This is a genomic window from Kaistella solincola (assembly GCF_000812875.1).
In the GTDB taxonomy this organism is placed as follows: Bacteria; Bacteroidota; Bacteroidia; order Flavobacteriales; family Weeksellaceae; genus Kaistella; species Kaistella solincola.
The window spans coordinates 1-115343 of the sequence record NZ_JSYK01000001.1 but is presented as its reverse complement, the minus strand read 5'-3'; the positions used below and the strand labels follow the sequence as shown (position 1 = coordinate 115343).

The following is a 115343-nucleotide window of genomic DNA, read 5'->3' as shown; positions in this document are numbered from 1 at the left end:
AACCGAGTTTTCAATAGCTTACGTAATGGCGCATGAAATCGGGCATCATGTGCAGACGCTTTTAGGAACCACCCAAAAAGTAAACCAGTTGCGAAACAGCGGTAGGTATTCTCAAACTGACATGAACCGCGTTTCTGTGGCAACAGAGTTACAGGCGGATTTTTATGCCGGAGTTTGGGCAAAACAAACCGATAACCGGGAAAATATTCTAGAACCTGGTGATATTGAGTCTGCAATTTCTGCAGCCGAAGCCGTTGGTGATGATAATATTCAGAAACGTTCGCAAGGTTATGTGAACCAGGAAGGTTTTACACACGGAAGTTCTGCACAGCGTAAAGAATGGTTTATGAAAGGTTATAACACGGGAGACATTCGTCAGGGAGATACTTTCAACGCTTTATTAAATTAGAAAAAAATGCTCCTATAGCACCGAAAAAAACCACCGAACGAAATGTTCGGTGGTTTTTAAATATATGAATGTAAATTGCGCTTTTTAATAGCCTTGATTCATGCCGGTCTCTGGACTAGTGGCATTGGTACTGGTAGTTTCGCTAACTTTATCTTTAACCTGTGAAGTCAGATCTGAAGCTTTTGACTTGATGTCGTTCCCCCACTGGTTGAAATTATCTTTAGCGGTGTTTACTTTGTCCTTCACCATTTGCTTTTCTTCCGGACTGGAATTTTTATATTTCCACCATGCAACTGCACCTAATCCTAATAATGCTAACAAGCCGTTTGTCTTGGTTCCCATAACTTTAATTTTTAATTATTTAATGAATAAAATTTTAAATTGATAGCATCTAATATGTAAATTTTGTGCCAATTCACTTTCTGCAATGCTAAAATTTTGTTAATATCTATAATTAAAAATTCCGCCCTAAAAGAGCGGAATTTTTTAATTTAAAATTATTTAACCTAAATAAGGATATTTATAATCTTTTGCAGAAACGAAAGTTTCTTTAATACTTCGAACGGAAACCCAACGCAGCAAATTCATTTTTGAACCTGCTTTATCATTGGTTCCGGAAGCACGCGCGCCACCAAACGGCTGCTGACCAACAACCGCACCGGTTGGCTTGTCGTTGATGTAGAAGTTTCCGGCAGCATTTTCAAGCGCTTTATAAGCTTCAGCAATCGCGTAACGGTCCTGCGCAAATACAGCTCCGGTCAATGAATATGGTGAAGTTTCATCAACCAGCTTCAAAGTTTTGCTCCATGCTGTATCTTCGTAAACGTAAACTGAAAGGATAGGACCAAAAATTTCCTCACAAACCGACTCATATTTTGGGTTTTTGGTTTCAATAACTGTTGGTTCTACAAACCAGCCTTTGCTGTCGTCACATTTTCCACCGATGATTACTTCAGCATCGCTGGAATTTTCAGCTCTTTCGATATAACCTTTACATTTTTTGAAAGAATTTTCGTCGATAACTGCATTCACAAAATTGGACGGATCTTCAGGACTTCCCATTTTAATGGTTTTCATTTGTTTTTCCATCACCGCTTTTACATCTGCCCACAAAGATTGTGGAATATACGCACGGGAAGCTGCTGAACATTTCTGACCTTGATATTCGAAAGCACCACGCACCAAAGCTGTTGCCACAGCATCAACATTTGCAGACGGATGAACCATAACGAAATCTTTTCCGCCAGTTTCACCCACGATTCGCGGGTAGGTTTTGTACTGGTGAATATTGTCGCCGATGGTTTTCCACATGCTTTGAAAAACTTTGGTAGAACCTGTGAAGTGCAATCCTGCAAAATCCGGATGTGCCAAAACTTTCTCTGCAGTTTCTTTCCCATCGGTGAAAATCATATTGATAACACCATCCGGTAAACCAGCTTCGGATAAAATATCCATAATGACTTTTGCGGAGTAAATCTGCTTGTCTGAAGGTTTCCATACCACCACATTTCCCATCAACGCCATACAAGTTGGTAAGTTCCCGGAAATTGCTGTAAAGTTAAACGGAGTTACCGCAAAACAAAATCCTTCCAGAGGTCTGTATTCCGATCTGTTCCAGATTCCGTTATCCGAAATTGGCTGTTCGCTGTAAAGATCGGTCATGAACTCTACATTGAATCTTAAAAAGTCAATAAATTCACAAGCTGCATCAATTTCTGCCTGATGCACATTTTTACTTTGTCCGATCATTGTAGCTGCATTCAAACGATCGCGGTACGGACCAGCAATTAAATCTGCAGCTTTTAAGAATATTGCAGCACGTTGTTCCCAACCTAAGTTATTCCATTTTTCTTTTGCGGCTAATGCAGCGTTGATGGCGTCATCAACATGCTGCATGGTTCCTTTGTGGTACACACCTAAATTATGTTGGTGATCCTGTGGTGAAGTAATCACGACTTCATCGCCGGTTGTAACCTCTTTACCATCAATCACCATCGGGATATTCATTTTTTCTTTCCACATTTCTTTGTAGGTGGCAATCAGTGATTTTACCTCATCAGATCCTGGTTCATAGCTTCTTACGGGCTCGTTTATAGCTAAAGGAACTTGGGAAATTGCTTTTGACATATTTTAAATATTTTTATTGATAAATTTTGAATGTTACAAAGTTACGGGATTTAAAGCGATGGTCAAAATTGAAAAAAAGGCTCAAACCTTGACCAAAATTTTGTCGCACACCATTTTACTCAACACGATTTTGCTTTCATCGTCTTTTGCAATCGTCATCGATTCGTCGTATTTTTCGATGTCTAAAACCGTGAGAATTTTTCCGAGTTCGAGTTCTTTGCTGTTCAGATAATTTAAGAAATCATCATCAGAAACAGTTACTGCGCTGAAAGTTACGGTGTCGCCTTTTTTGGATTCGCTCAGTTTTTTCAGGTCTAAAGAGATTATATTTCCATCTTTGTTTGGTATTGGTTCGCCGTGCGGATCAAATTTCGGGAACTGCAGCAGCTCGTCCATTTTATCAAAAAACATTTCAGAATGTACGTGTTCCAGCTGTTCCGCGATTTCGTGTACGTTTTCCCAACCGAAATTCATTTTTTCAACCAAAAACATTTCGGTAAGTCGGTGTTTTCTGACGATTAAAGCGGCTTCTTTTTTTCCAAGAGCGGTGATGATGAGCGGCTTATACGTTTCATAAATTACCCAGTCTTTCTGCGCAAATTTTTTCATCATGTTATTCACGCTTGGCATTTTCACATTCAAAAACTTGCTTAATTCATTTACAGTGACCGAATTATCGTCTTTTCGTAGGTGAAAAATAGCTTTAAGGTAATTTTCCTCAGTAAGTGAAATCATATGTTAGACAATGTTTTGTACAAAACTAACATTTTTAAAATGAACGAAAGCGCGCAAAAATTTTGCGCGCTTTCTCTTCAAATACATAAAATGAAATAAAAAATCTTCCTTCAAATAAAACAGCGCTTATAAAAAGAATGATATGAAAAGGTTAAAGGTTGGTTAGCTGTAATAGCTTATCAAAGGTGAGATTTTAATTAAAAAAAATAACGCGTGATTTAACCCGATTTTTTAGTTTTTTAGACCCATTTGTGTAAATTTGATTAATGAAGTATTCATTTAAAAACGATTATGCCGAAGGTGCGCATCCGCAAATTCTGGAAGCTTTGATCAAAACCAATCTGAATCAGCAAAACGGTTATGGTTTGGACGATTTTTCCAGCGAAGCGAAAGAAATGATCAAACAGAAAATTGGTAACCCAAAAGCCACTGTTGACTTTGTTTCCGGCGGAACACAGGCGAATTTAATTGCGATTTCAGCGTTTTTACGCCCGCACGAAAGCGTGGTTTCCGCTTCTACTGGCCATATTTTCACCAATGAAAGTGGCGCTATTGAAGCGACCGGGCACAAAGTGCATTCTGTTGAAACTTCGAACGGAAAAATTTACCCCGAGGACATCCAAAAAATCATCGATGTCCACCAAAATAAACCGCATCAACTCAAGCAAAAACTGGTTTATATCTCCAATTCCACGGAGCTGGGAACCATTTATTCCAAACAGGAATTGGTAAATTTATACCAGTATTGCCAGGAAAAAAATCTGTATTTATTTGTAGATGGCGCGCGTTTAGGACATGCTTTAACTGCGGAAACCAATGATTTAAAACTCGAAGATTTCGGAAAATATACCGACGCTTTTTATTTGGGTGGAACTAAAAACGGCGCTTTGATCGGTGAAGCAATTATCATTAATAATGAAAATCTACAGGAAGAATTTGGTTTTCATTTAAAGCAAAAAGGCGCTTTGCTGGCTAAAGGAAGGTTGCTCGGCGTTCAGTTTCAGGAATTGTTCCGTGATGATTTGTATTTTGATCTTGCTAGACACGCGAATCAGCAGGCGATGAAAATAAAGGAAACATTTAAAGATTTCGGATATAATTTCCTTTCGGAAACTTTTACCAATCAGATTTTCCCGGTTTTACCAAATACACAAATCGAAAAATTATCCGAAAATTTCGACTTTTACGTCTGGAAAAAAATCGATGATGAAAATTCCGCAGTTCGTATCATCACTTCCTGGTCCACGCCGGATGAAATCGTGGAAAAATTTATTAATGAAATAAAAAAATTGCAATGAAAAAGACCCTTTTTTTTATAAGCCTTTTGGCAATCACCGGGCTAAATGCGCAAAAAACGCCAAAAGACCCGGAAATTTCTGCTTACGTCGATGCAGTAAGTAAAGACTCATTACGCGCTAATATTGAAAAACTCGTGAGTTTCGGCACACGCCACACACTGAGTTCAACCACCGACAAAACCCAGGGAATTGGCGCGGCGAGAAACTGGGTTCTATCCAAGTTTAAAAACTACGCGAAAAATTCTGGCGGCAGAATGGAGGTTTTTTTGCAAAATCAAGATTTCCAACCGGATGGAAAGCGCGTTAACAAAGCTATTAATTTAGGAAATGCAGTAGCATTTTTAAAAGGAACCGATCCTTCAGATAACAGAATTATCATTATTTCCGGGCATTTGGATTCCCGCGTTTCTGATGTGCTGAATTCTACAAGCACCGCGCCGGGCGCCAACGACGACGGAAGTGGTGTTGCAGCGGTAATTGAAAGTGCACGTGTTTTAAGCAAATCAAAATTCCCGAGTTCCATACTTTTTGTCGCGGTGAGTGGGGAAGAACAGGGACTGCTAGGCGCGCAAATGTTAGCCGACAAAGCAAAAGCTGAAAACTGGAATATTCAGGCGGTTTTAAATAACGACATGATTGGCAACAACAGTTTCGACGCGAAAAAGAATGAAGGTACACCAAAACTACGCGTTTTCAGTGAAGGTTTATCGGCTTTCGAAACTGAAAAAAATGCCGCCAGAACCCGGAATTTAGGTTTGGAAAACGACGGAAATGCGAGACAGCTCGCCAGATATGTTAAAGAAATTGGTGAAAAATATGTAAAAAACATCGACATTAAACTGATTTACCGAAACGACCGTTTTCTTCGCGGCGGCGACCACACGCCATTTGTAAACCACGGTTTCACCGGAGTCCGGTTGACTGATTATTACGAGAATTACGATCATCAGCACCAGGATTTGCGTAAAGAAGACGGAATTAAATACGGAGATTTAATTGAGTTTATGGACTTTGATTATTTGAAAACAAACACCGCCGTAAATGTCGCGGTAATGGCGAATTTAGCAAAATCTACACCTCCGCCGGTAAATGTTTTGATGGATGTAAAAGACCTGTCCAACTCAACCAAACTTACCTGGGAAAAACCCGCGACCGGCACGGTGAAAGGTTATAATGTTTTATACCGCGAAACTTCAAACCCAGTCTGGACTGATAAAAATTTCACCACCGAAACCACTTATATGGTTCCGCTTTCGAAAGATAATTTCATTTTTGCGGTTCAAAGTGTTTCCAGTTCAGGAAATGAAAGTTTACCGGTCATTCCAAAAATATCCCGCTAAAAGCACAAAAAAATCCGTTCTGCAAAACTGCGAAACGGATTTTATTTTTAAATAATTGATTTTATTCTAAATCTTCGAATTTATCCACGATTTTTTGCGAAACTCCGGTTTTGCTGAAACCTCCGTCATGGAAAAGATTTTGCATGGTTACCTTTCTGGTTAAATCTGAGAAAAGACTTACGCAGTAATTTGCACAGTCAAGTGCGTCGGCATTTCCAAGTGGCGACATATCATTAGCGAAATTAAAAAATCCGCTGATCCCTTTTACGCCGGCGCCAGCTTTAGTCATAACCGGTGACTGGGAAATGGTATTCACACGAACTTTTCGGTCGCCCCAATAGTAGCCGAAACTTCTGGCGATACTTTCAAGGTAAGATTTATTGTCGGCCATATCGCCATAATTTGGGAAAACACGTTGTGCTGCGATGTAAGTTAACGCGACAATTGAGCCCCATTCATTCATAATATTTCGGTCCCACGCCGCTTTCATCACTTTGTGGAAGGAAACTGAGGAAACATCCCAGCCTTTTTCCAGAAAATCATAGTTAAGATCAGTATAAGATTTTCCTTTTCTGATATTAACAGACATTCCGATGGAATGTAAAATAAAGTCGATTTTGCCGTATTTTTCTTCCGCGTGCGCAAAGAGTTTGTCCAAATCTTCCACAGAAGTTGCGTCCGCGGCAATAACATCAGAACCGGTTTTTTTAGCCAATTCATCAATTTCGCCCATTCGCATTGCGATTGGCGCGTTTGATAATATGAACTCTGCACCTTCTTCATGACATCTTTCTGCAACTTTCCAGGCGATGGATTGGTCGTTTAAGGCTCCGAAAATAATCCCTTTCTTCCCTTTTAATAATCCGTATGACATACTCTTAATTTTATTTAGGACAAATTTAAAAATTTTTATTGTTTAACGCATAAAAAAAGAGAACCGCCGTGTAGCGGTTCTCTTCCTTAATATGATCCGAAAATTAGTTAGTTGATTTTCTTACTTCAGATTTTGCATCTTCAGTCCAATCTTTAGTTTGTTCCCAAGCATCAGATACTGCGTCTTTGGTATCATCCCAGGCATCAGCAATATTTTCTTTTGCTCTTTCCATCCAGCCATCACGGGTTGGTTCTGCGTTTCTGTTTCTTTCTTCGCGGATGTAGTCTTTAGCTCTGTCCGCATAACTGTTTGCAGTCCATTGTGCATTATCTACTGCATTTTCTGCTTTGTTATAATCTTGTCTGTCCATAATGATAATTTTTTATGTTAATAATTAATGATGAAAATTTAATTTGATATGCATGTAATTGCAATTACTATTCCTAATTATCCTAATGTTTTGTTAAAAATTTACTAATTTAATATTAAAGCTTTTGAAGATTTGATATTTAATTTTACAATAACCATTTTTAAAATATTTTCGTAGGTAAATAAATTCAATGGAAATTATAAGATGCGGGTGGAGCGAAAAAGATGATTTGTACCGGAAATACCACGACGAAGAATGGGGAAAACCGGTTTTCGATGATGATACCATTTTCGAATTTCTGGTGCTGGAAAGTTTTCAGGCGGGTTTATCGTGGTACACGATTTTGAAAAAACGTCCCAATTTTCGCGAAGCATTAGATAGTTTTAATTACAAAAAAATTGCCGTTTACCCGGTAGAAAAAGTAGAAGAGCTGATGCAGAACGCCGGCATCATCCGAAACCGGCTGAAAATTTTAGCAACCATTAACAATGCGCAGCGATTCCAGGAAATTCAGGGTGAATTTGGCACTTTTTCTCAATATATTTGGAGCTTTGTCGGTGGAAAACCCATTATTAATTCTCCGAAAACCTTAAAAGATGTTCCCGCTACCACCCAAATTTCCGATGCTTTAGCAAAAGATTTAAAGAAAAGAGGGTTTAAATTTCTCGGTTCTACCGTGGTTTACGCGCATATGCAGGCAACAGGAATGGTAGACGATCATTTGGTGGATTGTCACTGCAAAAAAAATGCGGCTAAATAGCCGCTTTTTTCTAAAATTCTGAAATCCTTATTTAATGATGCGCTCCAGCACCCATTCAATCATATTTCTTTCGGAAGCTGCGTGATCCGCAGAAAATTCACCGCGTCGGCGGTTTGCAATTACAGAGTTTACGGTAATCGCTTTATGACCCAGCAATTTCGAAAGTCCGTAAATCGCGGAAGTTTCCATTTCGAAATTTGTCACACCTAAATCATTCAGCGTTTCTAAAAACTGGTCATCAAGCGCTTTTAGACGCAATTGTCGGCCTTGCGGTGCATAAAAACCCGGAAAAGTTGCCGTATTTCCGTGGTATTTTGCGTCTTTATAATAATCACCGATTTCCTTCGACCAATCCGAAAAATACAGCATCGGCTTGATTTTCTCGTACGGGAATTTTTCCATGAAATTGCGCGAAAACTCATTTTCAAACTCGTAATCCTGGTAAAAATGCATTAAACCGTCCAGACCGACTACATTTTCCGTCACCAGCATATTATCCACTTCAACGTCCGGGTTTACGCTGCCGCAGGTTCCCATCCGGAAAAGTTCCAGTGTGGTATGTTCACTTTTGAATTCCTTGTTTTTAAGGTCGATGTTCACCAGCGCATCCAGCTCGTTCATCACAATATCGATATTTTCCGTTCCAATTCCCGTGGACATCACCGTGATTCTTTCACCACGCAAAGTTCCGGTGTGCGTATAAAATTCTCTTTTATTTTTCTTGATTTCGATTTTATCAAAATATTTCGAAACTTTCGGCACCCGATCCGGATCGCCCACCAGCATTATTTTTCCTGCAATATCTTCCGGCAGCAAATTCAGGTGATACACACTTCCGTCGTCATTCAGCACCAGTTCCGATGCAGCTAATTTATTCAGCATAATTTTCCTATTTTTTTATTTTTTTTGGCAGACTTTTCCGCCTTCCGTTCCCGCTATTTTTTTTCCTTTGCTTTCCTTCGAAAAAAAAATGAACTTCACTCAAGTCGGGCTGCAGATTTTACCTGCTATTTCGGCCTTTTTTTTAGTTTTCTATTTGGTAATCTTAACCGCCAACGCGTTTTGTTTTATAACCCATTTCCTTTAAAATTATCATGATTTTATCGCGGTTATCACCCTGTATAATTATAGTTCCATCTTTTTCCGAACCGCCGATACCCAAAGTGGTTTTTATTTTCTTCGAAATTTTTTTCAGCTCTTCGTCGCTACCTTCAAAACCTTCCACCAAAGTCACCGGTTTTCCATGCCGTCCTTTTTTCTCGAATTTGCATACAAGCGGTTCCTTCTGCACAAATTTTTCCAACGGCATTTCAACATCCTGCTCGTCGTGGTCAGGGAAAATATTCTTCAGTTGATCTCTTAAATCCATCACACAAAATTAAGGAAATTTAGTTTTCACAGCCTGTTTTACGATAATGAAATTTTTGGCCCTTTTTCATAAAGAAATCTTAAAACTTCTTTTTGGTTCGTTTAGTTCTGAACTAAATTGTATTTTTGCCCCACTTCCTAAATTTAATAATGAAAGTTGATAAAGAATTATTTCGCGAAATGGTAAAATTTTATGGTGATGCCTACCATTTACCGCCTCTTGCTGCGAAAATTTATGCTTATCTGGTTTTTGATTTCGAGCGTAAAGGCGTTTCCTTTGATGAATTTGTAGAGGTTTTAGCCGCGAGTAAAAGTTCGGTTTCGTCAAATCTTAATTTGCTCCTTAATTTAAAAATCATCAAAGATTTTAATAAAATAGATGAACGGAAGCGCTTTTTTGTGATGAACGAAGATTTTATGAAAATCCGTTTTGAAGAACTCATCGAAATGATGCAACGCGAATTGTTAATTATTGATAACATAAAGCAAATCCGCGATACTAAATGCGAGGTAGCACTTGCTAAATTCGACATTTATAGGAATCTTTTTGAGAAGAATATTTCTAACATCAAAGAAACATTGAAACAACTTTAAAATAAAGTAGACGCACTTACTTAAGACTTCTTAAGCAAAAAAATATAAAAATAAGTTCATGAAAAATAAAATTATACTTCTGTCATTTTCAGTTTTGTCGGTTTTGTCCTGCAAAAAGCAAGATGAAAAACCGCCGCAAGGTCCAAAAGCAGTTTCCACCGTTCAGGTAGAAACCAGAAATGTGGTGGGTTACTCCACATTTCCGGCAAAAATTGAAGGCCGTGTGAATAATGATGTTCGTGCAAAAATGCAGGGTTACATCACGCAGGTTTTGGTAGATGAAGGACAATTTGTGCGTAAAGGTCAACCTCTTTTCCGTCTTGAAACCAATTCGCTTAACCAATCTGCAAACGCTGCGAGAGCCGGAGTTGGCGCCGCGCGTTCCAGTGTTGCCGCTTCCGACGCTAATGTGAAAGCTGCGCAATCTGCTGTAAACGCCGCGCAGGTGGAAGTAAATAAACTGAAGCCATTGGTGGAAAAAAATATCATCAGCAGTGTTCAGCTGCAAACCGCGCAAGCGAATTTAGCGAAAGCACAGGCGCAGGTTTCTCAGGCAATTGCTTCAAGACAGCAGGCGAGCGCAGGTGTGGCACAAGCGCAGGCAAATTTTCAGGGTGTTCAGGCGAATATAGATTATTCCGTCATTCGGGCGCCTATTTCAGGAACCGTGGGTAAAATTAATTTCCGAACCGGAAGTTTGGTAGGTCCCGGCGATCCAATGCCTATTTCTACAGTTTCTGATACCAGCGAGTTATACGCTTATTTTTCAATGAACGAAAAAGAATATCTGGATTTCCTGAAAAATGCTGAAGGTGCAACCGTTCCGGAAAAAATAAAAAATATGCCGCCAGTTGAGCTAATTTTAGCGAATGGCGATGTGTACGCTGAAAAGGGTTATATCAAAGCAATCACCGGACAAATCGATCCGTCCACGGGAAGTATTCAGTTCCGGGTGTCTTTCCCAAATCCGAATAAATTGCTGAGCAACGGAAACAGCGGAACCATAAAAATTCCGGTCGCGTATGATAATGCGTTGGTATTGCCGGAAAGCGCTACGTATGAGCAGCAAGGTCTGGTTTACATTTATAAAGTAAATCAGGATACGGCGAAAAGCAACGTGATTTCCATCATCGACCGTGTGAACAATATGGTGATTATTAAGGAAGGTGCGAAAAAAGGTGAAGTGGTAGTTGCCGAAGGGGTAGGAACGATAAAATCCGGTTCTCCGGTAAAACCTCAACCAAAGAAATTTGATGACATTATCAATGCTATAAAACCGCAATTCTAAAATAAGATGATAAAAAAGTTTATAAACAGACCGGTTCTTTCAACGGTAATTTCCATTATCATTGTCATTTTAGGTATTCTGGGCTTGGTTTCCTTGCCAGTAACCCAATATCCGGATATTGCGCCGCCAACCGTAAGAATCTCGGCAAATTATACCGGAGCCAATGCGCAAACGGTGATGAACAGTGTTGTTATCCCGATCGAAGAACAGGTAAACGGTGTGGAAGGAATGGATTATATTTCTTCTTCAGCCGGAAATAACGGTTCCGCTTCCATTCAGATTTTCTTTAAACAGGGGATTGATCCCGATATCGCCGCGGTAAATGTTCAAAACCAGGTGCAGCGCGCAATGCCGCTTTTACCATCGGAAGTTACACGCTCCGGAGTGCAGGTGAACAAGCAGCAAACCAGTGCGTTGATGTATCTGACATTTTTCACCTCAAATCCTGATTTAGATGAGGTTTGGTTGCAGAATTACATGAACATCAATATTATTCCGGCTTTAAAACGGGTAAATGGTGTAGGTGATGCAATGGCTTTTGGCGGAAAAAATTACGCGATGCGAATTTGGCTAGACCCCGCAAAAATGGCGGCGTACGGCCTGGAACCTTCGGAAGTTTCTGCCGCTATCAACGAGCAGTCGCGTGAAGCAGCTGCCGGTGCCTTGGGCGAAAACAGCGGAAGTTCTTTTCAGTATATCATTACCTACAAAGGGAAATATAATGAAGTTGACCAGTTCGAAAATATTATTCTCCGTGCCATGGGCAATGGTGAATATCTCCGTTTAAAAGATGTCGCAGAAATAAAGCTCGATGCGCAAAGCTACGGCGGAATCGGGGAAAACAACGGTCGACGCTCTATCAGTATGGGAATTTTCCAGACGCCGGGTTCCAACGCGCAGGAAATTATTACCGAAATTAAAAAACTGCTCGCAGAGACCGAAAAAACTTTGCCTAAAGGCATAGGTTACAGTATAAATTTCGATACCAATGAATTCCTCGAAGCTTCAATTGCAAAAGTAATTACCACTTTGCTGGAAGCTTTCGTATTGGTGTTTTTGGTGGTTTTCCTCTTCTTGCAGGACTTCCGTTCTACCTTAATTCCCGCTATTGCGGTACCGGTTTCCATTATCGGAACATTCTTCTTCCTGAATTTACTCGGTTATTCCATCAATTTATTGACGCTTTTTGCATTGGTTCTGGCCATCGGTATTGTTGTCGATGACGCGATTGTCGTCGTGGAAGCCGTGCACGCTAAAATGGAACACGGCATTACGGACGCTAAAAAAGCTACGGTTGAAGCCATGGACGAAATCACCGGCGCAATTATTTCCATTACTTTGGTAATGGCGGCGGTATTTATTCCCGTAACATTTTTAACGGGTCCAACGGGTGTTTTTTACCAACAGTTTGGGATCACGCTGATAATTGCTATTTTAATTTCCGCAGTTAATGCGTTAACGTTAAGTCCGGTTTTGTGTTCGTTATTTTTGAAACCGCCAAAGCACCATAGTAAAGCATATTCTGAAATGAATTTCATGCAGAAATTCTTCAGCAAGTTTAATGCAGGATTCAGTGCGACTACGAGAAAATACGGCAATTCATTCTCGTATTTATTACGACACAAATGGGTGACTTTACTCATTTTTGCCGCCGGAGCACTTACTTTTTGGTGGGCAAGTTCTACCATGCCAACCGGTTTTATTCCGAAAGAAGACCGCGGAATTTTATTTACCGATGTTCAGCTTCCTCCTGGCGCGTCTATGGAGAGAACTTATAATATTCTAAAAGATTTGCAGGCTGAAGCCCGAAAAATTCCCGGTGTACAAAACGTAAGTTTTACCGCGAGCCGTGGTTTCATGTCTGGTCAAGGTTCAAACGTCGGTCAGGCTTTCATCAAATTAAAACCTTTTAATGAACGCGGCCACGAAAAAGGACAAAGCGTTGACGAAATCACCAAGAAATTATTTGGTTTGGCAGGTAAATATCCCGATGCTAAAATTATCTTCTTCTCGCCACCAAGTGTTCCCGGATTTGGTTCCAGCGATGGTTTTTCGGCCGTTTTGCTCGATAGATCCGGCGGTGACATCAATGAATTAAATAGTGTAACTCAAAATTTCATCGGTGCTTTAATGCAAAGACCGGAAATACAGTTTGCTTCAACTTCTTTCAACACCAATTATCCGCAGTTTCAAATGGTGATTGATGTTCCGCGCGCAAAAGAAAGCGGCGTTACTTTGAACAGTATTTTAAGTACCATGCAAGGATATATTGGTGGAATTTATTCCTCAGATTTTACCAAATACGGAAAGCAGTTCCGCGTTATGGTTCAGGCTTTGCCTAATGACCGTCGCGATCCGGAAAGCTTAAATTCCATTTTTGTGAAAACCGCTTCCGGCGCCATGGCTCCGATTTCCCAGTTTGTAACTTTGGAAAAATCTTTCGGGCCGCAATCTTTGGAGCGTTACAATCTCTTTACCTCAGTTGGAATCAGCGGTTCAAGTAATCCAGGTTTTTCCACCGGTGATGCGATTAAAGCCGTTCAGGAAGTTGCGGCAGAAAATCTGCCGGCGAGTTATGATGTAGAATTTACGGGACTTTCGAAAGAAGAAATGAAAGCGGGTTCCCAGACTTACGTCGTCTTTTTATTGAGCTTTCTTTTCGTTTACTTTATTTTGGCGGCGCAGTACGAAAGTTATCTGCTCCCGTTCTCGGTGATTCTTTCTTTACCGTTAGGAGTTGTAGGCGCATTTTTTGGTCAGAGAATTTTTGGGCTTGAAAACAACATTTATTTCCAAATTGCCATTATCATGTTGATAGGTTTGCTGGCGAAAAACGGTATTTTGATTGTGGAATTTGCCCTGCAGCGGCGCCATCACGGTGAATCAATTGCGATGTCCGCTATTAATGCCGCAAAAGCACGACTAAGACCAATTTTAATGACTTCTTTTGCCTTTATTTTCGGGATGTTGCCACTGGTTTTTGCGACCGGAATTGGTTCCGTCGGAAACCGATCAATTGGTACAGGTGCGGCCGCAGGTTTGCTTATCGGAACATTTTTCGGGTTGATTGCAATTCCGGTGCTGTATGTCATTTTCCAATATCTGCAGGAAAAGGTTTCACCATTGAAGAAAAAAGAAATTAATCTTTCAGAATAATTCAGGTTACGAAAAATTAGAAAAAAATGAACAAAGACCTCAAAATAAATTTATTTTCGCTCGTCATTAGCGTGGTTTTTCTTTCGTCGTGTATGACGCGTGAAAAGTACGTAACGCCGAAAAATGTGGTTAATGAAAACCTGTTCCGCACAGATTTGCTGCCGAAAGATTCTACTTCGATGGCAACGATTTTCTGGAAAGATTTTTTCACCGATCCCATTTTGCAGAAACATATCGCCACGGCGCTCGAAAATAATCTGGATGTTCGCGTAGCGCTTCAAAACATCAGCGCTGCAGAATCTTATTTAAAGCAAAGTAAAGCTGCGTATTTGCCAACACTTTCTGCAGGACCAAATTACACCTTTCAAACACAATCTTTGAATACCCAATCCGGGCAGATTTTAAATCAAAGAAAATACAACAATTCGTTCGATATTTCTGCGAACGCCAGTTGGGAAGCTGATATTTGGGGAAAATTAAAATCCCAGGAAAAGGCAGAATTAGCAAATTATTTAGGGAGCGTCGCAGCGCATCAAACCGTGAAAAGCGATTTGGTCGCAAGCATCGCTTCCGCGTATTATCAGCTTTTGACTTTCGATAATCAGAAAAAAATCATCAACGAAACCATTTTGGTCCGCAAGAAAAACCTCGAAACAACAAACGCGCTGAAGGAGGCCGGCACGCTGACCGAAGTTGCCGTTCAGCAAAGTGAAGCCCTGGTTTTCAATGCCGAATCCATGTTGATCAGCATCGATGTTCAGATTGCTTTGCTTGAAAATACAATCAGTCTGTTGATGGGCGAACCAAGTCACGCCATCGAAAGATCGACCATTTTTGCACAACAAATGCCGGCCAGTTTGGAACTGGGTTATCCCGCAAATCTTTTGGCAAACCGCCCGGATGTAAAAGCTGCTGAATATCGTTTGATGAATGCTTTTGAATTGACCAACGCCGCAAAAGCTAGCTTTTACCCGAGTTTGAGGTTAACCGGCAGCGGCGGAATTGGTGCTGCAGATTTAGATAATTTATTCAGTGTGAATTCGCTTTTTGCCAATGTGGTTGCGGGTTTAGCACAACCGATTTTAAATAAAAGACAAATCCGTACGCAATACGAAGTCAGCTTGGTGAATAAAGAAATCGCTTATTTGAACTTTCGAAGATCAGTGTTGACAGCTGGAAAAGAAGTTTCTGATGCGCTGAAAATTTATCAGGCGCAGGATTCTTTCATTAATTTGAAAAGACAGGAGCTCGACGCATATAAAAAATCGGTGGGTTATTCGCAGGAACTGGTGAACTACGGTCTTGCGAATTATCTGGAAGTTCTCAACGCGAGCGTCAATCAGCTTAATGCAGAACTTAACATTTCCAACGCGGAATATTCTAAATTAGACGCCGGCATCGAACTCTATCGCGCGCTCGGTGGCGGTTGGCGATAATTTCAACTAAAATTAAAAATCTCTTTCATTTTTTGAAAGAGATTTTTTTGGCCGCTATTTGGCTGTTTTTTCCGATTTAGCAAAAAGATATTTAGCAAAAATTACTGCTTTAAAGCCTGAAAAAATTCCCACATTACAATTCCGCCACACACCGAAACATTTAACGAATGTTTAGTTCCCAGCTGCGGAATTTCCAGGAAATTGTCATAAAAGGGAAAAGCTTCGTCGCTTAAACCATCCACTTCATTTCCTAAGACCACGGCATATTTTTCGGAATTATTCACGGCAAAATCGGCAATATTTTCAGAATTGGAAGTTTGCTCAATTCCAATGATTTTGAAGTTTTCTTGTTTTAATTTATTCAGTGCTTCAGCGGCATTTTTTTCGTAAATCCAGGTAACGCTTTCCGTCGCGCCCAAAGCCGCTTTTTGAATTTCGCGATGCGGCGGTTGCGGTGTAATGCCGCACAAAACCACTTTTTCAATCAAAAAAGCATCTGCCGTACGGAAAATTGCGCCCACATTATGCATGCTGCGAACATTGTCCAAAACCACAACGAGCGGCGTTTTTTTCGTCTGTTTAAATGTTTCAACATCTATTCGTCCTAATTCTTCCAGTTTCAGTTTCTTGGTGGAGCCCATTTTCGTATTTTTGGCAAAAATAAGGTTTTTAAGCCTGAATTTTTCCGTTCAACAATTTTTAAAAAAGATGCCGTGGCAAAAGAAAAAAAGGAAACTCCACTCATGACGCAGTACAACACCATCAAGGCGAAATATCCGGATGCGCTGTTGCTTTTTCGCGTGGGAGATTTTTACGAAACTTTTGGTGCAGATGCCATTCGCACGGCACAGATTTTAGGAATTGTTTTAACAAAAAGAGCCAACGGCGACGGGCATATCGAACTCGCGGGTTTTCCGCATCATTCAATTGATTCTTATTTACCGAAACTGGTGCGCGCCGGTTTGCGTGTCGCGATTTGTGATCAACTCGAAGATCCAAAATCGGTAAAAGGAATTGTAAAACGGGGCGTCACCGAGCTCGTAACGCCCGGTGTAACTTTCAACGAGCAGGTTTTAAGCTCGAAAAAGAATAATTTTCTACTTTCCATTCATAAGGAAAAAGAAAAATACGGTTTGGCTTTGATCGATGTTTCAACGGGAGAATTTCTTGCTTCGGAAGGGAATTTAGAGCAGTTGCTGCACATTGTCGGCACTTTTGATCCGAGCGAAATTATTTACCAAAGACGCACGGAACTGCCGACTCAGCTTGCAAACCGAAGTTCTTTCAAGCTGGAAGACTGGGCTTATCAATACAATTATGCCTACGAAAAATTAACCGGTCATTTCAAAACAAATTCCTTAAAAGGTTTCGGAATTGAAGATGTAAAACTGGGAATTATCGCCGCCGGCGCCATTTTCGCTTATTTGGTGGAAGATACGCACCACGCTCTTTTACAGCATATTACGACCATAAAACTCATTCCGAAAGATGATTATCTGATGATGGATCATTTTACCTTGCGGAATTTAGAAATTGTTTTCCCAAGCCATCCGCAGGGAAAATCTCTGCTCGATATTATCGATAAAACCTGCACGCCAATGGGCGGAAGATTGCTGAGACGCCGGCTTATTCTGCCTTTAAAATCGGTGAGCGAAATTAACCGCAGGTTAGATTTGGTTGAATTTTTCAATAAAGAAGAAAATCTGAAATACGAAATCCTTCAACTTTTAAAATCCATTTCAGATTTGGACCGTTTGCTCGGGAAACTGGCGTCGGAAAAAATCTGTCCCAAAGAAATTGGTTATTTGCGGCAAAGTTTGCTGAATATTCACAAAATTAACGAGCTGCTGCGTCCGCACGATGAAGTTTTAGCCTGGGTTTCACCTTTGCTGAATCTGGAAGAGCTCATTAAATATCTGCAAAAGAATGTGAATGAGGAACTTCCGGTAAATATTTCGAAAGGAAATGTCATAAAAACCGGAATTTCTGAAGAGCTGGATCACCTGCGCGGGCTTCAAACCAAAGGAAAAGATTTTCTCGAGGAAATGTGCGACCGCGAGGTAAAGCGCACCGGAATAACAAGTCTTAAAATCAGCTTTAATAACGTTTTCGGTTATTATATTGAAGTCCGAAATTCGTATAAAGATAAGGTTCCCGACGATTGGATCCGAAAACAAACTTTGGTTAACGCGGAAAGATACATCACCGAAGAGTTGAAAGAATATGAAGAACAGATTTTAGGCGCTGAAGAAAAAATTTCGAAAATTGAGCAGGAGCTTTACCGCCAGGTTTGCGAAAATGTGATGGTGTACATCGATCAGATTCAGGAAAATTCCAAGATTATCGCGGAACTGGATTGTGGCGTAGGTTTATCGGAACTCGCGGTTTCAGATAGTTATACGAAACCCGTTTTAAATGACGGATTTGAAATCGATTTGAAAGAAGCGCGTCATCCAATCATTGAGAATGCCTTGCCTTTGGGCGAAAAATATATCCCAAACGATTTATTTTTGGCAAAAGATTCACAGCAGATTATCATGGTTACCGGCCCGAATATGGCGGGAAAATCGGCTATTTTACGGCAAACGGCAATTATTTGTCTGCTCGCGCAAATCGGCAGTTTTGTTCCGGCAAAACATGCAGAAATTGGTATTTTAGATAAGATATTTACGCGTGTCGGTGCTTCAGATAATATTTCTTCAGGCGAATCTACTTTTATGGTGGAAATGAATGAGGCTGCAAATATTCTGAACAATATTTCGGAACGAAGCCTGATTTTATTAGATGAAATTGGGCGCGGAACTTCCACATACGACGGTGTTTCCATTGCCTGGGCGATTGCAGAATATCTTCACCAACATCCGACGCAGGCGAAAACTTTATTTGCTACGCATTACCACGAACTGAATGAAATGACGGTGAATTTCGAAAGAATTAAAAATTTCCATGTTTCAATTCAGGAGCATAAAGGAAGTATTATTTTTCTGCGGAAACTGGTGCCGGGCGGAAGTGAACACAGTTTCGGGATTCATGTGGCGAAATTAGCCGGAATGCCTTCGAAAGTGGTAAACCGCGCAAGTGAAGTGCTGAAAACTTTAGAAAAAAGCCGTTCACAAAGCGGATCAAAAAACTCCGCGAAAGCGATTACCGAAGAAAGTCTGCAGCTTTCATTTTTCCAGCTTGATGATCCGGTTTTAGAAAATATACGCGAAGAGCTGCTAAAAATTGATGTGAATACTTTAACGCCGATTGAAGCCTTGATGAAACTGAATTCGATTAAAAAGATGATAGGGCGATAATTTTTTTCGGGTTATTTACCCGAAATTTTGCAAATCAACGAGTTTGCGGTATATGCCGTTTTTACCGAATAATTCCTGATGCGTGCCCTGCTCAACGATAATTCCGCGTTCCATCACCACAATCCAGTCCGCTTTTTGAATAGTTGAAAGTCGGTGCGCAATTACGAGTGAAGTGCGGTTTTCCATCATTTTTTCTAATGCTTCCTGCACAAATCTTTCGCTTTCTGTATCAAGCGCAGAGGTTGCTTCATCCAAAATCATGATCGGCGGATTTTTCAAAACCGCGCGCGCGATGGAAACTCTTTGTTTCTGTCCACCGGAAAGTTTGTTGCCGTCATCGCCGATGTTGGTGTAATATTTTTCAGGTAGATCTTCGATGAAGTGATGCGCGTTTGCGATTTTCGCCGCCGCAATGACTTCTTCTTCGGTGGCGTTGGGTTTCCCCATCAAAATATTATTGAAAACCGAATCATTGAATAAAACCGATTCCTGAGTTACCATTCCTAAAAGGTTTCGATAATCAGTGACTTTCAGGTTTTTTATGTTTTCGCCGTCAACCAGAATTTCACCTTCGGAAACATCATAAAAACGTGCCAATAAATTCGCAACCGTTGTTTTTCCGGAACCGGACTGGCCGACCAACGCGATGGTTTTTCCTTTCGGAATCACCAGGTTGAAATTTTTCAGAATAATATTGTCTTTATCGTAGAAAAATCCGATGTTTTTAAATTCTATTTTTCCTTTTAATGTTGAAATAGGCAGCGGGTTTTCAATTTCATCAATTTTCAAATCGTAGTCCAACACTTCGGAAACACGGTCTAAACTCGCCATTCCTCCCTGGATATTTGAAACGGCATTCGATAATTTTTTTGCCGGTTCCAGAATTTGAAAAAACATACCAATAAACACCAAAAAAGTTTCAGGTTCCATGGTTTGTGCATTCAGGATTTGAACTCCGGCAAACCAGGTGATAATTAAAATGGTTACAGAACCTAAAAATTCGCTCATCGGTGAAGCCAATTCGCGGCGGCGGCTCATGCCAATTGCATATTTCTGCCAGTTATCGGTGGTGGAATTAAAGCGGTTTTTGAGAATTTTGTCAGCATTAAAAATTTTAATGACTTTCGAAGATTTCAACGTTTCATCAACTAATGAAAATAAATTCCCGAGTTCTTCCTGCGCGGCGGTGGCTTTTTTCTTTAAACTTTTACCAACCCAGCCGATTATGCCGCCCATTACAGGAAAAACCAGCAAGGAGAAAAGGGTAAGCTGAGGTGAAAGTATAAATAAAGTGATGAGCGAGGTAATGATCATAAATGGCGAATTAATGACATCCACCAAACTTCCCATAATTCCGTTTTCAACGCTTCCGATATCGTTGGAAATGCGCGACATCATATCACCTTTGCGTTTTTCGGTGAAAAATGAAACCGGTAGCTTCAGAAACTTATCGTACATCGCGGTGCGGAGATCTTTTGTAATACCAACGCGGTAATTTACAAGAAGATAAGCGCCCAAATAGCGGAAAATATTCCTGAAAAGAAAGGCTACCGACGTGATTACACATAATACTGCTAAAACTCTTACGGCACCGTATTGATCGATATTTGTCTGAATAGTATAGTACGCCCAATCCTTAGCAAAACCAAAAAAATCAACAATTCGCCCGGAATATTTTGGTGTTACGGAAGTATCAACTTTTTCTACGGTGCCAAACATCAAACCTAAAATGGGCAGCATGGTGGCGACTGAAAATATATTCAGCACGGAATACATGATATTGAAAAAAATGCTGGCAAACAGAAACCGCTGGTGAGGTTTTGCGAAGAATAAAATGCGTTGAAATGGTTTCATTCACTAATTTAAGGGGCAAAATTACGGAATTTAAAAATGTTCCAGATAAAAAATAGCGTAGGGTACTGAAATGAAAAAACAGCCCAAAAATGGGCTGTTTCACTCAAAAAAAATCGTTGTACGTCTAGCGGAGTCTGTCTACAGATTTTACGAGCCGATCATCTTTCCGAATAAATAAGTTTGCAATCAGTAAAAAAACAATTGCTAAAAGTGGAAAAAGTGGCTCAATACCCTTCTCAGGAAAATCAATTCCTCCGGGTAAGGTGAGTATCCAATACGCCAATAAACCGAGCAACAAAGCGTTTATAAAAATGCTGATGTTATTCAGCAAAATCTGTCGTTTGCGTTCTTTAAAGCTCAAAATGCTGATAAATCCAAAAAGCACCAATACCACACAAATTACAGAAATAATGGGTAGCGGACCGAAAAGCGAAAAATCCTGGCCGGTAATAAATAAAAATACCGCGCTTAAAATCGCTAAAAATATCCAAACTGTTTGTATCCGTTGCAGCATATATGGTGATTTCTGCCTACAAAAATAGCAATAATTTTTTGCATAATTAAAATAAAAACGTAGATTTGCAGCTATAACGACCTATAAAAGAAAAGTCGCCCGACTTAACTTTCTTACTTACACCTACTTATAACTTACATTTTTGCGTAACATTTATGTTCAATATTGAAACGTTAAGGTCTAAATCGGATTCTGATTTGACCAAAATTACCAGTGACCTGGGCGTTAAAATTGCTAAAAACAGCAACGAGAACGATAAAATTTTTGCTATTCTGGACTTTCAGGCTTCTAATACGAAAGTGGCAAAAGATTATTTCACCGCAACGGAAAAACCCGCAAATTCTCCCGAAACTCCGGCACCTGCACCAAAAAAAGCGCCAGTGAAAAAAGCGGCACCAAAGAAAAAAGCAGAAAGTGCGCCGAAAGAAACCACTACAGAAACTTTGGAACCTGAAATAGCTGAAACGGAAAAAAATGCCGAAACAGCACCGGAAATTTCTGAAAAGCCTCAAGAAACGCCGGAAGAAAGAGAAGCAAATCCGAGACGCCAAAAAAGACAGCGCGTAGCAGCTCCAAAAAAACCTGCCGAAGCGGAAATTGTAGAAAATGAGGTTGTTGCAGAAGCTGAAAAACCTGCTGAAATTCCGCAGGAAGCGCCAAAACATCAAAACGGAAACCATCCGCACAAGCAGAACGGAAATCCAAATCAAAATAAACATGCTCAACAGCAGCATAAAAATCCCAACCAAAACCAAAATCCAAATCAGAACAAAAACCAGCAGCGCAACCAAAACGGCGACGCGCAGGAAGAAAATTCAAAAAAAGAATTTAATTTCGACGGTTTAGTAACGATTGAAGGTGTTCTGGAAATTTTACCGGATAACTACGGATTTTTACGTTCTTCCGATTTCTCTTACATTTCCTCACCCGATGACGTGTATGTTTCAACCAATCAAATCCGGAATTTTGGTTTAAAAACAGGTGATACCGTAAAAGGAATCGTTCGCTTGCCAAAAGAAGGCGAAAAATATTTTTCACTTTTAAAACCTACAGAAGTAAACGGTCGCGACCTGGAATTTATTAAAGACCGTGTTGCGTTTGAATTTTTAACTCCACTTTTTCCGGAAGAAAAGTTCAATTTAACAGGTAAAAACGCGACACCTTCCACAAGAATTGTAGATTTATTTACGCCGATCGGAAAAGGGCAGCGCGCGATGATCGTAGCACAGCCGAAAACCGGTAAAACCATGTTGCTGAAAGAAATTGCAAATTCAATTTCCGCGAACCATCCGGAAGCTTATATGATGATTTTGCTCATCGATGAAAGACCGGAAGAGGTTACCGATATGGAAAGAAGCGTAAACGCGGAAGTTATCGCATCAACTTTTGATGAGCCAGCAGACAAACACGTAAAAGTGGCAAACTTGGTTCTTTCCAAAGCACAAAGAATGGTGGAATGTGGTCATGATGTGGTGATTCTTTTAGATTCAATTACGCGTCTTGCACGTGCTTACAATACCGTAACGCCGGCGTCCGGGAAAATTCTTTCCGGTGGTGTGGATGCTAACGCGTTGCACAAACCGAAACGCTTTTTCGGTGCGGCGAGAAATATCGAAGGTGGTGGTTCATTAACCATCATTGCGACAGCATTGATCGATACAGGTTCTAAAATGGACGAAGTAATTTTCGAAGAATTTAAAGGAACTGGAAATATGGAACTTCAGCTCGACCGTAAAATCGCCAACAAGCGAATTTATCCGGCGATTGACTTAATTTCTTCCAGCACGCGTCGCGATGATCTTCTTTTAGATGAAATCACGCAGCAGAGAATGTGGATTTTAAGAAAATATCTGGCGGACATGAATCCGGTGGAAGCGATGGAATTCGTAAACAAAAGCATAAAAAACACTTTAAATAACGAGGAATTTTTAATGTCAATGAATCGCTAATTTTTAGCTGAATTGCTTTAAAATATTGAAAAATTACCTGCTTTTTGCAGGTTTTTTTTGTTTTTTCAATGTTAAAGATTTATTAAAGTGATTGCGCTACACTGGAATTGTTCTAAATAATGAGTAAATTTGGATATAACATATAAATCAAAATATTATGGCATTCGAATTACCGAAATTAGGATATGCGTACGACGCATTAGAACCAACCATTGATGCTAAAACAATGGAAATTCATTACACCAAACACCACCAGGGTTACGTAGATAATTTAAACAAAGCAGTTGAAGGTACAGATTTAGCAAACAAATCCATCGAAGAAGTTTGCAAAACCGGTACTGATAAAACTGCAGTTAGAAATAATGGTGGCGGTCACTATAACCACACACTTTTCTGGGAAATTCTTACACCTGGCGGCAGCAACGAACCTGTCGGAAATGTAAAATCGGCAATCGAATCTTACGGTGGTTTTGAAAAATTTAAAACAGATTTTACCGAAGCTGCAAAAACCAGATTTGGTTCAGGCTGGGCATGGCTTTGCAAAAAAGATGACGGTTCGGTTTCAGTTTGCTCTACACCAAACCAGGATAACCCGCTGATGCCGGTTGCAGATTGCCAAGGAACACCACTTTTAGGATTGGATGTGTGGGAACACGCATATTATCTAAATTACCAAAACAGAAGACCCGATTATGTTACTGCATTTTTCGATGTAATTAACTGGGACAAAGTTGAAGAGAAATTCAACAAATAACAGCTAATTTTTTTTCAAAATAAAAAAGTTCAGATTTTCTGAACTTTTTTTGTTTTTTTAGGTTACCGCGCGTCAACTCCGCTGAGGCCGTTCATCTTCAAACCATATTTCCAGCTAACATAAGCAAAAACCTGGTAGAGCTTATATTCATATTTTAAACCGTAATCGATGGTCGGGTCGTAGTCGATTGATGATTCAATAATATTTCTGTAGCGCCCGGAAAAATAATAGGAATTCCATTCGCTCACCAAAAAAGCGTTTTTGCTTTTCAGATAGGTTTCCGAATACATGCTCATCGGTCTTGCGATAGCGTTCAGAAAATAATCGTATTGCGTGTCGAAAACTTCCAAGTCATATTCGCCTTCATCATTTTTTTGGGCCTGAATGCCCGGTTTTTCGTCATTTGCCGAAGGCACTGCTTTTGGCGCGCAGCTCAACATCAAAATAAAAATACCGAGTATAGCCTTTAATTTTTTCATTTTAAATGTTTTTAAATTAATAATTTCAAAACCAAAAAATTGGGCCAAATAACCGGTAATTTTTGGTTTTAGTCAACTTCGCGCTGCAGCACTACAAATGCCGGAAAGTGGTCGCTGTAACCGCCTGTAAAAGAATCTCCGTTCCAGGAACGGAAAGGATAACCTTTAAAATTTCCTTCTTTATTAATGAGATACGATGGCGCAAAAATTTCAGTTTTGTATACCGAATAATCTTTACCAACTTCATCTGAAATTACATTTCCGCTCACGATAATCTGGTCGAAAAGGTTCGGCGCATCCTGATATGCTAAAGACGCTACACCGCGCTTATAAAGCGGATACATCAAGTTCAGGTAAGGATTTTCAGCGCTTAAATCTTTAGGATTCAGCACCGCTTTTAAATGGTTTTTTAAACTTGAACTCACCGGATCATCGTTAAAATCGCCCATTGCGAAAAGCTTGGTAGTTGGGTCTTTTAACCTGATGCTGTCCATCTGCTGTTTCAAAACCACGGCTGCGGCATTTCTTTTCGGTAAAGACGCGGCTTCGCCACCACTTCGGGACGGCCAGTGATTCATGAAAACGGCAATTTTTTCATTGTCTAAAAATCCGGTAGCGACCAAAATATTTCGGGTGTAGGAACGTTTTCCTTCGTCGTTGAAAATTTTAATTTCCTTTTTTATGGAATTTGTCGGAGTAAATCTTCTTTTCTGATAAATTAAAGCAACATCAATTCCGCGCGCGTCGAAAGAATTGTAATGAATAATGCCGTAATCGTATTTTGCCAAAAGCGGATGCTTGATGAGATCTTCGATAACCTGGCGGTTTTCCACCTCGATCAAACCGACGATTGCAGGCGCGGTTTTGGTGTATTGCGCACCCAATTCCGAAATGACTTTAGCTTCGTTGGCTATTTTTTGCTTATATTTTTTGGTATCCCAGTTTTTCGCACTTTTTGAGGTGAATTCATCAGTCAAAATTTGATGGCGGATTACTTTTTTACCTTTCAGGTTTTCATTTTTCCATTCACCACGATATTCTTCCGTGGTTTCAAGATATTTTAAAGAATCCAAAGGCACACTTCTGTGAAAGGCGGGATTGCTGAAATCTTTGGTGCCGTCGATATAATCCGTGGAGGGTACGGTGTCAAAAAGGTTTTCGACATTTAAAAAGCCAATCGTTGCTACTTTTCTGAGTTTTCCTTTCTGTTGTGCGAAGGAAAAACTCACCATAAATAATAATAAAAAAATGCTGATTTTTTTCATTTTTTCCGAATGTTTATCAAATACGAAGTTATGAATAAATTTTTTTTTAAATGAAGGAAATTCATCACGGAACGGTTGGATAAACGAAAAGATAGATTGTTAAAAATAATTAAGATATTATAATTATTTTTAAATTTGTGTTAATTCATTTTCTTAAATGATTTTCACTCGAAAAGGAATAAATATATTATTAACATGATTAAAAAATTATCTTTAATCTCCTTGTTTACTCTGCTTCCGGCCTCCTTTTACTTTGCGCAGACTACGGTCTTTGCTTATATAAAAGATGCGAACGGCAGTCCTGTAGAAAGTGCGGAGATTGACCTAAAGGGTACTGGTAATGATGTGAAAGCTGATAAAATTGGGTATTTCCAGTTCGTCGACCTCAAATCAGGACACTACCAAATCGTAATTACGAAACCCAATTTCGAAACCAAAGTGATGGAGTTCGATGTGGCGTCGGAAAAAAGAAAAGATTTAGGTGTTGTTACCTTATATTCCAGTTTAACCGGTGCTGATCAGGGACTTGCAATTATTGAAAGCACCGGCGACGAGGAAAATGCGAGCCAGGGAACAACTGTGGGTTTACTGCAGTCTTCACAGGACGTTTTCAGCAGAATTGCGGCGTATGATTTAGGAGCTTATTGGTTTCGCCCACGTGGTATTGATGGACGAACCGGTGAAACGATGATGAATGGTGTTTCCATGGTAAAAGCGGACAACGGAAATGTGGATTTCAGCAACTGGGGCGGTCTTAATGAAATTACGCGTTACCCGGAAGTCGCCGCGAACCACGCACCGTCGGAATACGCTTTTGGAGGCGCAAGCGCTGTAATTTATAAAAACACCAACGCCAGCGAATACCGCAAAGGTTTTCAGGCAACTTATTCTTTAACCAACAGAAATTACCGTAACCGCGCGTCTCTGCGCTACACTTCAGGGATGAGCAGAAGTGGTTGGGCTGTTACAGCAATGGCTGCAAGACGCTGGGCACAGGAAGGAATTCAGGAAGGAACTTTCTACGATGCATACGGTGCTTTTTTAGGTATAGAAAAAAAATTCTCAGACAGTCACTCAGTTAGTTTAAGTGCTTTTGCCGCACCATACAGACGTTCAACAGCGAGCCCGAGCACGCAGGAAGTTTATGATTACCGCGGTGTTCACTACAATTCTTATTGGGGATGGCAAGACGGTGAAAAACGTAGCGAAAGAGTTCGCGCAGGATTTCAGCCGATTTTCCAACTTCAGGATTTTTGGAAGATCAACAGTAAATCAAGTTTAAGAACTGCTGTTTCTTACCAGTTTGGAAAAGATAAAAGCGCGCGTTTAGACTGGCAGAATGTGCCGAATCCGTCGCCGCAATATTACCGCTATTTACCAAGTTATTACGATTCTTTAGATCCGAACGCTTCGGTGCCGGTGAGTGGCGACCAAACAGCAACTACAGCGCAACAGGCTTATGCTGATGCTTTGCGAGGCTGGCAAACGGGCGACCCTAATTACACACAGATTAACTGGGACGCGCTCTACCGGAGAAATACAAACCAGCCAGCTGGTGAATATTTCGGAGTTACTGGTAAAAGGGCTCTTTATTTTCAGGTAAATGATGTGAGCGATGATAAAATCTTCAACGCAGGCACGCATTTCACCCATAATTTTACCGACACTTCACGCCTTTTTTTGAATATTTCTTACCAGAATTATAAATCGGAATTATACCGCGAGGTAAAAGATCTTTTGGGTGCTGATTTTGCGCTGAACCGCGATCCTTTCGCTGCTACAAATCAACCTGGCGAAAGCGGTTTATACAATGAAGGTGAAACCGATGTTGTAAAACGCGAAGGCGACAAAATAAACTACGATTACAATTTCCGCCGACAGGAAATCAAGGTAAATCCTGCGTTCAAGTTCCAGACAGGAAATTTTGATGTTTTCGTTTCCGGTTTAGCAGGTTATTCCAGTTCTTCACGTGAAGGATTATTCAAACATTATTTATATGAAGATTCTTTCGGTAAAAGTGCCGATTACAATTTCTGGAATTTTGGTCTTAAAGGCCAGATAATTTATAAAATAAACGGGCGGAACTTCCTCGTTTATAATGGCGCTTATTTTTCTCAGGCTCCGTTCCTCGAAGATTTATTCATCAACCCGAGAGTGAACAGCTCAGTTACGCCAAACATTCGAAATGCGGTCGTTAATGCCAACGATTTAAGTTATATCGTGAGCAGTCCGTTCATTAAAATGCGTCTTACAGGATTTTTGGTTGATACTGAAAATGACACGAACGTACAGCGCTTTTTCGCGGATGGAATTCAGTTCCAGACAACTGGCGCGGACGGTACAGTTTCCAATGTTCAAAGTGCTTTTGTAACGCAGGTGATGTCTAATGTTTCCAAAAGAAATATGGGCGGCGAACTCGGTGTTGATGTGAAAATTACACCAACCTTATCCGCACAGGGACTTGCGAGTTACGGTCAGTACACGTACAGAAACGATCCGAATGTCTACTTTGCATCTGATGCGACCGGAACTTTCGAAGACGGAAAATCTTATTTGGATTTAGGAAAAGCTTATTTAAAAAATTACCGACAAGGCGGAACTCCACAACAGGGATATTCTGTCGGGCTCCGGTATAATTCACCAAAATACTGGTGGTTAGGTGCAAACTGGAATTATCTTGATGATAATTTCCTTGATCCTTCGGCGCTTTTAAGAACTGAAAGATTCGTTCAGAATCCGGTTACGGGAACGCCGTATGCAGATTTAACTGAAGCAGATTTGCGCCGTGTTTTACAGCCTACCAAGCTTCCGTCCGCATTTTTCTTTAATGCTAATGCCGGAAAATCCTGGAGATTCGGAAGTTATTATGTTTTGCTTACTGCTTCTGTTAATAATATTCTCGATAACACGCGATACGTTACCGGAGGTTTTGAACAGACCAGAAGAGTAACTTATCCTGGATATGTGGAGGAAAACAACCGCGAATTTCCTTTATTTGGACCGAAACTTTGGTACACGCAAGGACGATCATATTTCGTAAACATTCAATTTAGATTTTAATCATAACTCAGAATTTTAAAAAACAATACAATGAATATTAAAAGATATTTTAAGACGGCTTTTGTGATTGCATTTTCGGCATTTACGGTAAGCTCTTGTGTAAATAAGGACGAATGGGATACGCCGCCAATTAACTGTACCAACAAGTTTGCAGCGCCCAACATTTCTTTGGCAGATTTCAAAGCAATGGCGCCTTCAACAGGTTATATTTTGATTGATAAAGACATGATTTTCGACGGTTACGTGGTTTCATCCGACGAAAACGGAAATTTCTACAAAACCATTTCCTTTCAGGATAAACCGGAAAATCCTACCGCCGGACTTCAGATGGAAGTGGACAGAGCAAGCAACTATGCAGATTTCCCCGTGGGAACGCACATCAGAATTAATGCTAAAGGCCTGAGATTAGGTTTAGACCGCGGTACCGTAAAAATCGGTTCTGTGGATCCGACATACGCGATCGGCAGAATTCCGGGAACATTGTTCTCCAACTATATTTCTGCAGTTTGTAACGGAAACCAGATGGATATTGTTACCATAAAACCTACAGAATTGCCAAGTCTTTCTGCGGCGCTTCAGGATAAATACATCAATACTTTGGTGAAAGTTCCGAATGTACAGTTCAGCACTTCCGAGATTTATCCAACCAACAAAACCTACATCGATTATGTTGCCGGTGCCGGTGTTGATACCGACCGAAGCATTGAAGATAATTCCGGCGGTACGTCTGTCATCAGAAATTCCGGTTTCGCAACGTTTGGTTCTACACTTTTACCAAAAGGAAGCGGAAGCTTAACTTTCGTGGTGAGCAAATACAACCAAAATTATCAGTTGTTGATCCGAAATTTAAACGATGTAAGCATAACTTCAGCAAACAGGTTTGATCCTACACCGGCAAAAGGCGGTTCTGCGATTACATATCCAACCACTTTAGCTGAAACTTTTGAAGGGTTCTCCGGCAGTAATTTAGAAGTTTTTCCACCGTACATCAACGATCCGGTTTTAGGAAACAGGTACTGGCAGCTGAAAAACTTCAGCAATAACAATTATATCCAGTTAAGCGCAAATGCTGGGCGCGGCGCTTACGAAACCTTGTTTGTCGTTCCGGTAACATTTGCAGCGGGTCAGAAAATCAGTTTTGACGTAAATATTGGGTATTACAACGGTACCGCGCTGAAAGTGTATACTTCTACAGATTACGTTCCGATGGGCGATGTTACCGCAGCAACTTTAACCGAAATTACGTCTGCTTTCAAGATTCCGAAAACACCGACTTCCGGTTACGGAACTTTTGAAAATGCGGGCACTTACACCGTTCCTTCAACCTTGTCCGGTAAAGGATATCTTGTTTTCAAATATGTTGGAAATGGATCGGGAACTACGACTACTATTCAGCTGGATGATATTACAGTTCAGTAAAATTCAAAATTATAATTAAAGAAAATCCGCCCAATTTGGGTGGATTTTTTTGTTTTAGCAGCTGAGGTTTGAATTTAAAAATCATAAAAATTTGCCGTTAAAACAGGTGATTTTTCCGCTTTGATGAATTTAATTTTCACAAAAATTTAACGTTAAAGCAGGTAATTTTCTCGTTTTAAATATTTTCAGGTGAGTTTACAAATTACAAAAATTTGCCGCTAAAGCAGGTAATTTTTTCGTTTTGTACATCAACCGATCATCGCATCACCGTATCAACAAATCACCGCATCACCAAATTCTCAAATTCTCACATCTGAAACTGGAAATTTAAATAAGATAAAAAAGTCCGAATTAGAAAAAGTTTTTTATCTTTGTACTCTGAAACTGCTTAATTATGTTATCAAAAACCTGCGAATATGCCCTGCGCGCGATGATCTACATCGCGCAACAGTCCTGGGACGGTTCTACGGTGAATATCAAGGAAGTCTCGGATAAAATAAATTCCCCCGAAATATTCATCGGTAAAATCCTGCAAAATCTTAGCCGCCAGGGTTATTTGCAATCGGTGAAAGGCCGGTACGGTGGATTTTTTATCACACAGCAACACGCCAACATTTCGCTCGCCGACATCATCACCGCCATCGACGGCGATAAAATGTTTCATGGCTGCGGACTTGGTCTGGCGTATTGTTCCGAAACCAATCCGTGCCCCATTCACAACACCTACAAAGAAGCGCGCGACCAGCTTTACGATATTTACGGCAAAACGACTTTGGACCAGTTCCGGAATGAACACCACACCGATGAACTACAGCTTCGGCGGGGTTAATTTTAGAAAAAAACAGCATTTTAACCACAAATAAACAACGCTAAACTATCATTAAAATGGCAACAGTAGAAACTTTGGATGTCACCCAGATTGAACCTAGACTGAAACATCCGACCATCTTTAAATATTTCGACGCGCTACAACCGGGCGAAGAATTTGTAATAGAAAACGACCACGACCCGAAACCTTTGTATTACGAACTGATCGGTGAAAGAGGAGACATTTTTACCTGGGAATACCTGGAAAAAGGACCGGAATGGTTCATTGTTAAAATCAAAAAAAATGAGCTTGAAGCGCCAAAAGAAATCGAAAGACTGGTTGTAACAACCATTGAACCGAAGTTTAAACATCCAACAATTTTCAAATGGTTTGACGTGCTGAAAGCCGGCGAAAGTTTCATCATTGAAAACGACCACGATCCAAAACCACTGTATTACGAATTATTGGCTGAAAGAGGCGATATTTTTACCTGGGAATATCTTGAAAAAGGTCCGGAAGTTTACGAAGTGAAAATCGCTAAAAATCCGGTAAGCGAAACAGGTGAAGAAACCGTAGGATCTATCGCGGCGAAAGATATCAGAAAAGCGGAGCTTTTAAAATCAAAAGGTATTGATTTTAGCTGTGGCGGCGATAAAACCGTAAAAGAAGCCAGCGCTGACGCCGGAATTTCTGAAGATGAACTACGCAGCGCTTTAACAGAAGTTTCCAAAACGCCGCCCGCACCAAGCTTTGACTATGACAAATGGGAACTGGATTTCCTGGCTGATTATATCGTGTACACACACCACAGATATGTAAAGGAAAATGCGGAAAACCTGAACGATATGGCCATAAAAGTTGCGGAACATCACGGTGACGGTCACCCGGAACTGAACCGTTTGGCAACAATTACCTATCACTTCCTACAGGATTTGCTGGATCATATTGTGAAAGAAGAAGAGGTATTGTTTCCGGTCATTAAGCAAATTGTGGCAAAAACCAAAAATGCGGAAAGCGAAACCAATTATAGAATCGGTTCTTTGAACGAACCAATTTCCTTGCTTTTAAAAGAACATGATATTGCGAATGAAGATTTGAATTTCTTCCGTAAATTAACCGATAATTACACGCTTCCGGAAGGTGCCTGTAATTCTTACCGCTATTTGTTCCAGAAAATGCAGGAATTTGAAAATGATTTCAAAGCTCATATTCACCTCGAAAATAATATCTTATTTCCGAAAGCATTGCAAATGGATGCTGAACTGGCAAAATTAAATTGATGTCGTGCAGCTGCAGATGAAACTGATGGTGCAATGTCTGTATTCTGCAGCTGCTTTTTTTAAAGCTGAGGTCACCTGATTTGACCGTTGAATAAAAAATCAAAAAAATGGCATATATAACACCGAAAACCAAGATTTCGGAACTCATAAAAGAAAATTCCAAGAGTGTAGATGCGATTGCGTCTTTAGCAAAACCGTTGGAAAAACTTAAAAATCCGATTCTGAGAAAGATCATGGCGCCACGCGTTACCATTGCAGAAGCTGCGAAAATGGGCGGCACGACGGTGGCGGAATTTAAGCGGGTTTTAATTCCGCTCGGATTTACTTTTGGTGATGAAAATATCACTCTTTTAGAAAGCGAAGTTGAAGCAAAACCAAACTGGCTTTTAAACGCAGCTCTTGATCAAATTGATAATTTCGACGTTCGGCCCATCATCGATAACGGCGCTGATCCTTTAAAAGAAATTCTGCACCGTTTCAAAGAAGTGGAACCGGGAAAAATTCTGTGTGTAATCAATAACTTTGTGCCCACGCCATTAATTCATTTGCTTAAACAGGAAAAAGCGGAAGCAACTTTCGTGGAAAATGTGAGTGAGAAAGAGTTCCGAACGTATTTCCTTAAAAAAGAAAAAGAAGCAGCGGTTTCTACCGTAACTGCTGATGAAAAACTGGTAATGGACACCGAAGAAAGTTTCAAAGCTGTGTGCGAAAAATTTGCCGCTGAAACGACCAAAAAAATCGATGTCCGTGAGCTGGAAATGCCCAGCCCGATGCAGCTTATTCTTTCGGAGCTTGAAAACTTGCCGGACAAAAATGCATTATACATCAGTCACAAAAGAGTGCCGGTTTATCTGTTGGAAGAACTGGCGGATAAAAATTATGAAGTTCATATTTACAACAAGGCGGAAGGCGACGTAAAAATGCTAATTTTTAAAAAATAAATGGCACACATTAATATCGGAAAAGCACCCGGAAATGGTGCTGTATTGCCTTTTTATGCCACCGGCGCGGTAATGTTTTTGGTGTTGTGCCTGCTGATGCTTTTCACGCCGGAAACTTTTACGAAACATTATTTCACGCCACATCTTTTAACGATGGTGCATATCGCGGCGCTGGGCTGGGGAACAATGGTGATTTTCGGTGCGGCGCATCAACTTTTGCCCGTGATTTGCGAACAGGATTTGTATAGCGAAAAACTCGCGGCTTTTGTCTGGTATACCTTGACTTTAGGAATGATTTTGCTGGTGACTAATTTCTGGAAACTTACCGTTGGTTGGCTGATGATTTTTGGCGGCAGTTTGGTGGTTTTTTCCGTAATTTTATATTTGTTTAATGTCGTGCAAACCACGAGAATCTGCACCAAATACAGCATTCAAAAACTCTATGTATTGAGCTCTGCGATTTGGCTGCTTTTTACGGTGGTGATGGGTTTGCTTTTGGCGATTAACCTAAAGTTTTCCTTTTTTGACGTCAGCCATTTAGAAATTCTGAAACTTCACGCGCACGTAGGTTTTGCCGGTTGGTTTTTACAGCTGATTACCGGTGTAAGCTCGAAGTTGGTTCCCATGTTTTTGCTTGGAAAGTCAAAAAAAGATTTTATGCTCAAATATGCCTTTATTTTTCAAAATGCCGGACTCGTTCTTTTCCTGGCAGACGGATATTTTCTCGGAGTAACTGCACGTGTTTTAATTTACGCACTTATCGTTTTGGTAGGAATTGTCTGCTGGCTGCTTTTTCTGTTTGATAATTACAAAAACCGGCTTAGAAAAAGGGTAGAGCTGCTGATGAAGCATTCCTTTCTTTCTTTTTTGGCTTTAATTATAGCCGTTTTGCTGATTCCCGCCGTTTATTTTGCGGAAGGTTACCGCTGGGCAATGCTGTACGGGACATTGATTTTTATGGGCTGGATTACGAGCATTATTTTAGGAAAAACCTTCAAAACTTTACCGTTTATCATTTGGAACGACCATTATAAAAACCTTTCTGGAAAAGTAAAAGTTCCGCTACCAAAAGATTTGTACAGCGAAAAACTCACCGTGTGGCAATTCCGTATTTTTATTGCCGCATTTTTGGTATTTGCTTTGGGAATTATTCTTGAATCTGTTCCGGTGATTCGGGCTGGTGCCGTGCTTTGGTGTGTAGTCGCCGTGCTTTATAATGTAAATGTCTATAAACTAATTTTACACAAGAAAAAACAAACGCAATGATTTTAGATCCTACCGACGAAAATTATAACAATATATCCCGCGCAGAAATGGCGCTGTACGAAGTTATCGATCCTGAATTAATGGTAAACATCATGGATTTGGGCCTCGTCTACGATATTGAATTTAAAGAAGGAAAACACCTACTTGTTACGATGACGCTGACGACGCCGTCCTGTCCAATGGGAGAGGCCATACAAACTGGCGTCAAAAACTCTTTGGAAATAGAATTTCCGGGTTATGAAATCGAAATCGACCTGACTTTCGAACCAGCCTGGAATTATGACATGGTTTCTTCCGAAGGCATGCAGCAGCTGAACAATCGCTAAAAATTAAGAAAAAATTAGGCACAAAAAAGCCGTTTTTTTTCAAAACGGCTTTTTTTTTATTTTTTGAGAAGTTTAATTAAAAACTGACTTCATTTACTTCTTTACCACGTTGAAAATTCATTGTTTTCTGGTTGCCTTTGTAAGCGATATTTACCAGGTTAAACTGTTTCGGAAAAGTTGCCAGTAAAATTGTGTTTTTAATTCTTATCGTGCTAAAATTTGCGATCCCGTTTGCTTCAAAATACACCCAAACTGATTCGCCGTTCACCTGACTTCCGGTAAATGTGAGTGTGCACACACTACCGTCGACATATATGTCGAAATTGTTGTTCACGTATTTCTTTACTTCTGCTTCAAAACCTGCGGTATTTGGGTTGATTTTAATAGCGTCTGATATATGTGCAGTATTCATTTTTGTCGTAAACTTCAGGGTTTTGCTCCCTTCTACATAATCTACTTTTGTCATCGAGGAATAAAATTCTGCCGCCGCAAAACTCATCATCAGCATCGATGCAAAAATTAATATACTGAATAAAAATTTTTTCATCTCTTAATTTGTTACTGGGTATTCTCAAATATGGTGCCAACTAAAAATTAACGTTGACTGAGTATTTATCGTAAAAAGCTTTAATATGGCTCACCGCTTCATCAGCCGTATCTACAACGCGATACAGGTTCAGGTCTTCCGGAGAAATCATTCCGTTTTCCAGCAAAGTATCTTTAAACCAGTCGAATAACCCGGCCCAAAATTTAGAACCCACCATCACAATAGGAAAGCGAGCGATTTTATTGGTTTGAATTAAGGTTAGCGCTTCCGTCATTTCATCTAAGGTACCGAAACCTCCCGGCATCACGATAAAACCCTGTGAATATTTCACAAACATCACTTTCCGTACAAAAAAGTAATCGAAATCGATGCTAAGTCCTTTGTCGATAAAAGGATTAAAATGCTGTTCAAAAGGCAAATCAATGTTCAGCCCGATGGATTTTCCGCCACCATTTCTGGCGCCACGGTTTCCGGCTTCCATAATTCCGGGGCCACCACCAGTGATAATGCCAAAACCGATGTCTGTAATTTTATGAGCTATTTCCACTGCGAGATCGTAGTATTGATCACCTTCTTTCAACCGCGCCGAACCAAAAATAGAAACGCAGGGACCAATTTTTGCCATTTTTTCATAGCCGTCCACAAACTCCGCCATTACTTTGAAAACCATCCAGCTGTCTTTGGTTACCATTTCATCCCAGGTTTTTTCCTTGAATGAATTCTGTATTCGCTGATCGATTTCCAGAAGACTGCCGCTCGCTTCCTTCGTGGTTCCTTTTCCTCTTTTTATTTTGCTCATTTATTTAAAAATTTTTTCTGCCGCCGAAATTGATTCCGGTTTGCCGACATCTACGATATGTGCGGAATGTTCGTAACCGAAAATCGATTCCGTCATCATCAAATCCAGATATTCCTCCATAATCGAAAATTTTCCGCGTCTTTTTATTTTGCGGAAGATCTGCGGCTTTACACAGTGAATTCCGCTGAAAGCCAAAGGCTTAAAACCTTTGTTAAATTCCGCCAGGCGCTGTTCGCAGCTTTCTACGTTTAACCAACCTTTCAAAATCATTTCCGGGCTGAAGAGCAATTTTCGGGAACTCTTTCGGTCTGATACGGCTAAAGTAGCAAAATCTTTCTTTTCCTGGTGATATTTAATAAATAAATTCAAATCCAGATCGGTTAAAATATCGGCATTCATAATCAGAAAATCTTCGCCGCCGTCTAAAAATTTCTGAGCAAAAAGCAAACCGCCGCCGGTTTCCAGCAGCTGATCTTTCTCATCAGAAAGCTCAATCCTGGCATTGAAATTATTATTTTCCTGAAGAAAAGTGCGGATTTGGTCACCAAAATGATGTATGTTGATGACGAAATCATTAATGCCGTAACTCTGAAGGTATTTGATATTTCTTTCCAGCAACGGAACGCCGTTCACGGGCGCCAGCGCTTTCGGATGGTTGTCGGTAAAAGGTTTCAGGCGCGTGCCTTTTCCGGCTGCAAAAATCAGCGCTTTCATGAAACGGTGTTCAACTGCGGCTGTTCGTCGTGATTGATCGAAACGCTGGCTTCCGGATATTTTTCGCGGATAAATTCAGCAGTTTTTTCAGCGGCGTAAACCGAACGGTGTTGGCCGCCGGTACAGCCAAAATTTATCTGAAGATTTTCAAAACCGCGCGACAGATAATTTTCAATATTAATGGAAATGATGTTTTTCACCGCTTCTAAAAATTCCGGCATTTTTGTGCTTTTTTTCAGAAATTCCTGAACGCCGATGTCGCAGCCGGTTTGTGCTTTGAATTCTTCCAGACGTCCCGGATTCAAAACGCCGCGACAGTCAAAAGCGAAGCCGCCGCCGTTCTCGGAATTATCTTTTGGTATTCCGCCCTTTTTATATGAAAAACTGTGTATTTCTATTTTTAAACTCATTATTATTTTTTGTAGACTTTCATTAAGATTTTGAAAGTAAAGAATTGATTTTTGATTGTGTATGTTGCGTGCTGAGACTTTGGATTAAGGAAAAAAGTTCCGGATAATTCTGCATTTCTTCAAACGAGACTGAAAAGCTTTGCAGGTTTGAAATTCCTAAATTTAAACTATCTAGGAAATGCGCTTTTCGCTGAATTAAACCACGGAAACCGTAGGCGCCCAAAACCTGTAAAAACCGAATTAATTGCAGATATTGGAGCGAATTTTTCAGTTGAGATTTTTTCACCTCATCGTCCCAAAGCGAATAATAATATTCGAGCATTTTTGCCTTAAATTCTGCCGAAAAATTGGCTTTTGCCTGGAAAAGAAAAGATACAACGTCGTACATCAGCGGTCCTTCCATAGCCGACTGATAATCGATGAAAAAAACTTCATCGCGCTCATTCACCATAATATTTCTTGCCTGAAAATCCCGGATCATAATTCCGCGTGGCTCCAGTTTTTCTATTTTCAGAATAAGCGTTTTAAACTCCTGAAGTAAGGTTGATTTGTGATACGGAAGTTCCAAAACATCAGCGATAAAACTCTTAAAATAAAATAAATCGTTGTTAATCGCCAGTTCACCGTATTCTTTGTACTCGAAAGTTCTGGAAAAATCCAGGGTATTTTGGGTCTTTTTTTGCGTTTCAGCCAACTGGAAAAGCGCGCTTTTAGCAAGTTTTTCGACATGTTCTGTTTGCCCTTCTGAAGCGATGATTTCCGATAAAGTCTGCTGCCCGACAAATTCCTGAACGTATAGTTTTTGGTCTTCCGAAATTTTTAAAATTTTTGGTGTATTTAAATCAAGCTCAGAGAAAACTGTGGAAAAGTAAAAAAAAGCCTTATTTTCCGGGATATTTTCATTGAAGGTGACCACGTATTTTTCGTCATTAATGCTGCCGATGAAATTTCGTCGGGCCGAACCACTTTGTTCTAAAAGGTAAAAATTGCCCGTTTTAGCGCCTAAAAAATTTTCAAGAAAAGACTGAGCTTCTGTGATGGTCATATGTTACAAATATAGCAAAAATCCTATTTTAGAAAGCAGTATATTTGCCGTAATGTTCAGTGATTTTAAACCGGTTCTGGGAGTTCTTCTGCGGTTCGTCGCCATTTATGTGGTGACGGTTTTGCTGTACCAGCTGTACCTAAATCAATACCAAAATGCCGGGTTGGACCCATTTTCGACCTGGGTGATGAAACAGTGCGATTACGTCCAGAATTTGCTCGGTTATCCATCTGAAATGGTTCCCGGAAAACCTGAGGAGGAAACGATCTGGTTTTACGTGAGCGGACAATACGTTTCCCGAATGGTAGAGGGCTGTAATGCGATTTCGGTGATGATTCTTTTCCTCTCCTTTATTTTTGCTTTTTACAAAGGTTATAAAACTTTTGTTTTTGTGGCCGTTTCCTTGGTAGCACTTCATATCATGAATGTTCTGCGCATTGTGGGCCTGAATATTCTTTTGGTTGAAATGCCGCAATATTCCAAAATCGGGCACGACTATTTATTTCCGGCCATTATTTACGGAAGTGTGGTGATTCTGTGGCTGATTTGGATTAAGTTTTTCGCACTAAATGAAGTTCCAAATGAAACTGCTTAAATGGTTTTTGGTGGCGATGTGCGTTTTCGGCTTAATCGCAGTGAGAATGTTTGAAGACCAACTTTTCTACGATCCATTTCAGGCATTTTTTCACATTGCAAATGAACATGCGGCTTTCCCAGCTTTTGAATGGACGCCGCTGATTTTCGGCTATATTTTCAGGTTTTTTTTGAATTTAGCTTTATCAACTGCAATTGTTCATCTTATTTTCAACAGCAAAAGATGGACGCTGCAAGCTGCCGTTTTAATTACAGTTGTATTTCTGATTACATTTCCCATTTACCTTTACTGCATTTACACGCAGTTTGAAGTCGGTTATCTTTTCTCATTTTATATGAGAAGATTCGTCATTCAGCCGCTGATTTTATTGCTGATTATTCCGCTTTTTTATTACCGTTTACATACGACGAAGGCAAATCATTAACGGTGTGCTTATTCTCCTGAGTAATTGTATTTACGTTCCATTCCACTTGTCCAACGAAAGCATGCTCGCGAACCGGACAGCTGAATAAAGCACAAATTGCACACGAAATAGGTTTGCAATCATCGAGGTGAAAATTAAACTCAATAGCTCTGTCGTGACTTTCACCAATCAGTTTATACATATCTTCCATTTCCTGATGCGCCCGCCGGAGTTCGTAATACCACGGCATGGTCAAATGAGCGTCGATGTGCAGGCCGCTCCCGTGTTGCTGAATCCGGACATTGTGAAGATCGGTCCATTGTGGTAACCGGCGGTCATCTAAAAATTTTGCAAGTCTTTTCAGCATATCTTCATCAGCTTCATCCATAATTCCGCTTAAAGATTTTCTGATGATAGTATAACCGACGTACATGATATAAGCGCCAAAGAGAAAAGCTACCGCCGCATCAATCCAGTATAATTTGGTGATTTGAACCAAAATTAAACTCAATACTACGCCTAAAGTTGTAAAAGTGTCGCTTTTTAAATGTGCGCCGGAACTTTGCAGAACTAATGAATTTTCGCGGACACCTTTTTTGAAGGAAATATGTCCCATCAAATAATTGATGATTGCTGTAGCTGCCACGATCGCGATTCCCCAATCAAGCTGTTTGGGAATGTTACCATGTAAAAGCGAGTCTACCGCCTGGACAATGATGATAATGCCCGCAAAAATAATCAAGGCTCCTTCAACTCCCGAAGTTACAAATTCCACCTTTCCGTGACCATACGGATGGTCAATGTCTTTCGGTTTTGCGGCGAGGTACAGCGAATATAGGCCCATAAATGCCGCAATGATATTCACAATACTTTCCATGGCATCGGAGAACACCGCGTCGGAATTGGTGAAATGCCACGCCAGTAGCTTTCCTAAAAAAAGCGCAATACCAACGATGGCGACATTCCGCTGGAAAGTGAAATTGTTCTGTGAAGTGTTTTTATTTTCAGACATGGGGTTTTATTAAGCTATTATTAATGTTCGACGCATCTAATACAAAAAAAATGCTCACTTATTGTGAGCATTTGGTTTAAACTAAGTCGTTTTTAAGGAGATATTCTGCGATCTGCACCGCATTGGTCGCAGCGCCTTTGCGGAGATTATCTGCGACAATCCAGAGGTTTAAAGTTTTCGGCTGTGAAAAATCTCTGCGGATTCTGCCTACAAAAACCTCATCTTTTCCTTCGGAATATAAAGGCATCGGATAGATGTTGTTTTTCACATCATCCAAAACCACAACACCCGGTGTATTTGAAAGAATATTTCGGATTTCATCCAGATCAAATTCGTTTTCAAATTCAATATTTACACTTTCAGAATGTCCGCCCTGAACGGGGACTCGCACAGCAGTTGCTGAGATATTAAAGCTGTCATCACCCAAGATTTTCTTAGGTTCAGTCATCAGTTTTATTTCTTCTTTGGTGTAGTCGTCATCGGCGAAAACGTCGCATTGTGGCAAAGCGTTTTTGAAGATGTCGTAGTGATAAACTTTTTTTACCTGCTTATCACCCCTAATTTCTGCATTGAGCTGATCCACAGCATTTTTTCCGGTTCCGGTCACCGATTGATAAGTTGAAATAATTACCCGTTTCAGCCCGAAATTTTTGTTTAATGGATGTAAAACCATTACCAGCTGAATAGTAGAGCAGTTTGGATTTGCAATGATTTTGTCGTCCTTCGTCAAAACATCCGCGTTGATTTCCGGAACGACTAATTTTTTATCAGCTTCCATGCGCCACGCAGAAGAATTATCGATGACGATCGTTCCGGCTTCTGCAAATTTCGGCGCAAATTCCAGTGAAATATTTCCGCCTGCGGAAAATAGCGCGATTGAAGACTTTCGGTTTATCGCGTCTTCCATCGAAACGATTTCGACCTCCTGGCCTTTAAATATGATTTTTTTGCCCACCGACTTTTCAGAAGCAACGGGAATGAGTTCCGTAACGGGAAATTTTCTTTCCTCTAAAACTTTTAGCATGATTTGTCCCACCATTCCGGTGGCGCCTACTACTGCTATTTTCATTAAGAATATCTGTTGTTTTAAATGTTATGCAAAAAATGAAGGGAAAACGCGTGCCCACGGGAAAGCATATGCAAACAGTGCAAAAGCGATTACGCCCATAATTACAATTTTCATTGCAAGCGTTTCGTTGGATTTCATGTATTTATTAATGATGGTCATCAGCACCACACCAATCAGCATCGATACCGGGTGCTCCACATAGGAAAAGCGTGCTGCAGCATTGCTCATTAAAGTTCCTGTTTCTAAAGCTCCTTTTAAACCCGGTGAAAATACCAGCATTAAAATCCCCACGATCAGTTGGATGTGAAAGAGAATCATCGTAAACAAGGTAGATTTGCGCAACAATTTGCTGATTTTGCCCGAATAACCGAACATGGTAACCAATAACGCTACGACGAAAATAATGCCTGCAAGAAGGATTAAGTAAGCAAAACCTTTGTGTGCTTCAGTAATAATTTTAAATGTATCCATAGTATATTTTGTTAACGGCAAAGATAAAAAAAATCCCGACGTTTTCGTCGGGATTTAAGGGTTTGTAGTATCGATTTCTTAGAAAAGGAAACTTACAGAAGCATTCCAGGTTCTACCGAATCCGAAGAATACCTCGTTTGCTTTGTTAATGCCATTCCAATTGTTTGCGGAGTTAGCATCAGCAGCTTTATTTGTTCTGGATTCAGCGATATATGTTTTATCTAAAACATTGTTCACATTGAATCTTAGTTTGAAAGACTGAGTGTCATTAAGTTTGAATCTTGCACCAGCACCCAGGTCAAGCAATCCGTAAGATGGTAATTCTACCGCTGGATCAGATGGCGTAGGTTTTGAAGCTGTGATTAAACGTGATGAAGGTTCGAAAGCTGAATAAAGTTTGTCAGCATAACGGTACTGTGCATCGAAGTTTAACCAGTCTGTAACTTTGAAATCAGCACCTAAAGCAGCGGTAAGCTGTGCAGCATCACCAACTTTAAGACCGTCTAATGCAAGAGTTCCTTCCTGAATAACAGTGTTTGTTTGATCTTCAACGAAAGATGCTGTTGGGCTACCTTCGAAGAACCAGTCACCTACAGAGAACATACCGTTTACAGTCACGAATTGTGCTGGTTTCACGTTGAAATCTAATTCAATACCTCTGTGGATTTCTTTAATTCCTAAAACATTTGCAACACCTGTTACATCTACACCATCAAGTTTTCCTCTGGTTGTAAGTCTTCTGTAGATATCATCCCAAGAAGTGTTATACAGATTTAAGTTAGCATTGAAAATACCTGAACGGTAACCGTAACCAACTTCGAAAGAAGTAATTTTCTCGTTTGTAAGAGAAGGGTTCACATCATTTCTGTTGTTTAAGAAAACAGCTCCGAAGAAAGGTTGTCTTTCGTAATATCCACCATTAACAAATACGTTGTGGTTTTCATCGATGTTATAGTTTGCTCCACCTTTTACGTTGAAACCAACTAAATCAACTTTCTCACTTTTTTGCTCGTTAGGAGCGTAAAGCATATAATCAATTCGTTGGAAAGCCTGGTTGGAAACTGAACCCTGAACGAATGCAGAAAGTGCATCGTTGGTATACTCCAATTGTCCGAAACCACCTAACCAGTTTACGATACCATCGTTACTGTAAGCTAACTGGTCTTTGATTTCGTTGGTTTTACCACCGAACGGGTTCCAGGTAGGGTTTGTAGTAAACGCGTTGGTAATTACGTTTGGTTTGTTATTGATGTTGCTTGTATCTGTGTAAGAGTTGTTACCTAAGAAATCTGTTACAATTCTGTAGTGGATTCCTTCGTAAGTACGACCGTCTAAACCAACAGTTGCACTTAAGTTGTCATTAATCTTATGATTCAAGCTGGTGATAAGTCCTAACCAGTTATGTGAGTTGATAGAAGATCTTCTGATAATTCCGTTGCTGCTGCTAGCCATTCCCGGAGTTTTGTTTACAGCACCGAAGTCTGCAACTACACCTCCTCTGTTCCAGCTAACGATATCGTCAAATCTTACAAGACCGTCTGCAGTTCTTGGTAAGTTGTTGTAAAATACACCGTTGATTCTACCAGCGTCACCTGTACCACCACCTCTACCGAAAGAAGCGTAAGCTACAGAATTTAATGTAGTAGCTTCAGTAATTTTCCAGTCCCAGTTTAATGACATTACCGGTTTGTGGTAATAGTTTCTGGTCATAGAATATTCTTCACCGTTTAAATATCCCCAGTTTTGGTTAAATCTTCTGTTTGGTTCGTCCTCAGTTCCACCATATTTGATGTGATCGTTAATGGTTGACTGGAAAGATCTTTGGTTGTGAACCTGTGGCGCACCAGTGATTGTAAATTGCAAATCATGTTTTGCATTAGGTTGATAACCTACAGCTAAATAATAGTTGTACCCTTCGAATTCCGTTCCGTCCGCATACATATTACCTTCCGTTCTACTCATTAAGAATGATGTAGCCCAACCGCTTTCACCTTTTCCGGTGTTATACGAGAATAACTGCTTGTTATATCCGTCGTTACCAACACCAAGCGTTACATTTCCCTGTCTTTTTTTGTCCGCTGCTCTTGTAAGTACGTTGATGGTACCACCTACAGAAGCAATTGCTAATTTAGATGAACCAAGACCTCTCTGAACCTGCATTGCAGAAGTTACATCAGATAATCCCGCCCAGTTTGACCAATATACAGCACCACCTTCCATATCGTTTACAGGAACACCATTGATCATTACCGCAGTGTTTCTTTGATCGAAACCTCTCACGTTAATTCTGGAATCTCCAAAACCACCACCACCTTTGGTAGCGTATACAGATGGAGTAGTGTTAAGGATTTCCGGGAATTCTTGATTTCCCAGCTTATCGATAATCTGCGCTTCCTTGATGGTTGAAACAGCAACCGGAGTTTTTCTGTCTTTCGCGATGTCAGCAACGCCAGTTAATACAACTTGCTCAATGTCTTTTTCTCTACTAACAGTGTCTCTCGCAGTTTGTGCATAATAAACACTGGCTGTTGATAGCGTAAGTACTACCGTTAGCATTGATTTTTTCACAGGTCTGAAATTCATCTTTTTTTATTAAAAATTAAATTAGATTTTTATTGCGCAAAAATATGCTAAAATTTATTAACACACATTAACAAAATGTTAAATTTTAAAATATTGTCAGAAATCCCCTATTAATCATAGAATCAAACTGTTAAAAATTAAATACCCGCTCATAAATTTCTAATTTTAATTTCCTTTTTCTTAAAATTTCCCCCTAAAACGACCATTTTTTACATTTTTATTTTGATGCCTTCAAACTCAAATCGATGTTTTCCGCAGAATGGGTAAGCGCGCCCGCCGATATATAATCTACGCCCGTGGCCGCAATTTCTTTCAGCATATTCCGCGTAATTCCGCCCGAAGCTTCTGTTTCGCATTTGCCATTTACCATTTTCACTGCGTCTTTCATCATCTGAACGTCCATGTTGTCGAGTAAAATACGGTCAGCACCGGCATTTAAAGCTTCTTCCACCTCTTCCAGATTTCTGGTTTCTACCTCAATTTTCAGCGGTTTTTTTATTTTTTCGGTGTATTCTTTGGCCATTTTTACAGCTTTTGTAATGCTTCCGTTGTAGTCGATGTGGTTATCTTTCAGCATAATCATGTCATACAAACCGTAACGGTGGTTCGTGCCGCCGCCAATTGCCACCGCCCATTTTTCGCAGATGCGGAAATTCGGAGTGGTTTTTCGCGTATCGAGTAATTTTGTTTTCGTCCCCAAAAGCCGCGAATCCCAGTCGTGCGTAAGCGTAGCAATGCCGCTCATGCGCTGCATGCAGTTCAAGACAAAACGCTCCGTGGAAAGAATGGAGCGCGCACTTCCGGTCACGTAAAAAGCAATATCGCCAACTTTTGCTGATGCGCCGTCTTTCAGCAAAACTTCAAGTTTCAGGTTTTTATCAAACTGTTGGAAAATAATTTCCGCCAGTTCCACACCCGCCAAAATACAGTCCTGTTTTACCAGTAATTTTGCTTTTTGCTGCAAATCTTTCGGAATCGTTGCCAGCGTCGAGTGGTCACCTTCCTGAATATCTTCCTCCAAAGCATTTTTAATGAAATTTTTTAAAACTTCTTTGGTCACGTATTGTGGTTTTTTCATTTTTAGATTTTTAGAAAAAGTTCCGTTTTATATTTTTATAATTAATGGTTTCCCGCTTTTATTTTTAATGAAGCCAAATCGAAAAAATCTGCCGCTTTAACAGCATATTTTTTAATTATTGGTAATGAAATTCGTGCATTCGTGGCATCTTCAATCTACAAAAATTCGCCTTTATAACAGCCATTATTTTTCAATTATTAGTAATGAAATTCGTGCATTCGTGGCATTCCATCCTAAAAAATTTTAGCTGCTCTACAGCCATTTTTCTTGGTTTTTGTTGAAATCGCATTTCATTTAAAATTCGTGCATTCGTGGCAATTTTTTTACGAAGAATTGCACATTTAGCAGCATATTTTACACAAAATCTTTATTAAAAAATGCGCCTTTATTTTCTTTCATCATCAGCGAATGCTTGATAATCAAATACGAAATATTCGTTAGATTTCGCAGTTCCGAAAGTTTCGGCGACAAAATCGAGTAGTTATACAGTTCCGTCACCGCTTCGAAAATTTCCTGCTGTTTTTTCTTCGCTAGGGCGAGTCGGTCGTTGCTGCGTACAATGCTCACCAGGTCACTCATCATTTCCTGTAATTGGCGACGCAGGTAACTTACCATCACCATTTCGTCCATCATTTTCATTCCTTCTTCATTCCATTCCGGTACGGCTTTTAAATCATCGAAATTAAAGTCATTCACCGTTAGCAATTCCACGGTTTTTATCGCAGCATTATGGCCAAAAACCAAGCCTTCCAAAAGCGAATTTGAGGCAAGCCGGTTTGCGCCGTGCAATCCCGAATTCGTGCATTCGCCCACGGCGAAAAGATTTTTAATGGAACTTTGGCCGTTCATATCGGTTTCAATGCCGCCCATTAAATAATGGCACGCCGGAACCACCGGAATCAGCTGTTCGAACGGATCAATTCCTTCGTCCAGACATTTCTCATAAATATTAGGAAAATGCTCGATAAATTTCTCGCGGTCCATGTCGCGGCAATCCAAACCTACATAATCATCACCGGAAATTTTCAGTTCGTTATCGATGGCGCGCGCCACAATGTCGCGGGACGCTAATTCTTCGCGTTCGTCGTATTTCTGCATGAATTTTTCACCATCTTTCGTCCGTAGTTTTGCGCCGTCGCCACGCACCGCTTCGGAAATCAGGAAAAGCATTCCATCTCTTTTGGAATACAGCGCCGTGGGGTGAAACTGATAATACTGCATGTTCGAAACTTTACCGCGTGCACGGTGCACAAAAGCAATTCCGTCGCCGGTTGCAATGATCGGGTTCGTTGTGTTTTTATAAACGTGTCCCGCGCCGCCCGTAGCCACCATAGTAATTTTCGCCGTTATTTTCTTGATTTTTTTATTTTTCTCGTCCAGAATATAAGCGCCGTAGCAGTCGATTTTATTCAGATCGAAAATTTTTCCTGGAACATGGTGCTGCGTGATCAGATCGATGACGTAATGATGCGGCAAAATCTCAATATTAGGCGATTTATTCGCCGTTACAAGCAGCGCGCGTTCAATTTCTTTTCCGGTAATATCTTTGTGGTGAACAATTCGGTTTTCCGTGTGGCCTCCTTCTCTGCCAAGCATTAGATTTCCGTCTTTCTTATCGAAATTGGTTCCCCATTCTACCAGTTCCTTGAAACGCTCCGGACCTTTTTCGATGACCATTTTTACCACTTCCAGGTTATTTTCGCCATCGCCGGCGCGCATCGTATCGTCAATGTGCTTCTGGAAACCGTCGTTGTCAAAATCGGTTACAACTGCCAAACCGCCCTGCGCGTATTTCGTATTGCTTTCGTCTTCATCGCCTTTGGTAACGATGATGATTTTGGCTTCGGGCATTTTTTCAGAAACTTTTATGGCGTAGGAAAGACCGGAAATTCCGGATCCGATGACGAGTACATCTGCTTTTATCATTTAGTTTTTTCAGGAGTTTGTTGGCTGTAAATTTAATTACAAAAATTTAAAGAGTTTTTCCGTGGGTTTCCGCACTTTTTTTAAGGTTTGATGTGTGTCTTCCTGTGAACGGTAACCTAAAGCTAAAGTCACCGCAACTTTTTCATTTTCAGGATCTAAACCTAAAATCTGGTCGATGATTTCCTGGCGAAAACCTTCCATTGGGCAAGTATCCACATTTTCCAGCGCGGCGGCAAACATCAGGTTTCCCAAAACAATATAGCACTGCTTTTCGGCCCAAACCATAATTTCTTCGGGCGATAAACGGTTCATGTGACTGTCGATGCTTTGGCGGAAGGGATTTAAATTTTCTACCGGAATTTCTCTGGTCGCGGAAATATGCTTGAAATAATCGCCGATATATTCATTCCCGATTTTGTTTTTCGAAACAATCGCAATTAAATGGGAACATGTGGAAATTTGGGAGGGATTGTAAAAGGCGGGAATGAGTTTTTCTTTGATTTCCGCGCTTTGCGCGATGATGATTTTGTAGGGCTGCAAACCAAGCGAACTCGCCGAAAGTCTGGCAGCTTCTAGAATCTGATAAAGCGCATCGGCAGAAACTGTTTTTTCGGGATCGAATTTCTTTACCGAGTATCTTTTTTGCAATGCATCCAGGTAATTCATTGAACAAAGATAATTAAATGCGCGGAAAGATTTTGGCGGAACTGTTAACGCGAGCGATTTGCAAAAGCGAAAAATTTGGCAATATAACCGCTAAAATTTTAGATAATTAAAAAATGCCAGGAATGCACGAATATCTTGGTTTATTCAAAATTGAAAAATCTGCCAAAATAACCGCTAAAATTTTTGAAATGATAAATGCCACGAATGCACGAATCTTCAAAGTTGGATTACAAACCAAAAAATTTGCCGCTAAAGGGCGGAATTTTTTTAAAACAATCCGCCGCTTTTTTGTGCCTCATAAAATTCATCGGTTTCCAAAGGTTCTTTTTGCGCAGCTTTTACCGCGAGTTGGTCGCAGATTTCGTTTTCCGCATGCCCGGCGTGGCCTTTTACCCAGTGAAATGTTGGATTATGCGCTTTTAAAAGCGGCACAATTCTCCGCCATAAATCGGGGTTTTTTACGTTTTTAAAACCTTTTTTTATCCAGCCGAAAATCCATTTCTGGTTGATGGCATCAGAAACGTATTTGCTGTCAGTGTAAATATGGATGTCGTTTTCCGTGGATTTCAGTTTTTCCAGCGCGACAATCACCGCCAGCAATTCCATACGATTGTTGGTCGTAAGGCGAAAACCTGCGGAATAGCGTTTTTCGTAATTTTTTTCGGGAACTTTCATGACGATGCCGTAGCCGCCTTTTCCCGGATTCCCGCTACAGGCGCCGTCGGTAAAAATCTCGATTTTAAGGCTCATTTCTAAAACTGAAAATCGTCGTCGTCATCCAGATCGTTCATGGACGAACCCGAAAGATTTTTGTTATCTGAAATATCGAAAGCTGCTCCCGGATCGATGGTGGTTTTAATTTTTTCAAAACCGCTCGGCGCGTCCTGCTGTCCGAAATTAGAAGATTCATAACCGTAGCCGCCGCCAAATAAATCCAGATCGGCAAACTTCGCGATGTTTTTGTAAAAAGACATTCTTACGTCGGCGGTAGCACCGTTTCTGTGTTTGGCGATGATGAGTTCTGCCTGATTTTCAGTGGAAGATTCTGCGCCGTCTTCATCATTATCCCAGGTCGAAATTTTATAATATTCCGGCCGGAAAATAAAGGAAACGATATCCGCATCCTGCTCAATCGCACCGGATTCCCGAAGGTCGGAAAGCATCGGTCTTTTTCCGGGACGCGTTTCCACACTTCGCGAAAGCTGCGAAAGCGCAATGACAGGAACATTCAGCTCTTTTGCAATCGCTTTCAGTGAACGCGAAATCATTGCGATTTCCTGTTCACGGTTTCCTGCGCCACCTTTTCCAGAATTGGCGGTCATCAGCTGAAGATAATCCACCATGATGATTTTCACGCCGTGCTGCATCACGAGTCTTCGGCATTTTGCGCGGAAATCGAAGACGGAAAGCGATGGCGTTTCATCGATATATAAAGGAGCGTTTTCTAACGCCGAAACGTTGGAGAACAATCTTTGCCATTCTTCATCAGACATTTGTCCTTTGCGAAGTTTTTCCGAAGAGATTCCGGTTTCGGAGGCAATCATTCTGGTAATCAGCTGAACTGATGCCATCTCAAGTGAAAACAAAGCCAACGGCACATTGTGTTCAACAGCAATATTCCTTGCCATGGAGAGCAAAAATGCGGTTTTACCCATCGCCGGACGCGCGGCGATGATAATTAAATCTGAGTTTTGCCAGCCACCTGTTTCTTTGTCAATATCTTTAAATCCTGACGGAATTCCGGAAATACCTTCTTTATCTTTTAAAGCTTTGATGGTTTCAATAGCCTGCGTAACCAAAGTATTCGCAGTGTCGAAACCTTTTTTAATAGTTCCGTTGGTGATTTCGAAAAATGACTGTTCGGCTTTGTCCAGAAGTTCGAAAACGTCGGTCGATTCTTTATATGAACTATCGATAACGTTAGCGGAAACATTGATGAGGCTTCGAAGGATGAATTTTTCCAGAATTACACGCACGTGATATTCGATATGCGCGCTGGATGAAACACCCATTGTTAAATCGATGATATAATGATCGCCGCCCGCAAAAGCCAATTTTTCAGTTTTTTTCAGTTCCTGGATTACGGTCATTAAATCAACCGGATGATTTCCTTCAAAAAGCCGCACAATTGCCCGGAAAATTTCCTGGTGTCGCGGATCATAAAAAACTTCAGGCGTCAGCAGGTCAATCGAATAATCGAGTCCTTTTTTGTCAATAAGAAAAGTACCGATGACGAGTTTCTCGAATTCGATGGCGTTCGGCGGCATTTTGCCGTCGGAAATCGAGAGTTCTTTAGCAAAATTCCCGTGGATTAGCGATGATAAAGTTTCCTTCTGGGTCATGGGACAAAGATAGTTTTTTTAGTGTTTTAAGGCGAAGAATTAATCAACATTCATCAGCTTATTTTAATTAATGTTCTGCTGCTCAATAATCTAAAGTGTTGATAAGTCGGAAGGAGACGGATTTTCATTGTAGCCCGGATCGCAATGGAAATCCTTTTTTTTGCCGGGGCTGAGGTGCGGAAAAAAAAGATTGCAATGAAGAGCCGGTCACACTTGTGTACGATGCGCAAATCTTGGTTGCTCCTAAAAAATTTAATAGTTCATTTTTCGGAGTTTCGGAACGGTGGTTCCCACCAAAATTGCAATTAAAACCGTCATTGTACCGCCAAAAACCACCGAGCGAACAACGCCCAAAAGTTTTGCCGCAACGCCGCTTTCGAACTGTCCCATTTCATTACTCGACATGATGAAAATGGAATTCACGCTTAAAACGCGCCCGCGGATATGATCCGGCGTTTTCAGTTGTACGATGGTGCCGCGGATGACGACCGAAATACCATCCAACATTCCACTCGCAACCAACAAAAAGAAAGAAAGCCAATAGAGTTTCGAAAGACCAAAACCGATAATGCAAAGTCCGAAGCCCACAACGGCGACGAGCAATATTTTCCCTTGATTTTTGGTGAGCGGAACGAAAGCTAAAGTCATTATGATGCACATCGAACCGATGTCGGAGGCTGCATTGAGCAAGCCAAAACCTTCGGAACCGACTTTTAATATATCCGTCGCAAATACGGGAATCATCGCCACGGCGCCGCCAAAAAGCACCGCGAACATATCAAGGCAAAGTGCGCCCAAAATTTCTTTGGTTTTATAAATATATGCGAGACCTTCTTTCATACTTTTTACGACGCCCAGCGTTCTGTCGCTGTTTTCCGATGGATGCTGGTCAAGAAACCAAAAGAAAAAGGACGCGAAAATCATGGCGCCGACGATAACTAAAATAGTTCCGGAAATATCAATCCAATGAATCAGAAAGCCGCCCAGCGCGTGCCCGGAAACCGAAGCAGTAAGAAAAGTTGCCTGGTTTAAGGTAATCGCGTTCGGAAGTTGTTCACGCGAAACTATTTTTGGAATCATCGCCGGAACAATCGGTCCGATAAAAGCGCGGCAAAAACCCGTGCAGAATATAATGGCGTAAATGAAGTAAGAAATCTGCAGATTGGTTAAATGCAGAAAGCCGGTGCCGAAAAATGCCGGAATCGCAAGTAAGCCAATGAGAAAAACGTAGACGTAATTGCATATGAGCAAAAGCTTTTTTTTTTCGGAATTATCGATGACATGGCCGGCGTACAAAGCCGTGGAAACTGCAGGAATAACTTCCGACAAACCAATCAAACCGATGGCAAAAGGATCGTTTGTTAACTTGTAAATCCACCAACCCATCAGCGTTGCTAGCATTCGGAAAGATAAAACCAAAAAAAAGCGACCTGACATGATGTTGCGGAATTCGGGAATTTTTAAGGTTTGCAGAGGTTGAAGTGAAATCATTCTGCAAAAATATATTTTAAGCACGAAATTTAAGCCGCTAAAAGGGCAAATTTTTCAAATCTGAATTAATGATTTACCTTTGAACAATGAACTGGATTTTACTCATTATCGGCGGGTTATTCGAAACCGGATTTGCGCTATGCCTCGGAAAAGCACAGGAAACCACAGGGAAAGAAAGCTATTTCTGGTGGTTGGGTTTTGGGATTTCGCTGTTTCTGAGTATGTTTTTGCTTTACAAAGCGATTTCGGTGGGCTCGCAACCACTTCCCATCGGTACTGCATACGCTGTCTGGACAGGAATTGGCGCTGTAGGCGCAGTTTTTACGGGAATTTTGCTTTTTAATGAACCCGTAACTTTCTGGCGGATGTTTTTTGTTTTCACCTTAATTGCGTCGGTTGTAGGTTTAAAAGCAGTTTCTAACTAAGCTATTTTTTAAATTTTCCGAGAAAATCACCGATTTTTCTGTCATTTGCCAGGCGCGGAATTTTATTCTGTCCTCCCAATTTTCCTTCGGATTTCGCATAATCCTGAAACGCGTTTTTCTTTAAACTTGTAATGATTAAAGGTTGAAGAACTTTTCCTGAAATTAAATCATCATAATAGGTATTTCTTTTGCGCATTTCGGCATCCAGAAAATCACGAAAATTTGCCAAATCAGCAGGTTCTTTTTCAAACTCCATAAACCATTCATGGTACGGCAAACCATCGGTGGGATTCACCTGCGGCGCCAAATGAAATTCAGTGATTTGCGCCGGCATTTTTTCAACGGTGGCTTTTAAAGCCTCTTCCACTTCAAAAGCGATCACGTGCTCACCAAAAGCGGAGGTGAAATGTTTCGTCCGCCCCGAAACCAAAATCCTGTACGGATTTTTTGAAATAAACCTCACCACATCGCCGATTGAATACGCCCACAATCCGGAATTGGTCGTTAAAATTAAAGCGTAATCTTTGTGAAGTTCAACATCCTTTAAAGTTAACCTTCGCGCATTTTGTTTTCCAAACTCTTCCAACGGAATAAATTCATAAAAAATCCCGTGATTGGTGAGCAATAAAAGTCCTTCTTTTTCAAAATCATCCTGAAAAGCAAAAAATCCTTCACTCGCCGGAAATGTCTGCAGCGTATCTACATTTTTTCCGAGCAATTCGGTCATTTTTTCGCGATATGGCTCGTAGTTCACGCCGCCGGTGATGATGAGTTGAAGATTCGGAAAAAGTTCTGTGATTTTTTTGCCGTTTCTTTCGATTAATTTTTCAAAATACATGATGAGCCACGGTGGTATGCCGGAAATCAGCGTCATATTTTCTTTTTCGGTTTCTTTTACAATCGCGTCCACTTTGGTTTCCCAATCTTCGATGAGGTTGGTTTCCAGGCTCGGTAAACGGTTTTTCTGCAAATAAGATGGAATGTGATGTGCCACAATTCCCGAAAGTCGCCCGGTTTTTACGCCGTAAATTTCTTCAAGTTCCGGACTTCCCTGCAGGAATATCATTTTTCCGTTCACGAAATCTGCATTGTTTTTCTGGGCGATATAGTGAAAAATAGCACTTTGAGCGGCAGCAAGTTGATAGGGCATTCCTTCTTTAGAAATCGGAATGTATTTCGCGCCCGAAGTTGTGCCGGAGGTTTTCGCAAAATATTCCGGTGTTCCCGTCCACAAAATATCGCGCTGGCCCTTTTTTACTTTTTCGATGTAAGGTTTAAGTTCTTCGTAATCGGCGACGGGAACTTTCGCCTGAAAATCTTCGATGTTTTTGATGTCTTCGAACTGATGATGACGGCCAAACAACGTTTTTTCAGCGGTTTTCACCAAAGAAAGCAACAATTTTTGCTGGTTTTCAACAGCATTTTTCTTAAAAGATTTCGTGCCTTTTACGTGATTTTTTGCCCAAATAAGGGCGATATTTTTCTTCAGAAAATTTAGCATAGCACAAATTTAAACCAAAATATAAAATCTTGAACTGAGTAAAATGTAAAAACAAAAAAAACAGCGAAAAAGCAGCTAAAATATGGAATAACACGAATGCACGAATTTTATGGAAAGCCAAATTCATTTAAGTGAAAAAATTAAGCGACGTGCAGCTAAAAAATCAGAGAATATAAAATTGAAAAAAAATGCTCAAAAAGCAGGTAAAAAATTTAAGGATTTTAGAAAAACCAAAAAAAGGGCAAAAAGGCCGTCAAAAAATATTTAACTAAATTTGCAGCGTCGCACACGATTTCGGAACAGTCCCGAAATCGCTTTTTTCGTTTCATTAGACCTTATTTCTTCAGAGATATTTATGCAATTAAAGAAAATCACCGAAACATTTTTGCCTCAATTGCTTCATTTGGGATTTGGCAAAGAACTTTTTACCGAACTGGACAAAAACCGGCATTTGGCGGTGAAATCGTTTGCAGGTTCTTCGCCGGCGGTTTTTGCAGCGGAGCTTTTTTTAATCAAGAAAAAATCGATTCTTTTTCTCACCGACGATAAGGAAGATGCGCTGTATATCACCTCGGAGCTGGAAGATTTACTCGGCAAAGAGAACGTGCTGTATTTTCCACCGACGCATCTCGATCCCTATCAAATCGAAAAAACACAAAATGCAAATTTGGTTTTGCGTACTGAGGTTCTGAACCGCATTCACAATGACAAAAAACCGCGCGTGATGGTGGCGCCGTTTGCTTCGCTGGCGGAAAAGGTGATGAAAAAAGATGATTTTAAAGCGATTTCGCATACCATTAAAGCCGGTGATCAACTCGATTTTGATTTTACAGAAGAATTGTTGCATCAGTTTAATTTTAATCTGACGGATTTCGTTTCGGAACCCGGAGAATTCTCTGTGCGTGGCGGAATTGTAGATGTTTTTTCCTATTCCAATGAAGAGCCATATCGCATCACTTTTTTCGGAAACGAAGTGGAAAGCATCAAAACTTTTGATATTGAAACTCAACTTTCGAAAGCAAAAATCAAAGAATTTCAGCTGGTTTCCAACATGAATTTTTCCGCCATCGGTAAGAAAGTCTCTTTGTTTGATCTGGCACCGAAAGATTTAGTTGTAGTGACAAAAAATGCTTTTGCAGGTTTTAATTTTATTAAAAATTTCTATGAAAAGGCGGAAGAAAATTTTGGAAAGTTAAGCACAGAAATTAAACATCAAAAACCGAAAGAACTTTTTGTGTCAGAAGACGATTTTTCGAAAGACATCAATAAATTTGAGTGGATCGATTTTACTTTGCAGGAAGTGAAAGGCAGCGATGCCACCGTCATCCAATTGAACCAAACGCCGCAGCCGAGCTTTCATAAAAAGTTTGACATGCTGCAGGAAGATCTGGAAGAAAAACAAAACGACGGTTTTGAAACGTGGATTTCTTTTTCCACCGAAAAACAAAAGGAAAGACTGGAATCTATTTTCGAGGAACTGGAAAAAAATGTGCCTTTTAAGTCCTTTAAATCTGAACTGCACGAAGGTTTTGTAGATTTTGAGCACAAAATTTCGGTCTACACCGATCACCAGATTTTCGACCGTTACCAAAGATATAAAGCTAAAAATACTTTTGCAAAATCAGAGCAGATTACGCTGAAAGATTTAATGCAGATGAAAGTCGGCGATTATATTGCGCACATCGACCATGGAATCGGGAAGTTTATGGGTCTGGTGAAAGTGAATAATAATGGCAAAATTCAGGAATGTTTTAAGCTGGTTTATAAAAACGGCGATTTGCTCTATGTGAGCATCCACTCATTGAATAAAATTTCGAAATACAACGGTCCCGACGGTCGCGAAATTGTGCTTTCAAAGCTCGGTTCGCCTGCCTGGAAATCATTAAAACAAAAGACAAAAGCGAAAGTAAAACAAATTGCTTTTGATTTGATTCGACTTTATGCCGAGCGAAAAACCGCAAAAGGATTTGCTTATAAACCCGATTCTTACCTTCAAAATGAACTGGAAGCCAGTTTTATTTATGAAGATACGCCCGATCAGGAAAAAGCGACGATCGATGTGAAAACTGATATGGAAAATGAAACCGTAATGGATCGCCTGATTTGTGGTGATGTAGGTTTCGGGAAAACAGAAATTGCGATTCGGGCAGCTTTTAAAGCGGCAACCGACGGAAAACAGGTGGCTATTTTGGTGCCGACCACGATTCTGGCTTTTCAGCATTATCGTAGTTTTATGGAAAGGCTGAAAGATTTTCCGGTGACGATTTCTTATATGAACCGGTTTAGATCTGCTAAACAGAAAGCGGAAACTTTGGAAGGTTTAAAATCCGGGAAAATTGATATCGTCATCGGAACGCATCAGCTCGTGGGAAATTCGGTGAAATTTAAGGATTTAGGCCTTTTAATTATCGATGAGGAACACAAATTCGGCGTTTCGGTAAAAGACAAACTGAAAACCATAAAAAGCAACGTTGATACATTAACATTAACGGCGACACCGATTCCGCGTACTTTACAATTTTCTTTAATGGCCGCGCGCGATCTTTCGGTCATTAAAACGCCGCCGCCAAACCGCCAGCCGGTGGAAACGCAAATTGTTGGTTTTAATGAAGAAATTATCCGCGATGCGATTTCTTACGAACTTCAGCGTGATGGCCAGGTTTATTTCATTAATAACAGAATTGAAAATCTGAAAGATATTGCAGGTTTAATTCAGCGCCTGGTTCCTGATGCAAAGGTGATTACAGGTCACGGACAGATGGACGGCAAACAGCTGGAACGCAATGTTCTGGATTTTATGGAAGGTAAATATGACGTGCTTGTTTCCACCACCATTATCGAAAGTGGTGTGGATGTGCCGAATGCGAACACGATTTTCATTAATGATGCGCAGCGGTTTGGTATGGCAGATATTCACCAGATGCGCGGCCGTGTTGGAAGGAGCAACCGGAAAGCATTTTGTTTTTTGATTACACCGCCGTTTGATATGGTGACTTCTGATGCACGAAAAAGATTGGAGGCGATTGAACAGTTTTCGGATTTGGGAAGTGGTTTTCAAATCGCCATGAAAGATCTGGAAATTCGTGGTGCCGGCGATTTATTGGGCGGTGAACAAAGTGGTTTCATCAATGAAATGGGTTTCGACACGTACCAGAAAATTATGCAGGAAGCGCTGGAGGAACTTCAAAATGATGAAGAATTCGAAGATTTATTTGATAATGAAGAAGACCGGAAAAAGCTTTTCAAATCTAATAAAGAGGTGAATATTGATACTGATTTGGAATTAATGCTGCCTGATTCTTATGTTCAAAGCATTGAAGAAAGACTTTCGCTTTACCAAAAATTAGCGGAAATTGAAAGTAAGGAAGAGCTGAAAAAAATGGAAAGCGAGCTCATCGACAGATTCGGAAAATTACCGCCGGAAGCAGTGAATTTATTGAAATCCGTAGAATTGAAATGGATTGCTTCTGAAATTGGTTTCGATAAAATTGTGGTAAAAAACGGCGTTTTTCTGGGATATTTTCCGCAAAATCCGCAGGACAAATTTTATCAAAGCGAAAAATTCCGGAAGATTATTGCCTATTTAACGGCATATCCGAGCGAAGCTACTTTAAAAGAAAAAAACAGTAAAGAAGGAAACCAGCTCATGATGCGAAAAGAAAATGTGCAAAATGTGGATGAGGTGAATGCGGTTTTGGAAAGAATTTTAGCTAAATAATTTTTGCCAAAATCAAAAAAAATGCTTAAAAATCCCGGTATTTTTTCCAAGTCAAAAAATTAGCTATTAAAACGTACTTTTTTTAGAAAATTTAAAAATTTAAGAAAAATCATTAATGAAATATTTGATCGTCGGCCTTGGAAATAAAGGTGAAGAATACGAGGAAACACGACATAATGTCGGTTTTAAAATTGCGGAAAAAATCGCGGAAACGCTTGAAGTTCCTTTTAAATCCTCAAACTTTGGTTTGCTTGCGGAAGGCAAATATAAAGGCAGAAAAGTTTTAATTCTAAAGCCGGACACCTATATGAATCTTTCCGGGAATGCGGTGAAATTCTGGCTTCAAAAAGAAAATATTTCTTTGGAAAATCTGATGATTATTACGGATGATCTGGCGCTGCCATTCGGTACTTTAAGAATGAAGATGAAAGGCTCAGACGCTGGTCATAATGGTTTAAAAAGTATTCAGGAACAATTGCAAACGCAAAATTATCCACGATTGCGTTTTGGAATTTCTGCAGAATTTCCTGAAGGAAAACAGGTAGATTATGTTATTGGAAAATGGGAAGGTGAGGAAAAAGAAAAACTTCCCGAAAGAATCGAGAAGTTTTCTAAAGCGTGTCTGTCTTTTGTTTTCGCGGGAATACAGAATACGATGACTGCTTTTAATGGGAAATAGCCATTTCGCCAGTCTGCGCTTCCATTTCAGCATTCATATTTTCGTCTAGCCATGTTACAACACCGCTTTCGACGCAATAGTTGGCACCAACAATTTTAATATTTCCGCTTTTCTCCAGTTGATTAAGCGTAGTACTCTGCTGACGGATATCCTCCATGGTTTTCCGGATATTGCAAACGTTAAGTCTTTCCAGAAGATCGCTGTTTGACGACGAACGTTCTTCGCTTTCTTTAATCAAACCGTCAATACAGCCCTGAAAATGACCAACAAGATGGTTAAGGTTTTCCATGCTCATTCCTTCAATGCTTTGTGCGTCCAAACCGCCTTTCAGAGCGCCACATTTGGTGTGCCCGAGGACCACTACCAATTTGGAACCGGCGACATTACAGCCAAACTCCATGGAACCAAGAATATCTTTATTTACAAAGTTTCCGGCGATCCGTATGCTGAAAATATCGCCTAAACCCTGATCAAAAATCAGTTCTGCAGAAGTACGGCTGTCGATACAGCTAAGTATTACTGCAAAAGGCCACTGCCCGGCGCGCGTATCGTTTACCTGCTCGAGCAGATTTCGGTTCATTTTTAGGTTCTGTACAAAGCGTTGGTTTCCTTCTTTTAGAAAATTAAGCGCTTTTTCTGGTGTTGTTGTAGATTGTGTTTCTAAGGTATGTGCTTTCATTTATTTATTTTAAAGTTGATGTTGAGTTTTTTAAGTTACATGGCTCTTCTGTGGGCAATGATGATGTGTGAATCTTCGTCGTCAGCGTATTCCTGATAAGAGGTTTTGAAACCTACTAGCCTCACTTCAATATCCTCTTCTTTTGCACGGATATTGGCAAACTCCTGAATCATTTCAAGAATATCGGTCGCGATGTAGGAGGTTGATCTGGCATCAATACAGACCTGTGAGTTTGGTTTGATGTTTTTAAGCGTTTTTTTAATGGCCGCTTTATTAAGAAAAGAAACCTCTTCTGCAAGTTTTATATTGATTTCATCAGCATCGTCAAGCTCTTCTCGGCTCAGATAGTAAGCTCGTTTCATATTTCCCTGAAGGATATAGAAGATCGAAATCAATAATCCAATTCCCACACCCTTCAGTAAATCAAGCGAAACTACTGCGACTACTGTCGCGATGAAAGGGATAAACTGGTATTTTCCTTTATGCCAGAAATGCATCACCGTTGCAGGTTTCGCCAGTTTGTAACCTACCAGAAGTAAAACCGCGGCCAAAGTAGCGAGTGGAATCATATTCAGAATAAACGGAATCGTAAGAACGCAAATCAGCAATAGAGCGCCATGAATAACGGTAGATAATTTAGAGGTTGCTCCGGCACTTGCATTGGCAGAACTTCTTACGACCACCGAGGTCATCGGTAAACCGCCGATTGCTGAAGAAATTAAATTTCCGATTCCCTGTGCACGAAGCTCTAAGTTAGTGTCTGTAATTCTCCTGCGCTTATCCAAACGGTCGGAAGCTTCAATACACAGTAATGTTTCGATGGACGCCACAATAGCGATCGTTGCGCCAACAATCCAAACTTTTGGATTCAGGAAACCCTGAAAGTCCGGAAAAACAATCATGTCTTTAAAGTCTGCCGCACTTTGCGGAACGGGAAGGGAAACCAAATGTTCTGGGCCGATCGCAAGTGAACTTCCGGAAAGGATGAAGATATAATTCAGCATAATACCTGCAGCTACTGCCACTAGTGCTCCGGGAATCATTTTGAGTTTTTTCAGTGCTGGAAATTTATCCCAGGCCAAAAGAATAATGATGGAGACCAACGTAACGATTACTGCACCAGGATGAATTCCCGCGGCCAATTCGCTAAAATAATTTGGGTTAAAACCATTGGCGAAAAGCGTCTGGTTTCCTTCAAAATCTTTATCAAAACCCAATGCATGAGGGATCTGCGTTAAGATGATGATGATCCCAATCCCGGCCAGCATCCCTTCGATAACGTTGGTGGGAAAATAATTTGAAATACTTCCGGCTCTTATAAAACCTAAAATTAACTGAAGAATCCCGGCAATAATTCCGGCGCAAAGGAAAAGTTCGAATGCACCTAAATCGGTAATAGCAGTAAGTACAATAGCGGTTAATCCCGCTGCGGGTCCGCTGACCGAGATATTCGAATTACTAAGATAACCGACAACCAAACCGCCGATAATTCCTGCAATAATCCCGGAAAGCGGTGGTGCGCCTGAGGCTAATGCAATCCCAAGACACAGTGGGAGTGCTACTAAAAATACGACGAGTCCTGAAGGGAAATTTTCTTTAATCCCTCCATATATAGAAAGTGTTTTTTTCATTTTTTTTGAAAAATTGTGCTGCCTTTAGCCACAGCTGGCCGTTTGGAATTTCGTACAGGAAATATCCGGACACAGTTTGTGACTACAGCGGTTGAAATGTAATTTTTGATACAGAACGGTTTGCCAGCACTTAAAAAAGTGTGGAATGTTCATTAAAAGCGATAAAAATTAAACTTCGGGAGGCGGGGAAAATATCGTAAGAAAAGGAGAGAGGTGTACAGAATCATCTGCACATATAAATGAATTTGCTGAGAAATCTCTTTCAAAAAACTGCAGGAAGTCACGAACACTAAGTGTTTCCGGAATGGTTTTTTCGTTGATTACCAGCGGTGAGTGTTGGGTTTCTTCTTCGGAAATAATCATATTAGTCGCCGGCAAATCCCAATTGAAAAACGTGGCAATAGTTGGTAATGCCATGAAATTCAAAAAGACCGTCAATGTTATGATGCTCCAAAGTTTCATATTGATCAGATGAGGTTTTTATTTTTTTTGCGACTCATTACCCATTCTGAGTTGGTTAAATTGTAAATCTTCTGAATGTCTTTCAGAATACTTTCAAAATCAATTTCCAGATCGATGATCTTTCCTGTTTTCAGATCGAAAACCCAGCCGTGAACAATTGGATATTCATCGACCAAATACTGTTCCTGAACCACAGCCATTTTAATAACGTTGATGCACTGTTCCTGAACATTGAGTTCTACAAGGCGGTCGTAACGTTTTTGACCGTCCTCAATAGCATCCAATTCAGCCTGATGCAGCCTGTAAACATCGCGTATATTCCTGAGCCATGGATTCATCAGCCCAAGATCCTGAGGCGTCATTGCAGCTTTTACACCGCCACATCCATAGTGTCCGCAAACGATGATGTGTTTCACTTTCAGGTGTTCAACGGCGTACTGAATCACAGCGGTAGCACTCATGTCCAGCGTGTTTACGACGTTTGCAACGTTTCGGGTTACAAATACTTCGCCCGGTTTTAAACCCATCATTTCCTCTGCGGAAACACGGCTGTCTGAACATCCAATATAAAGATAATCAGGAGTTTGTGATGCAGAGAGGGTTTTGAAAAAGTCTTTGTCCTCAGCAAGTTTTGACTCCACCCATTTTTTATTGTTTTCGAAAATAACTTCGTACGACTTTTTCATAAATAACTGTTTAGCGTTTACTTATATTATTTCGCATAAGTTGTTCTCTAATTCAATAGACTAAATCAATAATGCAAAAATAGATGTTCAGAATTAAAAAACCAGTATTTAACAAAAATTTAATATTAAATTTTATGATTAATATAGGCTTCTGTTGCATTTGCGTTTGTGGTGATTTGTGCGGGATTTCCGATAACGACTGAATTTTCAGGCACATCGAAGTTTACATAAGCGTTGGGAGCAATCAGCACATTAAATCGTCAAACTTCGGTTTGCTGGCCGAAGGAAAATACAAAGGCAGAAAGGTTTTGATTTTAAAGCCCGACACTTACATGAATCTTTCCGGAAATGCGGTGAAATTCTGGCTGCAAAAAGAAAATATTCCGCTGGAAAATTTAATGATTATTGCGGATGATCTGGCGTTGCCTTTTGGCACATTAAGAATGAAAATGAAGGGCTCCGACGCCGGTCATAACGGTCTAAAAAGCATTCAGGAACAATTGCAAACGCAAAATTATCCACGCTTGCGTTTCGGCATTTCTGCAGAATTTTCGGAAGGAAGACAGGTGGATTATGTTCTTGGAAAATGGAATGAAGAAGAACGCGCAAAATTACCGGAAAGAGTGGAGAAATTTTCAAAGGCTACTTTGTCTTTTATTTTCGCCGGAATACAAAATGCGATGACTTCTTTTAACGGGAAGTAAAAAAAGGGTTTATAAAATTCATTAAAAAAAAGAAAACCGCTTCAAAAGGCGGTTTTCTTCGTATTTACACATTTTCAATAGAATGCGTTATTAATTTTGTTAAAATGTGAAATTTCAACATAATTGTTGGATAAAAAAGAATTTAAATAAATTATGAAAAAAGCTATGATATATTTTTTCTAGTGGAAATAATTTATATATTTGTTTGCTTTTTTACTTAAAACATTTTAAAGCAGTGAATTTATCACTGAAATCTAACTTTTTAATTATTCAAATTTTTATGACAAAATTAAACTTTAAACTTGCGCTTGTTGGAGCCATGACCATGGCAGTAGCAAGCTGTTCTTCAGACGCGGACCGATTAAATTCGGAAGTCGCAGCAGACAATTATTCCAAAGTAGCAGCTAATACAGCAGCTTTTGGAGAAACTGAAGGGATTCTGATAAAATTTAAAGAAGGAACATCGGACAGTAAGAAACAAGATGTTTTCGCAAAAATAGGTGGTAAAGTAAGTGAAAAAGTACTTACCAAAATGATGGAACGTAAAGGTCAGAAAGAGGCGGTGAATGTAGTAAGCGTTTCCATCAATGCTTTTGAAGCAATTTCTAAAGCGAAAGGAATGGCGGGCGTTGAATATGTAGAACCTAACTACGTGTACCAACATCACGCAACCTCTAACGATACTTATTTCACCAACGGGTCTCTTTGGGGAATGTATGGTGCAAGCACATCACCGGCAAACCAATACGGGACTAATGCTGCCAGTCAATGGGCTGGCGGAAGCACTGGCTCTAGCAACGTTTACATTGGTATTATCGATGAAGGTTACATGTATTCTCATGAAGATATCGCACCTAACGCAGGGGTAAATACTGGGGAAGTTGCAGGTAACGGTGTTGATGATGACAAAAATGGACTCGTTGACGATGTTTATGGGTACGATTTTGCAAACGGCGATGCTCAGGTTTTCGATGATGCAAATGATGATCACGGAACTCACGTTGCAGGAACAATCGGTGCTGTAGGCGGAAACGGAAAAGGTGTTGCCGGAGTGGTTTGGAATGTAAAACTTCTTAGTGCAAAATTCTTAGGAAGAAGAGGCGGAACTACTGCAAATGCTATTAAAGCAGTTGATTATTTTACGGATTTAAAATTAAGAAATGGTATCAATATCGTAGCAACCAACAACTCTTGGGGTGGTGGCGGTTTCTCTCAGGCACTTTTTGATGCAATCGAGAGAGCAAACCAAGCAGGAATCTTGTTCGTAGCAGCTGCCGGAAACGAAAGCTCCAACAACGATACTACAACTACCGGATATCCTTCTAAATATACCAACGATAACATCATCAGCGTTGCATCAATTACCAACACAGGCGCACTTTCAAGCTTCTCTAACTACGGAGCTACCACTTGTGATATTGCTGCACCGGGATCAGGAATTTGGTCAACTGTACCAAAGTCTTCAAAAGGAAAAATGATTTCTGCATATGCAAGTTATAATGGGACTTCCATGGCAACGCCGCATGTTGCAGGTGCAGTAGCTTTATATGCTTCTAAACATCCAGGTTCATCTGCAAGTCAAATTAGAGGAGCAATTCTTTCTTCTGCTACACCTACCGCATCTTGCGCAGGAAAAATGACAACAGGAGGACGACTTAATGTTTCCAGTTTCTAAATTAAATTAAATTTTACGCGAATAGCCGGAACAATATGTTTGTTCCGGCTATTTTTTTGGCGCTAAAAAGCACTTTTTTTAAATTAAATTTTTGTTGTTTTTGCGACTCATAACCCAGTTCGAATCGGTGAGGTTATAAATCTTTTGAATGTCTTTCAGGATTTGTTCAAAATCGATTTCCAGATCGATGATTTTTCCGCTGCGCATATCGAAAACCCAACCGTGCACGATTGGATATTCATCAATTAAATATTCTTCCTGCACGCACGCCATTTTAATAACGTTGATGCATTGCTCTTGAACATTCAGTTCTACCAAACGGTCGTAACGTTTTTGTTCATCTTCGATGGCGTCCAGTTCGGTCTGATGCAAACGGTACACATCACGGATCGTTCTCAACCACGGATTTAACAATCCTAAATCTTCCGGCGTCATCGCTGCTTTAATACCACCGCAACCGTAATGTCCGCAAACAATAATGTGTTTCACCTGAAGATGTTCCACCGCGTACTGTATGACGGCGGTTGAGCTCATGTCCAAAGTATTCACCACATTTGCGATGTTTCGGTGCACAAAGAGTTCGCCCGGTTTCATGCCCATCATTTCTTCCGCGGAAACACGACTGTCCGAACATCCGATGTACAGATATTCCGGCGTTTGCGTTGCTGAAAGTGTTTTAAAAAAATCCGGATTGTCCACCAGCTGAGATTCCAGCCACTTTTTATTATTTTCAAAAATTCGTTCGTAAGATTTTTTCATCACAAAAGTTTTTATTTAATTTAAAAAGGAAAAATCAGGGCTAAAAGCAGCCAAAATTTTTCTGAAAGATTATTTTATTTTATTGTTGATATAACCCACAGTTGCATTTTCATTGGTGCTGAAAGTCGCCGGATTTCCCACCACAATTGAGCTATCAGGAACGTTGATGTTCACATATGCATTGGGAGCTATCAAAACATTATTACCGATTTTGATGTTCCCGACAATCACCGCATTCGGGCCGATCCAGACTTCATCGCCGATTTCGGGTACGCCTTCATTTTTACCACGATTTGACTGTGCGATGGTTACACCCTGCGCAATATTGCAGTTTTTACCGATTTTCGTTTTAGGATTTATCACCACCGCGCCCCAATGTCCAAGGTAAAAACCTGCGCCAATCTGTGTTTCGGGATAGATCTGGAAACCATATTTAATCTGATAATGCCGTAAAACCAATCTCCAGATTTTTCCTTTAAAACTGTTTTTCTGAAATTTTTGTGCATTTCGCAGCAAATAAATGAAATGAAGATTCGGGCTAAAACATTTTTTCCAGATTTGAACGGTCGAAAGCCATTGGCCACTTTCGCGATAAAAATCTTTTTGAAGCAGAGAATGTTTAGACATAGAAACAAAGATAATAGAAGTTTACAGTTCGTCGATAATTTTTGTAAGCGCCTGCACGGAATTTTTCAGGTTAAACGGCGCCTGATATTCAGCTAAATTTTGCTCGTATTCAGCAAAAACTTCCGGCTTTTCGAGGGCTTTTTTGATTCCTTCGTAAATTCCCTTTTCAGAATTTTCCATAATCAAACCGAGTTTTCCGTCTTCCACCATTTCGCGAACGCCCGAAACATCGGTCGCAATAATTTTCTTTTTCAAAGTAATTGCTTCAAATAAAACCGTGGGAAACCCTTCGTAACGCGAGCTTAAAACAAAATAGTCAGCAGCTTTAATTAAAGGATAAGGATTTCCAGAATAACCCAAAAGCGTCACAGTTTCCGTGATTTTTAGCTCCTGACGAAGTTTTTCGATATTTTCAAAATCATAACCGTCGCCGATAATTAAAATTCGGTGGTCGAAACCTTCATTTAAAATCTGCTTGTGAACTTGTAGTAATCGATCAAAGCCCTTTTGCGGGAAAACCGTTCCGACAGAAACAAAGGTTTTTACTTTATTTTCAAACTGGTAATTTTCGAGCGGCAAATTCGATTTTGCTAAAATTTCTTCAGTGTCTAAAGGATTATAAATGCGCAAAATTTTTTGCCGCTCTTCAGAATTTTGAGAAAATTGCTCAAAATCACGCCGAATTTTTTCGGAAATAACAAGAATTTTATCAAAACCAAAAAATCGCCGAAACTCTGCTTCAGTATAATTTTTAAATTCTGTTTTCGTCAAATCATTATGAATCCAAATGATTTTTTTTGAGGATTTTAGAGGAGAATTTAAAATTTCATCCCGCATGCCGTGGATCGCAGCAAACTCGACATCATATTTTTTTCCGTTCAAAATAAACTGATAAAGCAAACCCGGAAATGTTTTCAAAATTTTCTGGTAAATAACCCGGAATATTTTAACAGGAATATCTTGCAGGCGATTCGTTGTAATCATTTCGCCTTTGTTCAGATATTTGATGTTGATCCAGTCCGGAACTTCAGATACATATTTCCCCGAATAAAGATTCAGCAAAAGATCGATGTCGTACTTATCTTTCGGCAGGTTTTTCAGAAAAGTCACCAGAACTTTTTCCGCGCCGCCGTGGCGCAGGGAACCAATTCTGATCAGGATTTTCTTCTTTTCGGCCTCCAATTTATTTTACTGCTTTATAAGTATGAGGCAAATTTTCTTTGATATGCGCATCCAGCTGAGCACGGTTTTTTTCGAGCTTACGCGGATAAAAAACGTTGTTTTTCAGCGCTTTTTCGCCATATTCTTCAACAGTGCAGATGAATTTCGCGGGAACGCCAGCGTAAACGGAATTTGGTAAAGTCGAAGAATTCAGCACAGAACCTGCACCCAAAATGCAATTGTCGCCCATTTCCACGCCGGGAAGAATTGTGCAGTTATTTCCGATAAAGCAGTTTTTCCCGATTTTTATTCTGCCAAAATTTCGCGCATCAGCGAATTTTTCCATGGAACGGATGACGTACATCGCACCATCATGATTGATGAAAGTGCAGTTCGCGGTGATTTTCGTATTGTCACCGATTTCAATTAAATAAGGTTCCGACCCGAATTTTGGAGCTTCAATAAAAATTACATTTTTGCCAACGTTCAAGCCGCGCGCTTTGCAAATTTCGATGTACGCGGTATCGCGCAGCCGCCACAGCAAATCTTCAATTTTAAGAATAATCCGGTAGAAAATTTCCATTTTTTAATTAAATAATTGGTCAAGTTGCTGATAAATTTCCACGTTTCGCGCTTTTAATTCTGTTAAAGAATTATGCGCACCGAATTTTTTTTCTAAAGTCGGTTCATCCAAAACTCGCTTCATCGTTTGGTAAAGTTCCTGTTTTCCCGGTTTGAAAAGCAAACCGTTTATTTCGTTTTGAACCATTTCCGAAACGCCGCCAACATCGGTTGCTAAAACAGGTTTGTTCAAAATTAATGCTTCGCCAATGACCATCGGATAACTTTCGCTATACGACGGCAACAAAAAATATCGGGCATTTTGCATATATTTTATGGGATTTTCGGAAAAACCATAAAGGAAAAAAGTGTCTTTTAAACCGTATTTTTTTATCAAATTTTCCAATTCTTTCAGCTGCATGCCGTCACCAACTATCAAAGTTTTGATGCTGTAACCTTCGCAAATCAGCTGATGATGCGCTTCAACCAGATCAGCAAAACCTTTCGCGGAAAATAATCTTCCCACTGAAACGAAATCAATATCGCAGAATTTTTCTTCAACGTTTTCCTGCGCTTTTCCCAGAATTTCTTCGATGTTCAGCGGATTGTAAATAACGTGTGCATGATTTAGTTGAACATTCCAGTTTTTTTCGACTATGTTTTTTCCGTGCTTTGAAACAAAAACTCCGTTGTCGAATTTAAGCATTTGGTTCGCAAATTTCTGGTTTTCTTTTTCGCCGAAACCTGAATTTCGCAGATCTCCGTGAATCCAGAATATTTTTTTGCTGTTCCGGTTTGGGCTTTTCAAAACATTTTTCATCATATAATGACTGAAAGCAACTTCGAAATCAAAATCTAAAAGCTGGTTTTTTTTGTAAAAATATTCCGGAAAAACCTCGAAAAAACCATATTTAAACCGCCTTTTTATTTTCTGAAAAGTTTTTAAAAAAGGATTTTCCGAAAAGCTTTTGCTGTTTTCACCTACGGAAATAACGCGGACGTTTTTAGGAACGCGATTGAGAAATTCACCTTGCCGGTAATTTAAAAGCAGCACAATTTCAAACTTATTTTTATCCAAATGGTGCAGAATATTCAGCAAAACTGCTTCAATACCGCCCATTTCAAGCGACCTGTTTCGGAAAATAATTTTCTTTTTTTTTGCCGGCATTTTATTTTAATCCAATGTTTTTTAGAAATCCACAGAGGCACCTAAAGCACGGTATTGCTGTTTAAACTTTTCGGTCCAAGTCTGGAAATCAGAAATGTTCATTTTTTCATCGATAAATTTAATAAAATATTCCGGTGAAAAGTCTTTAGGGAAATTTTCCAGCGAATCAAAATGTCCTTCAAACCACGCTTCATTAATTAAATGGTTAAAATAATTCACGTCAAAATCCACGTTGTATTTGTGGTAAGAATTAGTCGCGGCAGATTGAAATGTAGTTTTTAGAACCTCGTTTTTCGTGCGCGCCACAAAGTTTTGGTGCTTGTTTTTGTGATACCAGGTCGCGGCATTTTTCAGCTGTTGTTTTTCATTAACAAGGTTTTGCGCATCTTTCCAAAGATGCAGCCAATAATCTTTACGGTAAATTCCCATCGCGATGGAATGCAGTGCAAAATATTTCCGGCGCGTCTCATTATCAACGATTCCAAATTTGTACAAAATGGTGAAAAACTTGAATTTATTGTACATGAAACAATCCATTAAAAATTCATTCGCGGTGAACAGTTTTTTCGGAATGGTGCGCTCAATATTTGCATTAATTTCACTGACATTCAGAAAATTATCTTCGGAAAAATTGCCAAGCCACCCCAATTTCAAAAGCGAAATTTCGTGGTTTTCCATGTCTTTTCCGATCTCTGATAAATCAATGGGTTGCGTAAACCAAACATCGTCTTCCGTAACCAAAACATAATCAGTAGAATTTTTTACAGTTTCAACCCAAAGATCGGTGGGGATTTTAAAACCGTTTATTTCCTGACCGGTTTCAAAATTTTCCTGAATCGCTGAAGTTTTTTCAGCATAGTGCGCCGAGGTTAAAATCTCCGCAAAGTCAAATTTCTGCTGAATTTTTTCCAGATATTTTTTCGGCGTTCCATCGTCCAAAATTTTCACTTTATATTTTCCGCTCACAAATTTTTCGATGCTTTGCAGGCAGCGATCCAGATAAAATGGACGGTTAAAAGATTTGATGAGAATCGTGATCATTTGGATTTCAAGTGAAACTTTAAATTTTAGGCATTAAAAAGGCGAAAAATTCGTCTTTGTATTTTTTTTACAATGGTGTTTTCTTTTTCAAAGAGTACTTTTGCGATGTCGATATTCGCTGAAATTTCTAAACCATTGATGTTTGAAATCCCGCGCCGAGCGCAGGTGTCCAAAAGCACTTTTCGCCAGTTTTGATGGAGTTTTTCTTTCTTAGTTTTATCCTGTGAAACACCTTGTCTGTGTTGTCGGTAAAAGTATAGCGGTTTCGGAATGTATTTAAAATCACCTTTTTCATAGAGTTTTAAATACAAATCGAAATCAACTGAGGAAGTTAGATTCTCGTTGATCCCAACTGTTTTAAAATACGTTTCGCGTCTAAAAGTGAAAAAATGCGAAACTTCATTATTGATGTTGAAAAAATATTTTTCGCCGTTTTTAACTTTAGTTGTGCGCGAAAAAACTTTCAACGGTTTTAAGTTTTCGTCACAAAAGATGATTTTCGAATAAGTTGCTACAATTTCCGAACGATCCTGAAATTGCTGAATACTGAGCTGCAGTGCGTCTTTAGAAACCGCGTCGTCCGGATCAATGAAGCCGCAGATTTCACCTTTTGCGAGTTCAATGCACTTTTTTTTGGTAAAACCTACGCCTTCATTTTTTTCATTTTTGAAAATCCGCACACGCGTATCAGTTGCAGTAATCTCCCGTATTTTTTCCAGCGAATGATCGGTAGAACAATCATCCACCAAAACTATTTCGAAATTCTGGTATGTTTGGTTAAAAACGCTTCGGTAAAATTCCTCGAAAAATTCAAAATTGTTGTAGTAAGCGACAAGCACAGAAAATAGCGGCGTTTTGGTCATTAGAAAAATGAAATTTTTAGCCGAAATAACGGCGAATTTTTATTGAGATTTTCTGTGTTTCTGTTGCTTTATTCTTTAAAACATCAATCTTTCAAATATATTAATATTCAGCTGCTTTTGTGAGCTTTTTTAGCTTTTTTTGAAGCTTAAATACAAGTTTCCGCATTTATTGAGTATTTTTGAAAAAATGCGCTGGATGAATCCTCTAGTTTCAATTATAATACCCGTTTACAACTGCGAAGATTTCCTTGAAAGATGTTTGGAATCCATCCGGAACCAAACCTACCCAGAAATCGAAGTGCTTTTGGTGAATGATAAAAGCTTGGACAAAAGCGGCGAAATTGCTGAAAACTATATTGAAAAATACCAACTGAAAAACTGGAAAATCATTCATTTGGAAGAAAATTTAGGTTCGTCGGTTGCGCGAAATATCGGGATCGATCGCACGACCGGAAAATATATTTTCTTTGTCGATAGTGATGACACGATTACTCCGGACTGCATTGAAACACTCGTAGAAATTTCGGAAAAAACCGGTGCTGAAATGACGATTTCCCAGTTGGAATGCGAGAAAGCGACGACAGGCGAAAAATCTATCTGTATTAAAATCAAAACCAGTTATGAACTGCTCACGGACAACGCAAAAATTTTTGAGGAATTTGCAGCTGGAAATTTGGTAACATATCCGGTGAATAAACTGATTAAAACTGAATTTCTGAAAGAAAATAATCTCTATTTCAAGCCCGGAATTTATGCGCAGGACGAACTCTGGACTTTCCAGTGTATGCTGAAAATGAGTACGATTGCCATTCATCACGGCATTACTTACACCTATTTCCTCCACGACAAATCGGTGATTCACAATCGCAAGAAAAAACATTTCGATGATTGGTTTACCATCGGAAAAGCTGTGGACGAAGCTTTTCAAAAGGAAAAAAATTACCGGCGAAAGGAGCAAATTTTGCAATATTTAACTGCTTATAAATCTTTGACTTTGCTGATGAACTGGCGCGCGCAGAAAGACGAAAACCTTTGGAAAGAAAGCTACAGTAATTATAAAAAATTGTCCAAATTAAGCCCAAAAAATTATTTCTCTAAAGATTTTACGGTTCAGACAAAAAAAGCGGATTTGTTTACGCGCTTGCCGACAGAGTTTGGATTTCGGTTTTTTAAATGGCGCTACGAACGCTGATTTAATCTAAATATTATGCAGTTTACGATTTTTACGCCGACCTACAACCGCGCTTACACTTTGCCAAAGCTGTACAAAAGTTTGGTCAACCAACAACAGCAAAACTTTGAGTGGCTGATTATTGATGATGGTTCCACGGATGATACTGAAATAATTGTAAATGAGTTTGTTGCGGAAAATAAATTCAGGATACGCTATATCAATCAGAAAAATCAGGGAAAACATATTGCGATAAATAATGCTTTAAAAATTGCTGATTCTAAATGGTTTGGAATCATCGATAGCGATGATTTTCTGGTGAATGAAGCGACCGAAATTTGGGAAAAATTAGCGATTGAAGCGGCAAATAAAGATTTTGCGGGTTTTTCGTTTATCCATTTTTCGGAAAATTTTGAAATTGACAAAGAAAAATACGGAAAAAAGCGTCTTGTCGACCGACGTGATTACGAGTGGGAATTTCCGGGTGAAATGCTGTTTTGTTTCAAGACCGAAATCATCAGAAAATTTTCATTTCCTTTTTTTCCGGAGGAAAAATTCTGCCAGGAATCGGTTTTATTTTTACCGATTTTAAGGAAATTTAAAATGTTGATTACAGATCACGTTCTAGTTCGCGGTGAATATTTGGAAGATGGTTTGAGCCAAAACCATTATGCTTCAATGCTGAAAAATCCGCGCTACGGAATGTTATCGATTCAGGAAAAAATGAAAAGCGCCACAACTGAGGCGGAGAAAGAGTATTTAGCAGAAGTTTACTGGGATATCGCTTTGAAAGCGCCACATATTCCGTTTCTGAAAAAGTTGCCCGGAATACCGGCAAAATTGACCGTGAAAGTTTTTAAAGAGAAAATTCTAAAACGATTTTTTTAGTTGAAGCGGTTTTCTCTAACGATTGAAAAGGCTGAAAAACCAATTTTTCGGAACATTAAATTAATAAATTTCAGCGTTCTTAATTTATCGCGGCTGAAATAGCGTAAGTTTCTATAGGATTTTTTCAGAATTAAAATCAGGTCTTCGTGCTTAAAATAAGCCGAATAATTTTCAATAATATATTTGGTGAAAAGGTGAATTCCTTCTTTGCGTTTGAGTGCCAGGCCACTGTCCTTGCTTGAAGAAAGATGCTCGCCCGAGATTCTTACCAAAACTTTTGCACTGTTGATGCTGTAAATATTTCCCATTTCTGGAAACTCCAGCCAGGCGACATTATCGCTGCCAAAGGCGACCGGAAAATTTTTAAAACCATGTTTTTCGTAAGCTTTTCTGGAAAAAACATGCTCGCTTAAACTGCTTCTGCCAGCGCCTTTTATAATGCGCATGAACGAATCAGCAGCTTTTTCAATTTCAGGATTTTCATAAACATCTGAAATAATACTACCATTTTCGTCAATAAGTTGTGAGGCAAAACGGATGACATTAATATCAAAATAATTTGCTTTTTCAATAAAATTGTAGAATTCCTCAACCACGTTTTTTTCCAAAACATCATCGTCGCCTAAAATCATCAAGAATTCTTCATTTTCCGAAAGCGCGATACATCTGTCCCATTGCGAGACGAGGTTTTCCCCGCCTAAATTTCCTTTGAATTTTTCATATTTAAAGTTAGTAAAATCAGAAAATTCGGTCAATAACCCGTCAATTTTTTCCGGGCTGTTGTCGTTACCAATGTATACCGAAAAATTTCGGTTTGACTGGTTTTTTAATGATTCGAGCGTAGAGCGGAAGTATTTTTCTTTGTAAAACGGAATTATGATTGCGAGTTTGCTTTCCATCAGTTTATCGTGCAAAAATTGGGAGGTAAAACGGTGTTTTTTTGATTTTAAACTTTCTCTTTTACCACGGCTTCCAAAGGCAAATGGAAAAAACCGCCGGGTTCGGTGCCCGCAATATCGCCAAAAGTGTGATCCACCACATTTACGCTGAAACGAATATAGTCGCGGTAGTGGTGAATGTAGCGGTTTTTTGGTATATCGATGCGGAAACCCAAAATAAAATCGGTGTTGGAAAGGGTGAATTCGGGAATTTCAACTTCGAGAAAATAATCTCCGGTCACGCGCCTTGTAAGTGGAAATCCGCTGTTTAAAATAACGATCTCTTCGGCAGATTTCAAAGTTAGAACCAGGCGGTAGTTGCTGTCGTCCAAGGACTGAATATTGCGCAAATCAATCCGGCAAATTAGTGGTTTTTGGTTTGAAAATCCGAGCGGGCTGTTCTGGACAATTTCAACTTTTTTAATTTCGATGGTAGAATTAGCATCGATTAGCGAACCTTCCCATTTGCTTGTCGTACTTTCGTAGTTCAGACGAGTGTAGGAGGTAATAATCTGTTCGGTATCACCAACTTCAATTAAATTTCCGTTGGAAAGCAGCAGTGCGCTTTTGGTCAACTCCTTCACCGCTGCCATGTTGTGACTCACGAAAAGAACTGTTCTGCCTTCACCTTTGCTGAAATTCCCCATTTTCCCAAGACATTTTTTCTGGAACTCGGCATCGCCAACGGCTAAAACTTCATCTACGATTAAAATTTCGGATTCCAAATGCGCCGCAACTGCAAAGGCTAAACGCACGTACATTCCGGAAGAATATCTTTTTACAGGCGTATCAATATACCTTTCAACACCTGAAAAATCAACAATTTCATCGAATTTTCTTTTAATTTCGCGGCGTGTCATGCCGAGAATTGCGCCATTTAAATATATGTTTTCGCGGGCGGTCATTTCCGGGTGAAAGCCGGTACCGACTTCCAGCAGCGAAGCAATTCGTCCGTTGGTGTAGATTTTTCCGGTGGTGGGTTTGGTGACTTTACTCAGCAGTTTCAGCAATGTAGATTTTCCAGCGCCATTTTTACCAATAATTCCCACAGCATCGCCTTGTTCGATTTCAAAATTAATATCGCGCAGCGACCAAACATACTCGCTGTTTCCTTTTGCGGTCCGGTCATTTGCTTCACCAACTTTCAGGTAGGGATTTTCCTTTCCGCGGATTTCATGCCAGAACCTATTAAGGTCATGCGAGAGCGTGCCGGTCCCGACCTGACCCAGGCGGTATTGTTTTGATATATTTTCTGCTTTTAGTGCGAGCATTTTTTATTTTTTTTAGTGATTCCGCTTAACTCGGATATTTACCATTTTAAGATATTTGAAATTTGAAGCGTGGTCTTACCACGCCTGAAAAAATATTATTAATAACTGCAAGTTTTACATTTTCCAAATCATTGCCAAAAAGATTGCATCATTACCAAATTTTTCCAAATGTTTATCTTCAATTTCTTCCTGATGGTAAAGATTTATTTTTTAAGGTCGAGGAATTTAATTATTTAATTTTATATACAAAATAGTAATAGTTATCTTCAAATTTTCTAATAACCACGGGCTTTTTATTCTTAAGTAAGAAAAAGTCATATATTCTTTTTTCAAAATCTAGATATTCTTCATACTTATCTTCATAAAGTGAAATCAATATAATATAATCAGGATCGGTTTTTTTTAAATACTCAAGATATATACTCCAGTTGTTTTGTTTTTTAGCTAATAACAAAGTAGCATTGTTTAATCCGAAATCATCATATAGATTGCACTCAGAAAAATAAGCTATTGCACCGGCATCACAATTAATTATATTAAATTTTTTATTGTTTGCAATTGAAGATTCTTTTTTAAAATATTTTCCCAGGAAAATTGGCCCGTTAATCATTCCTGGACTATAAGAATATTTATAATAATTTTTTTGATCAATTAAAGAATTGCAATAGAAAAGTATAGCAAATGCCGAAAAAGTTATAACCAAATAATTATTTTTAAAAACTTTGGTATCTTCATAAAGCAAAAAATAAAGATAATAGCCAATTAAAGGAAACCTGTATCTGTCAAACATATTCATTACTTCATCAATAAAAAAGGAATAATAAACAATAAAAAAAAATAATGGAAAATAAATAATACTTTTTTTTGAAAAATTCTTAAAAGTATAGGAAATAATTGGAAGAAAAATTATTACAATAGTGATAAAATTTCTAACTTTTGTAAGATTAAAATTCGCGGTATTTTTCAGTAAGAATGGCAAAGGTGTCATAATACTGTAAAAATAATTAACATAGGTTAAATAGATTACCGAACTAATTGTAACAATTAAAATTCTTTTGAAAAATTCTTTTGAGAAAAACTTCGAATCTATTATATAAAAAATAGACAGAATTATAGCCTCTGGTCTAATGAATGGTAAAATTAAGATTATAAAACTTCCGACATTAGTATTTTTATATTTTAAAAATAAAAAAATACATACAGCATATAGTACCGTCTCCAGACCATGTGAAATATTAAGAGCAAGCCAAAAACTAAAAAAAAAGGTAAATAAACTAATGAAAATTAAAGAGAACTTATTGCAAATATTTTTATCAATTAATAGTTTTAGCTCATAAATAAATATTAAAGACAATATTATTCCTATAATTTTATTTAAAATAACATGGTCTGAATCTTTGAAAACAAAAAAAACACTTTGTATAAGCATCCATAAAATACTGGTTTGCCCATTTCCCTGTAAAGTATCAACTAAATTATACCAAGGTTTTCCATGTTCAAAAAAGTGCTTAGAATAGGTTAACGTAATATACGCATCATCTAAAAATGTTTCACCTAATGATAGAACTATATAACTAGTCGGACCCAAACACAATAGTATGTGAATAATACTTTTGAAGAGTTTTAATTTTATCATATCTTATCAATTGCTTTCAATAAGTACTCACATACGTAAAAATCTTGTTTTTATTTTGAAAAATGATCTACACGGTGTCCATAAAACCTTTTTCAACTTTATTGAAAATAACGGTTCCTACAGCGAGAAGAAAAAATATTATTGCGGTGCTGATGAGCAGCATTGGTCCAGAAAATTCGCCCACGCCGATCCAGCCGTACTTAAAACATTCGAAAATACCTGATAACGGATTGTAATACGCGATGACTTTAAATCTTTCCGGCAGCGCAGAAAGCGGATAAATTACCGGCGTAACGTACATAAATAGGCTAACGCCAAAACCCAAAAGCATCTGAATATCACGGTATTTCGTGGTGAGTGACGAGAAAATCATTCCCATGCCGAGCGCGAAAGCAGCCATTAATAATATTAAAAACGGCGTCGCTAAAATCCACATATTCGGCTGTACAGCGCCCTGAAAATAGTAATACAGCCAAACAGCGATAAAAAGGACCATTTGAACACCGAAACGCATCAGATTTGAAATCACAATAGTGAGCGGCATCACAAGGCGCGGAAAATAAACTTTACCGAAAATTCCGGCGTTGCTCGTGAAAACATTGGAAGCGCTCGTCAAGCAGGTTGAAAAATAATTCCATAAAGTAACGCCCGCGAGGTAAAATAAAATTTTCGGCGCGCCGTCCGTAGATAAATTCGCAATGTTTCCGAAAACGACGAGGTAAACAACGGTGGTGAAAATCGGGTTAATGAAAAACCAAATCGGGCCTAAAATCGTCTGCTTGAAACTCGAGATAAAATCCCTTTTCACAAACATATAAACCAGGTCTTTGTAGCGCCAGACTTCCTTTAATTTCAGGTCAAAAAGTGAATGGCTGGATTCGATGGTTTCCGTCCAGGTTTGTTGAGGTTCTGTCATTTGCGTAAATAATAATTAAAAATAAGACAATTTACCGGAATTTTCCAAGTTCCGTTCGTGCTAATAAAAGCGAGGTCAGAAAAATCGGTACGTAAAGCCGGATTTCATATAAAATTCCGCTGTAAAAACAAACGTATACATAAGGAAGAGATAACGCATGAAAAACCAAAATCGCACGAACCGCTTTTTTATCTTTCGCAAGAAAAAGGCTCAACGATAGAAACATAATCCAAAAAATAATGCCTAAAAAGTTTTTCGGCTGCGAAAGGTTTTGCGCAAGCAAATTACCATCCGTGGTACTAAAATCATGATAATAAAATCGAATTCCGAGGTAGGCCACCAGAAAAATAAAAACCAGAAAAATTACCGGCAGAACAGCCTCTTTTTTCATTTTTAACTGTGTGAACAAAGCGGTCGCCGCCAAAGAAATTGAAAGTGCTGAAGATTCACGGATTAAAGTTGAAATAAGCAGAATAATTCCTAAAATAATCAGCGTTGAAAAATCAAGTTTTTTTACATATTTCAACAGGAAATAATAGAACAGCAATAGCAAAAAACAACTCGCGACATCGTACGGCACAATTACAAATTGCGAAAATGCAATGGTAAAAATTGCTACAACGGTGATTAAAATTTTCTCCGAATTGGTGGCGATAAAATTTTTCGTTTCCATTATTAAAACGAGAAAAAAGGCACTTAAAGCAAGGAAAAAAGTATTCAGAATATAAAAAGCCAGAAACAAGCGCGGTTCCGCGGATTTATCCAGGAATTTAAGTTTAAATATTTGATAATCAAATTCAAAAGTTCCCAGAAAATCATAAATCCAAAGCAGAAAATACGAGCTTAAAATCCGATACTGATAAATGCCGGACTGAAACTGTTCCTGAAAATTCTGGTGATTGAAAATCGTGGAAGAATAGCTGTTAACAAAACCAAAATAAACAAAAGTGCTTACCGTAAAAGCAAGCAGAACTGCAAAACTCAACCTAAAAAATAAAGGTATTTTCAAGCGTTTTTTTTAAAATTAACTGATGGTGCGGCGCCCGATCGATTTGTAATGGAAACCGGAGTCTTCTACCTGCTCCAGCGCAAACATGTTTCGGCCGTCGAAAATTACTTTTTGATTCATTTTCGAAGCCATTAAATCAAAATTTGGATTTTTAAATTCGCTCCATTCCGTCGCGATTAACAGACAGTCTGCGTCCTGTAGCGCAGAATACATATCTGGCGCGTACGAAATTTGGTCACCTAAAACCCTGCGCACGTTGTCTTCAGCAATGGCATCGTATGCGGTAATTTTTGCCCCTTTTTCGAGCAAAATTTTAATATTGTCTAATGAGGACGCTTCACGAATATCGTCGGTGTTTGCTTTAAAAGCAAGTCCCCAAAGCGCAATTTTTTTACCTGCTAAATCGCCGAAAAATTTCTCAATTTCCGAAACCAAAATTACTTTCTGATTTTTATTTACCTCTTCAGTAGCTTCCAAAATCTGAAAATCAAAACCTTCCTGTTTTCCGGATTTTATCAAAGCTTTCACGTCTTTCGGAAAACAGCTACCGCCGTAACCAATTCCGGGGAAAAGAAAACGGTGCCCGATGCGGTCATCAGAGCCCATTCCGAGACGAACTTTATCAACGTCGGCGCCCACTTTTTCGCAGTAATTCGCAATTTCGTTCATAAAGGTGATTTTCACCGCCAGAAAGGAATTTGCCGCATATTTGGTTAATTCCGAGGATTTTTCATCCATGAAAATAATGGGAATTCCGGTATTGGTGAAAGGCTGATAAATTTTGGCCATAATTTCCTGCGCGCGTTCAGATTCTGTGCCAACAATAACGCGTGCGGGATTCATAGAATCTTCTACGGCGAAACCTTCGCGAAGAAATTCGGGATTTGAAACCACATCAAATTCGATATTGGTGTGCACTGAAATGGTTTCGCGAACTTTATCAGCGGTACCCACTGGGACGGTGGATTTATTGACAATGATTTTGTATTCCGTTAGCATTTCACCAATTTGCGTCGCGACAGAAAGTACGTAGGATAAATCTGCGGAACCATCTTCGCCGGGCGGCGTGGGAAGCGCTAAATAAATAACTTCGCTTTCGTTAAGTGCTTCGCGGAGATCGGTGGTGAAAAACAAGCGCTGCGCCTGGATATTCCGGAGAAACATTTCTTCCAGACCGGGCTCGTAAATCGGGACAATGCCCTGTTTCATCTGCTCGACTTTTTTAAAATCAATATCCACGCAATAAACCGTATTACCCAATTCTGCCAAAGTAGTTCCGGTAACCAAACCTACATAACCTGTCCCAACGATCGTTATATTCACAATTTATTTTCTAATTAATGGCTACAAATATAAGAATTTAATGGCCGGATTTTGAGCTGAATAAAAATCAATAAAGCTCAACTTTTTTGTAATTATACTAAAATATTGTATATTTGCCACGGATTTACGTAAATAAAAATGAAAAGGCCTTCGGAAGAATGCCTTTTTTCGTAAAAGTATTTTGAGAATTTATGGACTTTAGAGCACAAATAGAGCAGCTTTTAAACGATTTTCTGGCACAAAGACCGGATCTTTTTTTAATTGACATCACCTTTTCCGCCTCGGACCACATTCGTGTTATTTTAGATGGCGATCAGGGGGTTACGCTTCAGGACTGTCTTGATGCGAGCCGCGCTATTGAATTCAATATGGACCGCGAGGAACACGATTTTTCACTAGAAGTGATGAGTGCCGGCCTCAGCGCGCCGCTAAGTTCCATAAGACAATATCGAAAAAATATAGGCAGAAACCTCGAAATTTTTCTGAATGACGGAACTGAAATTGAAGGTGAACTTTCTAAAGTCGAAGATGACCACATCACCCTGATTTTAAAATACCGCAAGCCGAAAGAAATCGGTAAAGGAAAAGTGGACGTGGTGGAAGAAAAAAACATCCCGTATTCTAACATAAAAAAAGCACTGGTCGTAATCCAGTTTTAAATATTTAAAGCTGAAGGTTTTTTAACCTTGCTTTAGCACAAATTATTATAAAAAGTTGAGAAACTTTTACCTTGAACTTTATACAAAACATAGATAAATGGACGGTTTAGCATTGATTGAAGCATTTGGCGATTTCAAAGAAGATAAAAACATCAGCAAAATTGACCTGATGGCGATTATCGAAGATTCGTTGAAAACATTATTAAGAAAAAGATTTGATTCCGATGATCATTTTGATGTCATCGTGAATCCTGATAAAGGTGACTTTCAAATATTTTTGAACAAAACCATCGTTGAGGACGAAATGTCCGAGGACGACGATTTGGAAATTGAGCTGGCGGAAGCTAAAAAAATTGATCCAACTTTCGAGGTTGGTGAAGATTTCACCGTTGAAATTCCCATCGAAAAACTGGGGAGAAGAAGTATTTTAACGCTGAAACAGATTTTGGCGACAAAACTTCAGGAGCACAATAACGCAGTTTTGTATGATCAGTTTCGTGATAAAATCGGGGAAATCGTAATGGGTGAAGTTCATCATATCCGTCACAAACACGTAATTTTGCTTGATGACGATGATAATGAATTCATCATGCCGAAAGAAAACCAAATACCGTCGGATTTCTTTAAAAAAGGTGAAAGCGTTCGTGCAATTGTAGAAAGTGTAGATTTTAAGGGTGCAAAACCGCAGATTATCGTATCGCGGACTTCACCGGTATTTTTGGAAAAACTTTTGGAACTTGAGATTCCTGAAATCCAGGACGGAACGATTATTTTGAAAAAAGTGGTCCGTATACCCGGAGAAAAAGCGAAGATCGCGGTGGATGCTTATGATGACAGAATTGATCCTGTTGGTGCATGTGTTGGTGTAAAAGGTTCGCGTATTCACGGTGTGGTGCGGGAATTGAAAAACGAAAACATCGATGTAATCCAGTGGTCCAAAAACCCGGAAATTATGGTGAAAAGAGCGTTAGGAAATATCACCGTAAACAAGATTGAAATTAACGAAGATACCAACTACGCGTTGGTTTATACGCCAGTTGAAGAGATTTCGCGCGTTATCGGAAAACAAGGTCAGAACATCCGACTTGCCTCATGGTTAAGTGGTTATGATATTGATGTTTACAGAGAAGCCAGCGAAGACGATGATGTTGAATTGAGAGAATTTGTTGGAACTGAAGAAGGCGATATCGAACAGTGGATTATCGACGAGTTCCGAAAAGTTGGTTTAAATACAGCGAAAAGTGTACTTGGAAAAGAAACTGAAGCTTTGGTAAACCTTACAGATTTGGAGGAAGAAACCATCGAAGAAGTAAAAAGCATTTTAAAGGAAGAATTAGAAGACTAATTGTTCTTAAAAACCATCATAAAGTTAAAATAGGTTAACTTTACAAAAAATTTAAATAAAGTATAAAGTATACATGCCAAAAATTAGATTAAACAAAGCGGTTAAGGAATTTAATATTTCGATGTCGAGACTTGTAGAATTCCTGCAGTCTAAAGGAATCGAGGTAGAAAGTAACCCGAACGCTCAATTGGAAGAATCGGCATATTCTGCATTAGAAGCTGAGTTTCGAAAAGATTCGGAGCAAAGAAAAGCTTCTCATGAGGTGGTGATCGCTAAAGTTCCGGAAGAAAAACTGGAAATAGAACCGGCACAGCCTGAGGTAATAAGAGCCAAAGCAAGTCTGCGACCTGAAACCAAAATTTTGGGTAAGATAGATTTGGATCAACGTGCGCCAGAGGTGAAAGAAGAACAGAAACCTGCGCCAGCTCCGGTAGAAGAACCTAAACCCGCTGTAGAACCTGCACCTGTGGCAGAGAAACAGGAGTTTAAAGTACTGGACAAGATTGATTTATCGCAAATTGAAGGCAATAAGCCAAGATCTTCTAAAAAAGATCAACCGAAAACCGAGGAAATTCCTGCGGAAAAACCTGCTGCCGAAAAGACAGTAGAAACTCCTGCGGTACAAACGGAAACTCCGGCGCAAGCCACTGAGGCACCAAAAACAGCAGATTCACCAGATCCGGATCGCATTGAAACCGTTTATAAAAAACTGGACGGTCCAAAAATCCTGAAACAGACTGTAGATTTATCGCAGTTTAATAAGCCAAAACCACAAGGTGGCGCTGCAGGTGCGAAAAAGAAAAGAAAACGTATTGAAAAACCTAATCCTACCGGAACAACTCAGGCAGGACAGGGAACTGGTACTCGTCCACCGGGACAAGGTGGAAACCGTCCGCCAGGTCAGGCTGGTAATAACCGACCGGGAACTCAGGGTGGAAACCGTCCGGGATTTCAAGGTGGAGGTGGTGCTAATAGAGGTCCAGCACGCCGAGGTCCGGTAATGCCTGTTGAACTGACAGATGAGCAGGTTAAAAATCAGATTAAAGAAACTTTAGAAAAACTTACCAGTAAAGCAGGTAAAAATAAAGGAGCTAAATATAGAAAGGAAAAAAGAGTTTACCGTCGTGAGCAGGATGAGCGCCAGGAAGAAATGGATGCTGCAGACAGATCATTAAAGGTGACGGAATTCATTACTGTTGGCGAATTAGCTTCATTAATGAATGTAAGTCCGATGGAAGTGATTTCGGCATGTTTCTCTTTAGGCGTTATGGTGACTATGAACCAACGATTGGAAGCAGACACCTTGTTGTTGGTAGCAGACGAATTTGGTTTTAAAATTGAATTCTCCGATGCTGACGTTGAAGAATCAGCACTTGAAGAAGATACTGACACTGCTGAAGACTTGGTTTTCCGTGCTCCGATCGTTACCGTAATGGGTCACGTTGATCACGGTAAAACTTCACTCCTTGATTATATCAGAAAAACAAACGTAATTGCCGGAGAATCCGGTGGTATTACACAGCATATTGGTGCTTATAACGTGAAACTGGAGAATGATCAGCGAATTACATTCCTTGATACACCAGGTCACGAGGCCTTTACCGCGATGAGAGCCAGAGGTGCACAAATTACTGATATTGCTATTATCGTAATCGCAGCCGATGATGACGTGATGCCACAAACCAAAGAGGCAATTTCCCACGCACAGGCTGCGGGAGTTCCGATGATTATCGCTTTAAATAAAGTTGATAAGCCGAATTCAAATCCGGACAATATCCGTCAGCAATTATCATCAATGAATATTTTGGTGGAAGAATGGGGTGGAAATGTTCAGTCTCAGGAAGTTTCGGCGAAATTTGGTAATAATATGGATTTACTGCTTGAAAAAGTTTTACTTCAGGCTGAAATGTTAGATTTAAAAGCAAATCCAAATAAAAATGCAAGTGGTGTTGTAATCGAAGCTTCTTTAGATAAAGGAAGAGGTTACGTTTCAACCATTCTTGTTCAGGCGGGAACGCTGAAAGTTGGTGACTATGTACTAGCCGGAAAAAATCACGGTAAAGTAAAAGCCATGCTTGATGAAAGAGGGAAACCGATGGAAGAAGCAGGTCCGTCAATCCCGGTAACAATTTTAGGTTTAGATGGCGCGCCGACTGCGGGTGACCGTTTCCGTGTTTTTGAAGATGAAAGAGAAGCAAAAACTATTGCTACTAAACGTGAACAATTGCAAAGAGAACAGTCTGTGCGAACTAAGAAACACGTTACACTGGACGAATTGGGAAGACGTATTGCTTTGGGTGACTTTAAAGAATTAAACATCATCTTGAAAGGAGATGTAGATGGTTCTGTAGAAGCACTTTCTGATCAGCTTCAAAGTTTGTCTACGGAAGAGATCAGCGTGAAAATCATTCACCAGGGTGTTGGTCAGATTACCGAATCCGATGTATTGCTGGCAGCGGCTTCTGATGCGATTATGATTGGCTTTAATGTAAGAGCTGGTGTTAACGCGAAAGATTTAGCAGATAAAGAGGAGATTGAAATCCGAACTTATTCTGTAATTTATGCCGCAATCGACGATGTTAAAGAAGCGATGGAAGGTATGCTTTCGCCGGAAATAAAAGAGCAGGTGATTGGTAACGTAGAAATACGTGAAGTCTTCAAGATTTCGAAGGTTGGTTCTATTGCCGGTTGTATGGTTCTTTCCGGGAAAATTACCAGAAACTCCAAAATCAGATTGCTACGTGACGGCATCGTGAAATTTGACGGTGAACTCGAAAGTTTGAAACGTTTTAAAGACGATGTGAAAGAAGTAACCAAAGGTTACGAATGTGGATTGAATATCAAAAACTTCAATGATATTGAAGTTGGTGATATCTTAGAAGTTTACGAAGAAATTTCAGTGAAGAAAAAGCTGAAATAAGCTTTAAGAAATAATAAAAAAAACCTGCTTTTAGCAGGTTTTTTTTCGTTTTAGCTATTAATAATTTGGAAAGGAATAAATTTTAAGCATTTTATTTAGTAAAATCTTAACATATGTGATTAGCTGTCCGCTATAATTTATTTTTAAAATGAAAATTTGGTACTTTTAACAGCGAATAATTTAGAACGGTTATAAATTACAAATAAATATTTGCCGTGTTCTGTGGTGTTTTTTAGGATTATCACTGCGATATTTTCATTTTTAACACCAAAAGCGCTAAGTTATGATAAAATTTGACAACTATTTTCAACAATTCTTATATATCTCATTTAAAGTTTGTGTGTGTTAAGAATTTTTAACATATTTGCAGAAATATAATATTAAATTTTGTTAATATGAATTGTAAATTACGATTGTTAAGCGCAGGAGTATTGTTCTTTATCGGACATTCTGCATTTGCACAACAACAGAAGATAGATACTGTTGGAGGTGAGCAAAAAATTGAGGAGGTTGTTGTTGTGGCTTTCGGTACTCAAAAGAAAGAGGCAATTGTTGGTTCAGTAGCTACTGTTGATAAAAAGGTAATCGAAAACCAGCAGGCTACCAGTGTTTTATCCGCATTACAGGGAACTGTAGCAGGGGTAAACGTAATTTCTACCGGTGGTATGCCGGGTGATAACCCATCCATCTATATTAGAGGTATTGCTTCGATTAACGCAAGCACACAGCCGCTAATTATCGTGGACGGATCACCATACGGAGGTAACGTAAACTCTATTCCACAGGATCAGGTAGAATCGATGAGTATTTTGAAAGATGCATCTGCAACAGCACTTTATGGATCTCGTGCTGCTAACGGTGTAATCATCATTACTACCAAAAAAGGACGTTTGAATTCTAAACCACGTGTGAACATTAGTTCATTAGTAGGTGTGTCTTCATCAGCAGTAAAATTCCATGAGGTTTTAGGTGCTGAGGACTTTATGAAAGGTACTTGGCAAGCGATTAAAAATAACAGAATCCGTAACAACGGAGCGACTGAAGCGACTGCAGCATTGTACGCTACAAATAATCTCGTAAATACATTAACTTATAACCCTTACAACGTAGCGCAGCCTGTAGATGTAAATGGTAATATCGTTGATGGTGCTACATTATTGTGGGATACAGACTGGAGAAAAGAGTTGGTTAATGAGGCTGCTTTCAAACAAGAACACAGATTCAATGTTTCCGGAGGTAGCGAGAATACGACTTACTTTTTAGGTGCAGATTACCTGGATATGTATGGTAACATCAAAACTTCAAGATTTGAAAGAATTGGATTGAGAGGTAATGTTGAATCAAAAGTAAATGACTGGTTGAAAGTTGGATTGAATTCTTCATTCACATCATCTTCACAAAACTACCCGGTACAGTCTGGAAATACTTACGCAAGTGCAATTCAGTGGATCTACACTTTGCCTAATATCTACCCTCTTTACATGAGAGATCAGTCAGGTAACCCGATTTTGGATAACTTCGGTAAACTACAGTATGATTACGGTAACGAAGGTGCATCAGGAAGATTGGTGAACGCTCAGAGAGACGTGCTTAATAACGAAAACGCGGTAGGAGCTTTGTTCAACAACAAAATCAGATATAACAGATATGATATGTTTGCTAATGGTTTTGCTGAAGTTTCCTTCACTAACTATTTGAAATTAAGATCTCAGGGATCATTCCAGTTGTATACTTATGACAGTAATGAATATGATCACTATAGATATGGTGCAGCTGCAAGTGTTAACGGCCGTGTTTCTCAAAGCAGAGATTTAGCAAAAACAATCAACTGGACAAATACCTTATCTTTTGATAAAAAATATGGTGACCACAGCGTACAGGCGCAAGCTATCTTCGAATTGATGGATTACCGTTATGATGCATTAAATGCCCAGGGTACAGGTTATCTTCCGGATGTATTTGTGTTGAATGGTTCTACAACTCCAGAAAGTGTAGGTGGATATGTGAATCAGGAAAGATTAGTTGGTTATTTAGGACGTGCTGCCTATAACTACGCAAACAAATACTTCGTTGAAGGATCTGTAAGAACAGACGGTTCCACTAGATTTGCTCCTGAAACAAGATGGGGTACTTTCTACTCTGTAGGTGCTGCTTGGGTAGTTAGCAATGAAAGCTTCTTCCAGAATGATATCGTTAATAACTTCAAACTAAAAGCATCATACGGGGAACTAGGTAATAATGCTACAGCAAGTTACTTCCCTTATCTTGAAACTTATGCTACAGGTTGGAATCAATTGGACCAAACCGGTATTATCTTAGGTGGTGCACGTGATTATTTCCTAACTTGGGAAAAAACAGCATCTTCTAACGTCGGAGCAGAACTAGGATTCTTCAATAACCGTATTACTGCTGAGATTGATTATTTCAATAAGGAATCCATTGATTTGATCTATGCGAAACCTCTTCCGGGATCTACAGGTAATACTTCAATTACTACAAACGTTGGGTCTTTGAGAAACTACGGTTGGGAGTTTAACGTAAACACAAGAAACATCACCACTCAGAAATTTAGCTGGACATCAAACTTAAACTTAACTTTTGAAAATAACGAAATTACCGAACTTACTCAAAAATCATTCATAAACGGAACGAAGAGATGGGAAGTAGGTAGATCATTATTTGACTTTTTCTTAGTAGAATGGGCAGGTGTAGATCCTACAACAGGTATGGGGACATGGTATGTTAACCAAACCGATGCAAACGGAAATGTTACACGTGTTGCTTCTACAGATTATAACGCTGCAAACAGTGAAGCGAATAAAAAATATGTAGGATCATCATTGCCAAAAGCAAGAGGTGGATTTACAAATAATTTTAGATTTGGTAATTTCGAACTAAATTCTTTATTTAACTTTGCATTCGGAGCGCAGATCTATGATTCATCTTATGCAGCTTTAATGACTGGGTTCTCCTCAGCAGGAAGACAGCAAAGTGTAGATGTATTGAACGCTTGGCAGAACCCTGGTGACATTACAGATGTGCCAGTGAACATTATGTCTAATAACCAAAATGCTTCTACTTCAACGAGATTCTTATATGATAATGATTTCGTAAGATTGAAAGCACTTTCATTAGGATACAATGTAGACAGAAACCTTATTGAAAGAATAGGAATCAACAACATGAAAATTTATTTACAGGGAGAAAATCTTTGGACATGGCAAAGCCACGAAGGTATTGATCCTGAACAGGGGATTTCAGGAACTACGGATAGTAGATCTTACAACCTAAGAACAATATCTTTAGGATTTAATATTGGATTTTAACAAAACAAGAAATTTAAAATGAAAAGTATAAAATTAATTTTACTCGTACTATTGGTTGGATTTGTTCAATCATGTCGTGAGGAATATTTAAATGAACCGAAACCAACCGATGCGGTAGCGCCAACTGTGGCGTACGGTTCCTACGAGGGTGCAAAAGCACACATTGCCGGGATTTTAAGAAGAACCCGTGGACAGTTCACAGCAACAGATGCTGGTAACATAGGTTCTATGTATTTTGCCAGAGAGAACAAGGGAAATATTACCATCAATAACGGTAGCTGGTTTGCATTCGATTACGAAAACGATAACAGAGAGCCAAACTACAGAAGAACTGTATTCACATGGAACTTCCCGTACTACCACATAAACCAGTTGAACGCTTTTATCGCAGGTGTGGAAGAAAGCACGGCGATTGGTGAACCTGAGAAAAACGAATTATTAGGACAAGCATATACAATGCGTGCGTTCTTCTATTTCGAATTAAGCTTAGAGTTCCAGCACACATATACTTTTGACCCATCTTTACCAGCGCCGCCAATTTACACTGAGCCAGGTGCACTAGAAGGTAAGCCAATGAGCACAATGCAGGAAATGTACAAGTTCATTACCGACGATTTAGAGAAAGCAATTGCAATTGGTTCAATGAACCGTGCTAACAAATCTTACTTCAATAAAGCAGTAAGCTACGCGGTAGCAGCCAGAGTTTATCAAGTTATGGCTAACTGGCCAAAAGCAGGAGAATACGCTAAGCTTGCTTACGGAGGAAATCCATCAGCAGTTCTAAGCCCGAGCTTTTATCAGGCAGGTTTTGATGACATGGATGAAGGTAATGAGTGGATATTAGCAGACCCTCAATCTGCAGACCAGTCTAACTATTACTATCTTGCGCCACACGGTTTCTATACAAGAACTGAAAGTGCATATAATAACACATTTATCAACAAAGGATTTGTTGCGATGTTTAGTCCAACAGATGTTAGATATCAGTTCAAACAAACTGGAGTTACTGATTACAGACAATGGTATACAACTAAATTCAAATTCTCTTTTGAGGCCGATTTAGCACTTATCAGAACACCGGAAATGATTTTGATTGAAGCGGAAGCTTTATATCATTCAAACCCGGCAGCTGCACACGACTTGTTGTACTTACTTCAGAAAAACAGAGATCCACAAGCAGTAAAATCTGCTAATACTGGAGCTGCTTTATTAGAAGAAATTCTAACCGAAAGAAAGAAAGAACTTTACGGCGAAATCGGTGTAGAATGGTTTGATGCAAAACGTTTGCAGAGAGGATTACCAAGAGATTCTTACCACCGTGTAAATCTTGCGAGCAAACCAATGTTGCCAAACGATAAGAGATTCTTCTTAAAGATTCCTCAAGCAGAAATCGATGCGAATCCAAATATCGACCCAGCAATTAATGCTAACAGATAATAACTTAAACCCCGCTTTCAAGCGGGGTTTTTTATTTCCCTATATTTCATACATTTGTAATCCAAATGAAAATAATGAGATACCTCCTGTTCTGCCTGTTTTTTTTTAGTTATGGAGTTCACGCTCAGACACTCAATAAAACCGATTCCAACAGGGTGACACCTGGCGACACTTTGGTTATTGATTCAGGTTTTAAAGACTCTCTGAAGATTTTTAAACCTACCATTTACGATTACACTTACCAAACCCAATTCTCCGAAAAAAAGATTTTCGACACCGTTTTTACAAAAGATAAAACCTTTATTTTTTCACAATATAATAACCGCGATAATTTCGGCCGTATTCAATTTGCAAACATCGGTTCAGGATTTCAGCAGTTGGTTTATGAGGTGAATCCCGAGCAGAACCTTTCCTTGCTGCCGACCAACAAATCGTATTTTATTAAGGGAATTAACGACATCAGGTATTACGATGTAAAAACACCGACTACGGCTTTCATCTACCATAACGCAGTTCGCAATGGCGCCCAATTACAGTCCACATATACCCAAAACATAGGTAAAAATTTCAATTTTGCGGTAGAATATATCGGTTTGCGCTCGCAGGGTTTATATCGAAATTCTTTAGCAGCAAATAATTCTACAGAGTTTTCCGGACATTATTTTTCTAAAAATAGAAAATACGAGGCTTTTGCCCATTTTATTCATCAAAACGTAAACAATGAAGAAAATGGTGGCATCGCAGATCTTGATTTATTTCTAAACGGAAACTCGGATTTTAATAACCGCGAAAATTTAGAGGTCAATCTTTTAAATTCCACCTCGCGCTTTTCTTACCGGCGTTATTATTTCAGTCAGGAATTCCGGCCTTTTGCCTCGGAAAAATTTCCGTTCAAAATCCGACACACCATTTTCCACCAGGGAAATAAATATTATTTTAGCCAGTCTAGCCCCGAAAATTTCTATTTTACCGACGAATCAGAATTACTGGACTATCCCACAAATTCTAAAAAATTTTTAAAAAATTTAAGCAATACAGTTAGTATTTTATTCGATAAAGAAAATTTTAAACTGGACGCCGGTTTACGTTATCAGATGATAAAGCTCGGCATCGGTGATAAATTGCCACAAAATCTAAACATTCCCACGGAACTTTCCGAAAACAGGCTTGGCGCTGTCGGAAATTTAAAAATCAACCTTTGGGACAAAGTCGCGCTAAATTCCAATCTGGAATTTTCGAGCGGAAATCAATTCGGGCCTTTTCTTCGTTCGCAAAATTTGCTGCGATTTGAGCCTTTTCCAGATTATTTCGTGAATGCTAAAGTAAATTTCCAAACCGCTTCACCGAGTTTTAACCTGCTCATTAATCCTTCCGTTTACCGAAAATTTAATTACTACCTAGAAAATCCGAAAAACGAAACCATCACCGAAATTGGTGGAGACGTCAATTTAAAATGGTTCCAAAGCAAAGTTTTTGGTAATTTTTTCCGCATCGATAATTACACTTTTTTAAATTCTGAAGCCCAGCCGCAACAAAATTCCAGCTCGCTGAATATTTCTCAGCTCGGCGGCGAAGCTACTTTTTCTTACGGTAAATTTCACCTGAATCCGAAAGTTCTTTTCCAAAGCGCCTTAGGAAACAAAGATGTTTTGCCGATGCCCAATGTTGTAGCGCGCGCAAATTTATTTTGGCAGTCGAAAGCTTTTAAAAATGCTGCAGAAATCCAGACAGGAATTAAAGTGTATTATTTCTCGAAATTTAATTCACGCGAATTTTTCCCGGTTGTAAACGAGTTTATTTTACCCGACGCAAACTCTTATGCCATCGGCGGCCAACCAATCGCCGACGTTTATTTTAATTTAAAGGTGAAACGCATGTTTTTCTTCCTTGAAGCACAACATTTGAACACCACGATCATGCAGAATAAATCGTTCACCGCGCCATATTATCCGCTCTACGATTTCCGCTTGAATATCGGCATCGTTTGGTATTTATTCAGCTAAAAAACGCTATTTTGAAGAAAGTTGCACACATTCCTTTTTTAGAAATTGACAGCATTCCTGTGCTTATCAAGGATTTTCTCACGCAAAAAATTCCCGGCTTTGAAGGCCAATTTTTTAATTTTGAAAATATGGAAAAGCAGATCGCTTTAAAAGCAGAAAATTTTTCCGGCAAAAACAGGCAAATTTTGTGTGATGTTCTGGCAGCGCAATATTCAGATTTTACCTTAACTGAAAAGCAACAGGAAAATTTGGGCCTTTTAGCGGCAAAAAATACGTTCACTGTTACAACTGGTCATCAGCTAAACCTTTTTACTGGGCCTGCATTTTTCATTTATAAAATTTTGCAGACCATAAAAACAGCGGAAGTTTTAAAGGCGAAATTTCCGACGTCGAACTTTGTTCCCATTTTCTGGATGGCGTCTGAAGATCATGATTTTGATGAAATCAACCATTTTAAAACCACCGAAAATTACTATGAAATTGGCGGAAAATCTGGCGGCGCAGTGGGTAGAATTAAAATTGAAGACACTTTTTTCATTTCGCAGTTTGAGGAAGAATTTAAAGATTCCGTCTTTGGAACTGAGTTGATTTTATTGCTGAAAAAAGCCTACAAAAAAGGAAATACTTTAAGCGAAGCAACCAGAATTATCGTTCAGGAAATTTTTTCTGAATATGGTTTACTCGCGCTGGACGGCGATAATACGGATTTAAAATCTTTGATGAAACCAGTTTTCAAAGAAGAACTTCTGAAGCAGGATTTAAATAAAAATTCCGCCCAAATAGTGGCTTTTTTGTCAGAAAAATATGGCAAAGTTCAGGTGAATCCTCGCGACATTAATTTATTTTACCTTTCGGAAACCCGCGACAGAATCGTTTTCGAAAACGGAAAATTTGAAATCGTCGATAAAAACTTAAATTTTTCTGAAGATGAAATTTTAAGCCAACTTGAAAATCATCCGGAACGTTTCAGCCCAAATGCTTTGATGCGTCCGGTTTATCAGGAAACGGTGCTTCCTAACTTAGCGTACATCGGTGGAAATGCGGAAATAATGTACTGGCTGGAGCTTAAAGATTATTTTGCTGAAATTAGTTTGCCGTTTCCGGTTTTAATTCCGAGAAATTCCATGCTGATGCTGGAAGAAAAAACTTTAAGCAAAATTGAAAAATTTGACCTTAAAGCGGCAGATTTTTTCAAAAATTTCGCCGTTGTAACCAAAAATATTTTGCTGAGCGGAAACGAGATTTTACCATTTTTGGAACAGCAGGAAGAAGTTTTAAAAAATCATTTTAATGATTTAAAAAAACGCGCTGCACTTACCGAAAAAACTTTCGGAAACCTGGTTGAAGCGGAAGAAACGCGGCAGTTGAAATCTTTCGGCCGCATGAAAAAACGGCTTTTAAGAGCCGAAAAAATCAAGCAGTCGGAGAAAATGGAAAGGCTTGAAAATCTATTTTCAACTATTCATTCGGGAAACACCTGGCAGGAGCGCATTTACAATTTTTCGGTGTTCTACGCGGATTTCGGGCGCGAATGGCTGGAGCTTTGTTACGACGAAATGGACGTTAAAAAGTCTGAATTAATAATTTTTACTATTTAATTTTAAAGCAGTATTTTTGTACATATTTATCTTGAAGATGATCAAAAAGTTTTTTCTATTAGCCGGCCTCACGGTATTTACCTCGCTTTCTGCGCAAAAAACGCATACCGTAATTAAGGGCGATACTCCTTTTAATATTGCGAAGCGATACGGCATGACCGTGGACGATCTGGTGAAACTAAACCCGTTTGCAAAGGATGGTAAAGTGGCGATCGGCGATGTTTTGGTGGTTTCAAAATCGTCGGTAAAACCGGACATAAAAACAGTTTATTCTACCGATAAATTAGGTAAAATTGTGCTTAAACCTAAGCAAACCATTTACGGTATTACCAAACAATACCAGATTTCCGAAGCGGATTTAAGAAAATTAAATCCGGAACTCGATTCACACATGAAAATTGGTGATGAAGTGATTTTACCGTTGGCTTCCATCCAAAAATTTGGTGATGCTGCGCCTGTTGCCGTGGCTGTTGAAACAGAAAAAACACCGGAGTATGATGTTGTTGTCGCTGAAAATACCCAAACTTCAGTAGCTGAAAGTAACGATGGAAATTCTTACACCGTTCAGCCAAAAGACAATTATTATAAGATTACGCGCAAATTTAATCTGACCCAAAAGGAACTTTTTGCACTGAATCCAGGTTTGGAACAGAAGGGTTTACAGCCCGGCGACGTGATTTCTGTTCAAAATAAAATTGCAGAAAAAACAGCCGTAGAGCAGGGAATAAATCAAAATACTACAACTTCAGACGATACCACAAGCACGACGATTGCCGACGATTATGTGACTTACGTGGTGCAACAGGGTGACACGGTTTTCGGTCTTTTAAACAGATTTGGTGTTACGCTTGATGACTTGATCCGTTTGAATCCGAATTTAAGCCAAGGCTTAAAAGTCGGAATGGTTTTGAAAATCAAAAAACTGGATGACGTCTACGTGAAAAAATCCGGCGACGTGTTGAACGTTGTCTTGATGTTGCCTTTCGGCTTTGATACCAACGATTCCAAATACAGAAATCTTTCGCTTGATTTCCTTGCGGGTGCAAAACTAGCAATTGAACGCAACGCGAAAAGCGGTAAAAAACTCGACATTAAAGTAATTGATGCCGGGAATGAGAAAAGTTTTAAAAACTCGCTGACGCAAATCAACCAATCGAACACCGATTTAATTATCGGGCCGTTCTTTAAATCCAGCGTACTGGAAGCTTTAGATTATGTAAAAGCGCAAAAAATTCCGGTTGTAGCGCCATTTGCAAATTCTGATGATCTTTTGGTTCACAATAATTTAATCATCATTGAAACCAATGAAATGGTTTACGTAGACCGTTTGGTAAAAGAGGTGAAAGATGCGTATTCTGACCAGAAAATTTATATTGTGGCAGATGCTGACCAGTCTTTAGCCAAATATATGCGCACAAACCTGGAAAAAACGCTGAAAAATCCAAATATCACAGTGGTGAAATCTTCTGCAGACATTCAGCCGGATAAAAATATGATGACCGGACAGGCCGCACCGGTAATCTCGATTTTGCTGAATAAAGATGAAGCTGCCGGCGATGCTTTTGCCAACCGCTTAATGGATATTTCCAAAGAAGTTTCCGGCATGAAGGCTTTCAGTATGTACTATTCGCCGCTGTTTGAGAAAAATGTAGATGAACTCAGCCAAAGCAGTCTGGTTTATTTGATGGACCGAAAAATTGATACGGATGGCGATTTTGAAAAAGAAATTTTAGCTGCTTATAAGGCTAAATATTGTAAAACGCCATCGAAATACGCCGTAATAGGTTTTGATGTGGTGAACGATATGCTGAGCCGCGAAAACAAAAAAGGTGAAATTTTCAAGCAAATGAACAAAGTTCAGACACAGCTCGCGACCAAATTCGAATTTGAAAAAACCAAATCCGGTGCTTACGTTAACAAAGGTTACCGCGTAGTTCGCTTAATTCCATAAAGAAATTAAAAATTTAATTAGAATCAATTTCTAATCGATCTGTAAAAAAATATATGAAAGCACTTGTATTTCCTGGGCAAGGTTCACAATATGTCGGTATGGGAACGGAATTATACAATTCCCGTAAAGACATCAAAGATTTAATGGACTCTGCCAATGATATTTTGGGATTTGATATTCTCTCGGCGATGTTCCGCGGAACAGAGGAGGATTTGAAAAAAACCGAAGTTACCCAGCCCGCTATTTTTATTTATTCCGTAGCAGCTTTGAAAGCCGTGAACGGAAGTTCGCCAACCATGGTGGCGGGCCATTCTTTAGGAGAATTTTCTGCCTTGGTAGCGAACGGAGTTTTAAGCTTTGAAGATGGTTTGAAACTGGTTTCCACACGGGCAAAAGCCATGCAGGAAGCCTGTGACGCCAACCCAAGTTCGATGGCGGCAATTCTAGGTTTAGCGGACGAAATCGTGGAAAAAATCTGCGAAGAAACACCCGGAATTGTTGTTCCGGCAAATTATAACTGTCCCGGGCAACTCGTGATTTCCGGTGAAACAGCAGCGGTGGAACTTGCTTGCCAAAATTTAAAAAATGCCGGTGCTAAACGCGCTTTGTTGCTACCGGTAAACGGCGCTTTTCATTCACCATTAATGTTGCCGGCGCAGGAAAAACTAGCGGAAGCTATTAACAATACCAAATTCTACAAACCGACCATGGATGTTTACCAAAACATTACCACCGTGGCGGTTGAAGATCCGGAAGAAATTAAGAAAAATCTTATCGCGCAGCTTACCGGTCCTGTCAGATGGACGCAATGTGTGCAAAATATGATCAAAAAAGGAGCGACTTCTTTTGTGGAAGTTGGTCCCGGAAAAACGCTTCAGGGTTTGATTAAAAAAATAAACAGCGACGTTACTGTTTCATCTGCAATCTAAACCAAAATGAGTACGATTTTTTCACCCGGAAAATTACTGCTCACCTCCGAATATGTCGTTCTAGACGGCGCTTTAGCTCTTGCTCTTCCAACAAAAATGGGGCAGGAGTTTTTTGTTGAAGAAATTCCCGACGGAAATTCAATGATTTACTGGACGGCGCTGCACCAGGTACAACCGTGGTTAGATGCTGAAATCGATTATAAAAATTTGACGCTAAAAAGCACAAATTTACCGAAATCGGCAGAATTTATTTTGAAGGTAATTGCAGAAATTAAACGGCTTTCTGTTGCTTTTTTCAATTCTGATTTGTCTTTCAAAATCACTACCAACCTGCAGTTTCCACCGGATTTCGGTTTGGGAAGCAGTTCTACTTTGATGAATAATCTGGCGCGATGGAGCGGCGTTGATGCATATGAACTGAATGAAAACTGTTTGGGTGGAAGCGGTTACGACATTGCGGTGGCGCAGGAAAAATCTGCAATAATTTACCGAAATAAGCCGGAAAAATTCGTACAAAAAATCGAATTTAATCCAAGTTTTAAGGATGAGTTGATTTTCATTCACCTCAATAAAAAACAGGACAGCCGCGAAGGCATTTCGCTATACCGCAGCAAAGAAAAATTACCTGTTATAATCGATGATTTTTCCGAAATTACAAACCGTGTTTTAGAGGCAAAAACGCTTGAAGAATTTTCAGCTTTAATGATTTTTCATGAAGAAAAACTTGGAAACTTTCTTGGACTTCAAACCGTAAAAGAAAGACATTTCCCGGACTGCCCGGTATTTTTGAAAAGTCTGGGCGCCTGGGGCGGCGATTTTGTGCTGAGCCAAAAATTCCCCGCTTATGAGGCCTATTTTCGCGAAAAGGGTTTTTCTACCATTTTCAATTTTAAAGATTTAATTGCGCAAAACGCACATAATTAGCTGATTAAACTTAATTTGGAGTTTCTGATGAATATCAGTATTTTTAGAACTTCTTACTTAACATTAATCATTAAATTTGTGTTTTACCCAAAACTGATATAAAAAGTAAAATGAAGAACAACAAAATTACCGAACAACTGCAAAACTTAGGGCTTTCTGGCTACGAAGAAATTTCCTATAATCCTTCTTTTGAAGAATTGTTTACCGAAGAATTATCACCTAAAAATAAAGGTTTTGAAAAAGGCGCTCTCACTGAATCTGGTGCTATTGCCGTAAAAACCGGGATTTTTACCGGCCGTTCACCGAAAGACCGTTTCATTGTAAAAGATGACATCAGCAAAGATACAATTCACTGGGATGGTAAAGTAAATTTGCCAACCACGCCGGAAGTTTTCCAAAGTTGTAAGGAATTGGTTTTAAGCCAGTTGTCTTCATCAAAAAAAATATATGTGGTTGATGCTTTTTGTGGCACCAACCCGGACACGCGCTTAAAAGTCCGTTTCATTATGGAAGTTGCGTGGCAGGCACATTTCGTGACCAATATGTTCATCCGTCCTTCTACTTATGAATTGGAAAATTTTGGTGAACCGGATTTCGTAGTGATCAATGGTTCCAAAGCCACCAACCCGAACTGGAAAGAGCAGGGTTTAAATTCTGAAAATTTCGTAATGTTCAGCCTTACTGAAAAAATGCAGATTATCGGTGGAACATGGTACGGTGGTGAAATGAAGAAAGGAATGTTCGCGATGATGAATTATTACCTTCCGTTAAATGGGATGGCTTCAATGCACTGTTCTGCAAACGTAGGTGAAGACGGTGATGTTGCGTTATTCTTCGGCTTGTCCGGAACAGGAAAAACTACACTTTCTGCTGATCCGAAAAGATACTTGATCGGTGATGATGAGCACGGTTGGGATGATAACGGCGTTTTCAATTTCGAAGGTGGATGTTATGCGAAAGTAATTGACCTTTCAGAAGAAAAAGAACCGGATATTTTTAAAGCAATCCGAAGAGATTCATTGCTGGAAAATGTGGTGGTTAATGAATACGGCGAAGCAGATTACAAAGACAATTCAATTACAGAAAATACGCGCGTTTCCTATCCGATTTATCATATCAGCAAAATTGTTTTGCCCTCAAAAGCCGGACATGCGAAAAAGATCGTTTACTTATCCGCGGACGCCTTCGGTGTTTTGCCACCGGTTTCAGTGTTGAATGACGATCAGGCGCAATACCACTTCCTTTGTGGTTATACTTCAAAATTAGCCGGAACGGAAAGAGGAATTACAGAACCTCAACCTTCATTTTCGCCAGCATTTGGTGAAGCGTTCTTAACGTTACACCCAACAATGTATTCGAAAACATTGATCGGAAAAATGAAAGAGCACGGAGCGAAAGCTTATTTGGTAAACACAGGCTGGAACGGTACAGGAAAACGAATTTCACTGAAAGATACGCGTGCAATTATTGATGCGATTATCGATGGTTCCATCGATTCAGCAGAAAAAACCATGATTCCGATTATGAATCTTGAAATTCCTACAGCATTACCAAATGTTTCTGAAGGAATTCTTGATCCGCGTTCAACCTACGCCAGCGCTGCTGACTGGGAAGAAAAAGCAAAAGATTTAGCTGCGAGATACATCAAAAATTTCGAGCAGTATTGCGATAATGAAGAAGGCAGAAAATTAGTTGCTGCAGGACCGCAATTATAACATTTCGATTTTAAATAAAAAATCCCCTTAATTGGGGATTTCTTTTTGAATTTATAATATAGGTGAAAGCGCTCTTCTAATTCTCGCTATCGATTGGCGCACATTAATCCAGAAGAAGAAATTTTTACTGAATTTTAAAATCTGGAAATAAGTTGAGCGCAAAAAATAACCGACTGAAAAACAATCGGTTATAATTTTAATGAGTGGAGTTGGAGGGATTCGAACCCTCGTCCAAACAAGCAACACATAAGATTTCTACATGCTTATTCTGCTATTGGTTTTCGTGTAAAAGCAGAGAGCAGACACCCAACTTTTACCTTAGCTTCTAATTTTTTCGAGTTCTGGCCGAAGCCTCCAAAACCTTATTTCCGCATTGCTATACCCCAAAATCAGACGTCGCGAAACAGAACTTCTGTGGGATATCTTGCCTCCGTACTGTCTTCGGGAGAACGCTAAATCTTACTATGATTCGGATTAAGCAGCAAGAGCAAACTCTTGGTCGCCAGTTAAAATTTTGTAGCAAGGGATTAAAGAGATCGCGCTACGGTTCTCTGCATGCTTACTTACCCATTGATCTTGCTGTCGAAACCAGTCAACCCCAATATATAAGACTGCAAAGATAAGCAAATATTTTGCCGTATTGCAAGTGGTAATTTGGGCGTAACCTTTCGGCGGAAATTGGCGCTCGCTTCGCTCGCTCCCATTTCCACCTTCAGGTCGGGCTTTCCGTTGCAATTCCTCCCCGCCGCGGCGGTCCGGGATTTCCACTGCAATCCCTTACGCGGATCTCGCACCTTTTCTAAGGGTCGTCAAATTTTACCTGCTCTATAACCTTTTTTTCAAAGCGGAAATTGGCGCTCGCTTCGCTCGCGCCCGAACAGCAGAAATAAATTTTACCTGCTATTTCGCCCTTTTTTTCAAAAAAAAATGCCCGATAGACAGCTAATAATTAAGACTTTTAACAAATTTCAATTGCCGAAATCTTAAAAATATCACAAATGCGGTTAAAAAGAATTAAACTTTTATCGCAGAATCCTAAAACCGTTGCAGCAGGTGATTTTCAGGTTATTTTTACGCAAATAAGCTGTATGAAAATAAAACTATTTTTTCTCTTTTTCTTCACCATTTCCGCCGCGGCATTTTCTCAGCAATATGTCTTTGGGAAAATCGCCTCGGAGTTTGATAACGCGCTGGAAGATGTTGTGGTCTACAACATCAGATCCGAAGAAAAAATACTTTCAGACCGTTATGGCAACTTTATGATTGCAGCGAAAAGCTACGACGAACTGCGCTTTATAAAAGGCGGCTATGACCGGAGTTCGGTTAAAGTATCAGCGCAGAATTTTTCAGCACCGCTGAACGTTATTTTGTATAAATCACCTTATGACATTGCCGAAGTTGAGCTGAAACCTCAGTTTACCGGAAACCTTCGCAAAGATGTGCGCTCTTTGGACCAGCCGGCGAAAGTTGTGGCGCTTAATGCTTCTCTTGACGCTTATATGCGCAAACCATCCGCTACAGTGGCACCAAAACTTACAACACCATCCGCTTTTGCGGGCCCTAATTACAGCGCAGGACAGGTCGACGTTGTCAAAGCTGTTGCTGCGCTGATCGGCCTTGCGAACAAGGCGGCAAAGTCCGGACCTACAACTGCCAATTATGCCGAAACTCAGGCTTTCTACCGCCGCGTAAAAAACGAAATCGATTTAAGCTTTTACACTTCCCAGGGCTGGGACGAAGAGCAGATCGATAAATTCCTAATTTACGCAGATGCTTCTTATTCTTTAGCAAAAAAATACCGCAAAACTTTCGATGTTGAAGCGATAAAAAACGAGATGAAACTGGCGTATCAGCAATACGTAAAAACGCATAAAACCGGCTTTTAATGTTTCGGATTTTTTTGCTGCTGTTTACCCTTATTTTCTCGAATTTTTTTTCCCAGAAAATCACCGGTCTTGTGCGCGATGAAGACGGAAATGCGCTACCTGCAACCTTGGTTTTCAATATGGAGACGGAACAGAAAATTTACACCAGTTTAGCCGGAGAATTTTCTATTGATGCAATTGCCGGTCAGGAACTTCGTTTTGTGCGTGCAGGTTTTGAGCGAAGTTCAAAAATCATCAGCGCCGCTGATCTCGATTCAAAACTGATAATTACACTTGCGCGCGACGCCGCTGAAATCGAAGAGGTGAAAATAGTGCGCTTAACCGGCGACATTCAGCAGGATTCCAAAAATCTGGCAAAACAAGACCGGATTTCTCAACTGCAGCAGGAAATCGGTGTGCCGCTGCCGCCAGAAAAACCACGCGAAAAACCAGCAGATTTTAAAAAAGATGTTGTCGGGAATTTGTTAAATTTGGCGGTAAGTCCACAGGCGGTGTATGATTTACTCAGCGGCGATGCGCGCCGCATGAAAACCGAATACCGTTACGAAGATATGCAGGACAATATCGCCTGGATTTTGGCTCGCGTTGATGAAAGCTATTTCACCGAACTTGGTATTTCGCCGGAAAAAAGCAAAGCTTTCGTGCAGTTTTCATTGGGTATTGAACCTGAAATTTCCCGCGCGGTAAAAGCCAGAAATCTGTCAAAAGTGCTGCTCTATTTCGAGCAAACCTTACCAAAATTTTTAAACCGTTAAAAATTCACGCCTGTTTTGGCAAAATTTTCCTTTTTGTATTTCTTTAATTCTTAACTTGTTTTGCTTTAAAAAACGAAAATCATGAGCAGAAATATCATCGCTATTGCCATTGCAGCTTTAGGTTTTATTATCGGTTTAGCACTTTTGGGCAGCGCCATTAAAAACCGGAACAAATCCGAAAACACCATTTCGGTTACCGGACTTGGAACCAAAAAATTTATCTCTGACCTTATCGCCTGGAACGGAAATTTTTCGCGAAACAGTTTTGAGCTGAAAACCGCTTACGACGAGCTGGCCAACGATAAAAAAATCATCGAGAATTATCTGGTATCAAAGGGAATTCCGAAAAACGAGATGGTATTTTCTGCGGTAGATATTCAGAAACAGTTTAATTATTCCACTGATAATATGGGGCGTAGCCAGCAGACTTTCAATGGTTATCGGCTTTCACAGCGCGTTTCAATTGATAGTAAAGATGTGGCGAAAATCGAAAATTTATCCAGAAATATCACCGAAATTATCAACCTTGGCATTGAATTTACCTCATCACCACCGAATTATTTCTATACCAAACTCGCGGATGTTAAACAACAGATGATTGCCGATGCTACAAAAGACGCGAAACATCGCGCGGAGAAAATTGCTGAAAACGCTGGCGCAAAGTTGGGTAATCTTAAAAAAGCAACCATGGGAGTCACGCAGATTACAGAACCGAATTCCACCGAGGAATTTTCCTACGGCGGAACATTCAATACCTCATCCAAAGAAAAGGAAGCCAGCATTACCATCAAACTGGAATATGAAGTCGATTAATTCGTGACAAATAAAATTAGCTGCTATTTCAGGTAATTTTCCCGTTTTAGCAGCTTATTTTTTACCAGCTTATTTTTAAGCAAACTGCTAAATATCAGCGGTAAACCACATCGTAAATTTCCTCCTTGATCCAGTCGGTTTTTTCGGGTTTCCAGTTCGCGAGAAGCCAAAGATTCAGCGCGTGTTTGCCTGCATCGTACGGCGGCTGCACATAATTCTCATCGATGATGTTAAAACCGTTTTGTTCGTAAAAAGAAATCCTGCGTTTTGCGTCCTCATCTAAATCTGACGGTTCGGCTTCGAGAACGATGTGCAGATACTTTTTAAACAGATCAGCAAGAATTTCAGAACCATATTTTTTGCTGCGGAACTCTGAAAAAATTTCAAAATGTTCCAGGAAAACAAAATCCGTCATTTCCCAGCAAATCAAGTAGCCGATGTTTTCGAGCTCGCGTAAAACCGAATAAACTTTCACTTTCGGGTTCATAAAAAGTCCGCGGAACTGCTTTTCACTGCGCTGTTCGTCCGCGGGAAAGGTCTCGCAGTACGATTTATATATTTCCAAAGCACGAAAATCATCGTGCTGACTGATTTCTAAATATTCCATTTAAAGTAGAGAATTACAGGTCGAAAACGCTCGGTCGGCGCGTGATAAACATATCTTTTACCCAAAGTGTAAAAGCAAGACCCAGGTAAATTAAAAAGAAAACGCCGGCGGTGGCGAAAGTGGAGTAGATGAAAAATACGCGCAGTTTGGAAACCGGAATCCCTAGTTTTGCGCCCATTCTGGTGAGAACGCCAAACCATTGGCGCTCCAAATTATGTCTTAGATTAGTGAACATTTGTTTCATAATAAAACGTAAAGATAATATTTTTATCGGCGGTTAAAACGAGATTTTTAGCAGGTTTTGCTCGAAATAAATTAAGTTTTCACCATTATTATTTTAATTTACAATTTTCGACCCAAATTTGGTTAGAATTAGGAATTTAAAATATTTAAATAGATTTTGCCGCTGCGCGGAAATTTATAACTTTGACGTTCAAAGTGCTTTTTTATGGAATCAAAAAATTATCACGACGATCTTTCGCACATCCGCTCGATGATGGAACGCAGCTCGCGCTTTATTTCTTTAAGCGGAATTTCCGGTATTGGCGCTGGCGTAGTTGCGCTTGTCGGCGCTATTTACATACATTTCGTGCTGCAGCAGAATAACATCAGCTATTTCGACGGTAAAAAAAATGTTTTCAGCACGGAGCTTATTACGGAGCTTGCGCTTATTGGTGCGGTGATTTTGCTTTTGGCGGTATTTAGCGGCTATTTTTTCACCAACCGTAAAAGCAAAAAAATCAACCAACCGATTTGGAATAAAACCACCCGGCGGATGCTTTCTGATTTCGCAGTTCCGCTTTTTGCAGGTGCTGTTTTCTGTTTCGCACTGCTGTATCACGGTTTATTGCTGTTTATTGCGCCTGCTACGCTTATTTTTTACGGTTTAGCTTTGGTAAACGCCGAAAAGCACACATTGAATGACATTAAATATCTGGGTTATTGCCAGATTATTTTAGGTTTGCTGTCGCTGTTTTTCCTCGGCTGGGGTTTGGTTTTTTGGGCCGTAGGGTTCGGTATTTTACACATCGTGTACGGTGCGGTGATGTACAAAAAGTACAAATAACTTTAAAAAAGTAAAAAAAAACCGCTTTTAGCAGCTGATTTTTGCTTTATCAAATAGTTACTTTAAAATCTTACCGGTTAGCGCACATCAGCACATTATATTAAATTCAGGAAATGCTAAACATCAATAAACTCAACAAGGAATTCGAAAGTCGCGTCAGACTTGGCATTATGTCGGTGTTGATGGTGAACGAATGGGTTGATTTTACCGAGATGAAAAACCTGCTGGAAATCACAGACGGTAATCTGGCAAGTCACAGCACGGCCTTAGAAAAATCAAAATATATTGAAGTTAAAAAAGAATTTGTCGGAAAAAAACCAAAGACGTCTTACCGCGTAACCGCGTCTGGTAAAGAGGCGTTCCGGGAACATTTATCGGGACTTGAAAAATTATTGGGTAAGTAAACCCTTTTTTTTAAAATTGCGCTTTGAGATACAAAGCACTTTGACTATATTTGTTTTTTAATTTTGAAATAAATAGGACAATCAGAATCCACAAAAAATTAAACCATGAAAACACACCAGCTTATTTTGCTTTCCACCGTACTCTTTGTAACCATTTTTTATGGTGAAGATTTGGGACTTAATTTGGGTATTTTGGGAATCTTCTATGCCGTGCTCGCACTAGTAACATCACCTGAAAAGCGGCGAGACCCCATATTTTTAGTATTGTTTGCAACTACTGTATTTTCCAGTATGGCATTTGCGTGGTTTGGTGACTTTGCGTCTTTTTTAGCGGTTTTCACCTCTGCTTTCTTATTGGCATTTCAGAAAAAACGTCAGGATTTACGGAACATTCTAGTCATTCCGGTTTTTGTATTAAATTTTTTTACCTTTCCTTACCGTTTTTTACAGTTCGAAGATTGGTTGCCGAAAAATGACCGGATGGAAAGCTTCAAAAAAGTAATTGCAGTGGTGCTCATTCCTTTGCTTTTGATCGTAGCATTTGTCGGCGTTTACGCTTTAGGAAGTGAACATTTTTCCTCTGTCTTTTTGGATTTTAAAATTGATTTCAACTTTTGGCAATTTTTTGTGCTGGGCGTATTAGGCTTGTTTTTGGCGTTCAACTTTTGGAATTTCCACATTCCTCAGTTTTTTCACTCTTTAAATCATCATCTCAAAAATGAATTTTCCAGCGAACCAAAAAACACGCGACCTGCTTTTCCGTTTTTGGATCTAAATACCGAAGTGAGAAGCGGAATTATTTCTTTTACCGCTTTGAATGTTTTGTTGCTTATTTTTATTATTACCTTTAATTACGAGCAATTTGTGGAAATTTCTAAAACGCCATCGCAGCTTTCCGCCGAAACCCACAATAGGGTGTATGCGGTGATTGTGTCTGTCGTGATGGCGGTTTTGGTGATTATGTTTTATTTTAAAAAAGGTTTAAATGTTGACCGTAATTCAAAATATCTAATAACTCTTACTAAAACCTGGATTTTTTTAAATGCCGTTTTAATTCTTTCAGCCGCCGCAAAAAATGCTGAATATGTCCTCAATCTTGGATTCACCTATAAAAGGTTGGCAGTTTTCGCTTTTCTGACTTTATCAATTATCGGTTTGATAACCACCTTTCTTAAAATTCAAAATAATAAGGCCAATGCCTATATTTTCAATCATATGGTTTGGTACTTTTACGGAACAATTTTGGTTTCCAGTTTTTTCAACTGGGGTGCTTTTCTTACTTCGCAGAATTTGAAAAAGAACAATTTTGATCTTCATTATCATTTACGGTCCGTAAATTTTAATCAAAAACAATTACTACTATTTGCTGTAAAAAAGGGTGATTTAAAACTGGCACAAGAACTTGAAAAAAAGATTGCAGAGGAAAAACGTAAACCGTTTTTATCGAAAATCATTTATTACCACAAATTTAACTAAAATGAAAAACGCAATTTTAATTTCCACGCTTTTGCTCATGTCATGCAACCAAAAAGAAACCGTTTCCGAAACTTCTACAACCGGCGATTCAACTACAATTCCTGCTACATTAGACACGCAACCAACGCCCGCGCCAGATAGCGGTATCGTGGTAATTCCGGAAAAAGCACCGAAGGTTTCGCCAACTTTTCGCACTGTAGAAAACGGCAAAATCACCAAAACCATCAGCGCTGATATGCTGCCGCTCACGCTTAACGATGAATTCACCACTGAAAACCAGGAATACATCATTAAAATAAAAAATTTCAACCGTCCGGAAATTTTCGGTGCTATTTCGCCCGAAAATCCGAAAATGAATATCCGCTTTAACCAAATCAGGTTGCCCGACGGCAGTTTAGATGGACCTTTCGGCCGCGAAATTACCTATGAAATCCCACAAAAAGGCGAAATTTGGCTGCTTATCGGTAAAAGCAATATGGCATCGGGTGAGATCACAGGGGAATTCTCCGTTTTCCTGAAGTAGGTTAATGTTCTGTTAATTTCAATCGTTGGTATAATTTCTGTGGCTAGGCTTTACAATCCAAAATTTATACTATGAAAAATTTATTTTTTGCCGCAGTGGCCGCCACAGCATCACTTACGGCTTGTAGCACCGTTTCCTCGATTTTACAGAACACTTTTCCGTACACCGCTACGGTTTTGGTTACGGCAAATTCGCCGGTTAATACCACATTGTCCACCGTTTCGCCGGCGCAAAGCATCAATCAGCTTACAGGCGCAGGTGCAAACGTGAAAGACATCCGAGTTACCAACGCGAGTCTCTCCGTAGATTCAAACACTAGCATGGGAATTTTCTCCTCGGTGAAAGTTTATCTTTCCGGCGGAAGTTCGGGCGAAGTTTTAGTTGCGTCGCGTGAATCCATTCCGGATAATGTTGGAAATACTTTGTCGCTGGACATCAACACTTCACAAACTTTAGACGCGATGATGCGTTCCGGCGCGGTACAGCAAAGATTTGTTTACGTCTTGAAACAGTCTCCAACCACCGATGTTTCAGTAAAAACTTCGATTGGTTTCAGCAGCGTTCCGGTAACAAATCCGTAATTTTTTAGAAGCAACAAGATTTTACATTCTTCGAAGATTTGTACCGGCTTTCACTACTCGCTTTTTTTGGCGGCGGCGAAGCCGCCGCCAAAAAGAGCTCAGACACGCCGTTCAATCCGGGCTAGATGAAGATTTGTCATTCATATCACAAAAAAACCGACTGAAACGTCGGTTTTTTTCATTTTTAGCTATAAGCTCTTTATTTATTTTTCTTGAAATATTCAATTCCGCAAGTTAAAAAAGCTTTGAAATCTTCTTTCGGCATATATCCGGAAACAGGAGTGTTGATGACTTTTCCGTCCGGCGAAACCAGTACGTAATGCGGCTGCGAATTGTTATTGAAATTAATTTGCTGGAACAAGCTCCATTTATCGCCAATGGTTTTAATTTTCTTTTTCTGGCCATTACCCATATCGATTGAAGTTTGCTCGCTTTCCGGCAAGGCTTCTTTGTCATCGATATAAAGTGACGCCAAAACCACTTCGTTTTGCAGAATTGGTAAAATATCCGGTTCGCTCCAGACGAATTCTTCCATTTTACGGCAGTTTTCACAACCATAACCGGTGAAATCAATAAGCAACGGTTTGTTTTCTTTTTTCGCGATTTCAATCGCTTCAAAATAATCGTGCGACGGATGCATTCCTAAGATTCCATCTTCTTCTTTGTGAAGGTAACTCACGTTAATCGGTGGCAAAATTCCGCTTAAATGTTGAAGCGTCGGTCTTTCCGCCGGGAATAAACCTTGGATCAGGTAAACAATAAAACCGATTCCGAGGAAACCAATAATTTTTCTCGTAAGCGAAATCTTAGGTTTTTTATCATCATGCGGAAATCTTATTTTCCCAAATAAATACAGCACCAAACCAATCGCGATTAAAATCCAGATGACGATGAAAAGTTCTCTTTTCAAGAAGAAGGTTTTCGAAACCAAGTCCGCTTTCGACAGGAATTTCAAAGCAAGTCCAAGCTCGATGAATCCTAAAACAACTTTTACGGTGTTCATCCAGCCGCCGGATTTTGGCAGACTTTGCAAAGCTTGAGGAAACAGCGCTAAAAGTCCGAAAACGATTGCCCAGCTTAATCCAAATCCTGCCAGAGCAAACGTCAGCAACATCGGGATATTTGCTGAACCTGTCACGGCACTTCCCAGTAAACTTCCTAAAATCGGTCCGGTACAGGAAAATGACACGATGACCAAAGTCAGCGCCATAAAAAATATACCAACAATTCCGCCGGCATCTTCCGCTTTTGAAGATTTATTCGCAATGGAACTCGGTAAAGTGATGTCGTAGTAGCCAAAAAAACTTCCCGCAAAAAAGAGGAAAATAATAAAGAAAGCTACGTTCAGCCAAACACTCGTGGAAATTTGGTTGAAAATATTTCCGGCAATTCCATCAATAATATGGAAAGGCACACTTAACAAAACGAAAATAAGCAGGATAAAAAAGCCGTAAATAAAAGCGTCGCGCTTGCCTTTCGCTTTGTCTTTCGAGCCTTTAGTGAAAAACGAAACCGTAAGCGGAATCATTGGGAATACGCACGGGGTAAGCAAGGCAATAAGTCCACCGAAAAAGCCGAGAAGTAGATACGTCCAGAAATTTTCATTGTTTTCCTGCGCTTCAACTCCGCAATCAGTCATCGGATTTTTAAAATCCAGTGAAGTAACCTTTAAACCTTCCTGTTCCACTTTTATCGGTGAAACAGTCGTGGCAACTTCACCTGTCGCCGGAAGAGAATCCATTTCGGTTGCGGTTTCTGTCGAAGTCGGTTCAGCTGCACTTTCTTCAGGTGAAACCACTGCAACTCCGGTCGCTGTGGGCGTAATTTTTTGCTCAAATTCCAGCGTATTCGGCGCAAGACAAACGCGGTCGTTACATGTCTGGTATGTAATTTCGGCGGTTACAGTCGCGGGTTTTGCATTATTTTTAAGCTTGAATTTCTGTTTGAATAAAACCAAATCCGAATAATAAACGATTTGTGCACCAAAAGCTTCGGAGAATTCATCGTGCTTTTTACCGACTTCAGTAACGCCGCCGATCAGCTGAATACCTTCTTTGCTCGAAAGCAACATTTCGGTAGGAATCCCGGAATCCGGCGGTAAATCTTTGGAATAAATATGCCAGTTTTTCTCGATGGTGGCGGTTAAAACTGCTTCATATTCGTTGTTGGGAAGGGAATTAATGTTGTATTTAAATTTTACAGGATCTTTTATCTGCGCCGTGATTCCCTGAAAAAGGAAAAGAACGGCCAAAATCAGCCAATTTTTAAATTTCATTTCTACTTATTACTTTTTGGTGTTCTGCGGAAAACACTATATTTTTATGTTAAAACATTCAGCATCAGACTTTTTCGCTGCAAATCTGCGGTCCTGGCGAAAGGGAAGAATTCCCAGAATATCGTCTTTTCCGTCGGTTAAAAGCCAAATTTTTTGCTGCGCTAAAATAGGCAATTTTTCATCCTTAAAAAATTTAGCGATTTTCTTTTTGCCTATCATCCCGATAGGATGGAAAACGTCGCCTTTTTTTGCATGTCTCAGTTTTAACGGAAATTTTATTTTTTCTGAACTAAAATTCCAGCTGAAAGTGCCGAATTTTTCAATTTCTGTTTTAATTTTTTCGGGGATAAAAGCAGCTTTTTTTTCGTTTTTTAAAGTAACTTCCTCGTCTTTTTCGATTTCATCTTCTTTTGTGGTGATGATGAAATCTTTGCGGTCAACGCTGAGCACGTGACTTTCTGAAATGAATTTTTTTCCGGTTTCAGCGGCCAAAATTTTAGCAAATTCTTTTTTTGAATTGAAATTGTAGCGCCGCAGAATTTCAAACTGAACAAAGCTGGTTTGATGAAAAAATTCCGCCTTATTCAGCAGGATTTTTCCGTTTTCTAATACCGAAATTTCTGTCCAGATTTTATCCAGATTTTCTTCGATGAAATCAGCGCTTTGGTTGAGGTATTGTAAGCTTCTACCGAAATTTTCCAGGAAATTTTCGTTAATTTTTAAAAGCTGCGGCGTAACTCCATTCCGGATAAAATTGCGCAAATAATCATTTTTCTGATTTGATAAATCTTCCCGAAAAAGCACGGCATTTTTTTCCGCGAAAGCGTAAATTTCCTCTTTAGAAAAGCTCAGCAGCGGCCGCAGAATTTTATTATTATTGGCAGGAATTCCGCTTAAACCCTTAATTCCGGAAGCTTTTGAGAGATTAATAAGAAAAGTTTCCAGCTGATCATTGAGGTGATGTGCCGTCACCGTGAAATCGAGCTTTCTTTCTTCTTTAATTTTATTGAAAAAATTGTAGCGTAAATCGCGCGCCCATTCCTGGATTGAATTTTCCGGCTGCTGATCTTTTTCGCTAACGCGGTAAACGTGCAGAAAAATACCGAGCTTTTTACAGGTTTTTTCTACAATTTCCTCATCCGCGTCCGAATCCTTTCCGCGTAAACCATAATTTACGTGCGAAACTTCAAATTTCAAATCCAATTCTGAAAATAGCTTCAAAAGCACCATGGAATCGCCGCCTCCGCTCACCGCCAACAAAAATGTCTTGGCTTCGAAATCCGGTGCAATTTGCTGCAGAGATTGCTGAAAAGTGGTTGTATTTAGCAACTTTAAGGTTATTTTAAGGAATATTTAGCAAAGATAATTCTTCTGTTCAAAACGATTTCTCTATTTTTGGTTGATTAAACAGAATTATTATGAAAATAGCGAAATTAGGTGTCGTTCTTGGAGCGGCTTTAATGATGACCTCTTGTGTGAGCAAGAAACAGTTTGATGCCCTGAATGAAAATTATAACCAATGTATCACCAACGTAGGTGAAAGACAGCGTGAAATTCAGGATTTGAAAAGTCTTAATTCCGGTTTGGCCAGTGAAAATGCGCTTTTGAAAGGTCAGAATGACGCACTGAAATCGTCTCTTGATGCATGTTTGGCGAATACAGGGCAAGGTTCTAAAAACATCACCGAACTGATTGGAGAAATTAATTCTTCTAACAAATACATCAAACAACTGATTTCGACCAACGCGAAAAATGATAGTCTGAACCTTGCTTTATCCAACAAGCTGAAACGTTCACTGGATAACATCGCGGATAACGACGTACAGGTGAAAGTTTTGAAAGGCGTGGTAATGATTTCGCTTTCCGACAAAATGCTGTATAAAACAGGAGATTATAATGTGTTGCCGGCAGCTCAGGACGTTCTTGGAAAAGTTGCGCAGGTAATTAATGATTACGATACGTATTCAGTTTTAATTGAAGGTAACACCGATAATGTTCCTTTAAATTCTTCAACTTTACCAAAAGACAACTGGGATCTTTCTGCACTTAGAGCGACTTCTATGGCGAAAATTCTTCAGACTAAATTTGGTGTAAACCCAGCGAGAATTACGGCTGGCGGACGTAGCGAATACAACCCGAAAACAACAAACGCTTCAGTTTCCGGACGTGCTGAAAACCGCAGAACGGAAATTATCATCATGCCGAAACTGGATGAATTTATGAAATTAATGGACATTGCGCCGGTAAAAAATTAATACATTTCATTTTTGAGATTTTTTAAAGCGTTGCCAGAATACCTATTCTGGCAGCGTTTTTTTGTTTAAAATGCTTAAATTTGGTTTTAAATAAAATTTGGAGATGAGTTTTTTCGAAGAAAATTGCCCCGAAATTGACCGTTATCTGGAAAATCATGCTTCCGCGGAGCCGGAAAATTTAAAGAATCTGCGCCGCGAAACTTTTCAGAAAACCACGCAGCCGCATATGATTTCCGGTTATTTGCAAGGCAGATTTCTTTCGCTGATTTCCAAATTGGTTTCACCGGAAAACATCCTCGAAATCGGGACTTTTACCGGTTACGCCACACTTTGCCTCGCCGAAGGTTTAGCTGCTGAAGGGAAAATCACGACGTTAGACATTAATGAAGAACTCGCGTATTTGCCGAAAAAATATTTTGCTGAAAGCGAATTTTCTTCTAAGATTAATTTTCAGTTAGAAGACGCAAAAACATTTTTGAAAAAAACTGATGAAACCTTCGATTTTATTTTTATCGATGCGGACAAGGAAAGTTATGTTGAATATTTCAACCTGCTGAAAAAAAAGCTGAAAAGTGGTGGTGTAATTCTGTTTGATAATGTGCTGTGGTACGGAAAAATCCTTGAAGATAACCCAAAACAGAAATCTACGAAAGTCATCCAAGAACTCAACGAACTGGTTGCAAAAGACGCGGATTTCGATAATGTAATTTTACCTTTGCGCGACGGCGTACATTTAATCCGTAAAAAATAACTGTTTTCACTATGAACAAAGGAATTTGCACGGTTTCCGTCGCAGCATTACGGAGCGAACCTTCGCACCGTGCCGAAATGACTTCTCAACTGCTTTATGGCGAAACGGTAAAAATATTGGCAATTGAGGGGAAATTTTTAAAAATCCAAATGGATTTCGACCAATATGAAGGTTGGGTGGATGCGCAGCAAATTTCCGAGATTTCAGAAAATGAAAATAAAACAATAGTTCAGGAAACGTTTTTAAATTATTTAACATCCGAAGGTGAAATTCTACTTTCCATCGGAAGCGAGATAAAAGCAGAAAATCCTGCCGTAGAGCAGCCAAAAAATATCATTGAAACCGCGATGAAATTTTTGAATGTGCCGTATCTCTGGAGCGGACGAAGTTTTTTCGGGATAGATTGCAGCGGCCTTGTTCAGCTGGTTTATAAAGTTCACGGCATTGCTTTGCCGCGCGACGCGTATCAGCAGGCAGAGATTGGTGAAGTTTTAAGTTTCGTGGAAGAAAGTCAACCTGGCGATTTGGCTTTTTTCGAAAATGAAGAAGGCGAAATTGTGCACGTCGGCATTTTGCTGAATCATTATGAAATCATTCACGCATTTGGAAAAGTACGCATCGATGCACTGGACACGACCGGAATTTTCAATAAAGATCTGAACAGACACACGCATAAACTTCGGTTTATCCGAAATGTTTTACCGAACAATTAAATTTTTTAGGAGCTATTTTCATACTTTTTGCTGAAAAATCCGGACCGTGAAAACCATTTACAACATATTAGTCAGCCTCTTAATCACCGCGATGAGAATCGGTGCGGTGTTTAATTATAAGCTGAAAAAAGGGCTAGCGGGTCGCCGCCAAAGTTGCGAAATCGTAAAAGCGAAGTTTTCTAGTGACGATAAAATAATCTGGATGCACGCCGCCAGTTTAGGCGAATATGAACAGGGTTTGCCGGTTTTAGAAAAACTGAAAAAGGAGTTTCCGGAGCACAAAATTTTGGTAACATTTTTCTCGCCGTCGGGTTATGACCACATCATCACCAAAAAAAGCATTGCCGATGCGGTGTGTTATTTACCTTTCGATACCGATAAATGGGTGAAAGAATTTACTTCAAACTTTAAAACCGATATTTTTTTCACCGTCAAATATGATTTTTGGTACAATTTGCTGGATGAACTGAAAAAGCAGGGCGCAGAAATTTATGTGGTTTCGGCTTTGTTTTACGAAACGCAGGTTTTCTTTAAATTTTACGGGAAATGCTTTGTAAAACAGCTCCGGGAAAATGTAGATTTCTTTTTTCACCAGACCACGCAATCTTCTGCCCTGGCAAAAAGCATTGGCTTAAAAAACTCCATAACCGCGGGCGATACGCGCTACGACAGAGTGAAGCAGCTTCGAGAGCGCGATAATACAGTGTCGCACATTGCTGAATTTATTGGCGACCAGAAAACGGTTATTTTCGGAAGTTCCTGGGAAGCTGAAGAACGGATTGCAGAAATACTTTCGGTGAAAAATCGAAACCTTAAAATTATTATTGCGCCACATGACTTGAAACGCGTTTCGGTGCTGCAGACTACTTTCCCAACGGCGCTTTTGTATTCCCAATTTTCGGATAAAAACCCGCTGAGTTATTCCAATATTCAGGTTTTAATCATCGACTGCATCGGTTTGCTTGGCAATTTGTATTCTTATGGCGACCTGGCCATTGTTGGCGGAGGTTTTCATTCCAAAGGTCTTCACAATATTTTAGAAGCTGCAACATATGGAATTCCGGTATTTTTCGGTGATCAATTCAGGAAAAACCCGGAAGCTGATGGACTTATCGCACATAATGGCGGAAAATGTTTTGAAGACGAATTCTTTGCCGCGCCGTATCTTTTAGGTTTGCTGAATGATGATGTTCTTTTGAAAAAAATGGGCGAAAATGCGGCAAATTTTATTAATTCCCAGCCAAACGCTTCCGAAAATATCGTAGATTTTGTTCTTAAAAATCACCGCATTTAGCGGCAAATTTTTACCGCAGCAAACCTTCGCTTTTTATCTCTTTATAAATCAAATCGATTTGGTCGGGAATATTTTCCGGGTTCAGCCATTTTAAAAATAAGCCGTTATCCAGGGTAATTTTTTCCAAATGATCATTTGCCAAAATCTGTGATTTCACATCATTGAAATACGGTTTCAAATCCAGAAAATAATCTTCATCGAGTTTTGTGGTTAAAATCAAAGATCGGAAAAGTTTATTCAGAAAATAAATATAAAGTTTGTACTGGTCGCCGCTTTTTGAACTATTTTTCAAGGTTTCGCTGATCAGCATTAAATTCAAAGAAACTTCACCAAATTTATCAGACGTAATCTTCACGTGCTCCGTGATTTTAGAACTGATTTTCCGGATGTTCGTGAGGAAATATTTCGTTCTGCCGAAACGTTTTGCCCCCGCAGAAACTTCTTTAATAATCAAATCCTGCATTTGCAGCCTTTTGTCATCCGCAGTTTCCGGATCAATCAATTCAAAATACAGCCGATGCGCTAAAATCCGGTCTTTTTTCAGCAAACGAAAAATAAGTTTATCTTTTTCCTTACCCGAAAATGCGGAAATCGCTTCCTTAAATTCCTTAGAAAATTCCATCAGTTAAATATTTTTGAATATTTTAGAAAACCGTTCAGCGCCCAGTTTCCCGTAAAATACAGCGATTTAACCACAGAAAATTTCATGTGGTCTTTGTACACCAAATATTGATCTTTCATAATATTTGTTTTTTTGCGCGACACGCTGCTGCCGTGCATGCGGTATTTCGCCATGGTTTTGTTCAAAGGCTTCGCCACGGGAATTTTTTTCAGCAGATTCAGCCACATCACATGATCTTCGCGCTTGCTGTCGGTTGGGAAATATTCTTTGCCAACTCGTTTGGAATCGTACATGGAACTGAGCAAAGAAAGCCGGCAGGTTTTCAGCAAATTACCGAAGGTTACGATTTTTTCCGCCTTAAAATCGGCAATTTTTGGAATTAAATTTTCATCGCAGCGCGCGTAATTTGAGTACGCAATTTCACAGTTTTCAATTTTTATAAAGGCCACCATTTCTTCCAGAAAGTTCGGTTCCCAGAAATCGTCCGCGTCCAGAAAAGTGATAAATCTGCCGGTAGCTTTTTCCAAAGATAAATTCCGTGTTTTTCCGGCACCGCCATTTTTTTCAGTAACCGTTAATTTTACCCGCGGATCAGCGATTTTTTTAATAATTTCAACCGAATTATCGCTTGAGCAATCATCGGTAATCAGCCATTCCCAGTCCGAAAAAGTTTGATTCAGCACGGACGAAATGGTTTCCGGCAGAAACTTCGCAGAATTGTAACAAGGCGTGATGATAGAAACTTCGGGCATAAAAATTCCGGGCTTTAAGCAGGTAAAATTACAATATTTATTTGGCGTTGTTTGGGCATTTTTTTTCGGGGCGGACATTTCGTGCTATCCGCTATTACTCCTCGGTTGGCGGCTCCGCTTCGCTCCGCCGCCGCCCTGCGGGGTAGCCGCT

The 115343-nt window shown here is 39.6% G+C and carries 101 protein-coding genes, 1 other RNA gene and 2 pseudogenes (1 of these 104 running past the window's edge); 51 read left to right on the top strand and 53 right to left on the bottom strand.

Annotation, left to right across the window (positions count from 1 at the left end; all coding sequences use genetic code 11):
- A protein-coding gene (ypfJ, locus tag OA84_RS00515; protein WP_039340788.1) for a KPN_02809 family neutral zinc metallopeptidase crosses the window boundary here: on the top strand, positions 1–409 show its end. 446 nt of this gene lie to the left of the window's left edge; only the last 409 of its 855 coding nucleotides appear in the window; its start codon lies beyond the left edge, outside the window; the stop codon is at positions 407–409.
- 84 nt (positions 410–493) lie between these two features.
- On the opposite strand, the gene OA84_RS00510 is transcribed toward ypfJ, so the two are convergent.
- The 3 genes from OA84_RS00510 to OA84_RS00500 all read right to left on the bottom strand — a co-directional run bounded on the left by OA84_RS00510 (position 494) and on the right by OA84_RS00500 (position 3271).
- On the bottom strand, positions 494–751 hold the full coding sequence (locus tag OA84_RS00510; protein ID WP_039340785.1) for a YtxH domain-containing protein: 258 nt from the start codon (positions 749–751) through the stop codon (positions 494–496).
- Between the two features lie 159 nt (positions 752–910).
- Positions 911–2536 (bottom strand): L-glutamate gamma-semialdehyde dehydrogenase, encoded by a 1626-nt coding sequence (gene pruA / locus OA84_RS00505; RefSeq protein ID WP_039340783.1) that lies wholly within the window; start codon positions 2534–2536, stop codon positions 911–913.
- Positions 2537–2617: 81 nt separating this feature from the next.
- Entirely contained in the window at positions 2618–3271 is a 654-nt protein-coding gene (locus tag OA84_RS00500; RefSeq protein WP_039340780.1) for a metal-dependent transcriptional regulator, read from the bottom strand.
- Positions 3272–3537: 266 nt separating this feature from the next.
- Between OA84_RS00500 and OA84_RS00495 the strand changes: the two genes are divergently transcribed.
- Both OA84_RS00495 and OA84_RS00490 read left to right on the top strand, forming a co-directional pair.
- Positions 3538–4569, top strand: a complete 1032-nt coding sequence (locus OA84_RS00495; RefSeq protein ID WP_039340777.1) for a threonine aldolase family protein — start codon at positions 3538–3540, stop codon at positions 4567–4569.
- The gene (locus OA84_RS00490) at positions 4566–5909 is read left to right on the top strand and encodes a M20/M25/M40 family metallo-hydrolase (RefSeq protein ID WP_039340774.1); all 1344 of its coding nucleotides are present in this window, start codon (positions 4566–4568) and stop codon (positions 5907–5909) included. Before OA84_RS00495 ends, OA84_RS00490 begins: the two co-directional genes overlap by 4 nt.
- 61 nt (positions 5910–5970) lie before the next feature.
- Here OA84_RS00490 and OA84_RS00485 read toward each other — a convergent pair whose 3' ends face one another.
- Together OA84_RS00485 and OA84_RS00480 are read right to left on the bottom strand one after the other, a co-directional pair.
- Positions 5971–6783 (bottom strand): enoyl-ACP reductase FabI, encoded by an 813-nt coding sequence (locus tag OA84_RS00485; protein ID WP_039340771.1) that lies wholly within the window; start codon positions 6781–6783, stop codon positions 5971–5973.
- A gap of 103 nt (positions 6784–6886) precedes the next feature.
- Positions 6887–7153 carry a hypothetical protein gene (locus OA84_RS00480; protein ID WP_039340768.1) on the bottom strand — a complete coding sequence of 89 codons (267 nt, stop codon included), beginning with the start codon at positions 7151–7153 and terminating at the stop codon, positions 6887–6889.
- Positions 7154–7343: 190 nt separating this feature from the next.
- Here OA84_RS00480 and OA84_RS00475 point away from each other — a divergent pair, with 190 nt between their 5' ends.
- The gene (locus tag OA84_RS00475) at positions 7344–7913 is read left to right on the top strand and encodes a DNA-3-methyladenine glycosylase I (protein WP_039340765.1); all 570 of its coding nucleotides are present in this window, start codon (positions 7344–7346) and stop codon (positions 7911–7913) included.
- Positions 7914–7940: 27 nt separating this feature from the next.
- On the opposite strand, the gene OA84_RS00470 is transcribed toward OA84_RS00475, so the two are convergent.
- Positions 7941–8795, bottom strand: a complete 855-nt coding sequence (locus OA84_RS00470) for a nucleoside phosphorylase (protein WP_039340762.1) — start codon at positions 8793–8795, stop codon at positions 7941–7943.
- Between the two features lie 163 nt (positions 8796–8958).
- Positions 8959–9282 (bottom strand): translation initiation factor, encoded by a 324-nt coding sequence (locus OA84_RS00465; protein ID WP_039340759.1) that lies wholly within the window; start codon positions 9280–9282, stop codon positions 8959–8961.
- Positions 9283–9431: 149 nt separating this feature from the next.
- Here OA84_RS00465 and OA84_RS00460 point away from each other — a divergent pair, with 149 nt between their 5' ends.
- From OA84_RS00460 to OA84_RS00445, 4 genes are read left to right on the top strand one after another with little or no spacing between them, the layout of a single operon-like run.
- Positions 9432–9875, top strand: a complete 444-nt coding sequence (locus tag OA84_RS00460) for a hypothetical protein (RefSeq protein ID WP_039340756.1) — start codon at positions 9432–9434, stop codon at positions 9873–9875.
- Between the two features lie 58 nt (positions 9876–9933).
- Positions 9934–11163, top strand: a complete 1230-nt coding sequence (locus OA84_RS00455) for an efflux RND transporter periplasmic adaptor subunit (protein WP_039340753.1) — start codon at positions 9934–9936, stop codon at positions 11161–11163.
- 6 nt (positions 11164–11169) lie between these two features.
- On the top strand, positions 11170–14319 hold the full coding sequence (locus OA84_RS00450; RefSeq protein WP_039340750.1) for an efflux RND transporter permease subunit: 3150 nt from the start codon (positions 11170–11172) through the stop codon (positions 14317–14319).
- Between the two features lie 26 nt (positions 14320–14345).
- Positions 14346–15755 carry an efflux transporter outer membrane subunit gene (locus OA84_RS00445; RefSeq protein WP_039340747.1) on the top strand — a complete coding sequence of 470 codons (1410 nt, stop codon included), beginning with the start codon at positions 14346–14348 and terminating at the stop codon, positions 15753–15755.
- Positions 15756–15856: 101 nt separating this feature from the next.
- On the opposite strand, the gene OA84_RS00440 is transcribed toward OA84_RS00445, so the two are convergent.
- Positions 15857–16396 (bottom strand): RNA methyltransferase, encoded by a 540-nt coding sequence (locus tag OA84_RS00440; protein WP_039340744.1) that lies wholly within the window; start codon positions 16394–16396, stop codon positions 15857–15859.
- Between the two features lie 72 nt (positions 16397–16468).
- Here OA84_RS00440 and mutS point away from each other — a divergent pair, with 72 nt between their 5' ends.
- A complete protein-coding gene (mutS, locus tag OA84_RS00435; RefSeq protein WP_039340741.1) occupies positions 16469–19054 on the top strand; it encodes a DNA mismatch repair protein MutS in 2586 nt (861 codons plus the stop codon).
- 15 nt (positions 19055–19069) lie between these two features.
- Here the strand turns inward: mutS and OA84_RS00430 are convergent, their stop codons facing one another.
- Positions 19070–20908, bottom strand: coding sequence for an ABC transporter ATP-binding protein (locus OA84_RS00430; RefSeq protein WP_039340738.1), 1839 nt, complete (start codon positions 20906–20908; stop codon positions 19070–19072).
- 124 nt (positions 20909–21032) lie between these two features.
- Entirely contained in the window at positions 21033–21422 is a 390-nt protein-coding gene (locus OA84_RS00425; RefSeq protein ID WP_039340735.1) for a DUF4293 family protein, read from the bottom strand.
- Between the two features lie 155 nt (positions 21423–21577).
- On the opposite strand from OA84_RS00425, the gene rho reads away from it, so the two are divergent.
- The gene (gene rho, locus OA84_RS00420) at positions 21578–23371 is read left to right on the top strand and encodes a transcription termination factor Rho (RefSeq protein WP_039340732.1); all 1794 of its coding nucleotides are present in this window, start codon (positions 21578–21580) and stop codon (positions 23369–23371) included.
- A gap of 157 nt (positions 23372–23528) precedes the next feature.
- Positions 23529–24125, top strand: coding sequence for a superoxide dismutase (locus OA84_RS00415; RefSeq protein WP_039340730.1), 597 nt, complete (start codon positions 23529–23531; stop codon positions 24123–24125).
- A gap of 62 nt (positions 24126–24187) precedes the next feature.
- On the opposite strand, the gene OA84_RS00410 is transcribed toward OA84_RS00415, so the two are convergent.
- Together OA84_RS00410 and OA84_RS00405 are read right to left on the bottom strand one after the other, a co-directional pair.
- Positions 24188–24604 (bottom strand): DUF6146 family protein, encoded by a 417-nt coding sequence (locus OA84_RS00410; protein ID WP_039340727.1) that lies wholly within the window; start codon positions 24602–24604, stop codon positions 24188–24190.
- A gap of 68 nt (positions 24605–24672) precedes the next feature.
- Entirely contained in the window at positions 24673–25869 is a 1197-nt protein-coding gene (locus OA84_RS00405) for an endonuclease/exonuclease/phosphatase family protein (RefSeq protein WP_039340724.1), read from the bottom strand.
- 195 nt (positions 25870–26064) lie between these two features.
- Here OA84_RS00405 and OA84_RS00400 point away from each other — a divergent pair, with 195 nt between their 5' ends.
- The 7 genes from OA84_RS00400 to OA84_RS00370 all read left to right on the top strand — a co-directional run bounded on the left by OA84_RS00400 (position 26065) and on the right by OA84_RS00370 (position 34969).
- A complete protein-coding gene (locus OA84_RS00400; protein ID WP_039340719.1) occupies positions 26065–28929 on the top strand; it encodes a carboxypeptidase-like regulatory domain-containing protein in 2865 nt (954 codons plus the stop codon).
- A gap of 30 nt (positions 28930–28959) precedes the next feature.
- Positions 28960–30348: a DUF5689 domain-containing protein gene (locus OA84_RS00395; protein WP_039340717.1), complete on the top strand. Its 1389-nt coding sequence runs from the start codon at positions 28960–28962 to the stop codon at positions 30346–30348.
- 394 nt (positions 30349–30742) lie between these two features.
- Positions 30743–31177 (top strand): RrF2 family transcriptional regulator, encoded by a 435-nt coding sequence (locus OA84_RS00390; protein ID WP_039340714.1) that lies wholly within the window; start codon positions 30743–30745, stop codon positions 31175–31177.
- 56 nt (positions 31178–31233) lie between these two features.
- Positions 31234–32436: a DUF542 domain-containing protein gene (locus tag OA84_RS00385; RefSeq protein WP_084060808.1), complete on the top strand. Its 1203-nt coding sequence runs from the start codon at positions 31234–31236 to the stop codon at positions 32434–32436.
- 107 nt (positions 32437–32543) lie between these two features.
- Positions 32544–33377: a DUF2249 domain-containing protein gene (locus tag OA84_RS00380; protein ID WP_039340711.1), complete on the top strand. Its 834-nt coding sequence runs from the start codon at positions 32544–32546 to the stop codon at positions 33375–33377.
- Positions 33378–34643: a hypothetical protein gene (locus OA84_RS00375; protein ID WP_039340708.1), complete on the top strand. Its 1266-nt coding sequence runs from the start codon at positions 33378–33380 to the stop codon at positions 34641–34643.
- A complete protein-coding gene (locus tag OA84_RS00370) occupies positions 34640–34969 on the top strand; it encodes a metal-sulfur cluster assembly factor (RefSeq protein WP_052252045.1) in 330 nt (109 codons plus the stop codon). The genes OA84_RS00375 and OA84_RS00370 overlap by 4 nt, the downstream gene beginning before the upstream one ends.
- 76 nt (positions 34970–35045) lie before the next feature.
- Here OA84_RS00370 and OA84_RS00365 read toward each other — a convergent pair whose 3' ends face one another.
- From OA84_RS00365 to OA84_RS00345, 5 genes are all read right to left on the bottom strand, one after another.
- Entirely contained in the window at positions 35046–35516 is a 471-nt protein-coding gene (locus tag OA84_RS00365) for a DUF6702 family protein (RefSeq protein WP_039340704.1), read from the bottom strand.
- A 40-nt stretch (positions 35517–35556) separates the two neighbouring features.
- Complete coding sequence (locus tag OA84_RS00360; RefSeq protein WP_394332705.1) at positions 35557–36207, bottom strand: LOG family protein; 651 nt, start codon at positions 36205–36207, stop codon at positions 35557–35559.
- Between the two features lie 108 nt (positions 36208–36315).
- Positions 36316–37029: a nucleotidyltransferase family protein gene (locus tag OA84_RS00355; protein ID WP_039340701.1), complete on the bottom strand. Its 714-nt coding sequence runs from the start codon at positions 37027–37029 to the stop codon at positions 36316–36318.
- Positions 37026–37439 (bottom strand): RapZ C-terminal domain-containing protein, encoded by a 414-nt coding sequence (locus OA84_RS00350; protein WP_039340698.1) that lies wholly within the window; start codon positions 37437–37439, stop codon positions 37026–37028. Before OA84_RS00350 ends, OA84_RS00355 begins: the two co-directional genes overlap by 4 nt.
- Positions 37440–37461: 22 nt before the next feature.
- A complete protein-coding gene (locus OA84_RS00345) occupies positions 37462–38484 on the bottom strand; it encodes an aminoglycoside phosphotransferase family protein (RefSeq protein WP_039340695.1) in 1023 nt (340 codons plus the stop codon).
- 52 nt (positions 38485–38536) lie between these two features.
- On the opposite strand from OA84_RS00345, the gene xrtF reads away from it, so the two are divergent.
- Both xrtF and OA84_RS00335 read left to right on the top strand, forming a co-directional pair.
- Positions 38537–39079: an exosortase family protein XrtF gene (xrtF, locus tag OA84_RS00340; RefSeq protein WP_039340693.1), complete on the top strand. Its 543-nt coding sequence runs from the start codon at positions 38537–38539 to the stop codon at positions 39077–39079.
- A complete protein-coding gene (locus OA84_RS00335; RefSeq protein ID WP_233701803.1) occupies positions 39066–39503 on the top strand; it encodes an exosortase F system-associated membrane protein in 438 nt (145 codons plus the stop codon). Before xrtF ends, OA84_RS00335 begins: the two co-directional genes overlap by 14 nt.
- Here OA84_RS00335 and OA84_RS00330 read toward each other — a convergent pair.
- From OA84_RS00330 to OA84_RS00285, 10 genes are all read right to left on the bottom strand, one after another.
- Complete coding sequence (locus tag OA84_RS00330) at positions 39454–40494, bottom strand: cation diffusion facilitator family transporter (RefSeq protein WP_052252043.1); 1041 nt, start codon at positions 40492–40494, stop codon at positions 39454–39456. The genes OA84_RS00335 and OA84_RS00330 overlap by 50 nt on opposite strands.
- Positions 40495–40570: 76 nt before the next feature.
- The gene (locus tag OA84_RS00325; RefSeq protein WP_039340688.1) at positions 40571–41563 is read right to left on the bottom strand and encodes an aspartate-semialdehyde dehydrogenase; all 993 of its coding nucleotides are present in this window, start codon (positions 41561–41563) and stop codon (positions 40571–40573) included.
- A gap of 24 nt (positions 41564–41587) precedes the next feature.
- The gene (locus OA84_RS00320; protein ID WP_039340686.1) at positions 41588–42034 is read right to left on the bottom strand and encodes a hypothetical protein; all 447 of its coding nucleotides are present in this window, start codon (positions 42032–42034) and stop codon (positions 41588–41590) included.
- Positions 42035–42112: 78 nt separating this feature from the next.
- Positions 42113–44617: a TonB-dependent receptor gene (locus OA84_RS00315; RefSeq protein WP_039340683.1), complete on the bottom strand. Its 2505-nt coding sequence runs from the start codon at positions 44615–44617 to the stop codon at positions 42113–42115.
- 217 nt (positions 44618–44834) lie between these two features.
- A complete protein-coding gene (gene nadC / locus OA84_RS00310) occupies positions 44835–45695 on the bottom strand; it encodes a carboxylating nicotinate-nucleotide diphosphorylase (RefSeq protein ID WP_039340682.1) in 861 nt (286 codons plus the stop codon).
- Positions 45696–46049: 354 nt separating this feature from the next.
- Entirely contained in the window at positions 46050–47621 is a 1572-nt protein-coding gene (gene nadB / locus OA84_RS00305) for an L-aspartate oxidase (RefSeq protein WP_039340680.1), read from the bottom strand.
- A gap of 36 nt (positions 47622–47657) precedes the next feature.
- Positions 47658–48287, bottom strand: coding sequence for an NAD(P)H-dependent oxidoreductase (locus OA84_RS00300; RefSeq protein ID WP_039340678.1), 630 nt, complete (start codon positions 48285–48287; stop codon positions 47658–47660).
- A gap of 267 nt (positions 48288–48554) precedes the next feature.
- Complete coding sequence (gene rnhA / locus OA84_RS00295) at positions 48555–49037, bottom strand: ribonuclease HI (RefSeq protein ID WP_039340675.1); 483 nt, start codon at positions 49035–49037, stop codon at positions 48555–48557.
- 2 nt (positions 49038–49039) lie between these two features.
- On the bottom strand, positions 49040–50629 hold the full coding sequence (dnaB, locus tag OA84_RS00290; RefSeq protein WP_039340672.1) for a replicative DNA helicase: 1590 nt from the start codon (positions 50627–50629) through the stop codon (positions 49040–49042).
- Between the two features lie 252 nt (positions 50630–50881).
- Positions 50882–52120 carry an MFS transporter gene (locus OA84_RS00285; RefSeq protein WP_039340669.1) on the bottom strand — a complete coding sequence of 413 codons (1239 nt, stop codon included), beginning with the start codon at positions 52118–52120 and terminating at the stop codon, positions 50882–50884.
- Between the two features lie 86 nt (positions 52121–52206).
- Between OA84_RS00285 and OA84_RS00280 the strand changes: the two genes are divergently transcribed.
- Positions 52207–52545 carry a DMT family transporter gene (locus OA84_RS00280; RefSeq protein ID WP_039340667.1) on the top strand — a complete coding sequence of 113 codons (339 nt, stop codon included), beginning with the start codon at positions 52207–52209 and terminating at the stop codon, positions 52543–52545.
- A 1-nt stretch (position 52546) separates the two neighbouring features.
- On the opposite strand, the gene OA84_RS00275 is transcribed toward OA84_RS00280, so the two are convergent.
- Positions 52547–54046, bottom strand: coding sequence for a GH3 auxin-responsive promoter family protein (locus tag OA84_RS00275; protein WP_039340664.1), 1500 nt, complete (start codon positions 54044–54046; stop codon positions 52547–52549).
- Positions 54047–54155: 109 nt separating this feature from the next.
- Between OA84_RS00275 and OA84_RS11360 the strand changes: the two genes are divergently transcribed.
- The 3 genes from OA84_RS11360 to pth (OA84_RS00265) all read left to right on the top strand — a co-directional run bounded on the left by OA84_RS11360 (position 54156) and on the right by pth (OA84_RS00265) (position 58443).
- Positions 54156–54314 (top strand): hypothetical protein, encoded by a 159-nt coding sequence (locus OA84_RS11360; protein WP_156965012.1) that lies wholly within the window; start codon positions 54156–54158, stop codon positions 54312–54314.
- An 87-nt stretch (positions 54315–54401) separates the two neighbouring features.
- Positions 54402–57764 carry a transcription-repair coupling factor gene (mfd, locus tag OA84_RS00270; RefSeq protein WP_039340660.1) on the top strand — a complete coding sequence of 1121 codons (3363 nt, stop codon included), beginning with the start codon at positions 54402–54404 and terminating at the stop codon, positions 57762–57764.
- Positions 57765–57879: 115 nt separating this feature from the next.
- Positions 57880–58443: an aminoacyl-tRNA hydrolase gene (pth, locus tag OA84_RS00265; protein WP_039340656.1), complete on the top strand. Its 564-nt coding sequence runs from the start codon at positions 57880–57882 to the stop codon at positions 58441–58443.
- On the opposite strand, the gene OA84_RS00260 is transcribed toward pth (OA84_RS00265), so the two are convergent.
- The 5 genes and pseudogenes from OA84_RS00260 to OA84_RS11530 all read right to left on the bottom strand — a co-directional run.
- Positions 58430–59122 carry a carbonic anhydrase gene (locus OA84_RS00260; protein WP_052252042.1) on the bottom strand — a complete coding sequence of 231 codons (693 nt, stop codon included), beginning with the start codon at positions 59120–59122 and terminating at the stop codon, positions 58430–58432. The genes pth (OA84_RS00265) and OA84_RS00260 overlap by 14 nt on opposite strands.
- 35 nt (positions 59123–59157) lie before the next feature.
- Positions 59158–60753, bottom strand: coding sequence for a SulP family inorganic anion transporter (locus OA84_RS00255; RefSeq protein WP_039340654.1), 1596 nt, complete (start codon positions 60751–60753; stop codon positions 59158–59160).
- 168 nt (positions 60754–60921) lie between these two features.
- Complete coding sequence (locus tag OA84_RS00250) at positions 60922–61215, bottom strand: hypothetical protein (RefSeq protein ID WP_039340651.1); 294 nt, start codon at positions 61213–61215, stop codon at positions 60922–60924.
- A gap of 5 nt (positions 61216–61220) precedes the next feature.
- Positions 61221–61901, bottom strand: coding sequence for a carbonic anhydrase (locus OA84_RS00245; protein ID WP_039340648.1), 681 nt, complete (start codon positions 61899–61901; stop codon positions 61221–61223).
- 125 nt (positions 61902–62026) lie between these two features.
- Positions 62027–62155, bottom strand: a pseudogene (locus OA84_RS11530) (serine acetyltransferase); the annotation flags it as partial.
- On the opposite strand from OA84_RS11530, the pseudogene pth (OA84_RS00240) reads away from it, so the two are divergent.
- Positions 62156–62605 (top strand): annotated as a pseudogene (pth, locus tag OA84_RS00240) (aminoacyl-tRNA hydrolase); the annotation flags it as partial.
- Positions 62606–62885: 280 nt separating this feature from the next.
- Positions 62886–64280, top strand: a complete 1395-nt coding sequence (locus OA84_RS00235; protein WP_039341010.1) for a S8 family peptidase — start codon at positions 62886–62888, stop codon at positions 64278–64280.
- A 78-nt stretch (positions 64281–64358) separates the two neighbouring features.
- Here the strand turns inward: OA84_RS00235 and OA84_RS00230 are convergent, their stop codons facing one another.
- From OA84_RS00230 to OA84_RS00200, 7 genes are all read right to left on the bottom strand, one after another.
- Positions 64359–65039: a carbonic anhydrase gene (locus OA84_RS00230; RefSeq protein WP_039340646.1), complete on the bottom strand. Its 681-nt coding sequence runs from the start codon at positions 65037–65039 to the stop codon at positions 64359–64361.
- Positions 65040–65108: 69 nt separating this feature from the next.
- Positions 65109–65666, bottom strand: coding sequence for a serine acetyltransferase (locus OA84_RS00225; protein ID WP_039340643.1), 558 nt, complete (start codon positions 65664–65666; stop codon positions 65109–65111).
- A 21-nt stretch (positions 65667–65687) separates the two neighbouring features.
- Positions 65688–66848 carry a glycosyltransferase gene (locus OA84_RS00220; RefSeq protein ID WP_039340640.1) on the bottom strand — a complete coding sequence of 387 codons (1161 nt, stop codon included), beginning with the start codon at positions 66846–66848 and terminating at the stop codon, positions 65688–65690.
- Between the two features lies 1 nt (position 66849).
- Positions 66850–67410 (bottom strand): acyltransferase, encoded by a 561-nt coding sequence (locus OA84_RS00215; protein ID WP_039340637.1) that lies wholly within the window; start codon positions 67408–67410, stop codon positions 66850–66852.
- A 3-nt stretch (positions 67411–67413) separates the two neighbouring features.
- Positions 67414–68556 carry a glycosyltransferase gene (locus OA84_RS00210; RefSeq protein WP_039340634.1) on the bottom strand — a complete coding sequence of 381 codons (1143 nt, stop codon included), beginning with the start codon at positions 68554–68556 and terminating at the stop codon, positions 67414–67416.
- A 21-nt stretch (positions 68557–68577) separates the two neighbouring features.
- Complete coding sequence (locus OA84_RS00205; protein ID WP_039340630.1) at positions 68578–69597, bottom strand: glycosyltransferase family 2 protein; 1020 nt, start codon at positions 69595–69597, stop codon at positions 68578–68580.
- 26 nt (positions 69598–69623) lie between these two features.
- Positions 69624–70460 (bottom strand): glycosyltransferase family 2 protein, encoded by an 837-nt coding sequence (locus OA84_RS00200; RefSeq protein ID WP_039340626.1) that lies wholly within the window; start codon positions 70458–70460, stop codon positions 69624–69626.
- Between the two features lie 196 nt (positions 70461–70656).
- Between OA84_RS00200 and OA84_RS00195 the strand changes: the two genes are divergently transcribed.
- Positions 70657–71652, top strand: coding sequence for a glycosyltransferase family 2 protein (locus OA84_RS00195; RefSeq protein ID WP_039341006.1), 996 nt, complete (start codon positions 70657–70659; stop codon positions 71650–71652).
- A gap of 15 nt (positions 71653–71667) precedes the next feature.
- Positions 71668–72519, top strand: coding sequence for a glycosyltransferase family A protein (locus tag OA84_RS00190; RefSeq protein WP_039340625.1), 852 nt, complete (start codon positions 71668–71670; stop codon positions 72517–72519).
- Here the strand turns inward: OA84_RS00190 and OA84_RS00185 are convergent.
- The 6 genes from OA84_RS00185 to OA84_RS00155 form a co-directional block, all read right to left on the bottom strand.
- The gene (locus tag OA84_RS00185; RefSeq protein WP_221399744.1) at positions 72516–73433 is read right to left on the bottom strand and encodes a glycosyltransferase family 2 protein; all 918 of its coding nucleotides are present in this window, start codon (positions 73431–73433) and stop codon (positions 72516–72518) included. The genes OA84_RS00190 and OA84_RS00185 overlap by 4 nt on opposite strands.
- 32 nt (positions 73434–73465) lie before the next feature.
- Positions 73466–74728, bottom strand: a complete 1263-nt coding sequence (locus tag OA84_RS11525) for an ABC transporter ATP-binding protein (protein ID WP_233701802.1) — start codon at positions 74726–74728, stop codon at positions 73466–73468.
- A gap of 229 nt (positions 74729–74957) precedes the next feature.
- Positions 74958–76364, bottom strand: a complete 1407-nt coding sequence (locus OA84_RS00170) for a hypothetical protein (RefSeq protein ID WP_156965011.1) — start codon at positions 76362–76364, stop codon at positions 74958–74960.
- A gap of 67 nt (positions 76365–76431) precedes the next feature.
- Complete coding sequence (locus tag OA84_RS00165) at positions 76432–77280, bottom strand: ABC transporter permease (RefSeq protein ID WP_039340614.1); 849 nt, start codon at positions 77278–77280, stop codon at positions 76432–76434.
- A gap of 31 nt (positions 77281–77311) precedes the next feature.
- Positions 77312–78289: a hypothetical protein gene (locus OA84_RS00160; protein ID WP_156965010.1), complete on the bottom strand. Its 978-nt coding sequence runs from the start codon at positions 78287–78289 to the stop codon at positions 77312–77314.
- A 15-nt stretch (positions 78290–78304) separates the two neighbouring features.
- Complete coding sequence (locus tag OA84_RS00155) at positions 78305–79612, bottom strand: UDP-glucose dehydrogenase family protein (RefSeq protein WP_039340610.1); 1308 nt, start codon at positions 79610–79612, stop codon at positions 78305–78307.
- A gap of 191 nt (positions 79613–79803) precedes the next feature.
- Between OA84_RS00155 and rimP the strand changes: the two genes are divergently transcribed.
- The 11 genes from rimP to pckA all read left to right on the top strand — a co-directional run bounded on the left by rimP (position 79804) and on the right by pckA (position 98419).
- Positions 79804–80271, top strand: a complete 468-nt coding sequence (gene rimP / locus OA84_RS00150) for a ribosome assembly cofactor RimP (RefSeq protein WP_039340607.1) — start codon at positions 79804–79806, stop codon at positions 80269–80271.
- A gap of 97 nt (positions 80272–80368) precedes the next feature.
- Positions 80369–81616, top strand: coding sequence for a transcription termination factor NusA (nusA, locus tag OA84_RS00145; protein ID WP_039340604.1), 1248 nt, complete (start codon positions 80369–80371; stop codon positions 81614–81616).
- A gap of 73 nt (positions 81617–81689) precedes the next feature.
- Positions 81690–84536 (top strand): translation initiation factor IF-2, encoded by a 2847-nt coding sequence (gene infB, locus OA84_RS00140; RefSeq protein WP_039340602.1) that lies wholly within the window; start codon positions 81690–81692, stop codon positions 84534–84536.
- Between the two features lie 395 nt (positions 84537–84931).
- Positions 84932–87862, top strand: a complete 2931-nt coding sequence (locus OA84_RS00135; protein ID WP_039340600.1) for a SusC/RagA family TonB-linked outer membrane protein — start codon at positions 84932–84934, stop codon at positions 87860–87862.
- A gap of 18 nt (positions 87863–87880) precedes the next feature.
- Entirely contained in the window at positions 87881–89299 is a 1419-nt protein-coding gene (locus OA84_RS00130) for a RagB/SusD family nutrient uptake outer membrane protein (protein ID WP_039340599.1), read from the top strand.
- 74 nt (positions 89300–89373) lie between these two features.
- On the top strand, positions 89374–91302 hold the full coding sequence (locus tag OA84_RS00125; protein WP_039340598.1) for a putative porin: 1929 nt from the start codon (positions 89374–89376) through the stop codon (positions 91300–91302).
- Between the two features lie 11 nt (positions 91303–91313).
- Complete coding sequence (gene bshC, locus OA84_RS00120) at positions 91314–92900, top strand: bacillithiol biosynthesis cysteine-adding enzyme BshC (protein WP_039341001.1); 1587 nt, start codon at positions 91314–91316, stop codon at positions 92898–92900.
- A 37-nt stretch (positions 92901–92937) separates the two neighbouring features.
- Positions 92938–94851, top strand: coding sequence for an amino acid ABC transporter substrate-binding protein (locus OA84_RS00115; RefSeq protein WP_039340597.1), 1914 nt, complete (start codon positions 92938–92940; stop codon positions 94849–94851).
- 53 nt (positions 94852–94904) lie between these two features.
- Positions 94905–95780 carry an ACP S-malonyltransferase gene (gene fabD / locus OA84_RS00110; RefSeq protein WP_039340596.1) on the top strand — a complete coding sequence of 292 codons (876 nt, stop codon included), beginning with the start codon at positions 94905–94907 and terminating at the stop codon, positions 95778–95780.
- 6 nt (positions 95781–95786) lie between these two features.
- Positions 95787–96704: a GYDIA family GHMP kinase gene (locus OA84_RS00105; RefSeq protein ID WP_039340594.1), complete on the top strand. Its 918-nt coding sequence runs from the start codon at positions 95787–95789 to the stop codon at positions 96702–96704.
- Between the two features lie 110 nt (positions 96705–96814).
- Entirely contained in the window at positions 96815–98419 is a 1605-nt protein-coding gene (gene pckA / locus OA84_RS00100; protein WP_039340591.1) for a phosphoenolpyruvate carboxykinase (ATP), read from the top strand.
- 201 nt (positions 98420–98620) lie between these two features.
- Here the strand turns inward: pckA and ssrA are convergent.
- Positions 98621–99019: a transfer-messenger RNA gene (ssrA, locus tag OA84_RS11285) on the bottom strand.
- A gap of 488 nt (positions 99020–99507) precedes the next feature.
- Between ssrA and OA84_RS00090 the strand changes: the two genes are divergently transcribed.
- From OA84_RS00090 to OA84_RS00080, 3 genes are all read left to right on the top strand, one after another.
- Positions 99508–100305 (top strand): hypothetical protein, encoded by a 798-nt coding sequence (locus tag OA84_RS00090; RefSeq protein WP_039340998.1) that lies wholly within the window; start codon positions 99508–99510, stop codon positions 100303–100305.
- Entirely contained in the window at positions 100305–101060 is a 756-nt protein-coding gene (locus tag OA84_RS00085) for a carboxypeptidase-like regulatory domain-containing protein (RefSeq protein WP_039340587.1), read from the top strand. The genes OA84_RS00090 and OA84_RS00085 overlap by 1 nt, the downstream gene beginning before the upstream one ends.
- 81 nt (positions 101061–101141) lie before the next feature.
- Complete coding sequence (locus OA84_RS00080) at positions 101142–101873, top strand: SIMPL domain-containing protein (protein WP_039340585.1); 732 nt, start codon at positions 101142–101144, stop codon at positions 101871–101873.
- Positions 101874–101967: 94 nt separating this feature from the next.
- On the opposite strand, the gene OA84_RS00075 is transcribed toward OA84_RS00080, so the two are convergent.
- Positions 101968–102480 (bottom strand): GNAT family N-acetyltransferase, encoded by a 513-nt coding sequence (locus tag OA84_RS00075; protein WP_039340583.1) that lies wholly within the window; start codon positions 102478–102480, stop codon positions 101968–101970.
- Positions 102481–102493: 13 nt separating this feature from the next.
- Positions 102494–102715, bottom strand: coding sequence for a PspC family transcriptional regulator (locus tag OA84_RS00070; protein ID WP_039340995.1), 222 nt, complete (start codon positions 102713–102715; stop codon positions 102494–102496).
- Positions 102716–102928: 213 nt separating this feature from the next.
- On the opposite strand from OA84_RS00070, the gene OA84_RS00065 reads away from it, so the two are divergent.
- From OA84_RS00065 to OA84_RS00045, 5 genes are all read left to right on the top strand, one after another.
- Positions 102929–103546: a hypothetical protein gene (locus tag OA84_RS00065; protein WP_039340580.1), complete on the top strand. Its 618-nt coding sequence runs from the start codon at positions 102929–102931 to the stop codon at positions 103544–103546.
- Positions 103547–103659: 113 nt separating this feature from the next.
- Positions 103660–103950, top strand: a complete 291-nt coding sequence (locus OA84_RS00060; RefSeq protein ID WP_039340577.1) for a winged helix-turn-helix domain-containing protein — start codon at positions 103660–103662, stop codon at positions 103948–103950.
- A 105-nt stretch (positions 103951–104055) separates the two neighbouring features.
- Positions 104056–105426: a DUF4153 domain-containing protein gene (locus tag OA84_RS00055; RefSeq protein WP_039340574.1), complete on the top strand. Its 1371-nt coding sequence runs from the start codon at positions 104056–104058 to the stop codon at positions 105424–105426.
- A 1-nt stretch (position 105427) separates the two neighbouring features.
- Positions 105428–105949, top strand: coding sequence for a hypothetical protein (locus OA84_RS00050; protein WP_039340571.1), 522 nt, complete (start codon positions 105428–105430; stop codon positions 105947–105949).
- A gap of 71 nt (positions 105950–106020) precedes the next feature.
- A complete protein-coding gene (locus tag OA84_RS00045) occupies positions 106021–106530 on the top strand; it encodes a hypothetical protein (RefSeq protein ID WP_039340568.1) in 510 nt (169 codons plus the stop codon).
- Positions 106531–106729: 199 nt separating this feature from the next.
- Here OA84_RS00045 and OA84_RS00040 read toward each other — a convergent pair whose 3' ends face one another.
- Positions 106730–108805, bottom strand: coding sequence for a protein-disulfide reductase DsbD family protein (locus tag OA84_RS00040; protein WP_039340566.1), 2076 nt, complete (start codon positions 108803–108805; stop codon positions 106730–106732).
- 36 nt (positions 108806–108841) lie between these two features.
- Positions 108842–110134, bottom strand: coding sequence for a tRNA lysidine(34) synthetase TilS (tilS, locus tag OA84_RS00035; protein ID WP_039340564.1), 1293 nt, complete (start codon positions 110132–110134; stop codon positions 108842–108844).
- 89 nt (positions 110135–110223) lie between these two features.
- Here tilS and OA84_RS00030 point away from each other — a divergent pair, with 89 nt between their 5' ends.
- From OA84_RS00030 to OA84_RS00015, 4 genes are all read left to right on the top strand, one after another.
- Positions 110224–111060 carry an OmpA/MotB family protein gene (locus OA84_RS00030; RefSeq protein WP_039340562.1) on the top strand — a complete coding sequence of 279 codons (837 nt, stop codon included), beginning with the start codon at positions 110224–110226 and terminating at the stop codon, positions 111058–111060.
- Between the two features lie 103 nt (positions 111061–111163).
- Positions 111164–111811 carry an O-methyltransferase gene (locus tag OA84_RS00025; RefSeq protein ID WP_039340559.1) on the top strand — a complete coding sequence of 216 codons (648 nt, stop codon included), beginning with the start codon at positions 111164–111166 and terminating at the stop codon, positions 111809–111811.
- A gap of 11 nt (positions 111812–111822) precedes the next feature.
- Positions 111823–112524 (top strand): C40 family peptidase, encoded by a 702-nt coding sequence (locus OA84_RS00020; RefSeq protein ID WP_039340556.1) that lies wholly within the window; start codon positions 111823–111825, stop codon positions 112522–112524.
- A 46-nt stretch (positions 112525–112570) separates the two neighbouring features.
- Positions 112571–113818, top strand: a complete 1248-nt coding sequence (locus OA84_RS00015; protein WP_039340553.1) for a 3-deoxy-D-manno-octulosonic acid transferase — start codon at positions 112571–112573, stop codon at positions 113816–113818.
- Between the two features lie 10 nt (positions 113819–113828).
- On the opposite strand, the gene OA84_RS00010 is transcribed toward OA84_RS00015, so the two are convergent.
- On the bottom strand, positions 113829–114440 hold the full coding sequence (locus tag OA84_RS00010) for a hypothetical protein (protein ID WP_039340550.1): 612 nt from the start codon (positions 114438–114440) through the stop codon (positions 113829–113831).
- Complete coding sequence (locus OA84_RS00005) at positions 114440–115192, bottom strand: glycosyltransferase family 2 protein (RefSeq protein ID WP_039340528.1); 753 nt, start codon at positions 115190–115192, stop codon at positions 114440–114442. Before OA84_RS00005 ends, OA84_RS00010 begins: the two co-directional genes overlap by 1 nt.
- Between the last annotated feature and the right edge of the window lie 151 nt (positions 115193–115343).

Coding starts and splice junctions, on each gene's coding strand:
- OA84_RS00510 (WP_039340785.1), bottom strand. CDS start 751: ATGGGAACCAAGACAAACGGCTTGTTAGCATTATTAGGATTAGGTGCA.
- pruA (WP_039340783.1), bottom strand. CDS start 2,536: ATGTCAAAAGCAATTTCCCAAGTTCCTTTAGCTATAAACGAGCCCGTA.
- OA84_RS00500 (WP_039340780.1), bottom strand. CDS start 3,271: ATGATTTCACTTACTGAGGAAAATTACCTTAAAGCTATTTTTCACCTA.
- OA84_RS00495 (WP_039340777.1), top strand. CDS start 3,538: ATGAAGTATTCATTTAAAAACGATTATGCCGAAGGTGCGCATCCGCAA.
- OA84_RS00490 (WP_039340774.1), top strand. CDS start 4,566: ATGAAAAAGACCCTTTTTTTTATAAGCCTTTTGGCAATCACCGGGCTA.
- OA84_RS00485 (WP_039340771.1), bottom strand. CDS start 6,783: ATGTCATACGGATTATTAAAAGGGAAGAAAGGGATTATTTTCGGAGCC.
- OA84_RS00480 (WP_039340768.1), bottom strand. CDS start 7,153: ATGGACAGACAAGATTATAACAAAGCAGAAAATGCAGTAGATAATGCA.
- OA84_RS00475 (WP_039340765.1), top strand. CDS start 7,344: ATGGAAATTATAAGATGCGGGTGGAGCGAAAAAGATGATTTGTACCGG.
- OA84_RS00470 (WP_039340762.1), bottom strand. CDS start 8,795: ATGCTGAATAAATTAGCTGCATCGGAACTGGTGCTGAATGACGACGGA.
- OA84_RS00465 (WP_039340759.1), bottom strand. CDS start 9,282: ATGGATTTAAGAGATCAACTGAAGAATATTTTCCCTGACCACGACGAG.
- OA84_RS00460 (WP_039340756.1), top strand. CDS start 9,432: ATGAAAGTTGATAAAGAATTATTTCGCGAAATGGTAAAATTTTATGGT.
- OA84_RS00455 (WP_039340753.1), top strand. CDS start 9,934: ATGAAAAATAAAATTATACTTCTGTCATTTTCAGTTTTGTCGGTTTTG.
- OA84_RS00450 (WP_039340750.1), top strand. CDS start 11,170: ATGATAAAAAAGTTTATAAACAGACCGGTTCTTTCAACGGTAATTTCC.
- OA84_RS00445 (WP_039340747.1), top strand. CDS start 14,346: ATGAACAAAGACCTCAAAATAAATTTATTTTCGCTCGTCATTAGCGTG.
- OA84_RS00440 (WP_039340744.1), bottom strand. CDS start 16,396: ATGGGCTCCACCAAGAAACTGAAACTGGAAGAATTAGGACGAATAGAT.
- OA84_RS00430 (WP_039340738.1), bottom strand. CDS start 20,908: ATGAAACCATTTCAACGCATTTTATTCTTCGCAAAACCTCACCAGCGG.
- OA84_RS00425 (WP_039340735.1), bottom strand. CDS start 21,422: ATGCTGCAACGGATACAAACAGTTTGGATATTTTTAGCGATTTTAAGC.
- rho (WP_039340732.1), top strand. CDS start 21,578: ATGTTCAATATTGAAACGTTAAGGTCTAAATCGGATTCTGATTTGACC.
- OA84_RS00415 (WP_039340730.1), top strand. CDS start 23,529: ATGGCATTCGAATTACCGAAATTAGGATATGCGTACGACGCATTAGAA.
- OA84_RS00410 (WP_039340727.1), bottom strand. CDS start 24,604: ATGAAAAAATTAAAGGCTATACTCGGTATTTTTATTTTGATGTTGAGC.
- OA84_RS00405 (WP_039340724.1), bottom strand. CDS start 25,869: ATGAAAAAAATCAGCATTTTTTTATTATTATTTATGGTGAGTTTTTCC.
- OA84_RS00400 (WP_039340719.1), top strand. CDS start 26,065: ATGATTAAAAAATTATCTTTAATCTCCTTGTTTACTCTGCTTCCGGCC.
- OA84_RS00395 (WP_039340717.1), top strand. CDS start 28,960: ATGAATATTAAAAGATATTTTAAGACGGCTTTTGTGATTGCATTTTCG.
- OA84_RS00390 (WP_039340714.1), top strand. CDS start 30,743: ATGTTATCAAAAACCTGCGAATATGCCCTGCGCGCGATGATCTACATC.
- OA84_RS00385 (WP_084060808.1), top strand. CDS start 31,234: ATGGCAACAGTAGAAACTTTGGATGTCACCCAGATTGAACCTAGACTG.
- OA84_RS00380 (WP_039340711.1), top strand. CDS start 32,544: ATGGCATATATAACACCGAAAACCAAGATTTCGGAACTCATAAAAGAA.
- OA84_RS00375 (WP_039340708.1), top strand. CDS start 33,378: ATGGCACACATTAATATCGGAAAAGCACCCGGAAATGGTGCTGTATTG.
- OA84_RS00370 (WP_052252045.1), top strand. CDS start 34,640: ATGATTTTAGATCCTACCGACGAAAATTATAACAATATATCCCGCGCA.
- OA84_RS00365 (WP_039340704.1), bottom strand. CDS start 35,516: ATGAAAAAATTTTTATTCAGTATATTAATTTTTGCATCGATGCTGATG.
- OA84_RS00360 (WP_394332705.1), bottom strand. CDS start 36,207: ATGGTAACCAAAGACAGCTGGATGGTTTTCAAAGTAATGGCGGAGTTT.
- OA84_RS00355 (WP_039340701.1), bottom strand. CDS start 37,029: ATGAAAGCGCTGATTTTTGCAGCCGGAAAAGGCACGCGCCTGAAACCT.
- OA84_RS00350 (WP_039340698.1), bottom strand. CDS start 37,439: ATGAGTTTAAAAATAGAAATACACAGTTTTTCATATAAAAAGGGCGGA.
- OA84_RS00345 (WP_039340695.1), bottom strand. CDS start 38,484: ATGACCATCACAGAAGCTCAGTCTTTTCTTGAAAATTTTTTAGGCGCT.
- xrtF (WP_039340693.1), top strand. CDS start 38,537: ATGTTCAGTGATTTTAAACCGGTTCTGGGAGTTCTTCTGCGGTTCGTC.
- OA84_RS00335 (WP_233701803.1), top strand. CDS start 39,066: ATGAAACTGCTTAAATGGTTTTTGGTGGCGATGTGCGTTTTCGGCTTA.
- OA84_RS00330 (WP_052252043.1), bottom strand. CDS start 40,494: ATGTCTGAAAATAAAAACACTTCACAGAACAATTTCACTTTCCAGCGG.
- OA84_RS00325 (WP_039340688.1), bottom strand. CDS start 41,563: ATGAAAATAGCAGTAGTAGGCGCCACCGGAATGGTGGGACAAATCATG.
- OA84_RS00320 (WP_039340686.1), bottom strand. CDS start 42,034: ATGGATACATTTAAAATTATTACTGAAGCACACAAAGGTTTTGCTTAC.
- OA84_RS00315 (WP_039340683.1), bottom strand. CDS start 44,617: ATGAATTTCAGACCTGTGAAAAAATCAATGCTAACGGTAGTACTTACG.
- nadC (WP_039340682.1), bottom strand. CDS start 45,695: ATGAAAAAACCACAATACGTGACCAAAGAAGTTTTAAAAAATTTCATT.
- nadB (WP_039340680.1), bottom strand. CDS start 47,621: ATGATAAAAGCAGATGTACTCGTCATCGGATCCGGAATTTCCGGTCTT.
- OA84_RS00300 (WP_039340678.1), bottom strand. CDS start 48,287: ATGAATTACCTGGATGCATTGCAAAAAAGATACTCGGTAAAGAAATTC.
- rnhA (WP_039340675.1), bottom strand. CDS start 49,037: ATGAGCCTTAAAATCGAGATTTTTACCGACGGCGCCTGTAGCGGGAAT.
- dnaB (WP_039340672.1), bottom strand. CDS start 50,629: ATGACCCAGAAGGAAACTTTATCATCGCTAATCCACGGGAATTTTGCT.
- OA84_RS00285 (WP_039340669.1), bottom strand. CDS start 52,120: ATGATTTCACTTCAACCTCTGCAAACCTTAAAAATTCCCGAATTCCGC.
- OA84_RS00280 (WP_039340667.1), top strand. CDS start 52,207: ATGAACTGGATTTTACTCATTATCGGCGGGTTATTCGAAACCGGATTT.
- OA84_RS00275 (WP_039340664.1), bottom strand. CDS start 54,046: ATGCTAAATTTTCTGAAGAAAAATATCGCCCTTATTTGGGCAAAAAAT.
- OA84_RS11360 (WP_156965012.1), top strand. CDS start 54,156: ATGGAAAGCCAAATTCATTTAAGTGAAAAAATTAAGCGACGTGCAGCT.
- mfd (WP_039340660.1), top strand. CDS start 54,402: ATGCAATTAAAGAAAATCACCGAAACATTTTTGCCTCAATTGCTTCAT.
- pth (WP_039340656.1), top strand. CDS start 57,880: ATGAAATATTTGATCGTCGGCCTTGGAAATAAAGGTGAAGAATACGAG.
- OA84_RS00260 (WP_052252042.1), bottom strand. CDS start 59,122: ATGAAAGCACATACCTTAGAAACACAATCTACAACAACACCAGAAAAA.
- OA84_RS00255 (WP_039340654.1), bottom strand. CDS start 60,753: ATGAAAAAAACACTTTCTATATATGGAGGGATTAAAGAAAATTTCCCT.
- OA84_RS00250 (WP_039340651.1), bottom strand. CDS start 61,215: ATGAAACTTTGGAGCATCATAACATTGACGGTCTTTTTGAATTTCATG.
- OA84_RS00245 (WP_039340648.1), bottom strand. CDS start 61,901: ATGAAAAAGTCGTACGAAGTTATTTTCGAAAACAATAAAAAATGGGTG.
- OA84_RS00235 (WP_039341010.1), top strand. CDS start 62,886: ATGACAAAATTAAACTTTAAACTTGCGCTTGTTGGAGCCATGACCATG.
- OA84_RS00230 (WP_039340646.1), bottom strand. CDS start 65,039: ATGAAAAAATCTTACGAACGAATTTTTGAAAATAATAAAAAGTGGCTG.
- OA84_RS00225 (WP_039340643.1), bottom strand. CDS start 65,666: ATGTCTAAACATTCTCTGCTTCAAAAAGATTTTTATCGCGAAAGTGGC.
- OA84_RS00215 (WP_039340637.1), bottom strand. CDS start 67,410: ATGGAAATTTTCTACCGGATTATTCTTAAAATTGAAGATTTGCTGTGG.
- OA84_RS00210 (WP_039340634.1), bottom strand. CDS start 68,556: ATGCCGGCAAAAAAAAAGAAAATTATTTTCCGAAACAGGTCGCTTGAA.
- OA84_RS00205 (WP_039340630.1), bottom strand. CDS start 69,597: ATGATCACGATTCTCATCAAATCTTTTAACCGTCCATTTTATCTGGAT.
- OA84_RS00200 (WP_039340626.1), bottom strand. CDS start 70,460: ATGACCAAAACGCCGCTATTTTCTGTGCTTGTCGCTTACTACAACAAT.
- OA84_RS00195 (WP_039341006.1), top strand. CDS start 70,657: ATGAATCCTCTAGTTTCAATTATAATACCCGTTTACAACTGCGAAGAT.
- OA84_RS00190 (WP_039340625.1), top strand. CDS start 71,668: ATGCAGTTTACGATTTTTACGCCGACCTACAACCGCGCTTACACTTTG.
- OA84_RS11525 (WP_233701802.1), bottom strand. CDS start 74,728: ATGCTCGCACTAAAAGCAGAAAATATATCAAAACAATACCGCCTGGGT.
- OA84_RS00170 (WP_156965011.1), bottom strand. CDS start 76,364: ATGATAAAATTAAAACTCTTCAAAAGTATTATTCACATACTATTGTGT.
- OA84_RS00165 (WP_039340614.1), bottom strand. CDS start 77,280: ATGACAGAACCTCAACAAACCTGGACGGAAACCATCGAATCCAGCCAT.
- rimP (WP_039340607.1), top strand. CDS start 79,804: ATGGACTTTAGAGCACAAATAGAGCAGCTTTTAAACGATTTTCTGGCA.
- nusA (WP_039340604.1), top strand. CDS start 80,369: ATGGACGGTTTAGCATTGATTGAAGCATTTGGCGATTTCAAAGAAGAT.
- infB (WP_039340602.1), top strand. CDS start 81,690: ATGCCAAAAATTAGATTAAACAAAGCGGTTAAGGAATTTAATATTTCG.
- OA84_RS00135 (WP_039340600.1), top strand. CDS start 84,932: ATGAATTGTAAATTACGATTGTTAAGCGCAGGAGTATTGTTCTTTATC.
- OA84_RS00130 (WP_039340599.1), top strand. CDS start 87,881: ATGAAAAGTATAAAATTAATTTTACTCGTACTATTGGTTGGATTTGTT.
- OA84_RS00125 (WP_039340598.1), top strand. CDS start 89,374: ATGAGATACCTCCTGTTCTGCCTGTTTTTTTTTAGTTATGGAGTTCAC.
- OA84_RS00115 (WP_039340597.1), top strand. CDS start 92,938: ATGATCAAAAAGTTTTTTCTATTAGCCGGCCTCACGGTATTTACCTCG.
- fabD (WP_039340596.1), top strand. CDS start 94,905: ATGAAAGCACTTGTATTTCCTGGGCAAGGTTCACAATATGTCGGTATG.
- OA84_RS00105 (WP_039340594.1), top strand. CDS start 95,787: ATGAGTACGATTTTTTCACCCGGAAAATTACTGCTCACCTCCGAATAT.
- pckA (WP_039340591.1), top strand. CDS start 96,815: ATGAAGAACAACAAAATTACCGAACAACTGCAAAACTTAGGGCTTTCT.
- OA84_RS00090 (WP_039340998.1), top strand. CDS start 99,508: ATGAAAATAAAACTATTTTTTCTCTTTTTCTTCACCATTTCCGCCGCG.
- OA84_RS00085 (WP_039340587.1), top strand. CDS start 100,305: ATGTTTCGGATTTTTTTGCTGCTGTTTACCCTTATTTTCTCGAATTTT.
- OA84_RS00080 (WP_039340585.1), top strand. CDS start 101,142: ATGAGCAGAAATATCATCGCTATTGCCATTGCAGCTTTAGGTTTTATT.
- OA84_RS00075 (WP_039340583.1), bottom strand. CDS start 102,480: ATGGAATATTTAGAAATCAGTCAGCACGATGATTTTCGTGCTTTGGAA.
- OA84_RS00070 (WP_039340995.1), bottom strand. CDS start 102,715: ATGTTCACTAATCTAAGACATAATTTGGAGCGCCAATGGTTTGGCGTT.
- OA84_RS00065 (WP_039340580.1), top strand. CDS start 102,929: ATGGAATCAAAAAATTATCACGACGATCTTTCGCACATCCGCTCGATG.
- OA84_RS00060 (WP_039340577.1), top strand. CDS start 103,660: ATGCTAAACATCAATAAACTCAACAAGGAATTCGAAAGTCGCGTCAGA.
- OA84_RS00055 (WP_039340574.1), top strand. CDS start 104,056: ATGAAAACACACCAGCTTATTTTGCTTTCCACCGTACTCTTTGTAACC.
- OA84_RS00050 (WP_039340571.1), top strand. CDS start 105,428: ATGAAAAACGCAATTTTAATTTCCACGCTTTTGCTCATGTCATGCAAC.
- OA84_RS00045 (WP_039340568.1), top strand. CDS start 106,021: ATGAAAAATTTATTTTTTGCCGCAGTGGCCGCCACAGCATCACTTACG.
- OA84_RS00040 (WP_039340566.1), bottom strand. CDS start 108,805: ATGAAATTTAAAAATTGGCTGATTTTGGCCGTTCTTTTCCTTTTTCAG.
- OA84_RS00030 (WP_039340562.1), top strand. CDS start 110,224: ATGAAAATAGCGAAATTAGGTGTCGTTCTTGGAGCGGCTTTAATGATG.
- OA84_RS00025 (WP_039340559.1), top strand. CDS start 111,164: ATGAGTTTTTTCGAAGAAAATTGCCCCGAAATTGACCGTTATCTGGAA.
- OA84_RS00020 (WP_039340556.1), top strand. CDS start 111,823: ATGAACAAAGGAATTTGCACGGTTTCCGTCGCAGCATTACGGAGCGAA.
- OA84_RS00010 (WP_039340550.1), bottom strand. CDS start 114,440: ATGGAATTTTCTAAGGAATTTAAGGAAGCGATTTCCGCATTTTCGGGT.
- OA84_RS00005 (WP_039340528.1), bottom strand. CDS start 115,192: ATGCCCGAAGTTTCTATCATCACGCCTTGTTACAATTCTGCGAAGTTT.